General features: G+C 66.3%; 109 protein-coding genes and 2 pseudogenes (2 of these 111 cut by a window edge). 65 read left to right on the forward strand and 46 right to left on the reverse strand.

Annotated elements, in window-relative coordinates:
- The 6 genes from ABID97_RS27070 to norR form a co-directional block, all read right to left on the reverse strand.
- Positions 1–567, reverse strand: the 5' portion of a protein-coding gene (locus tag ABID97_RS27070; RefSeq protein WP_354402370.1) for a Vgb family protein. 117 nt of this gene lie to the left of the window's left edge; 567 of the gene's 684 nt are visible here — the first part of the coding sequence; its start codon is at positions 565–567; the stop codon falls past the left edge of the window.
- Between the two features lie 50 nt (positions 568–617).
- The gene (locus ABID97_RS27075; protein WP_354402372.1) at positions 618–1,838 is read right to left on the reverse strand and encodes a helix-turn-helix domain-containing protein; all 1,221 of its coding nucleotides are present in this window, start codon (positions 1,836–1,838) and stop codon (positions 618–620) included.
- 41 nt (positions 1,839–1,879) lie between these two features.
- The gene (locus ABID97_RS27080) at positions 1,880–2,215 is read right to left on the reverse strand and encodes a DUF6616 family protein (RefSeq protein WP_354402373.1); all 336 of its coding nucleotides are present in this window, start codon (positions 2,213–2,215) and stop codon (positions 1,880–1,882) included.
- Positions 2,216–2,225: 10 nt separating this feature from the next.
- The gene (locus tag ABID97_RS27085; protein WP_354402375.1) at positions 2,226–3,002 is read right to left on the reverse strand and encodes a DNA alkylation repair protein; all 777 of its coding nucleotides are present in this window, start codon (positions 3,000–3,002) and stop codon (positions 2,226–2,228) included.
- Positions 2,999–3,520 carry a MarR family winged helix-turn-helix transcriptional regulator gene (locus tag ABID97_RS27090; RefSeq protein WP_354402376.1) on the reverse strand — a complete coding sequence of 174 codons (522 nt, stop codon included), beginning with the start codon at positions 3,518–3,520 and terminating at the stop codon, positions 2,999–3,001. Before ABID97_RS27090 ends, ABID97_RS27085 begins: the two co-directional genes overlap by 4 nt.
- A gap of 120 nt (positions 3,521–3,640) precedes the next feature.
- Positions 3,641–5,227, reverse strand: a complete 1,587-nt coding sequence (gene norR, locus ABID97_RS27095; RefSeq protein WP_354402378.1) for a nitric oxide reductase transcriptional regulator NorR — start codon at positions 5,225–5,227, stop codon at positions 3,641–3,643.
- A 137-nt stretch (positions 5,228–5,364) separates the two neighbouring features.
- Between norR and hmpA the strand changes: the two genes are divergently transcribed.
- From hmpA to ABID97_RS27120, 5 genes are all read left to right on the forward strand, one after another.
- Positions 5,365–6,555: an NO-inducible flavohemoprotein gene (gene hmpA, locus ABID97_RS27100; protein ID WP_354402380.1), complete on the forward strand. Its 1,191-nt coding sequence runs from the start codon at positions 5,365–5,367 to the stop codon at positions 6,553–6,555.
- Between the two features lie 68 nt (positions 6,556–6,623).
- Positions 6,624–6,911 carry a DUF1330 domain-containing protein gene (locus ABID97_RS27105; RefSeq protein ID WP_354402381.1) on the forward strand — a complete coding sequence of 96 codons (288 nt, stop codon included), beginning with the start codon at positions 6,624–6,626 and terminating at the stop codon, positions 6,909–6,911.
- Positions 6,912–7,322: 411 nt separating this feature from the next.
- Positions 7,323–7,586, forward strand: coding sequence for a hypothetical protein (locus tag ABID97_RS27110; protein ID WP_354402383.1), 264 nt, complete (start codon positions 7,323–7,325; stop codon positions 7,584–7,586).
- Between the two features lie 164 nt (positions 7,587–7,750).
- Complete coding sequence (locus ABID97_RS27115) at positions 7,751–8,056, forward strand: YciI family protein (protein WP_354402384.1); 306 nt, start codon at positions 7,751–7,753, stop codon at positions 8,054–8,056.
- Between the two features lie 14 nt (positions 8,057–8,070).
- Positions 8,071–8,697 (forward strand): SEN1982 family lipoprotein, encoded by a 627-nt coding sequence (locus ABID97_RS27120; RefSeq protein WP_354402385.1) that lies wholly within the window; start codon positions 8,071–8,073, stop codon positions 8,695–8,697.
- A 24-nt stretch (positions 8,698–8,721) separates the two neighbouring features.
- On the opposite strand, the gene ABID97_RS27125 is transcribed toward ABID97_RS27120, so the two are convergent.
- The 3 genes from ABID97_RS27125 to ABID97_RS27135 form a co-directional block, all read right to left on the reverse strand.
- On the reverse strand, positions 8,722–9,798 hold the full coding sequence (locus ABID97_RS27125) for an AraC family transcriptional regulator (RefSeq protein ID WP_354402387.1): 1,077 nt from the start codon (positions 9,796–9,798) through the stop codon (positions 8,722–8,724).
- A 170-nt stretch (positions 9,799–9,968) separates the two neighbouring features.
- Positions 9,969–11,537 (reverse strand): sensor histidine kinase, encoded by a 1,569-nt coding sequence (locus ABID97_RS27130; RefSeq protein ID WP_354402388.1) that lies wholly within the window; start codon positions 11,535–11,537, stop codon positions 9,969–9,971.
- 119 nt (positions 11,538–11,656) lie between these two features.
- Positions 11,657–12,388 carry a response regulator transcription factor gene (locus ABID97_RS27135; protein ID WP_354402390.1) on the reverse strand — a complete coding sequence of 244 codons (732 nt, stop codon included), beginning with the start codon at positions 12,386–12,388 and terminating at the stop codon, positions 11,657–11,659.
- 277 nt (positions 12,389–12,665) lie between these two features.
- Here ABID97_RS27135 and ABID97_RS27140 point away from each other — a divergent pair, with 277 nt between their 5' ends.
- The 3 genes from ABID97_RS27140 (at position 12,666) to ABID97_RS27150 (ending at position 19,744) form a co-directional block, all read left to right on the forward strand.
- Positions 12,666–13,421, forward strand: coding sequence for a winged helix-turn-helix domain-containing protein (locus tag ABID97_RS27140; RefSeq protein WP_354402392.1), 756 nt, complete (start codon positions 12,666–12,668; stop codon positions 13,419–13,421).
- A 350-nt stretch (positions 13,422–13,771) separates the two neighbouring features.
- Positions 13,772–19,123 carry an autotransporter outer membrane beta-barrel domain-containing protein gene (locus ABID97_RS27145; protein WP_354402393.1) on the forward strand — a complete coding sequence of 1,784 codons (5,352 nt, stop codon included), beginning with the start codon at positions 13,772–13,774 and terminating at the stop codon, positions 19,121–19,123.
- Positions 19,124–19,162: 39 nt separating this feature from the next.
- Positions 19,163–19,744 carry an OmpA family protein gene (locus ABID97_RS27150; RefSeq protein ID WP_354402395.1) on the forward strand — a complete coding sequence of 194 codons (582 nt, stop codon included), beginning with the start codon at positions 19,163–19,165 and terminating at the stop codon, positions 19,742–19,744.
- Positions 19,745–19,763: 19 nt separating this feature from the next.
- Here ABID97_RS27150 and ABID97_RS27155 read toward each other — a convergent pair whose 3' ends face one another.
- Both ABID97_RS27155 and ABID97_RS27160 read right to left on the reverse strand, forming a co-directional pair.
- Positions 19,764–20,723, reverse strand: a complete 960-nt coding sequence (locus ABID97_RS27155; RefSeq protein WP_354402397.1) for a TauD/TfdA dioxygenase family protein — start codon at positions 20,721–20,723, stop codon at positions 19,764–19,766.
- Between the two features lie 153 nt (positions 20,724–20,876).
- Positions 20,877–21,611, reverse strand: coding sequence for a hypothetical protein (locus ABID97_RS27160; protein WP_354402399.1), 735 nt, complete (start codon positions 21,609–21,611; stop codon positions 20,877–20,879).
- Positions 21,612–21,826: 215 nt separating this feature from the next.
- Here ABID97_RS27160 and ABID97_RS27165 point away from each other — a divergent pair, with 215 nt between their 5' ends.
- The 3 genes from ABID97_RS27165 (at position 21,827) to ABID97_RS27175 (ending at position 23,594) form a co-directional block, all read left to right on the forward strand.
- Positions 21,827–22,435: a DUF4279 domain-containing protein gene (locus tag ABID97_RS27165; protein WP_354402400.1), complete on the forward strand. Its 609-nt coding sequence runs from the start codon at positions 21,827–21,829 to the stop codon at positions 22,433–22,435.
- Between the two features lie 17 nt (positions 22,436–22,452).
- Positions 22,453–22,887: a hypothetical protein gene (locus ABID97_RS27170; RefSeq protein ID WP_354402402.1), complete on the forward strand. Its 435-nt coding sequence runs from the start codon at positions 22,453–22,455 to the stop codon at positions 22,885–22,887.
- A 62-nt stretch (positions 22,888–22,949) separates the two neighbouring features.
- Positions 22,950–23,594 (forward strand): DUF2625 domain-containing protein, encoded by a 645-nt coding sequence (locus tag ABID97_RS27175; protein ID WP_354402404.1) that lies wholly within the window; start codon positions 22,950–22,952, stop codon positions 23,592–23,594.
- Here the strand turns inward: ABID97_RS27175 and ABID97_RS27180 are convergent.
- Positions 23,559–23,843, reverse strand: a complete 285-nt coding sequence (locus ABID97_RS27180) for a hypothetical protein (protein WP_354402405.1) — start codon at positions 23,841–23,843, stop codon at positions 23,559–23,561. The two genes, ABID97_RS27175 and ABID97_RS27180, sit on opposite strands and share 36 nt — an antisense overlap.
- Positions 23,844–23,934: 91 nt before the next feature.
- Between ABID97_RS27180 and ABID97_RS27185 the strand changes: the two genes are divergently transcribed.
- The 7 genes from ABID97_RS27185 (at position 23,935) to arr (ending at position 26,788) form a co-directional block, all read left to right on the forward strand.
- Positions 23,935–24,486 (forward strand): GNAT family N-acetyltransferase, encoded by a 552-nt coding sequence (locus ABID97_RS27185; protein WP_354402406.1) that lies wholly within the window; start codon positions 23,935–23,937, stop codon positions 24,484–24,486.
- Positions 24,487–24,506: 20 nt separating this feature from the next.
- The gene (locus ABID97_RS27190) at positions 24,507–24,938 is read left to right on the forward strand and encodes a DUF695 domain-containing protein (RefSeq protein WP_354402408.1); all 432 of its coding nucleotides are present in this window, start codon (positions 24,507–24,509) and stop codon (positions 24,936–24,938) included.
- 71 nt (positions 24,939–25,009) lie between these two features.
- On the forward strand, positions 25,010–25,237 hold the full coding sequence (locus ABID97_RS27195; protein WP_354402410.1) for a toxin-antitoxin system YwqK family antitoxin: 228 nt from the start codon (positions 25,010–25,012) through the stop codon (positions 25,235–25,237).
- 50 nt (positions 25,238–25,287) lie between these two features.
- Complete coding sequence (locus ABID97_RS27200) at positions 25,288–25,686, forward strand: DUF6896 domain-containing protein (protein WP_503012830.1); 399 nt, start codon at positions 25,288–25,290, stop codon at positions 25,684–25,686.
- A 104-nt stretch (positions 25,687–25,790) separates the two neighbouring features.
- Positions 25,791–26,015, forward strand: coding sequence for a hypothetical protein (locus ABID97_RS27205; protein ID WP_354402414.1), 225 nt, complete (start codon positions 25,791–25,793; stop codon positions 26,013–26,015).
- 16 nt (positions 26,016–26,031) lie between these two features.
- Positions 26,032–26,301 carry a hypothetical protein gene (locus ABID97_RS27210; protein ID WP_354402416.1) on the forward strand — a complete coding sequence of 90 codons (270 nt, stop codon included), beginning with the start codon at positions 26,032–26,034 and terminating at the stop codon, positions 26,299–26,301.
- Positions 26,302–26,392: 91 nt separating this feature from the next.
- Positions 26,393–26,788 carry an NAD(+)--rifampin ADP-ribosyltransferase gene (gene arr, locus ABID97_RS27215; protein WP_354402418.1) on the forward strand — a complete coding sequence of 132 codons (396 nt, stop codon included), beginning with the start codon at positions 26,393–26,395 and terminating at the stop codon, positions 26,786–26,788.
- A gap of 63 nt (positions 26,789–26,851) precedes the next feature.
- Here the strand turns inward: arr and ABID97_RS27220 are convergent, their stop codons facing one another.
- Complete coding sequence (locus tag ABID97_RS27220) at positions 26,852–28,741, reverse strand: serine hydrolase domain-containing protein (RefSeq protein WP_354402420.1); 1,890 nt, start codon at positions 28,739–28,741, stop codon at positions 26,852–26,854.
- 240 nt (positions 28,742–28,981) lie between these two features.
- Here ABID97_RS27220 and ABID97_RS27225 point away from each other — a divergent pair, with 240 nt between their 5' ends.
- The 5 genes from ABID97_RS27225 to ABID97_RS27245 all read left to right on the forward strand — a co-directional run bounded on the left by ABID97_RS27225 (position 28,982) and on the right by ABID97_RS27245 (position 31,412).
- A complete protein-coding gene (locus ABID97_RS27225) occupies positions 28,982–29,401 on the forward strand; it encodes an ester cyclase (RefSeq protein ID WP_354402422.1) in 420 nt (139 codons plus the stop codon).
- A 50-nt stretch (positions 29,402–29,451) separates the two neighbouring features.
- On the forward strand, positions 29,452–30,030 hold the full coding sequence (locus tag ABID97_RS27230) for a dihydrofolate reductase family protein (RefSeq protein ID WP_354402424.1): 579 nt from the start codon (positions 29,452–29,454) through the stop codon (positions 30,028–30,030).
- Positions 30,031–30,117: 87 nt separating this feature from the next.
- Positions 30,118–30,360 (forward strand): hypothetical protein, encoded by a 243-nt coding sequence (locus tag ABID97_RS27235; protein WP_354402426.1) that lies wholly within the window; start codon positions 30,118–30,120, stop codon positions 30,358–30,360.
- A 142-nt stretch (positions 30,361–30,502) separates the two neighbouring features.
- On the forward strand, positions 30,503–30,856 hold the full coding sequence (locus ABID97_RS27240) for a hypothetical protein (protein WP_354402427.1): 354 nt from the start codon (positions 30,503–30,505) through the stop codon (positions 30,854–30,856).
- A gap of 136 nt (positions 30,857–30,992) precedes the next feature.
- Positions 30,993–31,412: a DUF6228 family protein gene (locus ABID97_RS27245; protein ID WP_354402429.1), complete on the forward strand. Its 420-nt coding sequence runs from the start codon at positions 30,993–30,995 to the stop codon at positions 31,410–31,412.
- Between the two features lie 264 nt (positions 31,413–31,676).
- Here the strand turns inward: ABID97_RS27245 and ABID97_RS27250 are convergent, their stop codons facing one another.
- Positions 31,677–32,000, reverse strand: coding sequence for an antibiotic biosynthesis monooxygenase family protein (locus tag ABID97_RS27250; protein ID WP_354402431.1), 324 nt, complete (start codon positions 31,998–32,000; stop codon positions 31,677–31,679).
- A gap of 115 nt (positions 32,001–32,115) precedes the next feature.
- Between ABID97_RS27250 and ABID97_RS27255 the strand changes: the two genes are divergently transcribed.
- Positions 32,116–33,009 (forward strand): LysR family transcriptional regulator, encoded by an 894-nt coding sequence (locus ABID97_RS27255; RefSeq protein ID WP_354402433.1) that lies wholly within the window; start codon positions 32,116–32,118, stop codon positions 33,007–33,009.
- A 109-nt stretch (positions 33,010–33,118) separates the two neighbouring features.
- On the opposite strand, the gene ABID97_RS27260 is transcribed toward ABID97_RS27255, so the two are convergent.
- Positions 33,119–33,988, reverse strand: coding sequence for a helix-turn-helix domain-containing protein (locus ABID97_RS27260; protein ID WP_354402435.1), 870 nt, complete (start codon positions 33,986–33,988; stop codon positions 33,119–33,121).
- A 185-nt stretch (positions 33,989–34,173) separates the two neighbouring features.
- Here ABID97_RS27260 and ABID97_RS27265 point away from each other — a divergent pair, with 185 nt between their 5' ends.
- The 3 genes from ABID97_RS27265 to ABID97_RS27275 are packed head-to-tail and all read left to right on the forward strand — an operon-like array spanning position 34,174 to position 37,242.
- A complete protein-coding gene (locus tag ABID97_RS27265) occupies positions 34,174–35,043 on the forward strand; it encodes a fumarylacetoacetate hydrolase family protein (protein ID WP_354402437.1) in 870 nt (289 codons plus the stop codon).
- 10 nt (positions 35,044–35,053) lie between these two features.
- Positions 35,054–35,842 carry an alpha/beta fold hydrolase gene (locus ABID97_RS27270; protein WP_354402439.1) on the forward strand — a complete coding sequence of 263 codons (789 nt, stop codon included), beginning with the start codon at positions 35,054–35,056 and terminating at the stop codon, positions 35,840–35,842.
- A 59-nt stretch (positions 35,843–35,901) separates the two neighbouring features.
- Entirely contained in the window at positions 35,902–37,242 is a 1,341-nt protein-coding gene (locus ABID97_RS27275; RefSeq protein WP_354402441.1) for a metal-dependent hydrolase family protein, read from the forward strand.
- Positions 37,243–37,292: 50 nt separating this feature from the next.
- On the opposite strand, the pseudogene ABID97_RS27280 reads toward ABID97_RS27275, so the two are convergent.
- A pseudogene (locus tag ABID97_RS27280) lies at positions 37,293–37,658 on the reverse strand (nuclear transport factor 2 family protein); the annotation flags it as partial.
- A 21-nt stretch (positions 37,659–37,679) separates the two neighbouring features.
- Positions 37,680–38,573 carry a LysR family transcriptional regulator gene (locus ABID97_RS27285; protein WP_354402443.1) on the reverse strand — a complete coding sequence of 298 codons (894 nt, stop codon included), beginning with the start codon at positions 38,571–38,573 and terminating at the stop codon, positions 37,680–37,682.
- A gap of 102 nt (positions 38,574–38,675) precedes the next feature.
- On the opposite strand from ABID97_RS27285, the gene ABID97_RS27290 reads away from it, so the two are divergent.
- The gene (locus ABID97_RS27290) at positions 38,676–39,587 is read left to right on the forward strand and encodes a class I SAM-dependent methyltransferase (RefSeq protein WP_354402445.1); all 912 of its coding nucleotides are present in this window, start codon (positions 38,676–38,678) and stop codon (positions 39,585–39,587) included.
- On the opposite strand, the gene ABID97_RS27295 is transcribed toward ABID97_RS27290, so the two are convergent.
- On the reverse strand, positions 39,571–40,362 hold the full coding sequence (locus tag ABID97_RS27295) for an SDR family NAD(P)-dependent oxidoreductase (protein ID WP_354402447.1): 792 nt from the start codon (positions 40,360–40,362) through the stop codon (positions 39,571–39,573). The genes ABID97_RS27290 and ABID97_RS27295 overlap by 17 nt on opposite strands.
- Positions 40,363–40,456: 94 nt before the next feature.
- Positions 40,457–41,422: an alpha/beta fold hydrolase gene (locus ABID97_RS27300; protein ID WP_354402449.1), complete on the reverse strand. Its 966-nt coding sequence runs from the start codon at positions 41,420–41,422 to the stop codon at positions 40,457–40,459.
- Between the two features lie 120 nt (positions 41,423–41,542).
- Here ABID97_RS27300 and ABID97_RS27305 point away from each other — a divergent pair, with 120 nt between their 5' ends.
- The 3 genes from ABID97_RS27305 (at position 41,543) to ABID97_RS27315 (ending at position 44,618) form a co-directional block, all read left to right on the forward strand.
- Entirely contained in the window at positions 41,543–42,442 is a 900-nt protein-coding gene (locus tag ABID97_RS27305; RefSeq protein WP_354402451.1) for a LysR family transcriptional regulator, read from the forward strand.
- A 72-nt stretch (positions 42,443–42,514) separates the two neighbouring features.
- Entirely contained in the window at positions 42,515–42,790 is a 276-nt protein-coding gene (locus ABID97_RS27310) for a DUF4242 domain-containing protein (RefSeq protein ID WP_354402453.1), read from the forward strand.
- Positions 42,791–42,830: 40 nt separating this feature from the next.
- Positions 42,831–44,618 carry an AfsR/SARP family transcriptional regulator gene (locus tag ABID97_RS27315; RefSeq protein WP_354402455.1) on the forward strand — a complete coding sequence of 596 codons (1,788 nt, stop codon included), beginning with the start codon at positions 42,831–42,833 and terminating at the stop codon, positions 44,616–44,618.
- A 25-nt stretch (positions 44,619–44,643) separates the two neighbouring features.
- Here ABID97_RS27315 and ABID97_RS27320 read toward each other — a convergent pair whose 3' ends face one another.
- Positions 44,644–46,788 (reverse strand): glycoside hydrolase family 3 N-terminal domain-containing protein, encoded by a 2,145-nt coding sequence (locus ABID97_RS27320; RefSeq protein ID WP_354402457.1) that lies wholly within the window; start codon positions 46,786–46,788, stop codon positions 44,644–44,646.
- A 131-nt stretch (positions 46,789–46,919) separates the two neighbouring features.
- On the opposite strand from ABID97_RS27320, the gene ABID97_RS27325 reads away from it, so the two are divergent.
- The 4 genes from ABID97_RS27325 to ABID97_RS27340 are packed head-to-tail and all read left to right on the forward strand — an operon-like array spanning position 46,920 to position 53,636.
- The gene (locus ABID97_RS27325) at positions 46,920–48,215 is read left to right on the forward strand and encodes a glucoamylase family protein (RefSeq protein WP_354402459.1); all 1,296 of its coding nucleotides are present in this window, start codon (positions 46,920–46,922) and stop codon (positions 48,213–48,215) included.
- Complete coding sequence (locus tag ABID97_RS27330) at positions 48,212–49,597, forward strand: glycoside hydrolase family 15 protein (protein ID WP_354402461.1); 1,386 nt, start codon at positions 48,212–48,214, stop codon at positions 49,595–49,597. The genes ABID97_RS27325 and ABID97_RS27330 overlap by 4 nt, the downstream gene beginning before the upstream one ends.
- The gene (locus ABID97_RS27335) at positions 49,594–51,354 is read left to right on the forward strand and encodes an ABC transporter ATP-binding protein/permease (protein ID WP_354402463.1); all 1,761 of its coding nucleotides are present in this window, start codon (positions 49,594–49,596) and stop codon (positions 51,352–51,354) included. The genes ABID97_RS27330 and ABID97_RS27335 overlap by 4 nt, the downstream gene beginning before the upstream one ends.
- Positions 51,351–53,636 (forward strand): CocE/NonD family hydrolase, encoded by a 2,286-nt coding sequence (locus tag ABID97_RS27340; RefSeq protein ID WP_354402465.1) that lies wholly within the window; start codon positions 51,351–51,353, stop codon positions 53,634–53,636. Before ABID97_RS27335 ends, ABID97_RS27340 begins: the two co-directional genes overlap by 4 nt.
- A gap of 7 nt (positions 53,637–53,643) precedes the next feature.
- Here ABID97_RS27340 and ABID97_RS27345 read toward each other — a convergent pair whose 3' ends face one another.
- On the reverse strand, positions 53,644–55,266 hold the full coding sequence (locus ABID97_RS27345) for an alpha-amylase family glycosyl hydrolase (protein ID WP_354402467.1): 1,623 nt from the start codon (positions 55,264–55,266) through the stop codon (positions 53,644–53,646).
- A 206-nt stretch (positions 55,267–55,472) separates the two neighbouring features.
- Between ABID97_RS27345 and ABID97_RS27350 the strand changes: the two genes are divergently transcribed.
- Positions 55,473–56,135: a glutathione S-transferase family protein gene (locus tag ABID97_RS27350; RefSeq protein WP_354402469.1), complete on the forward strand. Its 663-nt coding sequence runs from the start codon at positions 55,473–55,475 to the stop codon at positions 56,133–56,135.
- Positions 56,136–56,144: 9 nt separating this feature from the next.
- On the opposite strand, the gene ABID97_RS27355 is transcribed toward ABID97_RS27350, so the two are convergent.
- Positions 56,145–56,816: an RraA family protein gene (locus ABID97_RS27355; RefSeq protein ID WP_354402471.1), complete on the reverse strand. Its 672-nt coding sequence runs from the start codon at positions 56,814–56,816 to the stop codon at positions 56,145–56,147.
- A 26-nt stretch (positions 56,817–56,842) separates the two neighbouring features.
- Positions 56,843–58,051 carry an aspartate transaminase gene (locus ABID97_RS27360; protein ID WP_354402473.1) on the reverse strand — a complete coding sequence of 403 codons (1,209 nt, stop codon included), beginning with the start codon at positions 58,049–58,051 and terminating at the stop codon, positions 56,843–56,845.
- Between the two features lie 162 nt (positions 58,052–58,213).
- Between ABID97_RS27360 and nac the strand changes: the two genes are divergently transcribed.
- The 12 genes from nac to ABID97_RS27420 all read left to right on the forward strand — a co-directional run bounded on the left by nac (position 58,214) and on the right by ABID97_RS27420 (position 68,071).
- Positions 58,214–59,152, forward strand: a complete 939-nt coding sequence (nac, locus tag ABID97_RS27365) for a nitrogen assimilation transcriptional regulator NAC (protein ID WP_354402475.1) — start codon at positions 58,214–58,216, stop codon at positions 59,150–59,152.
- A gap of 148 nt (positions 59,153–59,300) precedes the next feature.
- Positions 59,301–59,735 (forward strand): acetyl-CoA carboxylase biotin carboxyl carrier protein, encoded by a 435-nt coding sequence (locus tag ABID97_RS27370; RefSeq protein WP_354403069.1) that lies wholly within the window; start codon positions 59,301–59,303, stop codon positions 59,733–59,735.
- Positions 59,736–59,748: 13 nt separating this feature from the next.
- Positions 59,749–61,101: an acetyl-CoA carboxylase biotin carboxylase subunit gene (gene accC, locus ABID97_RS27375; protein WP_354402477.1), complete on the forward strand. Its 1,353-nt coding sequence runs from the start codon at positions 59,749–59,751 to the stop codon at positions 61,099–61,101.
- A complete protein-coding gene (gene pxpB / locus ABID97_RS27380; protein WP_354402478.1) occupies positions 61,098–61,769 on the forward strand; it encodes a 5-oxoprolinase subunit PxpB in 672 nt (223 codons plus the stop codon). The genes accC and pxpB overlap by 4 nt, the downstream gene beginning before the upstream one ends.
- Complete coding sequence (locus ABID97_RS27385) at positions 61,766–62,755, forward strand: 5-oxoprolinase subunit C family protein (RefSeq protein ID WP_354402479.1); 990 nt, start codon at positions 61,766–61,768, stop codon at positions 62,753–62,755. The genes pxpB and ABID97_RS27385 overlap by 4 nt, the downstream gene beginning before the upstream one ends.
- 1 nt (position 62,756) lies before the next feature.
- Positions 62,757–63,170, forward strand: a complete 414-nt coding sequence (locus ABID97_RS27390) for a biotin/lipoyl-containing protein (RefSeq protein WP_354402481.1) — start codon at positions 62,757–62,759, stop codon at positions 63,168–63,170.
- Positions 63,171–63,184: 14 nt separating this feature from the next.
- Entirely contained in the window at positions 63,185–63,949 is a 765-nt protein-coding gene (locus tag ABID97_RS27395) for a LamB/YcsF family protein (protein ID WP_354402483.1), read from the forward strand.
- 157 nt (positions 63,950–64,106) lie between these two features.
- The gene (locus ABID97_RS27400; protein WP_354402484.1) at positions 64,107–64,859 is read left to right on the forward strand and encodes an SDR family oxidoreductase; all 753 of its coding nucleotides are present in this window, start codon (positions 64,107–64,109) and stop codon (positions 64,857–64,859) included.
- A gap of 49 nt (positions 64,860–64,908) precedes the next feature.
- Positions 64,909–65,610, forward strand: a complete 702-nt coding sequence (locus tag ABID97_RS27405) for an amino acid ABC transporter permease (protein WP_354402486.1) — start codon at positions 64,909–64,911, stop codon at positions 65,608–65,610.
- Positions 65,611–65,613: 3 nt separating this feature from the next.
- Positions 65,614–66,372 carry an amino acid ABC transporter permease gene (locus ABID97_RS27410; protein WP_354402487.1) on the forward strand — a complete coding sequence of 253 codons (759 nt, stop codon included), beginning with the start codon at positions 65,614–65,616 and terminating at the stop codon, positions 66,370–66,372.
- Positions 66,373–66,452: 80 nt separating this feature from the next.
- Positions 66,453–67,187 carry an amino acid ABC transporter ATP-binding protein gene (locus ABID97_RS27415; protein WP_354403070.1) on the forward strand — a complete coding sequence of 245 codons (735 nt, stop codon included), beginning with the start codon at positions 66,453–66,455 and terminating at the stop codon, positions 67,185–67,187.
- Positions 67,188–67,231: 44 nt separating this feature from the next.
- Positions 67,232–68,071, forward strand: coding sequence for an ABC transporter substrate-binding protein (locus tag ABID97_RS27420; RefSeq protein WP_354402489.1), 840 nt, complete (start codon positions 67,232–67,234; stop codon positions 68,069–68,071).
- A gap of 14 nt (positions 68,072–68,085) precedes the next feature.
- On the opposite strand, the gene ABID97_RS27425 is transcribed toward ABID97_RS27420, so the two are convergent.
- From ABID97_RS27425 to ABID97_RS27475, 11 genes are all read right to left on the reverse strand, one after another.
- Entirely contained in the window at positions 68,086–69,795 is a 1,710-nt protein-coding gene (locus ABID97_RS27425) for a tannase/feruloyl esterase family alpha/beta hydrolase (RefSeq protein ID WP_354402490.1), read from the reverse strand.
- Between the two features lie 112 nt (positions 69,796–69,907).
- On the reverse strand, positions 69,908–71,830 hold the full coding sequence (gene acs, locus ABID97_RS27430; RefSeq protein ID WP_354403071.1) for an acetate--CoA ligase: 1,923 nt from the start codon (positions 71,828–71,830) through the stop codon (positions 69,908–69,910).
- A gap of 98 nt (positions 71,831–71,928) precedes the next feature.
- On the reverse strand, positions 71,929–72,837 hold the full coding sequence (locus ABID97_RS27435) for an acyltransferase domain-containing protein (RefSeq protein WP_354402491.1): 909 nt from the start codon (positions 72,835–72,837) through the stop codon (positions 71,929–71,931).
- On the reverse strand, positions 72,834–73,697 hold the full coding sequence (locus ABID97_RS27440) for a triphosphoribosyl-dephospho-CoA synthase (protein WP_354402493.1): 864 nt from the start codon (positions 73,695–73,697) through the stop codon (positions 72,834–72,836). The genes ABID97_RS27435 and ABID97_RS27440 overlap by 4 nt, the downstream gene beginning before the upstream one ends.
- Positions 73,694–74,374, reverse strand: coding sequence for a malonate decarboxylase holo-[acyl-carrier-protein] synthase (mdcG, locus tag ABID97_RS27445; protein ID WP_354402495.1), 681 nt, complete (start codon positions 74,372–74,374; stop codon positions 73,694–73,696). Before mdcG ends, ABID97_RS27440 begins: the two co-directional genes overlap by 4 nt.
- A 26-nt stretch (positions 74,375–74,400) precedes the next feature.
- Positions 74,401–75,102, reverse strand: coding sequence for a biotin-independent malonate decarboxylase subunit gamma (locus ABID97_RS27450; RefSeq protein ID WP_354402497.1), 702 nt, complete (start codon positions 75,100–75,102; stop codon positions 74,401–74,403).
- Positions 75,103–75,120: 18 nt separating this feature from the next.
- Entirely contained in the window at positions 75,121–76,002 is an 882-nt protein-coding gene (locus ABID97_RS27455; protein WP_354402499.1) for a biotin-independent malonate decarboxylase subunit beta, read from the reverse strand.
- Positions 75,999–76,331, reverse strand: a complete 333-nt coding sequence (gene mdcC / locus ABID97_RS27460) for a malonate decarboxylase acyl carrier protein (RefSeq protein ID WP_354402500.1) — start codon at positions 76,329–76,331, stop codon at positions 75,999–76,001. Before mdcC ends, ABID97_RS27455 begins: the two co-directional genes overlap by 4 nt.
- Positions 76,332–76,345: 14 nt before the next feature.
- Positions 76,346–78,028: a malonate decarboxylase subunit alpha gene (gene mdcA / locus ABID97_RS27465; RefSeq protein ID WP_354402501.1), complete on the reverse strand. Its 1,683-nt coding sequence runs from the start codon at positions 78,026–78,028 to the stop codon at positions 76,346–76,348.
- A gap of 43 nt (positions 78,029–78,071) precedes the next feature.
- Positions 78,072–79,445 (reverse strand): SLC13 family permease, encoded by a 1,374-nt coding sequence (locus ABID97_RS27470; RefSeq protein WP_354402502.1) that lies wholly within the window; start codon positions 79,443–79,445, stop codon positions 78,072–78,074.
- 158 nt (positions 79,446–79,603) lie between these two features.
- Entirely contained in the window at positions 79,604–80,518 is a 915-nt protein-coding gene (locus ABID97_RS27475) for a LysR family transcriptional regulator (protein WP_354402503.1), read from the reverse strand.
- Positions 80,519–80,643: 125 nt separating this feature from the next.
- On the opposite strand from ABID97_RS27475, the gene relB reads away from it, so the two are divergent.
- Positions 80,644–80,952, forward strand: a complete 309-nt coding sequence (gene relB, locus ABID97_RS27480; protein ID WP_354402504.1) for a type II toxin-antitoxin system RelB family antitoxin — start codon at positions 80,644–80,646, stop codon at positions 80,950–80,952.
- Positions 80,949–81,245 carry a type II toxin-antitoxin system RelE/ParE family toxin gene (locus tag ABID97_RS27485; protein ID WP_354402505.1) on the forward strand — a complete coding sequence of 99 codons (297 nt, stop codon included), beginning with the start codon at positions 80,949–80,951 and terminating at the stop codon, positions 81,243–81,245. Before relB ends, ABID97_RS27485 begins: the two co-directional genes overlap by 4 nt.
- Positions 81,246–81,291: 46 nt before the next feature.
- Here ABID97_RS27485 and ABID97_RS27490 read toward each other — a convergent pair whose 3' ends face one another.
- The 4 genes from ABID97_RS27490 to ABID97_RS27505 form a co-directional block, all read right to left on the reverse strand.
- Complete coding sequence (locus ABID97_RS27490) at positions 81,292–82,083, reverse strand: enoyl-CoA hydratase/isomerase family protein (RefSeq protein ID WP_354402506.1); 792 nt, start codon at positions 82,081–82,083, stop codon at positions 81,292–81,294.
- Positions 82,084–82,112: 29 nt separating this feature from the next.
- Positions 82,113–83,096 (reverse strand): Bug family tripartite tricarboxylate transporter substrate binding protein, encoded by a 984-nt coding sequence (locus tag ABID97_RS27495; RefSeq protein ID WP_354402507.1) that lies wholly within the window; start codon positions 83,094–83,096, stop codon positions 82,113–82,115.
- Positions 83,097–83,161: 65 nt separating this feature from the next.
- Complete coding sequence (locus ABID97_RS27500) at positions 83,162–84,739, reverse strand: AMP-binding protein (RefSeq protein WP_354403073.1); 1,578 nt, start codon at positions 84,737–84,739, stop codon at positions 83,162–83,164.
- Between the two features lie 202 nt (positions 84,740–84,941).
- Positions 84,942–85,766 (reverse strand): IclR family transcriptional regulator, encoded by an 825-nt coding sequence (locus ABID97_RS27505; protein WP_354402508.1) that lies wholly within the window; start codon positions 85,764–85,766, stop codon positions 84,942–84,944.
- A 134-nt stretch (positions 85,767–85,900) separates the two neighbouring features.
- Here ABID97_RS27505 and ABID97_RS27510 point away from each other — a divergent pair, with 134 nt between their 5' ends.
- The 3 genes from ABID97_RS27510 to ABID97_RS27520 all read left to right on the forward strand — a co-directional run bounded on the left by ABID97_RS27510 (position 85,901) and on the right by ABID97_RS27520 (position 89,884).
- Positions 85,901–86,797, forward strand: coding sequence for a LysR substrate-binding domain-containing protein (locus ABID97_RS27510; RefSeq protein ID WP_354402509.1), 897 nt, complete (start codon positions 85,901–85,903; stop codon positions 86,795–86,797).
- 80 nt (positions 86,798–86,877) lie between these two features.
- The gene (locus ABID97_RS27515) at positions 86,878–88,872 is read left to right on the forward strand and encodes an aconitase family protein (protein WP_354402510.1); all 1,995 of its coding nucleotides are present in this window, start codon (positions 86,878–86,880) and stop codon (positions 88,870–88,872) included.
- A gap of 28 nt (positions 88,873–88,900) precedes the next feature.
- Positions 88,901–89,884, forward strand: a complete 984-nt coding sequence (locus ABID97_RS27520; RefSeq protein WP_354402511.1) for a Bug family tripartite tricarboxylate transporter substrate binding protein — start codon at positions 88,901–88,903, stop codon at positions 89,882–89,884.
- A gap of 131 nt (positions 89,885–90,015) precedes the next feature.
- Here the strand turns inward: ABID97_RS27520 and ABID97_RS27525 are convergent, their stop codons facing one another.
- On the reverse strand, positions 90,016–90,564 hold the full coding sequence (locus tag ABID97_RS27525; protein ID WP_354402512.1) for a PadR family transcriptional regulator: 549 nt from the start codon (positions 90,562–90,564) through the stop codon (positions 90,016–90,018).
- On the opposite strand from ABID97_RS27525, the gene ABID97_RS27530 reads away from it, so the two are divergent.
- Positions 90,558–90,728, forward strand: coding sequence for a hypothetical protein (locus tag ABID97_RS27530; protein WP_354402513.1), 171 nt, complete (start codon positions 90,558–90,560; stop codon positions 90,726–90,728). The genes ABID97_RS27525 and ABID97_RS27530 overlap by 7 nt on opposite strands.
- 44 nt (positions 90,729–90,772) lie before the next feature.
- On the opposite strand, the gene ABID97_RS27535 is transcribed toward ABID97_RS27530, so the two are convergent.
- On the reverse strand, positions 90,773–91,576 hold the full coding sequence (locus tag ABID97_RS27535) for an enoyl-CoA hydratase/isomerase family protein (RefSeq protein ID WP_354402514.1): 804 nt from the start codon (positions 91,574–91,576) through the stop codon (positions 90,773–90,775).
- Between the two features lie 104 nt (positions 91,577–91,680).
- On the opposite strand from ABID97_RS27535, the gene ABID97_RS27540 reads away from it, so the two are divergent.
- The 4 genes and pseudogenes from ABID97_RS27540 (at position 91,681) to ABID97_RS27555 (ending at position 96,102) form a co-directional block, all read left to right on the forward strand.
- A complete protein-coding gene (locus ABID97_RS27540; protein WP_354402515.1) occupies positions 91,681–92,313 on the forward strand; it encodes a TetR/AcrR family transcriptional regulator in 633 nt (210 codons plus the stop codon).
- 153 nt (positions 92,314–92,466) lie between these two features.
- Positions 92,467–94,489: pseudogene (locus tag ABID97_RS27545) on the forward strand (oxidoreductase).
- Positions 94,490–94,539: 50 nt separating this feature from the next.
- Entirely contained in the window at positions 94,540–94,980 is a 441-nt protein-coding gene (locus ABID97_RS27550; protein WP_354402516.1) for a nuclear transport factor 2 family protein, read from the forward strand.
- Positions 94,981–95,277: 297 nt separating this feature from the next.
- Positions 95,278–96,102 carry an enoyl-CoA hydratase-related protein gene (locus tag ABID97_RS27555; RefSeq protein ID WP_354402517.1) on the forward strand — a complete coding sequence of 275 codons (825 nt, stop codon included), beginning with the start codon at positions 95,278–95,280 and terminating at the stop codon, positions 96,100–96,102.
- Between the two features lie 257 nt (positions 96,103–96,359).
- On the opposite strand, the gene ABID97_RS27560 is transcribed toward ABID97_RS27555, so the two are convergent.
- The 6 genes from ABID97_RS27560 to ABID97_RS27585 all read right to left on the reverse strand — a co-directional run bounded on the left by ABID97_RS27560 (position 96,360) and on the right by ABID97_RS27585 (position 102,993).
- Positions 96,360–97,748 (reverse strand): ISNCY family transposase, encoded by a 1,389-nt coding sequence (locus ABID97_RS27560; protein ID WP_503012818.1) that lies wholly within the window; start codon positions 97,746–97,748, stop codon positions 96,360–96,362.
- Between the two features lie 294 nt (positions 97,749–98,042).
- The gene (locus tag ABID97_RS27565; RefSeq protein ID WP_354403075.1) at positions 98,043–98,765 is read right to left on the reverse strand and encodes an ABC transporter ATP-binding protein; all 723 of its coding nucleotides are present in this window, start codon (positions 98,763–98,765) and stop codon (positions 98,043–98,045) included.
- Positions 98,765–99,628 carry an ABC transporter ATP-binding protein gene (locus ABID97_RS27570; protein WP_354402518.1) on the reverse strand — a complete coding sequence of 288 codons (864 nt, stop codon included), beginning with the start codon at positions 99,626–99,628 and terminating at the stop codon, positions 98,765–98,767. Before ABID97_RS27570 ends, ABID97_RS27565 begins: the two co-directional genes overlap by 1 nt.
- Entirely contained in the window at positions 99,625–100,944 is a 1,320-nt protein-coding gene (livM, locus tag ABID97_RS27575) for a high-affinity branched-chain amino acid ABC transporter permease LivM (protein ID WP_354402519.1), read from the reverse strand. The genes ABID97_RS27570 and livM overlap by 4 nt, the downstream gene beginning before the upstream one ends.
- Positions 100,944–101,858, reverse strand: a complete 915-nt coding sequence (locus ABID97_RS27580; protein WP_354402520.1) for a branched-chain amino acid ABC transporter permease — start codon at positions 101,856–101,858, stop codon at positions 100,944–100,946. The genes livM and ABID97_RS27580 overlap by 1 nt, the downstream gene beginning before the upstream one ends.
- A 31-nt stretch (positions 101,859–101,889) precedes the next feature.
- Positions 101,890–102,993: a branched-chain amino acid ABC transporter substrate-binding protein gene (locus ABID97_RS27585; RefSeq protein WP_354402521.1), complete on the reverse strand. Its 1,104-nt coding sequence runs from the start codon at positions 102,991–102,993 to the stop codon at positions 101,890–101,892.
- A gap of 449 nt (positions 102,994–103,442) precedes the next feature.
- On the opposite strand from ABID97_RS27585, the gene pruA reads away from it, so the two are divergent.
- The 7 genes in view from pruA to ABID97_RS27620 are tightly spaced (at most 36 nt apart) and all read left to right on the forward strand, a layout consistent with a single transcriptional unit that may run on beyond the window.
- Positions 103,443–104,993 carry an L-glutamate gamma-semialdehyde dehydrogenase gene (gene pruA, locus ABID97_RS27590; RefSeq protein WP_354402522.1) on the forward strand — a complete coding sequence of 517 codons (1,551 nt, stop codon included), beginning with the start codon at positions 103,443–103,445 and terminating at the stop codon, positions 104,991–104,993.
- A gap of 32 nt (positions 104,994–105,025) precedes the next feature.
- Positions 105,026–106,228: a pyridoxal phosphate-dependent aminotransferase gene (locus ABID97_RS27595; protein ID WP_354402523.1), complete on the forward strand. Its 1,203-nt coding sequence runs from the start codon at positions 105,026–105,028 to the stop codon at positions 106,226–106,228.
- A 10-nt stretch (positions 106,229–106,238) separates the two neighbouring features.
- On the forward strand, positions 106,239–107,402 hold the full coding sequence (locus ABID97_RS27600; protein ID WP_354402524.1) for an NAD(P)/FAD-dependent oxidoreductase: 1,164 nt from the start codon (positions 106,239–106,241) through the stop codon (positions 107,400–107,402).
- A 36-nt stretch (positions 107,403–107,438) separates the two neighbouring features.
- Complete coding sequence (locus ABID97_RS27605; RefSeq protein WP_354402525.1) at positions 107,439–108,335, forward strand: amidohydrolase family protein; 897 nt, start codon at positions 107,439–107,441, stop codon at positions 108,333–108,335.
- A complete protein-coding gene (locus tag ABID97_RS27610) occupies positions 108,332–109,474 on the forward strand; it encodes an acyl-CoA dehydrogenase family protein (protein ID WP_354402526.1) in 1,143 nt (380 codons plus the stop codon). The genes ABID97_RS27605 and ABID97_RS27610 overlap by 4 nt, the downstream gene beginning before the upstream one ends.
- Complete coding sequence (locus tag ABID97_RS27615; RefSeq protein WP_354402527.1) at positions 109,471–110,952, forward strand: class I adenylate-forming enzyme family protein; 1,482 nt, start codon at positions 109,471–109,473, stop codon at positions 110,950–110,952. Before ABID97_RS27610 ends, ABID97_RS27615 begins: the two co-directional genes overlap by 4 nt.
- Positions 110,953–110,962: 10 nt before the next feature.
- Positions 110,963–111,489 carry the 5' portion of a crotonase/enoyl-CoA hydratase family protein gene (locus ABID97_RS27620; RefSeq protein WP_354402528.1) on the forward strand. The gene runs 286 nt beyond the window's last position, so 527 of the gene's 813 nt are visible here — the first part of the coding sequence; its start codon is at positions 110,963–110,965; its stop codon lies beyond the right edge, outside the window.

The following is a 111,489-nucleotide window of genomic DNA, read 5'->3' on the forward strand; positions in this document are numbered from 1 at the left end:
CATCTCGAGCCGCTCCAGCACCGCGCCGTCGGCGGGGTCGATGCGGCGCAGCTCGCTTTCGTCGCCCTCCCAGGTGCCGTGCCACAGCTCGCCATCGACCCAGGTCACGCCGGTGACGAAGCGGTTGGATTCGATGGTGCGCAACACCGCGCCGCTCACTGGATCGATCTGGTGGATCTTGCGGTCGCGGTACTGGCCGAGCCACAGGCTGCCTTCGGCCCAGGTCAGTCCCGAGTCGCTGCCCTGGCCGGGCGTGGGGATCGACGCCAGCACCTTGCCGCTGGCCGGATCGATCTTGTCGATGCGCGCCTCGGCGATCTGGTAGAGGTAGGTGCCGTCGAAGGCGGTGCCCGCATCGCAGACGCAGTCCAGCGTGCGCGTGGCCTCGCCGCTGGCCGGATCGAAGCCGACCAGCTTCGCGCCCGTGGCGGCCCAGACGCGCTGGCCGTCGTGGGTCACGCCGTGCACGTTGGCGGCGCCGCCAAAGGGCCCGTACTCGCGCACGATCTCGGCCGCACGCGGCACGGCTTGCATCTTGTCTTTCTTGCGGGTTGCAGTGTTGTTCATCGCTGGCTCCTTGGGTGGCGGGCGCCGGGATCGGTGCCTTGGAGACAACTCTATTCAATCGGCAGCGCAGCGGGGAGTAACAAGATCGTCGTGAATCCCGCGAGCGGCGGTGCCAGCCAGCGCTGCGCACGCGCGCGGCCGATGGAGCGCACCCGACCCCCGGTTTCCAGGTCGGCCAGCGCGCGCTGCACCGTGCGCTGGCTCGCGCCCAGCGCCAGGGCCAGTGCCGAGGTCGACCAGGCCGCGCCATCGGAGAGCAGCGCCACCAGCGAGGCCTGTTCACCGTCAATCGGCGGTGCCAGCACCACCACGTCGCGCGCATCGCGCGGCCTGAGCGCAAAGCCGCGTGCGCTGGCCTCGATGCCGGCCTGTGCCGCGACCAGTGCGCGCAGCCGGCCGATCTCGACCCGCAGGCGCGCGCGATGCGTCTCGTCGGGCCGGCGGGTGTTGAAGGCCACCGCGATCAGCGTTTCGCGATCGACGTCGCCGGGCCATGCCTCGGCCAATGCGCGCGCCAGGGCAAAGAGCACCGGCCGGCGCGCCAGCGGCCGCCATGCCTCGCCGGTGCCCACGCCGCGCCGGCAGGCATCGATTACCAGTGCATCGGAGGCCAGCAGCGCCGCGACCTCGTCCAACCGCAACGCCTGCTCGCCGCCGGCAATGAGGCGCCTGGCGGCAGGGCGCTCGAGCGCGGCCCGCGCTTCGGCCACCTCGGCCAGCAGTGCGGGCACGCGCGCACGCGTCGCTGCCTCGTGCGCCCGGGCCAGGGCCGAGCGCGCCGGCACGATGCGCAATGAGCGCAGCGCGAGTTCTGCGGCGGTCAGTTCGGCCACGGCTGCCAGCGAAGGCGAGAGCTCGCGCGCGTCCAGCGGCGCCAGCGCGGCGGTGGCCGCTTCCAGCCGGCCGAGCAGCAGCAGCCGGCGCGCCGCAATCAGCCGCGCCTGCATCGCGTTGGCACGGTCTGCATGCGCATCGAGCGTGTCCGCCGCCGCCGCGAGCGCGCGCGGCGAAACGCCGAAGTCGCGCATCGCCATCGCCACCTCGGCCTCCGCCACCACGCAACGCGCCCGCGCCAGTTCCTCGTGCGCCCCGAAGCCGCGCGCCGCACGCCGCAGCAGTTCGCGCGCACGCGGGTGCTCGCCCAGCTGCGCCATCGCGATGCCGCGCAAGGCCAGCGCGGGCGGGTCGTCACGCAGGGCGACCCGCTTGAGGGCGCCGAGCGCGTCGCCCGCGGCGAGCGCGCGCGCAGAGGCGGCAATGAGGGAATCCATGGCGCGAGGCTACACCGACGGAAGCAAGCCTACGACGCCGGTCAAGACATCAAGTCCGTCAGATGCGGTTCCAGATTGCCACCAGAGCTCGCGGCATTGATATGGTCGAAGTAGTCGTACCAGCCGCTTGCCAGGATTCCGGCCAGAAGTGCATCGCGGGCCGCCAGATTTGGGAAGCGCCATATCCCTAGAAAGCGGTGCTTGCCAGAGTGATCAACGGTTCGGTCAATCTCACCCAACGCCAGCGCCTCGATTCCCAAGGTCGCCAGTCCGGCCATGCCGTTCTTGATGCCATCGACAAATGCTTTGCGTTGGTCTGAAGACTGTTCTGTCCAACGTGCATTGGGAGAATAGAGTTCAACGAGATACTGCGTCATGGGTTTCCTTTCAAAGCTTCAGGTTGCGCAAAGCCCGCGCACAGATACGACGCGTCGCGGGGGAGATGTGTCCGAGTTGCCACTCGCTACAAATTGATCGAACCCACTCTGGGGAGGTTTTTCCGGCATCGTTGAGCCAGTTGGCGACTGAATCCTGCACATAGGGCGAAGGGTCGGCGCGCAGCGGCTGCAACAGTGCGAGCCCCGGCGATGGGTCTTGCTTGAATGAAGGAATGTGGGAACACCACACGCCGCGCGGGCGCAGAGCCTCGGACGAAAACCGGCGCAAGCGCTCGGATGGTTCTGACGTCCATGGCAGCAGCAACGTGATGCTGCGCTTCAACTCGACTGTCAGGTGAGGGCGCAACGCCAACCATGCCCACTCGCGCACACCGAAATGAGCGTCATCCGCCAGGGAGGCGATATGCATCAGCCGTTCCGATAGCTCCAGATCTGGACTGGCACCAACGATGAAGCAACCCCATCCCCGCACAGTGTCTGAGGTATGTGACTTGCAGCGCGCTAACCCGTCTTTCAGGCCGTAGCGAGCAAGCAGCGTCGCACCCTCGACTTGCATACGGCGCAAGATGCCCAATCTTGCTGCCGCGTCAAAGGTTCGGAATACCTCCGCGCCAGCGTCAGGCAACGTAGCTCGCGCGAGTCGTGCCTGATCGACGGCGAGACATTCGGCAAGGGTACGAGTTTGCCGCGAGCCTTCACTCAAGGCATTCAATACGGAAGCCGGCTCTTCTGTTTCTCGGGATACGCTCTTATTGGCCATGCTCATTCGAGGTCTCCGTGGCCTTTCGAAGGTGCCGCTTGGCGCATCGTTCGAGCTGCCACTTTGGCCAACAGCTTCGACAGCGTTTTGCGTTCACGTTCAGAGACGTCCCCCAGCAAACTGGCAATCCATTGATTGTGTTTTGCGAAGAGCCGTTTTGTTGTTGTTTTGCCCTTCGGCGTGAGTTGGATCAGACGGCTTCGCCGGTCAGTCGGGGACGCCGTGCGTCGAGCGAAGCCGTCGCGTTCCAATCCATCGAGCAAGCCCGTTACGGTGGCACGACGCACACCAGCTTGATCGGCCAGGACATGTGGCGGGACGCCGTCTGGTGCTGCGTCCAACAGAAACAAAACAACAAAGCGCGCTTCTGACAGACCATGCGGTGCCAGTTGCGCAGCGCACTCCCGATCGATAGAAGATGCCAGAGACAAGATCTGAAAACAAAGGCGGATTCCCTCCACATCCGCAAGGTTTCGACGTTCGGCTTCCGCCAAAAGGGCAAGATACTTTTGTTCGAGTTGCATCGTGGAGGCACCATATCATGAGGCGCCTAACCAATGGATGACAGATGTACCTTCTTGTGTGATCTATTCCCGATATTCGGCTAGCGAAGTCCGGTGGCTTCAGGTGCTTGAGAGCGGGGGTCAGCCTCGGGCATTTACGGACTCTCTTGCAGCCGGCCGCAGCCCCATCTTGCGCAGCATCCGATGAAAGTTGCTGCGGTCGATACCCGCCTCCCTCGCGGCATTGGCGATGTGCCCGTGGTGTCGCGCCAGCAAGTCCGCGAGCCATGCGCGCTGGAACGCCTCCGTGGCATCACGCAGCGTGCCGCCCGTGGCGGCAAGGCCTGATGGACTGGTGGCGGGTGTGGGCGACGTGGCAGGCAGGACCGGAGACACCGATTCGACATTGCCGACTGCCGCCCCATCGAGCGCCAGGTGATGCGGCTCGATCGCCGTCCAGCGCGCGCCGCGGCGCTGCTCGGTGAAGGCGCGCAGCGATGCGCGGCTGATCACATGTTCGAGCTCGCGCACATTGCCGGGCCATCCGTGCGCGAGCAGGGCGGCCTTCGAGGCCGGCGAGAGCCGCAGGTTGCGCGCGCCAAGGCGATGCTGGTTCTCTTCGAGAAAGCCGCCGGCCAGCGCCACCACGTCGCGGCCGCGCTCGCGCAGCGGTGGCACCACCAGCGGGTAGACCGACAGCCGGTGGTACAGGTCGGCGCGGAAGCGGCCCTGTGCAATGGCGGCGGGCAGGTCGCGGTTGGTGGCCGCGATCACGCGCACGTCGACCTTCAGCGTGCGGTCGCTGCCGGGCCGCTGCACCTCGCCGCTTTGCAGCACGCGCAGCAGCTTGGCCTGCACCGTGAGCGGCAGCTCGCCCACTTCGTCGAGAAAGAGCGTGCCGCCGTCGGCGATCTCGAACTTGCCGCTGCGGTCCTGCACGGCGCCGGTGAATGCGCCGCGCTTGTGACCGAACAGCTCGCTGTCGGCCAGCGTCTCGGGCAGGGCCGCGCAGTTCACCTGCACCAGCGGCTGGTCGCGCCGCTGCGACCGCGCATGCAGGCGCTGCGCCACCAGGTCCTTGCCCACGCCGGTCTCGCCGAGCAGCAGCACCGTGAGGTCGGACACGGCCACGGTGTCGATCTCGTTGTAGAGCTGCTTCATGGCGGCGCTGCTTCCCAGCAGCTCGCGCGTGGTGCCCCGGCCCGAGCGCAGGGCCTGGGCCACGGCATGCTCGCGCATCGCGCGCGCTTCCATCTCCTGGATCGTGTGGGCGGCTTCGATGCCGGTCTCCACCAGCGAGACCATCGCATCGAGCTGCGCCGGGGTCACGGTTTCGAAAGCGCCGGGCTCCAGCGCATCGAGCGTCAACAGGCCCCAGATGGCGCCGCGCAGGCGCAGCGGCGCGCCCATGCAGTCGTGCACCGGCAGGATGCCCGGCTGCCCCGCGACCAGGCCGTCATACGGGTCGGGCAGGCCGCAGTCGTGCGCAAAGCGCAGGCCCCGCCCGCTCTCCAGCAGGCGCGCAAAGCGCGGGTGCGCCGCCACCGGAAACTGCCGCCCGAGCGTCTCGTCGCTCAGCCCGTCCACCGCCACCGGGCGCAGCACATCGGCGTCGAGCTGCAGCAGCGCGGCGGCGTCGCACCGGACGAGCCCGCGCACCGCGGCCAGGAGCGGCCGATAGCGGCTGCCGTCGCCTTCCGTGGTCTGATTGACACTGTTTGTGGTCATTGCTACAACGCTCATTGTGTTGTGAATTTGACCACACGATAGAAAACCCCAGCATTCACGGGCACTTGGCAAGCACCGGGCGACTGGCACGGTTCGTGAGAGGAAAGAGCGTCCTCCACTTTCACCCCAGGTCCCCCATGAACCCGCAGACCATCGCCATCGTCAAAGCCACCGTGCCCGCGCTCCAGGCGCACGGCGAGGCCATCACCAGCCACTTCTACCGGATCATGTTCGAGAACCATCCGGAGGTGAAGGCGTTCTTCAACGAGGCGCACCAGGCCGCCGGCAGCCAGGCGCGCGCACTCGCGGGCGCGGTGCTGGCCTATGCGACCTACATCGACCGGCTCGAGGAAATTGCGGGCGCACTGCCGCGCATCATCCAGAAGCACGCCGCGCTCGGTGTGCAACCCGAGCACTATCCGGTGGTCGGCGCCTGCCTGCTGCGCGCCATCAAGGACGTGCTCGGCGATGCGGCCACCGACGAGATCATCGCGGCGTGGGGCGAGGCCTACCAGTCGCTCGCGGCACTGCTGATTGCGGCGGAAGAAGAGGTCTACCGCACCAACGCCGCGCAGCCGGGCGGCTGGCGCGGCGAGCGCGAGTTTCGCGTGGCGCGGCGCGAAGACGAGAGCGAAGTCATCACCTCGTTCTACCTGGAGCCGACGGACGGCGGCCCGCTGCTCGCGTTCTCGCCCGGCCAGTACCTCACGCTGGTGCTGGAGATCGACGGCGAACCGCTGCGGCGCAACTACTCGCTGTCCGACGCGCCGGGCAAGGCCTGGTACCGCATCAGCGTGAAGAAGGAAGAGGGCGGCAAGGCATCGAACTGGCTGCACCAGGCCGCAACCGTCGGCACGCTGCTGAAGGTGCAGGCGCCTTGCGGCGACTTCGTGCTGCAGCCCACCGCCACCGGCAAAAGCGCGCGTCCGCTGGTGCTGGTGACCGGCGGCGTCGGCATCACGCCGGCCATGAGCATGCTGGAGTCGGTGGCGCACACCGGCCGGCCGGTGCACTTCATCCATGCGGCGCGGCATGGCGGCGCCCACGCGTTCCGCGCGCGCGTCGATGCGTTGGCGGCCACGCATGCCAACGTGAAGCCAATCTATGTGTACGACGCGCCGCGCGATGCCGACCGCCCGCATGCCACCGGCTTTGTCACCCGCGAGCTGCTCGCGCAACAGCTGCCTGCGGACCGCGACGTCGATCTCTACTTTCTCGGCCCCAAGCCTTTCATGAAGTCCGTGTATGCCAACGGCCTGGCGCTCGGCGTGCCCAAGCAGCAGCTGCGCTACGAGTTCTTCGGCCCGCTCGAAGCGCTGGAGGCCTGATCGCATCGGCAGGGTATTGCTTCGCGTGCCGGGCATCCGCATGATGGCCGGCACACCAGGAGACCGCCATGACTGCCTACCTCATCGCGCAGACCGAGATCCACGACCACGAGACCTATGACAAGTACAAGGCGCAGGTCTTGCCCGTCATCCAGAAATTCGGCGGTCGGTTCGTGGTGCGCGGCGGCGCGCTCGAAGTGCTCGAAGGCGACTGGAAGCCCAGCCGCATGGTGCTGATCGAGTTTCCGTCGATGCAGCACATCCGCGACTGGTTCGCCTCGCCCGAGTACGCGCCGCTGCTGGCGCTGCGGCAACCCGCCGCAGTCGACTACCTGGTCGCCGTCGAAGGCTGCTGACACATCCTCCGAATGCAGCGCGATGCGACGGTGCGCGAGGCCGGATGCGCACTGCTGACGGTCGAAGTGTGGCCGTCGTTAATGATGAATTTCGAGTTGTGTTGGCATGCGCCCCATCGCTTGAAAACATTTACATCTCTCTATGCCTTAAGTTCAATTGTGGACGCCGCGCGCCGGGAGTACGCTGCCCTCCGGCTTTCGGTGAGGAGCGCCCGCACATGCGACGCTTCTCCCACGGCACGAGGCCTTCAATAAAGGTCGATCTGGATTTCTACCGCACGGTAGAAAGCGGGATGGCATGGCGGAGATCGCAGCTCCGCTTGCATGACAGGAGTCTTCGAGGCGCCGCACGCGCGCAGCCGCGGTGGTGCCGCATTCAGGTTTTTCACTGTCCAACCCCAAGGAGTCGCCATGGACTTCAACCGGACATTCCAAGCAGCAGCGCTCGCGGCACTCGGCCTTGCCGCGGTGGCCTGCCAGCAGGGACGCCAACCCCTCGAGCTTGCGCAGGCCGTGACCACCCAGATGGAAGCCGAGGCCGCCCCCGAAGACGCGCGCGCCGCGGACGCAACACCCGGCGGCATGGGGCTCCTCACCTACATCGGCGACATCTTCGCGGAACAGCAAAGGGTGCTCGCCGGCAAGCCGCCGGACGCGGTTTCGCCGAGCTTCTGAAGCAGGCCGCGCGCGCTCGCGCGCACAAGTCCGTGCTGTTCATCACGGACCTTGGAAAAAGAAAACGGCACATCGCTGCCGGCGCCGCGCCGGGCCCTAGAGTCGCGCCTGTTCGCGCCCGCTAAAAACCAGGCGGCGCGCTTGATTCCAAGGGAGACGGAAAGATGAACAGGTACCTCTACCTCTATTCGGGTGGCAACCCCGCGCAAGGCGAAGAAGCCTCGAAGGCCGTGATGGCGGCGTGGATGGCCTACTTCGGCAAGCTCGGCCACGCAATGGTCGACGGCGGCGCGCCGCTCGCGCCCGGCGCCCAGCTGCTCGGCAAAGCCGAGTCGAGCAAGGTCACCGGCTATTCGGTCGTGCAGGCCCGGAGCTTGGCCCAGGCCGTGGCATTGACCGACGGCCATCCGCACCTTGCGAACGGCGGCGGTATCGAGGTCTTCGAATTTCTCGACATGCCCCGGCCCTGACAGCAGGGGCCTTCATGAACCGATACTCAGTCGTCGCCGTCGCGGCGTTCCTGCTTGCCGGCTGCAGTGGCAGCAGGGACGCGAACAAGTCCAACTTCCAGGCCGCCATCCAGGCCTACCTCGACACCACGCCCGGCGCGTGCGTTCCGCTGCCCGACAAGGAGATGCCGTTCAAGGTCGAGCAGGCCGATGGATTCGGCAAGGACCAAAGGCTGAGGGCCGACGCGCTGGTCGAAGCCGGCCTGCTCACGCGCAAAGGTGCGGAGGTGCCGCAGTTCCCGGGATCGAACCGGCTGATCCCCGGCTTCGAATACGCGCTCACCGAGGCGGGCCGAAAACAACTCGTCAAGGGAGCGGGAGCCAATCTCGCGAACTGGGACGGTTTTTGTGCCGGCAAATACAAGGTGGTGTCCATCGCCAACTTCACCGATCCCGCCACCCTGTTCGGCACCCAGGTCTCGCAGGTGAACTACCGCTACAAGATCGACGCCCCGGCGAAGTGGGCCGCATTGCCAGCCGTCCAGGCTGTGTTCCCCAAGCTCGCGCGCGACCTGAAGGACGACGCTGCCGACAAGGCGGTGCTGGTGCTGACCAACGACGGATGGATGCACGAGCGGCTGTTCAAGGCGGCGAGCCATTGACGCTTGCCAGCGGCAAGTGGTGGCCTAGTCGCGCACCAGCCCCGTCTCGCTATAGAGCGGCGAATCCATAGGCGGCAACCCCAGCGGCGGTGTGTTGCGCCTCACACCGCCCGGGGTGAATCCGAACCAGCGCTTGAAGCTCCTGCCGAAGTTGCTCGGATTCGAGAAGCCCATCCTTGCGGCGACCGAATCGATGGAGTCGGGGGTGTTCTGCAGCAACCAGATCGACATGCTCTTGCGCGCGTCGTCGAGCAGCTCCTGGTAGGTGGTGCCCTCGCACTTGAGCTTGCGAATGAGGGTTCGCGCCGAAACCATGCGCGCTGCGGCAACTTCTTCGAGCGTGGGGTAGCGGCCCGGCCAGCTGCGCAGCATGACCTTGATTTGCCGCGTGAGCATGCCCTGGCTGCGCTGGACCATGGCCTCCTCGCAGGCGCGTTCGGCGCGCGCAAAGGCTGCTTCATTGGCCATGAGGCAAGCGGTATCGAGCAGGGGGTGGGGGATGCCGATCTGCAGCTCGCGGCTGCTGAAAAATACCTCGTCCACGCCCAGCGACCGGTAGCGGCTTTCCCACGCGGGCTTGGGAAACGGAAACGATACCCAAAGCCCGAGCAACGGCTTGAACGTCAGTTCGCGCAACAGGTTGACAAGGCTCATGGCGGCCGATTCGAAGAGGAACACCCCGGCGCTGCCAAGCGGATGAAGCTCCGAGACACTGAGCACGCCGCACGCTTCGGTGCTTTCGAAGCTGAAGTGAAAAGAGCCTGTCCTGAGCTTGCCGAAGCGATGCAGCACAAGCAGCGCGTGGCGCACGTTGCTGCTGCACATGAGGGCCTGGCCGAGCCATCCGTAGGTATTGGACGCTTCCAGCCCGCCCAGCTCCAGTCCGAGTGCCGGATTGCCGGTGAGGCGCAGCGCGCGTTCGATCAGGGTACGAATCTCGCTGTAAGACAGCAGTTCGGAGCTGCTCGACACCTTGGCGGCAAGGGCTTCCTCACCGGCGAACAGGTGCGCCGCGCGGAAGCCCTTGCTCTCCATCAACGAGATCAGGAGCCGCGCATAGGCAGGATGGGTAGAGCGCAGGCTCCACGGGGCACACGGCATGTCCTTGTCTTTCCCTTTGTGGCTTTCGTTCGCAGAACAAGCCGTTCGCAGAAGCACGAAGGGAAGGACTTTAGGAATGCCTTTGCACAACGCCTAGTCGTTTGACAATGCATGACAAATACGAAGGCAGTTGCTGACATTCGGGCATGCCTGCCGTGATAAATGCACACCTAGCAGGCAGGCAGCGTGATCGAAAAAGTGGCGCCGCCGCCTTCTGCGCTCTCCACGCACACATGCCCGCCGTGGCGCTCGGCCACCGCCGCGACAAAAGCCAGGCCCAGCCCCATGCCGTCAGCCTGGCTCGCGCCCGATTTGCCCAGCCGCTTGAACTTCTCGAAGATCAGCCCGGCCTGGCCGTCGGGGATGCCGGGGCCCTGGTCCCGCACCGATATCCGGTAGGCATCGCCCAGCGATTCGCAAGCAACGTGAATGGCCGTCTGGCGCGGACTGAACTTCACCGCGTTGTCGATGAGATTGGACACGGCGCGGATCAGCAGTGCACGGTCGATCGCAAGCACGCAGGGCTCGCGGGGCAGTTCGACATGCAGGGCCATCTGCCGGGCCTTGGCCTTGGCCCACAGTTGGTCGACGGCCTCGTCGACCACGTCCCGCAGGTCGAAAGGCTCGAGTTCGTCGCTGCGCGACTCCGCCCGGGCCATCGACAGGAAGTCTTCGGCCAGCTTGAGCGAATGTTGCGCGAGCAGCTCGATGCGCGGCAACAGCTCCGATGCCTCGGGCGCGTCTTTCACTCCGGAGCGCTGGAGCTCGATCATGGCAAGTATCGAAGACTGCGGCGCCCGGATGTCGTGCGAGATGAAGGCAAGCGCCTCCTCGCGCTTGCGTTGCACCTCGCGCACGGAACCAATGTCCACAATGGAAAAGGTCCACCCGGCAAATCCGCCGTGGGGCGCAAACCTCGGGCAGCCTTTCACGAGCAGGTCGCAGCCCGAGTCCAGCGCGGTTTCCAGCTCGAAGCGGCCGCGCTGCGCATGCTCGCCTTCCAGCGGCGGCAGGGCCAGCGTGGCGCCTCGCGCACTTAGGAACTCCCGCAGCAGCGGCTCGAAGCGGCGGCCGTTCATCTCGTCGGCATCGGCCAGGCCGAACCTGCTCGCTGCGGCGCGGTTGGCTTGCGTGACGTTGCCGCGCGCGTCGGTGACCACCACCGCGTCCGGCAGGCTCTGCAGATTCGTGTCGAGCACCTCGTACAGCGAACGCAGGTTCTCCGCGGCCATCGAGAGCGACAGCATCCGCGCATCGGCCGAATTCTCGGTGCGCCACGGTGCCAGGGCGCGTGGCAGCGCTTGCGGGTCTGCCGCCATGCGTGCGAACTCGTCGCCCAGGTGGCGCAACCGGGCTTCTTGCCGGTACAGGATCCACCAGGGGTAGCACAGCGCAAGCCCCGCCAGCGCGGCCACCGGCCCCATCCGCAAGCCGAAGCCGAGCTGGAGCGCCGCGGCGGCAGCAAGCACCAGCGCCATGGCCCCCAGCACCACCACCAGCGACCTGACGCGCCGGCCCCACAAGAGCAGCGCACAAAGGCCGGCGGCCGTGGCCAGCGCATTGAAGAAGGCGTTCTGCAGCGGCGTGGCGTTGGCCGGCGGCGCGCTGGAAGGCGCACGCACCGCCAGCAAGGCCACGCAGTCGTTGAAGAGCCCATCGAAGGCGCCGAGGCCATTCTGGTAGCCGAGCGCGCCAACCAGAATCTCCAGCAGCAGGGCGCCCGCAACGCTGGCCCGCATTGCGCGGCCCCTTGCCCCGGCCGCAAACAACGCGCGGCACTCGGCCCATGCGCGCGCAGCAAGCCTGATGGTCATTCCGATCGCCCCCGCGGTATGCGATCCCGGGCGCCAGGCGGCACTCAGGCGATCGCCGGTTCCTGGGAATGCGCTTCGGGCGGGGTGGCCCTGGTGGTCGACTCCAGCCGATAGCCCATGCTGTAGACGGACATCAGCCGGTAGCCGTTTTCCGGCCGCAGGTTGAGCTTGTTGCGCACCTGCGAGATGTGGGTGTCGAGGGTGCGAGAGTTCACCCCCGCGCCGGTGTTCCACACTAGGTCGATCATGTGCTGGCGCGAAAGCAGCCGGCCTTCGTTCGAAAGCAGCAGGTGCGCCAGATGAAACTCCTTGAGCGTCAGGTCGACCGGCCGGCCGTTCACCAGCACGCTGCGCAGGCACAGGTCGAACTCGTACGCACCGAACACTGCCTTGCCCTCCTTGCGCGCGCACGGATAGGCGCGCCGCAGCAGCGCATGGATGCGGCAGAGCATCGAGGGAATGGTGTAGGGCTTGGACATGTAGTCGTCGGCGCCGGCATCCATCACCTGGATCATGTCGCGCTCGTCGGCGCGGTTGGTCACAAAGAGCACCGGCACGCGGTTCTCCTCGTGGCTGCGAACCCAGTGGAGGACTTCGAGGCCCGACAGGTCGGGCACGCTCCAGTCGAGCACCAGCATGTCGAAGCTTTCGCGCCGCAGGATCCGCAGGAACTCGCGTCCGCTGTCGTAGGCCTGGCAGTCGTGCCCCATGGCCCTGATCACCGAGCGCATCAGGTCGGCTTGGGCGGGGTCGTCTTCGAGCAACGCAATTCTCATTTCGCCTCCTCTTTCATCGGGGTCTGCCACTTGTCTGATCAGCGGAACACAGGCCCCGTCAATGGCGGCTGTAGTCTCATTTTCTCCCCCGTCCCAGTCCAGTTCATATTATGACAATGCAGACTCAAATAGTGACAAAGTTGTGAACAAAGTCTCTGGACGGATGGAAACTAGAACCATTGTCTACGTCCGGATTGCAATACATCGTCAGATTGATGGCGACGAGAACTTTATGTTTCTAGACTGACCGCCCCTTCATTGCGCAACCCACACCCCCATGGCCGGTTCTGAACATTGCGTGGCGGTAGCGCTTCTCGACACCCGCAAGGAGCGCCGAACCGCCTTGCAAGACATGCTGGCCACGCTTGGGCACGAGGCCACGGGCTACGGCAACCCGGCCGACCTGCTGGTGGCTTTCTGCATCGGCCAGCGCTTCGACCTGCTGCTGCTCACACTGGACGACCCGGCCATGCAAGAAAGCATGGCCGAGGTCTGCAAGAAGCTTTGCATGCCGACGCTCCTGGTCGTCGACAACAACGATTGGCCGCAACTGCCGCCCCCAGGCGCTGAAGAAACACCGTGGGACGACATCATCTGCTTCGAGGCCGGGCACACGCGGGTTCATGAACTGGGCTGGCGCATCCAGGCGCTGCTGCACCGAAGAACCGTGCCTTCGCGTGCCCCGCGGCGCGCAGGTGAAACCACCTGGGGCGACTACCGCTTCATTCCCGACAGCACCACCGTGCTGCACCGGGGCCGCGAAATCCGCCTCTCGCCGCTCGAACTGGCCTTTGCACTCGAGCTGTTCCGCAACGTGGGCCGCGTGCTGAGCCGCGACTGGCTGCTCGATGCGCTGTGGCCCAACCGGCGCAGGCTGGAGAGCCAGCGCACGGTCGACGTCTGCGCCACCAAGGTGCGCAAGAAGCTGGCCCTCTCCAATGAAAACGGCTTTGTGCTGCGTGCCATCTACGGGCAGGGCTATCAGCTCGTCGCCGTGTCGATGAGCGGCGGCCCACCTCGCCAGTCTCCATAGCGCCCAGGGGACTCTCCGGCGGCCGAGCCCGCCAATTGTTAACAAATGCGTTGGCAACTGTCATGCATTGTCAAACGACTGGGTTTGGTAAAGAAGTGTTCATAAAGTTGACCGAAATGTGTCGGGAATGGGCTCCTGTTGCGCACTTTTCACTGCTTGGCCGCCGCAAAAACAACGGTGAAAAGACAGTGAACAAATGTGTGACCTAGTGCCTTTGTATTACTCGACATTGCCAATAGCCTCCGGCCCATTGCACATCCAGTGCGCCGGCCACAGCAGCGAATAGCCGAAAAGTTCTCGTCTATGCCTTGCTCCCGGGCTCCTCTTTTCTTTTCGGCAAGGTCAGACAAATGAACACCTCTTATCGCAGTGTCTACAACGAGGCACTGGGCTCATGGGTAGCGGCCAGCGAGCTTGGCTCGGTGCGCGGCAAGAAATCTTCATCGCGCATGTCACTTGCTGCGGCCCTCGTGGCCACGGCTGGACTGGGGGCGTCGCCGTTCGCCTGGGCGGCCAACGAGTGCGGGGCGGAGGCCGTGGGCGCCGACACCATCAACTGCGCTGCCGGGGCCTATCCCGCGGGCATCAGCTACGCCAACTCCGATGGCCTGACGCTGAACCTGAACAATGCGGGGATCACCGCATCGGGCTCGGGATTGGGCTCCGTCGTGCAAGTGGTGTCGTCCGCGACGAACACCAACACCGTGACCGTCAACGCCCTGAGCTTCGGCACGATCACGTTGATTGGCGGAACCTCGTTCTACTCCATCGTTGCGAACAACGCAGGCACTGCGGGCGACGCCGTTACAACGCTCGGCAGCGGCACGATCAGCAACGGCGGAGCCTTCGGCTATGGGCTGTATAGCGTTATCAGCAATGCAGCGAATACCGGCACGGCAAGCGTCTCGATGGCGGGCGGCACGATCAATACGGCTGGCAACAACGCCGCCGGGCTCAGGGCCGAAAACAACGGCCTGGGCAATGCCGAGATCCAGATGACCGGCGGCACGATCACCACGACGAAATCCGGATCGTATGGCGCGTACGCCAACGTCACGAACACGAGCAGCACAGCGGACGCCACCATCGCCATGAGCGGCGGTCAGATCACCACGACGACCCTCAACGGCTACGGCCTCTTCGCCGAAAACCTCGGCCTCGGTGACACCCAGGTCACCATGTCGGGCGGCAGCATTTCCACGGCCGGCCAAAGTGGATTCGGTATTCGCGCCTGGGGAAGAAACGCCTTGGGGACGGGGTCGGTCGGCATTGGGATGACCAATAGCACCGTGGCGACGACCGGTACTTTAGACAGCATCGGCTTGTACGTGCAGAATGACGGCCTTGGCTCTGTCGACGTCTCGGTGGGCGTAGGGAGCACCATCACGACCAAGGGCGGCAGCGCGACAGGCGTGTGGAGCATCATCGGCAACACGGCGAGCACGGCGACGGTTACCACCACCGTCTCGGACAACGCCCTGATCAGCACGGCGGGATTCGGCGCCCCGGGCGTGCTGAGTTTCAACAGAGGCCTGGGCGATGCCGTGGCCACCTCGACCGCCACCCGCGGGATCAGCACCACGGGCAGTGGCAGCAGCGGGCTCGTTGCGTGGGTTGTCAATGCCGCCAGCACCGGCACTGCGACCGCCACCAATGGCGGCGTCATCAGCACGGCGGGCCTAAACAGCTACGGCGTCCATGCCCTCAACCAGGGAATGGGCGCGGCCAATGCGAGCCTGACGGGCGGCACCGTCACCACGCTGGGCAGCAACGCCGAGGGCGTCAGGGCGGAGGTGGCCAACGTGGCCAGCCCATCGGCGGCCACGGCCCTCATGTCGGGCGGCGCCATCAGCACCGCCGGCACGTCGGCCTCAGGCATTTCAGCCGTCAACAATGGCCTGGGCAATGCAGACATCCAGATCACCGGTGGAACGATCGATACGACGGGCTTGAGCGGCTACGGCGCATTCGCCACGGTCAACAACAAGAGCAGCGCGGCGGACGCCACCCTCACGATGAGTGCCGGCCAGGTCACCACGTCGGGCACGGGCGGCGGGGGCCTTGCTGCGCAAACCTATGGCGTCGGCGATGTCCAGGTCACCGTTTCGGGCACCTCGACCGTGACCACCACCGGCGTGGGTGCCGCGGGCATCAATGCCTCGTCGCTCGTTTTTCCCGGCGCCGGAACGGGAACGGTGGACGTGGTGGTGAGCGGTGCCAGCGTGTCGACTTCTGGCAACTCCAGCTATGGCGTGGTCGGCAGCACCAACAGCCTGGGCGCCGTGAGCATCCTGAACGAGGGCGGGACCATATCCACCACGGGGCAGGACGCCACCGGTGTCTGGGCCGTGATCGGCAATGCCGCGAGCACCGCCACGGTCACCACCACCAACACCCAGGTCGGCAATGTCGGCACGATCACCACGGCCGGCGACAACGCCCTGGGCATGTACAGCCTGAACCAGGGCATGGGCGATGCGGTGGCAACTTCGAGCGGCGGCATCACCACGGCGGGCGCCTCCAGCAGCGCGCTGGTGGCGCAGGTTTCCAATGCGGCCAGCACCGCAACGGCGACGGCCACCAATGATGGCGGCGACGTCGTCACGGCCGGCGGTTCGAGCCACGGCATCTACGCCCTGAACCAGGGCCTCGGGGCAGCCAATGCGACGCTGACGGCAGGCGCCGCTACCACCACCGGCACGAGCGCCGACGCCCTCCGCGCCGAGGTTTCCAACCCCGCCAGCGTCGCCACGGCTTCGGCGCTCAACAGCGGCGGTGCGATCTCGACCGGGGGCTCTACCAGCCAGGGCATCCATGCCCTCAACCAGGGCCTGGGCGATGCGATGGCGGCGATGACCGGTGGCAGCCTCACCACGGCCGGCTTCCTCGCGAAGGGCCTCTTTGCCGAGATCACCAACCCTGCCAGCACGGCAACCGCCAGCGCCACCATGGACGATGGCACGCTCGCGACCTCGGGCCTGCGGGGCTATGGTGTCTACGCCCTCAATGCCGGGCTGGGCGCGGCCAACGCCGTGTTGAACGGCGGCGCCGTCAGCACCACCGGCGCCTTCGCCTTCGGTGTCAATGCGGAAATCAGCAACCTGGCCAGCACGGCGACCACAACCGCCGCCATGAACGGCGGCACGCTCCAGACCGCGGGCCCGGGCGGCTTCGGCCTTTTCAGCGAGAACCTGGGCCTGGGCGCTTCCAACGCCACCCTGACCGGCGGCGACATCACGACCACCGGCGACGTCGGCTATGGCATCCTGGCGCGCACGAGCAGTGGCAACAGCACCGCCGCAGCCACCGCAACAGTGAGTGGCGGCAGCGTCTCCACCTCTGGCGCCTCTGCGTCGGGTGTGGCCGCCTATGTCGGTCGCACCGGCGTGGCTTCGGTCCAGATGAGTGGCGGCAGCGTCACGGCCACGGGTACCGACTCGGACGGCCTGTGGGCCTGGAGCCCAAGCGGCACCTACCAGGTCAGCCTCACCGGCGGCTCCGTCAAGAGCGGCGCTGGCCTGGCCGCCGGCATCCACACCGCGGCCGCAGGCGGCGGCACCATCACCATCGGCGCGGGCGCCACGCTTGACGGATCGTTGTCCGGTATCGCCATCCGCGACGGCGACCCTGCCCGCACCGGCACCGACACCCTCGGCGGCAACGCCACCGTCACCACCGCCGGCACCGTCACCGGCGACGCCATCCTGGGCCTGGGCCACGACAGCTTCACCCTCACCGGCGGCAGCTACACCGGCAATATTTATGGCGACGACAAGCTCGCCAGCGCCAGCGACGGCAACGACCGCTTCACCTGGACCGGCGGCACCCTCGCGGGCGGCTTCTACGGCCAGAACGGCTCCGACACCGCCCTCGTCTCCGCCGCCGGCTACGACGCCAGCCAGATCCTGGACGGCGGCGACGACGTCTTAGCGGCCGACGGCTGGGTCGACACCCTCACCCTCAAGGGCCTCACCGTCACCGCCGGCGGCGACACCCTGCGCAACTGGGAAACCCTCGTCCTGGACGACACCCGCCTCACCCTGGCCGGCAACCCCCTCACCGTGGGCGCCGGCGTGGACGGCAGCGGCAACCCCATGGGCCTCGTGATCCAGCCCACCAGCAGCGTCTTCATGGGCCAGCCGGCCTTCACGATCAATGGCGACGTGCACAACGCCGGCCAGATCGACCTGCGCACCGCCACCCCCGGCAACGTGCTGAGCCTGTACGGCAACTACGCCGGCACCAACGGCATCGTGCGGCTGAACACCTCGCTGGGCGGCGATGCCAGCGCCACCGACAAGCTCGTGGTCAACGGCAACACCAGCGGCACCACCCGCGTGTTCGTCACCAACGTGGGCGGCGCCGGCGCGGCCACCGTCAACGGCATCCAGGTGGTGCAGGTCAGCGGCAGCTCCAGCGACGGCAACTTCACCCTGGCCGCCCCCGTGCAGGCCGGCGCCTACGAGTACGGCCTGCACCGCGGCGGGCGCACCGATGGCGACGCCAACAGCTTCTATCTGAGCAGCACCTACAACACGCCGGTGCCTGCCCCGGCACCGGCCCCGGCACCTGCACCTGCACCGGCCCCCGCGCCAGCGCCTGCACCGGCCCCCGGCGCGAGCCCGGCCCCTGCACCCGCGCCGGCCCCTGCCGCCGCCCCCGTGCCTGCGCCTGCCCCCATCCCCGTGCGCCCGCCCGAGGTGCTGCGCCCCGCGGTCGCCGGCTACGCCATGGGCCCCATGGCCAGCGCCGAACTCGGCCTGAGCCTCCTGGGCAGCCTGCACAAGCGCGTGGGCGAGCAGCAGAGCCTCAAGTGGGACCACTGCGGCTGCGGTGACGCCGCCCCCGGCGACCAGGCCTGGGGCCGCGTGCAGGCCAGCCGCCTGAACGTCGACGGGCAGAACCAGTTCGGCTTTGCGCAGAACCAGAAATTCTTCCAGGTCGGCAAGGACCTGATGGTGCGCTACAGCGGCGAGGCCGGCGACAAGTCGCGCAGCCACACCGGCCTGAGCCTGGGCTACGGCAACGCCGGCGCCGAGTTCAGCGACCGCCGCCGCGAGGCCGCCGGCATGGGCGCCTACACCGGCCGCATGAAGGCCGAGATGCTCACCCTGGGCGCCTACCACACGCGCTACGCCGACAACGGCAGCTACCTGGACCTGGTCGGCCAGCTGCACCTGGCGCGCAACCAGTACACCGACAAGTACGCCGACAAGGCCACCCAGCGCGGCGCGGGCCTGGGCCTGAGCGCGGAGGTCGGTCGGCCCTGGCAGATCGGCGACAGCCAGTGGCTCATCGAGCCGCAGGCCCAGCTGACCTACCAGGCCACGCGCTACCGCGGCTTTGCCGACCGCGTCTCGGCCGTGGACGGCTTCACCAGCCAGAGCCTGCGCGCGCGCCTCGGGGCACGCCTGGCCTGGAACGACAAGGCCGAGCGCGCCGACAAGCTCACGCGCACCAACACCTTCTACGTCACGGCCAACCTGGTCCACGAGTTCCTCGACCCCGAGACCGTGACCGTGGGCGGCACCCCCGTGCGCGAGCAGTGGGGCAAGAAGACCTGGGCCGAGCTGGGCCTGGGCGCGCAGCTGCCGCTGTCCAAGTCCACTTACCTGTACGGCGGGCTGCAGTACCAGCGCGCGCTGGGCGGCGGCGGGCGCGACGGCTTCGCGGGACAGGCCGGCGTGCGGGTGTCCTGGTAAGCGGCCGGCTGGAACAAGCGAAACCACATCGACATCACCATGAACACAGCAGCATTCAACTCCACGACAGCCACCGCGGCCACCGCCCTGGTTCTTCTTCTCCTGGCGGGCTGCTCCAGCCTGCACGACGAGCGCTACAGCTGGTGCCAGGCGCAGGACTGCCGGCCCGCGCCGGTGGTCACGCAGGCGCCCAAGCCCCTGCCGCCGCCGCCGGCCCGGCCCGCCCCCCGGCGCGTCACGCTCAGCGCCGATGCGCTGTTCGCCTTCGACCGCTCGGGCCCGGCGGACATCCTGCCCCGGGGCCGCATCGAGCTGGACCGGCTGGCGCAGCAGCTGCGCGCCGAGGGCGTCGAGGTGCAGAGCCTCGTGATCACCGGCCATGCCGACCGGCTGGGCAGCGCCGCCTACAACGAGCAGCTGGCGCTGCGCCGCGCGGCGACCGTGCGCGATTACCTGCAGGGCGCGGGCCTGGCGATGCCGATGCAGGTGCGCTCCATGGGCGAGCGCGAGCCGGTGACCACCGGCTGCAAAGGCAACGCACGATCGCCCGCGCTGGTGGCCTGCCTGCAGCCGGACCGCAGGGTGGTGGTGGATATCCTGGGGCAGGCGCAGGGGCGGTAGCAGCCCGCAGCCCGTTGCCTCAGGCGGAGGCCGCGATGACCTCGTCGATGCGTGCGTCGTTCGTGGCCTCGGGTCGGCTGCGCGTGCGGCTGCGCTGGCCATCGATGGCCACCGCGGGTTCGCCGTGCACCGTCACGCGACGCACCAGCCGCGGCTGGTTGCCGTAGTCGTTGATGGCAAAGTGCTGCGTGGCGCGGTTGTCCCAGATCGCCACGTCGTCCTGCTGCCAGCGCCAGCGCACTGTGTTCTCCAGGCGCGTCACGCGGTTCTGGAGCAACTCGAAGATGCGCGCCGACTCGCTGCTCGAAAGGCCCACGAGCTTCTTCACGAAATGCCCGAGCAGCAGCGCACGCTCGCCTGACACGGGGTGCACGTGCACGACCGGATGCTCGGCTTCGTACACCGCCGAAACAAACACCTGGCGGTGGTGGCGCAGCCGTTCTTCATCCAGCTGCACGCGGTCGGCACCGTAGTCGTAGTCGTTGCTGTGCACGGCCCAGAGCTGGTCGGCAAGCTGCTTGAGCTGGGCCGGAAGCCGCTCGTAGGCGAGGGCGGTGTTGGCCCAGACCGTGTCGCCGCCATAGGCGGGGATCTTCACGCCGCGCAGGATCGATATCTTGGGAAAGGCATCGACGAAGGTCACGTCGGTGTGCCACGAATCCGCGCGTCCGCCGCCCTTGGATGCATCGAGCTCGAACAGCTTGGTGCCCGTGGGGGAGGGCACCGTGGGGTGTGCCACCGTGCGGCCGAAGCGCGCACCGAAAGCCTGGTGCCCGGCATCGTCCAGGTGCCCCTGCCCGCGAAAGAACAGCACCTTGTATTTCACCAGCGCCGCATTGACCTGCTCGATCTCTTCCGGCGACAGGTCGGCCGAGAGCCTGAGGTCCTGCACTTCCCCGCCGATATGCCCCGCAACACGCCGGATGCGCAGATCGCCAAAGCTGGCGTCGATGGAAGAAGGGGGCGCGCTGTCGCTCATCGGGGACTCCTGTTCGGACGTGACGTGAACCGTGACCGGCAGTGCCGGGGGCCACGAATTCTCTGGCCGCGCGCCGCAAGGGCAAACGAAGGAATCGTTGTGTCGACATGCGCGAATCTTCTTTGGCGAAGATCCGGTTGCCTTGCCTGCGATTCAGGGCTGCACGTTGAACGACTCCAGCTCCGACGTGTCGCGCTGCGTGATGCCGCCACGCGGGTTGATGGTTTCGAGCACCGACTTGATCTCCCGCTTGACATTCGGCAAGTACCAGATCGACCTGTAGAACCTTCCCACCTGAGGTTCCGGCGTGGCCGGCACGCGCGTTTGAGAAGCGGTGGTGCCACCGCCGGGGCCGGCTTGCGCCACCGAACTGGCGACCGCGTTGGTGCGCTCGAATTCGTTGTACCACTCGCCATCGGCCTCGATCTTCAGCGCCTTGAAGGTGCCCGCGGGCACCGTGACGTCTTCCCAGCCGATCACCTTGTACTCCAGCTTGTTGCGAACCAACCTGACCGCGGGCGTCGGGTGCTCCTGCGTCACCGCAACCTCCCAGGTCTTGCCCACGCGCAGCGGAAAATCGAAGTACTTGTTGGTCGTCGTCATCCGGCCATTGATGCTCACCACGCGGCTCCAGTCTTTCTCGAAAGCAGTCTCGGTCGCGGGGAGGTTCGAGTCGACAGGCTTGGTCGCAAGCACCATCCCGGCAGAACCGACACGCTGGATCGTGTTTTCCCAATGGCGAGTCGACGAGCCGGCCGGCGGCTTCTCCACCTTCACGCTGTAGACCCACTTGTCCCCTTCATGCAGCGCCGGCGCAGGCGCCTCCTGCGCCCAGCCAATGCTTGAAAACGCCAGCGCGCCGGCCAACACCAATACCGATCGGGTCATGCATACCTTCTTTTGTGCAGAACGCGGTATTTCAACGTGGGGAACCCTTCGGCTGGCTGACCAAAAGAGGTTGCGAAGGGATTGGCCCGAGAGCGAACCTTCGTTGCTGCTGCAGAATTGCCGGACCGACGAATGTTTGTCATGACCAACAAGACTGAAGAAGCAACTTTCGCACGTACTACGCCAGCATCGAGCTCACCGTTCGGGGTTGGAACATGACTTCAGACATCACCGAGGAAGGTTTCTACAGGCTGGAGGCCGACTCGCTCGTTCACTTCCTGTTCGAAGAAGTGACTGAGGTCGAGTGTGTCTTCTTAGTTATCGCAGCAGGGATTGCCGGTGGCGTCGCCGCCCAATCGTCGCCAGCAGGCAACGATACTTGGCAGTCCAAGAGTTTTCATCAATGGCTCATCTTCAACGCTCCAAAGCCTCCCTCCGCCGTCTTCGGCGAGCACGTGCTTCCGGCCGAAATCAGCGAGCTCCTCGGGACATTGCCAACGGCGGCGCATGCCAAGGGCGACCTGTGGCCGTTATCAGGTCGCATGGGAATACGAACTGCCGGAATGTGGCTCCTGGAAGCTCAGGTCAGGGAGCCGGAAGACTTGGACAATCAGGTTGCGGAATTGCTTGGTCGAACCACCTCCGATTTGGGTATGTGGAAAGCGCTTTCAGCTCGTTTCCAAGTCGACCTTTTTTGTGGCTGGTTCATGGGAAGCAACAACGAGGGCGTTGCAATCTCGCCCACGACGATGGTCGCGCTTGGTTCACGAGGAATTGCTCTTTCCATCGATATCTACGGCGCCAGTTCAAAAGACGACAATTAGGCAAGTAGCTCGCCTGGGTGGCTCAAGCCCAACCCGCTGGTCGCCGCGACCATCCGATCATCGAAATGTTCATTCGTTTTGTAATCCACAGCAACGACATAGACTCTGGCCGAAGGCAGGGCCTGTTCCAGGCTCTTGGAGAGCTCGAGGCTCAAGGATTGCTCTTGGAGCACGAAGTCGAGCGCTACTGCGAACTTCGTGACTGGTTCCGCAAAAACCTTCGCAAGCCTGGGAGCTTCACCCGCTCGTCCAAACCGCATGCGAAGAAGATGGCGCTCAGTTGGTTCAAGGACACTGCAACCCAGCACATCAGCATGATGCACGGTATGGCTCGGGTGCTTGAGGCGCACGATGTGATGGTTGAAATCCTGCGCAGCGAGCGACCGGGCTATGTTGTCTACGAGGACGAGTTTCAAGTGGCGGCTGAGCCCTTCAACGAAACACGAACGTAGACCGCAGACTCTGAGCTGCGCCAGAATCCAGGCGTCCATGTCATTCAGTGGAGGAGAGGCCGATGAGAGCGTTGGAAGAGCTTTTGGATCCCCGTGAACCCGCCTTGCCGCTCCTCGAGGCGTGGGCGAGCGCTGCGGACCTTCCCATTGAACTGCTTCCTCCGTCTGCGGATCGCGCCGCAGTGCTCCATGGGCTCCAAGTCTCCACACGTTCGACACTGGGCGCCATCACTTATGAAACCGGAGGCATCTTGATCGATGGCGGCTGGCTCAGGATGCTGGGATCAGGGCATCCCAAGCTCACGCGCAGCCTGCCTGTATGGAATCAGGGTCGATCCGAAGGCTTTCTGCTTGTGGCGGATGATGCAGTCGGCGGCTTCTTTGCAATCAATGGCGGTGCACTGGGAAGCGATCCGGGGACGATCTACTATCTCGCTCCCGATACCTTGGATTGGGAGTCGCTGGAGGTCGGACACACTGCGTTCACCCAATGGGCGTTCACGGGGCGACTGCACGACTTCTACAGCGGCATGCGGTGGGATGGATGGGAATCAGACGTAGCAGGATTGCACGGAGACAGGTGCTTCAATTTCTATCCCTTTCTCTTTACGAAGGAAGGTTCCACCCGAACGAGTTCGCGCAAGGCGGTACCCGTCGCGGAACAATATGCCTCAACCGTCTCCGCTGTCGGGAGGTCCGATTCGTGAGGCATTCGCGATAGCGGCTTCAAGGCTTGCAAGCAATGCCTTCGCCTGCTCGACGCTCAACTCGATCTCTGTGTTCGCGACTACACATTCGTCTGTAATTGCTGCGTCGTCGAACTGCTTTTCGGAGATGTCGAGATCAGGATGAATCTGCCAGGTCTCGATGTTGATGTGACCAGGGTGAATGTTCGCGACCTCCAAGAATCCCTGTCGATAGCGAATGCCGTTGAAGCGAATTTTGCTCCTAGCCATGTCGAGCTCCTTGGTTGGAGCCAGAGGATAGCGCTCCGAACCACCGTCCGGCTAAAGTCGTCCAGAACTGGACACTCCGATACGATCTCTCATGGACCAAGACGCCCGAGCATTTCCAGATTTCATCGAGACACCACGCCTTAGGCTACGTTGCCCCAGGCTCTCGGACGCCGAGGAAATGTTCGCCTCGTACACCCAGGATGCGGAAGTTGCCCGGTACATGGTTTGGCAACCGCATGACTCTGTGGAGGCCACGCGCGATTTCATCGCAGGCTGCGTCGCTCAGTGGAACGCCGGATCGGCGCTCCCGTGCATCCTCAACCTGAAAGCGACCGGCCAACTCATCGGCATGCTCGAAGCGCGTCCTCGCGGCCACGTCGTGAACATTGGCTATGTGCTCGCGCGCAACCAATGGGGGCAAGGTCTGATGGTCGAAGCGATCCAGGCGTTCACAGCGATCGCGCTCGATCTGCCGGGGATCTTTCGCGTTGAAGCCACCTGCGATGTCGACAATCGCCTCTCCGCCCTCGCGTTGGAAAAAAGCGGCTTCCTTCTCGAAGGTCGGCTTGCGCGCCACACCGTGCACCCGAACATTTCAGCGGAGCCTCGCGACTGCTTCATCTACGCTGCGTGCCGAAAGTAGCGAGGGACGAGCCAACCGCAATGACCAAGTCATCTTCCTCCGGAGTCATAGTCGAAACCAAGAAGGATGGGTTCCGAATTCTTTGGACATTCGTTCCAGAAATGCCATCGGAAGAGGAGAGACTCCATTCACCCGTGCTTGCGGTTCTTAGCTGGCGGTACGATCGGTTTGCGAATGGCGGGATGCCAGAGACGGCCCTCAATGAAGAGATGCTGATGCTCGAGGACGTGCTCGGCGAGATTGAAAGCCCGGGCTTTTGTTTCGAGGCCTATCGCCGCATCGGTGACGGGCTGAGAGAGTTTGTTCTCTACATATCCGATCAAGCTGAATTCATGGCTGAGTTGAACGAACGGCTTAGAGAACACTCACGCTATCCAATTGAGATATCGTTCTATAGAGATGAGACTTGGTCCGACCTCCAGCGCCTTATCGACGACCTCGGTCCGGCCTAGGGTGCTCCCGACCAGAGCGTTCTTGGCTGCAAGCGCAAGGCCAGCGGCCGCTATCGTACAAAGGAGGCCAGATGACAGCACCGGAAGAGCGGATCGAATACTTCAAGGACGGTACGGTCCGCGCTCGTGGCCAGATGCGTGACGGCTTGCTGACCGGCTACTGGGAATGGTTTCGCAAAGATGGCGTTCGCATGCGTTCGGGCTACTTCGAGCTTGGAGTGCAAGTCGGAACGTGGACAACGTATGACAAGCAAGGGGCTGTGTACAAAGTCACAACGATGAAGCCCAAGGACAAGTGACGGCCAAGAGCGGGCTCTGACTACCCTATTACTTCCTGTATATGCACCCTATGGATACACGGCTCCATAAGCTCATCGTTGAGTACTTGGTTGCGGTCGCCAGAGCGGTAGATCTGCTGAAAGAGGGAGGCATTGCGATGCCCGAAACCAACCTTGCGTGGGCTTGCAATGCTATTCCACACAAAGGTATCCTTCCAGGTGGGGTGCCGTATTTCAAGCATGGATATGGCTGTGGGGTGGAATTTGAGACGGGGTTGGTGGATTTCGATTTCGGCCAGAATGGTGAGATAGATGGCTTCGATTTTTGGCGGCTTGCTTGCTTCGCGGGTGACCGGCTGAATCAATACGCCTTCACGTCGAAGGAGGACTTTCGCACCTGCTTTGAATCCGCGGTGGACAGCGGTGCTTTCGTGTCGTCGAACTACCTGCTTCACTACCTGCGAGAGTAGCGAAGGCCCGCGCAATAGCTGACTGGAGCACTCGCTGGGCGCCTCGCGCACTATCTGAACCGAGGACCAGACATTCGAGCTTCAATGTGGAGGGTTTTTCCAGTATGGAGTTGACGGGCAAGAGCATCATCCAAGGCTTCTTCTTTCTCGCCTGCGCGATACTGCTCGCGCTGTTTTTCTTGGGCGCTTGGGTGATGAAGAAGGTATTGCCTCAGGAGCATCCGATGCGAAGCAGGCTGTCGCCTGAAAGGCTTGTGAATCTCGCAAAAATTCTTTCAGCGGCGTTGATCGCTGCGTACTTCGTGGGTGCAGTAATCTTGTATGGCTGAACGGCTTTAACCAACAATGGACCACCTGCTCGGCGCCTTCTTCGAAGTTGTTTTCGGAACCATCTTTGTCGCGACCGGCCGCGTCATCGTTGCTGTGTTCAGCCTGGGCAGATGGCGCGGCGCATCGCCGTTCGACAACGAGGAGAAGATCTACGGCCGCGCAGGCGCGCTCTCCTTCGTTCGCGATGGTCGGCGCGTAGTCACGACAAACGGCACCTGCCTGTTGGGCTTCCTGTTCTACTTTCTGGTGGTTGTGCTGCTCATCGCGAGTGCATCTCGACCCTGAATGCAGAGGCAGGTCGCGGCCATCGCCTTCTGACCAGCCTTGGTCCGAGTAAACTCCGCGGCTTTTCGTTTCTGTAGAGGAGCGACCGGCGATGGCTGTCTGGGACACCGGCCCTTATTTCCACGGCACGCGGGCGGACCTCCAGGTGGGCGACCTGCTCACCGCAGGCTTCCGTTCGAACTACGACGGCGACGTCGTGATGAACCACATCTACTTCACGGCCTGGCCAAAGGGCGCAGGGCTGGCCGCCGAAATTGCAAAGGGCGCCGGCCGTTGCCGTGTGTATATCGTCGAACCCACAGGCCCCTTCGAGGACGACCCCAACGTCACCGACAAGAAGTTTCCTGGCAACCCCACACGCTCGTACCGCAGCCGGGAGCCGCTGCGTATCGTCGGAGAACTCGAGACGTGGGAACTCTTCGATGCGGAGTACATCGAGCAGCTCAGGGAGCGCGTACGCAAAGGCATGGGAGAAATCATCAACTGAATCCCGCCTTCGGAGCGCAATCTGCGAAGGGCATGGTTGAGTCCCCTTGCGGCGACACGACCGTTATGACGTGAGGTGTTTCTTGAACACCTGCGTTCCTATGTGGATTTCTTCCTGCCCGTCCACCACCACCACGCGCAACTCCAACAGGTCGCGGCCGTCGTTGCCAGGGAGCTTGACGATCATGCCGGTGGTCGTGTCGTTCACGACGCGCATCAACTGGGCGTTGTTGTAAAAGACATAGCCGGGCAGTTCTGCCAGTTCATCGACGCGCGCAAACCTGGGCGGGTCCAGGCGGCTGAAAACCGCATCTGGCGAGTCGCTGACGTAGAGCCACTGCATGCCCAGTCGCGCCTGCCATGCGGCGGGCAGCGGCGTCTCCAGCGGCGGCAACCACTCTCCCACAGGGAGTTCGCCCCAGTACAGCAAGCCGGGGGCGAGCTGGCGCCTGATCAGGTATCGGTGGTTGCCCACTGTTTGGAAGCGATAGCACATGGTGCTTTGCCCGTCGGCCCACCAGTTGCCATCGCTGCGCGCCCGCAACCGCGTCGCGCTTTCCCACTGACGCGCGGTTTCGCTCCAGTGGCGCAATGCCAATGAACCGTCATCCATGCTGAAAACCTGCACTGGCGGAAGCTCGCTCGCGTAGACGCCGACGAGGGCGGTGCGGTCCGGAACCGGCGATGCCAATGGAGGGGTCGTCGAAACGATGGGCGTCGGCAGCGCAGGGATCAGCCCGCGTTCAGCGGCCACGCGCAGCAGCAGGCCTTCGGCCAGGTTCAAGGAATCGTAGTCGTACCCGCAACCGCTGATGAACATGGCGAGGCGGGCTTCGGGCAGCACGATGAATTCCGACAGGAAGAAATAGGTGCCACCGTTCTTGCCCCACGCTCGCAGGCCGGCCGAGTCCAGGCCTTTCTGTCGCACCGTGTCCCAACCAAGACCCCAGCGCCACGACGGCCGAGACGGATTGATGAGCGTACGACCGCTCTGCTCGAGACCCATTTCCTGCACCGATGCGGCCGAGACGATGCGGCGGCCTTCGTGCACGCCTTCGTTCATCAGCAGGCGTGCAAACTTCAGCATGTCGGTCGGCGTGCTGAGGATGCCGCCGGTGGCGAGCGTGGTTGCCATCTCTTGCGGCAGGCTGTGCCCCTCGTAATACGGATGCACGAAGGTGCCCTCGGCGGCAAACTTCAGCGGATAGGCGGACAGGCTCATGCCGAGAGGATCGAAGATCTCGCGTTGAACGAACTCGGCGAAGGGCAGGCCAGTTAGGGCCTTCACGAGCGGCTCGACCATCGTGAAGCCATCGTTGCAATAAACGGCAAGTTCACCAGGTTCGTGCTTCAGATGCGACTGGGCCAGCGACGCCATGGTGTCCTCGGCGTAGTCCAGGTACGGAACGAAGCTCCAGTTGTTGCGCTTGTTGAAGCCCGGAAAACCTGACGAATGAGAGATCATCTGGCGCACCGTGACCTGGGCAAAGGCCGGCGAGAGCATGCTGAACGCCGGCAACAACTCAACCAGCGGCTGATCCAGCGTCAGTTGCCCCCGGTCGCGCAGGATCATCACGGCCAGGGCTGTGACGACCTTGGCGACCGACCCGATGTTGAAGCGGACGTCGGGCGTGGCCAGGACACCCTTCTCGCGATCGGAATAGCCAAAGGCTTCGCGCCAGACGACGCTGTCGTCGGCCATGAGCGCCACGGATACTGCGGAGGTCGCGGTGCCGCTTTTGGCGAGCTTCGCAAGGATGGCGTTCCGGCACCACGCCACCGATTCAGGCAATGACGAAGCGACGATCGGGGCTGCACTGGAACTCGAGCTACCGCCGCAGGCTTGTAGCAGCGGTGTGGCCAAGCCGGCTGCTGCCCAGCGGAGGCTTTGACGCCGCGACAAAGACCCAGGGGAGCGGAAGCGGGTGTCTGGGGCGGCGTTCGGATCGGACATGTCAGTTCCTCTGTGGGGCCGATACGCGCCTGGATCGTTCATGGCCTCGTATGCGTGATCAGCAGAGTCTATGCAGGGCGAAGCCCATTGGTACTGTCGTGTTACAGACGCAATATTGCGCGATGGCCACGGGCCCCGACATTTCCAGATTGCATAGGGGACATCGAGAAAATCCGTTGGACCGGCCAAGGCAAGGTGCCGATCATCGGAAGCGTCGCCAACCTTGAAAGGAACATGAAGATGAACCCGGACGCCCTCAAACGATCGATGCAAAGATTCACCGAGTTCATCAACACCGCGGATGAGCAGCTTGCGAGGGAACTCGTCGCCGAGGATGCGGTTTTTCATGTGCCGACGCAGGCCGAGCCAGTGCAGGGCCCTGCGGGGTACCTGTTGATCATCGCGATGATGCGCGGAGGTTTCCCGGACATCCAGTGGACCCTCGAAGAGATGATCGCGGAGGGCGACAAGGTTGCTGCGCGTTTCACCATGCGCGGCACGCATCGGGGCACCTTCCTGGGAATTGCACCGACACAGAAGCGGATCGAAGTGCAAGCGATGAACTTCTATCGGTGGTCCGATGGGAAAATCGTCGGGGAACGTGGCCAGCCCGACATGCTGGGGCTTTTGCAGCAGATTGGTGCAGTGCCTGCACCCTAGTGATGAACAACCGGCAGTCTGGTGGACTGCCCGACTCCGAGGAGACGCGCATGGGACTTCTGACATTCAGCCTCAACCTCACCCTGGACGGCTGCGTGGACCACCAGGAGGGAATTGCCGACGACGAGACGCACGCCTTCTTCACCCGCCTCATGGAGGAGGGCGGGGCGATGCTCTGGGGCCGCGTCACCTACGAAATGATGGAGAGCTACTGGCCGGCGGTCGCCCGCGGCGATGTGGAGGCGCCGCAGGCGGTGCGCGACTGGGCGGTCAAGCTGGAGACCAAGCCGAAGTACGTCGTGTCGTCGACGCGAACGGACTTCCCGTGGACCCACAGCCACCACATTGCCGGCGACTTGCGCTCGGGCGTGCAAAACCTCAAGGACGCGACCCCGGCCGGCATGCTCCTCGGTAGCGGCCAACTCGCGACCGAGCTGGACCGGCTGGACCTGATCGACGAGTACAAGTTTCTCGTTCACCCCAGGATCGCCGGCCACGGCCCGACCCTGTACCAGGGCGGGCTGCCCAATACCCGACGGCTCGAGCTGGTTTCGGCGAAGCCGCTCGGCAACGGCGCGGTGGCAATGCATTACCGGCGCGAGCGCCGTTCAGGACAATCACCTGGCTAGTATTCACAGCGATTCTTCTGCAAGCCTGGTCGCGGCCCCCGGCGATCATCGACCAACGAGCTTCACGTCCAGCGTTGCGCAAGCATCATGAACCTCATGCTTTGGCTCCTCCTGTACGTCTTCAACACGGCCTTCGTCTGGTGGGTGGTCTGGGGCGGAGGAGCATCGTGGTTCGAAGGCTTGCGCTCGCTGTTGATCATTGACTGGCTGTGGTCTTACAGTTGGACCTCAGAGCAGATCGCGCTGTACATTCTGGTTTGCTGGGTTGGCCATACCGTGTGGTTCGTAGTTGGTCTTTTCGTCACGGAAGCACGTGGCTTCTTCTGGTAGTGGAGCTGGCAGCGATGTTTGATTCAACCAACTCTGGGCGTTCTTCTTCGCGGTTTGGGCCCAGCGGCCGATGGTGAAAATGCGGGAGCGAACCGCAACTTTCTCGTAGAACTTCGGCTTGCGGCCACAACCAGACTTCGACATGAGCAGGCAACGCGTTACCGTTTCGCGATTTGAGGGCACCCTGATGGGCATGGCGGGCAACGTGTCGCTGTACCGAAAGGGCATCAACGAGTTCTTCCTCTCCCATGGGCTACCGAGGGCGCATGAGGAGTTGGAGGCTGTGCGCAGCCAACTGGAGAAGATTCAGATGTACGAAGTCTGCCGTGCGGCACTCATCGAAGCCGAAGCTCTTGTACGGCGAGGGCCTGAACACGACGAACAGGCAGTTGAACTTCTGCTGCAAGCCGGAGGAGAACTGGCGCACGCGTCTGGCAGTTTTGACAGATTGCAGCGACGTTTTAGAGCGGCGAACGACGCGAACAAGACCGACTGAACTGTCCGCTTTCGAGCAGTCCCAACTTCTGCTGTGGGCCCGAAGCTCCAAGCCGCGACCGGCTACAGTCGGCCAGAACCAGACCTTCGCGACGCAGGCAGAATTCGCCCCTAAGCTGACGTTCACGAAGGAAAGCATGGGCGAATTTGTAGTGACCTCGGAGCGCGAGGCGAAGCTTCGGTTCCACTCTCGTCGGTATCAACGACAAGGAAGCCTCGTTAGCTACGATGTGACCCTTGAGGGTCATCGATTCAGTGCGACTGCGCGAGTTGGCAACTCGGAGCTCGGAACGTCACCCGTGGTGCTGTTCAATGAGATGGTCGCCGAACCGTCTGGCTGGGAGGGTGAGAAATCTTGGGCTGCCCTGGACGGGGAGATGAGCATGGCGGCAACTACCGATTCGCTTGGACACGTGAATCTTGAAGTCAATCTGGACCCGAGAGACGGACCTCCCGAGTGGTACGTTCGTCTAACGATGGTCCTTGAGGTGGGAAGCCTGGCGCAACTCGCCGCGGAAGCAGGAGCATTCTTCGGCCAACAAGAAGTCCGGCCATAGGGCCGCACCCGGCCAGAAGCGGTCGTCTAGCGCAGCCTTGGAAAGCGGTGACCGGATTTCGTGATAGTGGAGATGTGCTGCCATGCCGCAGGGATTCAGTACGGCGGAACGACCCTGTCACTGCGCTGAGCCCGTGCGCATTCGGTCCTCCAAAAAAGCTGGAGCAACCGCACGACTGCGCTGAGCAGAGGAAGTTGACGTGGCTTGTCGCTGGATCGCTCGGCGCAGCTAACGCTCACATCCGCAGCGACATCCTTTTCCCATTCAAGCATTGACACGGGGCGTGGCGGGCTTTCTATTGGCGGTGTCCCGAACGACGTTGCAAACCTGCACGCGGTACTCCGAGAAGAACACCTGCCGCCCCGTCTTCTTGGCCTCCATGTGTTCGGGATGGGTCGCCCAAGCCCGCAGGCCTTCCTCGGAATCAAACTCGACGATCGTCACACGTTCGCCATCTGCGGCGGTGAAGCCTTTGTGCGAGATGTAGCCGGCAATGCCTTTGGCAAGTTCGCTCATCCGAGCTGCAGTTTGTTGGTATTCGTCTTGGGATTCGGCGTTCAGTCTGGATCTGAAAACGGTCACGATCATGGGGTGCCTTGCAAGGAGAGGTGGGTCTTCGACAAATGAAGTGGCCGTAGTTTATGAATCGGATTCCGTCTCGTAAAATGAATAGTTCGAACGAAATTATTCTCCGATTGAGAACATGGACCTCTCCGATTTGCGCGTCTTCCAAGCCGTTGTTACGGCCGGCGGCATTACGCGGGCGGCCGCTCTGCTGCATCGCGTTCCCTCCAACGTCACGACGCGCATCAAGAATCTTGAGGACGACCTCGGCGTCGCGCTCTTCAGTCGGGAGGGGCGGCGTCTCCAGCTGTCACCGCAGGGGAAGGTGCTGCTCGAGTTCGCAAACCGTCTGCTGTCGTTGGCCGAGCAAGCGCGTAATGCCATGCACGAACAGGTGCCGCGCGGTGTCCTTCATCTGGGCGCCATGGAAAGCACAGCGGCCATCCGTCTACCGTCGCTTCTTGGGCAAATCCACAAGCGTTACCCGGAGTTGTCGATAGAGCTTCGCACGGGCGCCCCGCGTCCGCTAACAATCCGCGTCTTGTCAGGGGAACTCGACGCAGCCCTGGTCGCTGAACCGATTTCCGATCCGCAGTTGGAAAGCCTCGTCCTGTGTACGGAACAACTCGTGATCATTGGTCCTGTTGGTCACCCGCCCATTCGCTCTGCCCACGACATCCGCAAAGGCACGCTTCTAGTTTTCGAGCCTGACTGTCCCCATCGTCAACGATTGGAAGCCTGGTGCGCTCGAGACAACATGGCGCCGCGACGAATCATCGAGGTCGGCTCCTACCACGCCATCCTCGGGTGTTGCGTGGCAGGCATGGGCGTCGCACTAATTCCGGCGGCCGTGTTGGACACCTACACCGAACGCGCGCGGCTTTCGGAGCACAAGCTCAAGGGCGATTTCCGGACGGTGAGGACGATGCTCATTTGGCGCAAAGACTCGCCGCAGCCAAAAGTAAAGCTATTGGCGGACTTGATCCGGGAGAAGCAGCCAAAACGGCCAAGGTCATCGGCGCAGATCGTATAACGCAAGGCAGCTTGAGGGCTCAAGCGCGCGCCTGTTTTCTTTGATCGAACGACTGCTTTGGCGTGCGGCGAAGGTCGGAAATGGGCCCGAAGCAGCCTTCCACCGCACCCTACAGCCCCTGTCCTTCCCGCGGTATTCCCGTGACAGTGACAGGCGAGGGTGCACGCGTGGCGCGCTTGAATATCGACGGCGAGATCCCGGTGTGCTCCTTGAAGAAGCGCGAGAAGTTGCCGGGCGCTGAAAATCCCAGGTCGAGCGCAACGTCCGTGAGTTCGCCGCCTTCACTGACGCGCCGCATCGCTTCCTCGACTCTCACGCCGCTCCAGAACACCTGCGGCGTCGTGTGCAGCTGGTCGCGGAACAGGGCGAAAAAATGCGCACGCGAGAGGCCGACCTTGGCCGCGATCTCGTCGATGGTCGTTTTCTCGGACACATGGGCACGCATGTGGGCGATGGCAGCGCGCAGGCGGTGGTCCAGCGTCACGCCGATACCGCCCGCAACAGCGGTGGCATCGCCGCCCGTCGTCGAGGCAGCGATGGCCGCCTCCAGCAAGCGCTCCACCTCCTGGTCGATCTGCTCGCGCCCGCTGCCGGCGGAAATCATCAGGTCGAGCACGCGCCAGCATGAGCGCCGCAATGCGTCACCGATCGGCACGCGCGGCGAGGGAAACCGGAAGCTGCGTTCCTTGGCGTGGCTGAGCTCGTCGAGCCAGTCTTTCTTGATCATGAAGACGATGAACAGGCTCGATCCGCTGTCGTCCAGGCGCACCATGTCGTGCGCCTCGAACGCGTTCACCCCCAGCGCCACGCTCTCGCTGTAGTCGACGGTTTCGGTGCCGACGTGCGCGCAGGCGCGCGCTCCGCCCAGCCAGAGGGCGAGCTGGGTTTCAGAGTGCGCGTGCGACACCAGGTTGGCGCTCGCCTCCAGGACGATGGCCGTGCCGAACGCGCCTTCGTGGAGTGCATAGGCTTCCTGCATCTGCGTACTTCATCGAGGTCGTTTGCGGCAATTGTTCCTCTCCGCGCCCCCGGCCGGCATAGCGCCCCGGGTAAATCCTTAGGAGCACACCAGACGATCCGATACGCCGGCGGACCGGCCGATAAGCGCGCCAGGCCCGCAATTCCTAAAGTTGGCACATCGCTAGAACACAGGAGCAAACCTTCATGCGAATTGCCACTTTCACGAGCGAAGGCCACCGCAAGGTCGGCCTCGTGTCCGCCGACGGGAAGACCGTCTCCCCCCTCGAGCTCACGCAGGCCCAGGCCGACAGCGGCGTGCTGACGCTGATCGAAACCCTGGCCGAAGGCGGCGCGCTGCCGGAGCCTGCCGGTCCCCCGGTCGCGCTGTCCGAGGTGGTGCTCGATGCGCCGTTGCCCAAGCCGCGCCGCAATCTATGGTGCGTCGGGCGCAACTACCATGCGCACGCCAAGGAACTGTCGGCCTCGGTGTTCAAGGACAACGCGGCCAGGACCGACGAGTGGCCCATCGTCTTCACCAAGGTGCCCGAGTGCGTCGTGGGCCCGCATGACGACGTGCTCGTGCCTGCCGAGGTGTCCACGCAGATCGACTACGAGGCCGAACTGGCCGTGGTGATCGGCAAGGGCGGCAAGAACATCACGCGCACTGCTGCGATGTCGCATGTGTTCGGCTACACGGTGGTCAACGACGTGACCGCGCGAGACGTCCAGATGCGCCATGGGCAATGGGACCTGGGGAAATCCTTCGACACCTTCTGCCCCATGGGCCCGTGGATCGTCACGGCCGACGAGTTCGACGGCACAAGGACGCGCGTGCGCTGCTGGGTCAACGGCGAGCTGCGCCAGGACGGCCCGACCGAGAACATGATCTTCGACATTCCCACGCTGATCGAGACCATCTCGCGCGGCATCACGCTCTACCCCGGCGATGTGATCGCCACGGGCACGCCGGCCGGCGTCGGCATGGGCATGAGCCCGCCGCGCTACCTGCGCGCCGGCGACGTAGTGCGCGTGGAGATCGACGGGCTGGGCGCCATCGAGAACAAGTTCGTCTGAAAGGCTGCGCATGACGACTCAAGTTCTGAATGGCCTGGCTGTCGAGGTTGACGGCCAAGGCGCTGCATTGCTGTGCATCCACGGGCTGGGCGGCTCTTCGAACAACTGGACACCCGTGCTGCCGGCGCTCGGCAGTTTCCGGCGCATCAGACCCGACCTGCCGGGCAGCGCAAGGTCACCGCTGCCAGCGGACGGCAAGGCCTTGTCGATCGCCCGCTACGTGGACGCAATGCTGCGGCTGCTCGCGGCGCTCGACGTCGGCGCGGTGCATGTGATGGCGCACTCGATGGGCACGATCGTCGCCCAGCACCTGGCGGTGCGCAGCCCCGGCCTTGTCAAATCGCTGGCGCTCTTCGGACCGCTGGCGGCGCCACCCGATGCGACCCGCCCCAACATCGCGGCCCGTGCCCAGGCCGCGCGCGGCGGTGCGGCGGCCATGCAGGAGATCGCCGATGCCATCGTCAAGGCTGCGACAAGCACGCACACCAAGGAACAGCAGCCGGCAGTGCTCGCACTGGTGCGCGAGAGCGTCATGCGCCAGTCGCCCGAGGGCTACGCGCAAAGCTGTGCGGCGCTCGCCGATGCAGAGGCGGCCGCGCTCGAACGCATCGGCGTGCCGACGCTGCTGGTGACCGGCGACCAGGACGGTGTCGCACCGGCGGCGAACGTCCGTGCCATGCAGGAACGCATCGCGGGCAGCCGCCTCGTCGTGCTCGACGGATGCGGCCACTGGACGACCTTCGAGCAGCCGCAACGCTGCGCACAGGAACTCGACGCCTTCTACGCCGAAATGCGCTGAAGCGGCACCAAGCCCCCATTTCGACAACCCATCGCCGGCACGCGCCGGAGGAGACAACGATGACCCGTATTGCATTCACCAACGTCCGCATCTTCGACGGCTCGGGCGAGGAGCCCTACGCCGGTGACCTTCTCGTCGAGGGCAAGCGCATCGTCGAGGTGGCGCGCTTCCCCAGTTGCGTGAGCACCGACGATGCGCGCGTGATCGACGGCAAGGGCCGCTTTCTGATGCCGGGCATGACCGAGGCCCACACGCATTTCTCCTGGAACGACCAGCCCTCGCTCGCAGCCATCCAGTTCATGCCGCCCGAAGAGCACATGCTCTGGTGCGTGCGCGTGGCCAAGCGCTACCTCGACATGGGGTGGACCTCGGCGATCGGCGCCGCAGCGGCCAAGCCGCGGCTGGACGTGGTCTTGCGAAATGCCATCGACGCGGGTGAGTTTCCCGGGCCGCGCTACCTGGCCGGCAGCCAGGAGATCACCACCATCGGCGCGCTGGGCGACAACACGCTGCCGCACATGAAGTTCGAGGAACTGAGCTTCGGCAGCGTGTGCAGCGGACCCGAAGAGATCCGCCGGTCGGCCCGCACCTTCATCAAGTACGGGGTCGACCACCTGAAGATCAATCTGTCGGGCGAGTACATCGCCGGCCTGCCGGCCGAGATGTCGCCGTTTGCGGAAGACGAAGTCGCCATGCTGGCGCAGGAAGCCAAGCGCTACGGCAAACGCATGGCCGCGCATGCGCGCTCGAGCGAGTCGGTCAAGCAGTGCGTGCGCCATGGCATCGAGATGGTCTACCACGCGAGCTTTGCCGATGCGGAGGCGCTGGACATGCTGGAGGCGGCCAAGGACAAGCACTTTGTTGCGCCCGGCATCGGCTGGCTGATCCGCACGACCTACAACGCGGCCGACTACGGCATCACCGAGGCCGTGGCGACGCAGATGGGCTACAAGCGCGAGCTGGAGATCGCGTCGGCTTCATTGCGCGAGATGCACAAGCGCGGCATTCGCATCCTGCCCGGTGGCGACTACGGCTTTGCGTGGATGCCGCACGGCACCAATGCCAACGACCTGCAGTACTTTGTCGACTACATCGGCATGACGCCCAAGGAGGCACTGATGGCGGCAACGCGCCTGGGCGGGCAGATCATGCTGCGGCCCGACGAGCTGGGTCAGTTGAAGGCGGGCTTTCTCGCCGACATCGTCCTCGTCGACGGTGATCCGCTGCAAGACCTGTCGCTGCTGACGGACCCGGCCAAGGTTCAACTGGTGATGAAAGATGGCGTGATCCACAAGGACTGCGCAACGCCCGTTCCATCACACGCGGCACTGCACCTGGCAGGCGCCGACACGCCGCTGCAGGAGCAGGGCGTCAAGGAAGCGCTGGCAGAGATGGACTGACCGAGGTCCGTCCGGGGATGGCTCCTGCGGATGGCTATCGCGCCGGGCGCTGGGCGATTCTTGCGGTACGAGTTCTTGAGCGCGATCTTTCCGTCCCGGAAGGTGAACACGTCGCAGCCATTGACCTCGACACGGGAGCCGTCCGCGCGCGTTCCGGTGAAGGTCCATTCGGACACCCCGCGGTCGCCCCGAACGAAGTGGCGCGGGTGAAGCCATTGCGCGTCGGGAAAGGTCTTCCAGGTGTCGGAGAAGCCGGCACGGACGGCCTCCCTGCCGATGTACGAGGTTCCGCAAACCTCAGGGCCGGCGGACGCTTCGAACACGCAGTCGTCCGTCATGAAGCCCATGAGCAATTCGACATCGTGGTTGTTCCAGGCGTCGGCGAAGGCCTGCAGGGTTGCAACAGTGACGTTCATGATTCACCTCCATGGTGTTCGCTACCCAGTAATGATCGGTTTGAGCGCGTCGATCTCCGTGGCAATGAAGTCGAAGAACGCGCTGACGCGGGCCGTCTTTCGAATCTCGGGCATCGCGAGGAGCCGCCAGTCCCGCGACAGCGCCGGGATCGGACCGAGCACCCGGACAAGCTCGGTCTCGGAATCCCCGAGCGCGGTCGGCAGCGGCGCAATGCCGACACCGGCCTTCACCGACAGCAGGAGACCGAGCACACTGCCGCTGCGGGCCACGATGCTCGCGTCCGGTGCAACCTGGCGCAGCCACTGGCTCGCGCGGTGGCCCGCCATGCTCTCTTCGAACCCCGCCAGAGGATGTGCCTGGATTTCCTCGATGGACGAAGGCTTGCCATGGCGCGCCACGTAGTCGCGGCTCGCATAGACGGCCCACAATGAGTCGCCGACCTTGCGGCCGACCAGCACGGCATCGTCGGTGTCGCCTGAGCGCAGTGCGACGTCGGCTTCGCCGGTGCGCAGGTCGACGTATTTGTCGCTCATCACGAATTCCACGTGCAGCGTCGGATGCAGCGCATGGAAGCGATCCAGCAGGCCGGATTGCATCAACCGGTTCACGAGCGGTTCCGGGCAGGTGAGCCGGATCACCCCCGCCGCATTGCGCTTCGAATCGGCCAGCACCTGTTCGAACCTGCCGACGGCCTGCCCGACCTCACGCGCGGCTTCCAGCACCTCGGCGCCGAAGTCGGTGAGCCTGTAGCCGGTGGTATGGCGCTGGACCAGCGCACGGCCGATGTGCCGCTCCAGCGCGGTCAGCCGCCGCTGCACCGTCGACTGATCGACCCCCAGGGCCCGGCCCGCGGCCAGGGTGCTGCCGTGCTGTGCCACGGCGACAAAGTATTTCAGGTCGTTCCAGTCGAGCATCGCTCGTTATGCACTATTGCGGCCCCGTTCTGCAAGTCCGCGCCTTGTGGTCCATGGAGCGCTGGCCTACGCTGGCGTTGCCACATCACTTCGGGGCCGCACATGACGACAAGCACAATCACGAATGGCTGCAGCGTGACGGATCCCGTTGCGAAGGCCTGGGACCGGGCTGCCGAGGGCTGGTCCCAAAGTACGCCGATCATTCATGCCTGGTTGCACCGGGCGACCGCGGCGATGGTGTCCGAGGCTCGGCTGCGGCGGGGTGCACGCGTACTCGAACTGGCCGCGGGCGCGGGCGACCAGACGAAGGACATCGCACTTGCCGTCGGGCCGGCGGGCCACGTGCTGGCGACCGACATTTCACCGAAGATCCTGGACTTTGCGCGCGAGCGCATCGAAGCGGCTGGCTTGGCCAACGTCCGCTTTGACGTCGCAGACGCGGAGCAGCCGGTTCATGCCGAGGCGCCTTTCGACGCGGTGATGTGCAGGCTCGGGCTCATGTTCTGCATGAACCCGGCCGCTGCGCTGGCCGCGGCATTCAGCGTGCTGCGGCCGGGCGGCCGCTTCGTTGCACTGGTGTTCGGCGACCCCGCAGACAACCCTTGCATCACGACCATGATGAGGGTGGCCCGCAAGCACCGGGGGTTGACCGGTAGCGTGTCACCGTATGCCGATGGTGGCCTGTTCAGCCTTGCGGCACCGGGCAGGCTCGCAAGTCTTTTGGCGGCGGCCGGGTTCGCCGAGATCGCGACGCAATCGGTTGCAGCGCCATTCGAATGTCCCGATGCCGCTGCCTACGTCGCCTTCGTCCGAAGTTCGGGTTCACCGATCATGGAAGTGCTCGCGCCGCTGGATGCGAAAGCCAGGGAACTGGCTTGGCAAGAAATGGTGGAGGCGCTCGAGCAATTCCAGTGCGATGGAGGCTGGCGCGGGCCCAACGCGCTGTTGCTCGGCTCGGCAACGCGAGCGGCGAGTGTGACGATCGATCGCGCGCTCGTCAGAAGGCGCTCTTGACGATGCCGCCATCGACGCGAAGGGCCGCGCCCGTGGTCGCCGACGCGAGCGGACTCGCCACGTAGGCCACGAGCGAGGCCACCTCCTGCGGCGAAGCGAAGCGCTTGATCAGCGAGGTCGGGCGAACGTCGTCGAAGAACTCCGCCTCGACCTGCTCGAAGCTCTTGTTGGTCGAGCGGGCCATGCCTTCCACGAACTCACCGACGCCGCGCGATTTCGTGGGGCCGGGAAGGACGCTGTTGACCGTGATGCCGGTGCCGGCGACCGATTCCGCCAGCCCGCGTGACACCGCGAGTTGCGCGGTCTTTGTCATGCCGTAATGGATCATCTCGGCCGGGATCTGCACTGCGCTTTCACTGGAGATGAAGACGATCCGGCCCCAGTTCGTGCGCCTCATCTCCGGCAGCACCAGGCGTGCAAGGCGAACCCCGCTCAGCACGTTGACGTCGAAGAAGCGCTGCCAGTCTTCATCGGGAATATCTTCGAAAGCCTTGGCCTCGAAGATGCCCAGGTTGTTCACCAGGATGCCGATGCCGGGGTGGCGGCGCACGGCTTCCTCGGCGGCGTCGGCCCGGCTGAGGTCTCCTGCATGGCCGAGCACCGTGCCTTGCGTTTCGGAGCGGATGCGGTCCACCGCCTCGTCGACCGCCGCCTGCGACCTGCCGTTCACGATCACGCTCGCGCCCTCCTGGGCCAGCGTGTGCGCAATTGCAAAGCCGATGCCGGCGGTGCTTCCGCTCACCAGGGCGAGCTTTCCTTTGAGTTGCAGGTCCATCAGGGTTCTCCGGGGTTGGATTCGGCGTTCATGTTCGTCGAGTTCTGCAGTTCGCGCCACCCGCGCGGTGCACGCGTCGCGTCGGCTTTTTCTGCTAGCCCAGGAAGTTGACCAATGCCGGAATGACCTGCTCCGGCGCCTCTTCCATCAACCAGTGCCCGGAGCCTTTGACGATGATGCCCTGCACGTTGGTCGCAACCATCTTTCCTTGCTCGATCAGGAAGGCCCCGCCGGCCTTTTCACCGGAGAGCACCAGCATCGGCATGGGCAGCGGCGTCTTGCCCAGTTCGGCGAACTCGGCCGCATCCTTCTCGAAAGCCTTGAAGTATTCAAACCCTGCACGCATGCCGCCGGGTTGCGCATAGGCCCTGGCGTAGAACTGGCGGTCGGCTTCGGGCACCGAGTGCCTGGGGTCGGCCGCAAAGTCGTTCCAGAAATGCTCGAAATAGGTGCGCTCGCGTCCTTTCACGAGCGCCAGCGGTGTCGCGCCGTGGAAATGGAAATGCCACAGGTCGCGCAGGAGCCAGACGTTCTGCCATTCGCCGATGCCGGGCAGGAAGGCGTCCATGAGCACCACCTTGTCCGTCTCCGAAGGAAACTGCGCGGCATAGGCGTAGGCCACCATCAGGCCGATGTCGTGTCCGACGATGCTCGCGCTGCGAATGCCGAGCGAGCGCACGAGCTCGTGAATGTCGATCGCCATGTTCTTCTTGCCATAACCCGTCTCGGGCTTGGAGGAATTGCCGGCTCCCCGAAGATCGGGCACGACCACGGTGTGCGTCCTGGCCAGGAGCGGCATCAGCGGGTTCCACATGTGCCCGGTCTCCGCGTAGCCGTGCAGCAGCACGACAGCAGGCCCGCTGCCGCCGATGCGGTAGTGGATGCGGGTGCCGTTCACCTCCGCGCTGCCCGCGCGGAATCCCGGCACCGCGTCGGCGGCGGGTGCCGCGTGTGCGGCGCGGCCCATGGTCAGCGCGGCGCCGACGGCGACTGCGCCGCCAAGGAGCGCACGGCGCGTGGGAGCGGACGGGGCGGCGGGGGTGAAGTCGATCTCGGTCATGTTGAACTTCCTTCTGTCGGTTGATAGGGTGAAGCGAATTTATGGTTCAGCTTCACTTCCAGAAAGAGCCCAAAAGTGGTTTACTCATTCAGCTTTTATGAATGATTGGAAGAGGCTCCCATGGACCGATTGCGTGCGTACGAGGTGTTCGTCACCGTGGTGGCGCGGGGCAGTTTCACCAAGGCGGCCGACGCGCTGGACACCTCGCCGGCCAACGTCACGCGCTACGTCAACGAGCTGGAAGCCCACCTGCGCACGCGGCTCATCAACCGCACGTCGCGCCGACTGTCGCTCACCGAAGGCGGCGAAGCGCTCTTCGACCGTGCGAAATCGATCCTCGAGGAAGTGGCGGAGACAGAGGCCCTCGCGACCACCGCGTCATTGCAGCCGCGGGGGCGCCTGCGCATCAACGCGCCGCTGAGCTTCGGCAGCCTCGTGCTGGCGCCGTTGTGGCCCAGGTTCATGGCGAAGTACCCGGACGTCGAGCTCGACATCGCGCTCATCGACCGCGTGGTCGACATCGTCGAAGAGGGCTACGACCTTGCCATCCGCATCTCGCGGACCACGTCGGGCAACCATATCGCGCGCCTCCTGGGCCGCTCGCACAACCTGGTCTGTGCCTCGCCCGGCTACCTTGCATCGCATGGCATGCCCGAGAGGCCGGCGGACCTTTCGCGGCATCCGTGCCTGGGCTACACGTACGGTGCGACCTCCGACGAGTGGCAGTTTGCCGGCCCCGGCGGAACACTGGAATCCGTGCGCGTGCGCTGGGCCCTGCGCGCCAACAATGGCGAAACCGCCCGCGCCGCGGCGCTCGCCGGTGCCGGCGTCATCTGGCAGCCGAGCTTCGTGATCGGCGGGGATGTGAAGGCCGGACGGTTGGTCGAGGTCATGCCCGGCTATCACATGCCGCCCGTCGACGTGCTGGCGATCTACGCAAGCCGCCGGCATCTCAGCGCGAAGGTGCGCGTGATGGTCGACTTTCTGGTCGATGCGTTTCGAGACTCGCCACTGGTGTAAGACATCAAACGCTCGCTCAAACGGCAAGCCGGCATGCTGAAGCCTTCTTCAACTTTTCAGCAGGTCAGCACCATGCCCAAATTCGTGATTGAACGCGCCATCCCCGACATCGGTGCCACAAGCGCCGCAGACTTGCAGGCGATCTCGCAGAAGTCCTGCAGTGTGCTCAACGAACTGGGCCCCGAGGTCCAGTGGGTGCACAGCTACGTCACCGGCGACAAGATCTACTGCGTCTACAACGCGGCCAGCGAAGAGCTGGTTCGCGAGCACGCGCGCCGAGGCGGCTTTCCGGCCGACAGCGTCGCCCGCGTCATGGCCACGATCGATCCCACGACGGCCGAGGCCTGAGGGCGGCGACAAGGGGGACAGATGCTGCGACACTGGCCGCATGGCTGCCTCCATCCAACTGCTCGGCGTGCCGCAGGTCGTCCTGCAGGACGGCACGGTGGTGGTGCTACGGGGCCACAAGGCCTGGGGCCTGCTGGCTTACCTGGTGGCCCAGCAGGGCGCTGTGAGTCGGCAGCACCTCGGCCGCCTGCTGTTCGAGGACGCGGAAGACCCGCTTGCAGCGCTGCGCTGGAATCTCACCGAGCTTCGGCGGGCACTGGGTCCCGCCAGCCTGAGGGGCGAAGCGATCGCTCTGGATCGCAGCTCGGTGGCCTCCATCGACGTGGATGTGCTTCGGCGCGGCGGATCGTCCGAAGGCGTGCGACTGCCTGGCATCGGCCGGGAATTGCTCGAGGGGATGAACTTCTCCGGCAGCCCTTCTTTCGATGGGTGGCTTCAAGCCGAACGCCGCCGCATGCATGCCACCTCGCAGGCCGTGCTGCACGAGGCCGCACTGGCCCGGTTGGCGGCCGGCGCAGGTGACGAAGCCGTCGACCTGGCTGGCCGTTTGTTGGTACTCGACCCGCTGGATGAAAACTCCCAGGTCCTTCTGGTCCGCTGCCTGGCGAATGCCGGCGATGGCGTAGGCGCAGCCCGGCAAGCCGCTGCATGCAGAGAACTCTTCCAGCGTGAACTGGGTGTGCTGCCAGGCACCGCGTTGGGCGATGCGCTGCGAACCTCCACGTCGACGGCCGTGTCGCGCCCGGCGACCGGGCGAGCGGGCGCACTCGCGCAGATCGAGGCTGGCGAAGCTGCGATCGGCGCCGGTGTGCTGGAGGCCGGCCTGCAGTGTCTGCGCAGGGCCATCGTCGATGCCGATGCCACCGGCGATCCGGCGCTGCGCTCGCGTGCGCGCATCGCGCTGGGAGGGGCGCTGGTCCATGCGGCGCGCGGCCGCGACGCCGAAGGGGCTGCGGCGCTGCACCAGGCACTCGCGATCGGACGCGAGGCAGCACCACAACACGTGGCGGCGGCGTGCCGGGAGCTGGGCTACGTCGAGTTTTTGCTGGGTCGCTATGAACGCGCCCTGACCTGGGTGGAACGGGCCGAACCCTTGGCCCAGGACGTAGCCGAGCGGGCACGGGTGGCGACGCTGCACGGTTCCATCTTGAGCGACATGGCGGACTACGAGGCCGCACAGGTGCAACTGCGGCAGGCGCAGGCCTGGGCCGAGGAAGCCTCCGACACCAGGCAAGGCATCTACGCCGCGTCCATGGCGGGCCGGGTGCTGGTCCTGACGAGACACCTGGATGAAGCCACCTTGCTGCTGGATCGCTGTATCGGTGAGGCACGGCGCATGTGGACCGCGTTTCTGCCGTGGCCGCAGTCTTTCCGTGCCGAAGTGGAGCTGCTGCGCGGGCACATCGACGAAGCGGCCGATCGTTTCGAACACGCGTTTGCGCTGGGTTGCCAACTGGCCGACCCCTGCTGGGAAGGCATCGCCGGCCGCGGGCTCGGCCTGGTGGCTGCTGCGCGCGGCGATGCCGACGGGGCAATGGCGATCCTGCTGGACACACTTCAGCGCTGTGGCCGGCTGCCCGATGCCTATGTCTGGGGCGGCGCCTATGCGCTGGATGCTGCGTGCACGGTGGCCATCGAGCGGGGCGATGACCGGGCAGCTGCGTGGGCCGATCGGTTGCTGGCGATTTCCGCCGGCGCGGGAATGCGTGAGCTGGTCGTTCGCGCCCATGGGCACCGGGCGCGACTGGGGGAGGCAGGTGCGGCCGAGGCCTCGAGACTTCTTGCCGACGGGATCTGCAACCCGGCGCTGGATGTGCTGCTCGCGTGATGAGCCAGTCGCTGACGTCGGGGCCTCAGCCCAACACGATGGTCTGCCGCAGCAACCCAGATTGCTCCGCACTCGGCCCCACGAGGATCTCGACTTCGCCCGCCTCGAACAGGGGCTGCAGGTCCGGCCCGAGATAGCGCAGCTCGGCCGCGGGCAGCGCCAGGTTCACCGAGCCGGCTTCGCCAGGCCTCAATCGCAGCTTCGCGTAGCCCTTGAGTTCGAGCAGCGGCCGGGTGACGCGGCTCACCTTGCCGCGAATGAACAGGAAGACGGTTTCCTCGGCCTCGCGCGCGCCGTCGTTGCGCAGCCTCACGCTGATCTTCAGGGTCTCCTGCTCGCTCACGCGCCGCGGCTCGACATGAAGCTCGTCGTAGTTGAACCGGCCGTAGGTCAGGCCGTGGCCGAAGGCATAGAGCGGCGTGTTCTCGACGTCCTGGTATTTGCTCGTGAAGTAATCGGCCGGGTTGATCGGCCGGCCTGTGGGGCGCTGGCCGAAGTAGATGGGCACCTGTCCGACGACGCGCGGCCAGCTCATCGGCGTGCGGCCGGTGGGAGATGCCTGGCCGGTGACCACGTCGGCAATCGCATGGCCGGCTTCGGCGCCGAGGAACCACGCGGCCAGCAGCGCGTCGGCATGTTCGGCCAGCCAGGGAACGACGAGCGGGCGGCCCGAGAACAGGATGGCGACAACGGGGATGCCGAGCGCGTGTGCGCGCGCGATCACTGCTTCGGCCAGCGCCTGTTGCCGGCCCGGGAGGGCGGGCGTGGCGCGGCTCGCCGCCTCGCCACTCATCCTGGCACTTTCGCCCAGGCACAGCAGCACGGCCTCGGCACCCTCGCACATCGCTATGGCGGCTTCGATGCCGCTGTCGTCGCCGCCTTCGATGGCGACCCCGGGCGCATGGCGGATGTCCGCCTGCGGCAGCGCGGCGCGCAAGCCGGCAAGCACGCTGACGGCGGGCTCGTGTTCGCCGGCACCCCACCACGGGCCTTTCATCTCGGTGCTTGCGTCGGCCAGCGGCCCGATGACGCACAGTGCCTTCGGCGCCGCAGGCAAGGGGAGGGTGTCACGCTCGTTCTTCAGCAAGACGATGGCCTTGCGCGCGGCCTCGCGCGACAGCGCGTGCCGCTCGGCGACGAGCGCCGCCGGCTCCGGTGTCGCGCCGCGGCGGTAGGGGTCGTCGAACAGGCCGAGCTGCTCCTTCAGCCGCAGCACGCGGCGCACGCTGGCATCGATCTCCTCGATCGTCACCCGTCCCTGCTCGAGCGCGACCGGCAGGCCCTTGCGGTACGCGTCGGCCATCATGTCGATGTCGACACCGGCCTTCAAGGCCAGTACCGCGGCATCGGCGAGATCGGCCGCGACGCCATGCTTGATCAGTTCCGCGATTGCGTTGTAGTCGCTCACGATGACACCGTCCCAGCCCATCTCGCCGCGCAGCCAGTCGCGCAGCAAGGGGATGTGCGCCGTCATCGGCACGCCGTTCAGGTCGGTGAAGGCGGGCATCAGCGTCGCGACGCCGGCGCGGACCGCGGCTTCGAAGCCCGGCAGGTGCACCTCGCGCAAGGTGCGCTCGGAGATGTCCACCGCGGCGTACTCCCGCCCCGCATTGACCGCGCCGTACGCGACGAAATGCTTCGCACAGGCGGCCAGCGCGTCGGCCGACGACAGGTCGGCCCCCTGGAATCCGCGCACCTTGGCCTCCGCGATGCGTGCGTTGAGCCAGGGGTCTTCGCCGGGCCCTTCGGCGGTGCGCCCCCAGCGGGGATCGCGCGACACATCGAGCATCGGCGCAAAGGTCATCGCCAGGCCCTCGGCGGCGCCTTCGCGCGCGGCCTCCCGTGCCGTGCGCTCCCACACGTCCGGGTCGAAGGTGCCGGCCTCCGCGAGCGGAATCGGAAAGAGCGTGCGATGGCCATGGATGATGTCCAGGCCGATCAGGAGCGGAATGCCCAGCCTCGACTTCTCGACGGCCAGCCGCTGCATCTCGTGCGTGGGGCCGGCGCCCACCATGTTCAGCAGGTTGCCGACGGTGCCGTCGATGATCGACTGCGTGGAGTCTCCCGCGAGCACCGGTCCGGTGACCGTGTAGCTGGAGGCAGTCATCGTGAGTTGACCCAGCTTTTCAGCCAGCGTCATCCGGGCCATGAGTGTGTCGATACGGCTCATCAGGGATTTCGAATAGAACCCAAGGGCCTCAATGATGGCATGCTGCGGGCACAGAGCCTCGGCCGCGTTGTGCGGCCGACAAATCGGTGAAACCAAAGGTGTTACCGAGACGACAACGAAAGGAACCGTTCGTGTTGAAGGATGACAGGAACCCCAAGGCACTGGCAGCCCTGCCCGATGAAGCCTTGATCGACGCCGTGCAGCGGCAGACCTTCCGCTATTTCTGGGACGGTGCCGATGCCGCCAGCGGCCTGGCGCTCGACCGCCGCACGCTCGTCGGCGCCACGGGCGAAGACCTGGCCGACGAGAGGGTGGCCATCGGCGGCACGGGCTTCGGGATCATGGCGTTGATCGTCGCGGTGGAGCGCGGCTGGGTCACGCGGGACGCGGCGCTGGAGCGCCTGGGGCGCATGCGGGACGCTCTCATGCGCGCCAAGCGGTACCACGGCGCCTTTCCGCACTTCATGGACGGGGCGAGCGGCGCAACGATCCCGATGAGCCCCAAGGACGACGCGGGCGATCTGGTCGAGACCTCGTTCCTGTGCATGGGCCTGCTGTGTGCGCGCCAGTATTTCAGCGAGGACACGGCCATGGCGCGCCAGCTGCGCGCCGACTTCGACACGCTGTGGCAAGAGGTCGAATGGAACTGGTTCACGCAGGGCGGGCAGGACGTGCTGTACTGGCACTGGAGCCCGACGCACGGCTGGGCCATGAACCACCAGGTGCACGGCTGGAACGAGTGCCTCATCACCTACTTTCTGGCGGCAGCCGCGCCGCGCCATGCGATCGATCCGAAGGTCTACCACCACGGCTACGCCTCCGGCCCCGACTTTCTCAATGGCGGCTCCTACCAGGGCATCGAACTGCCGCTGGGCCCGCCGAACGCCGGCCCGCTGTTCTTTGCGCACTACTCGTTCTGCGGCCTGGATCCGCGCGGCCTGAAGGACCGCTACGCCGACTACTGGGACCTGAACAGCCGCCATGTGCGGATCAACCGCGCCTACTGCATCGCCAATCCACGCGGCCATGCGGGCTATGGCGCATCGTGCTGGGGCCTCACGGCCAGCGACGACCCCGACGGCTACCTTGCGCACGATCCGAACAACGACAACGGCACCATCTCGCCGACGGCCGCACTGGCCAGCCTGCCGTATGCGCCGGCCGAGGTGATGCAGGTGGTGCGGCATTTCCTCACCGCGCATGGCGAGCGGCTGTGGAGGGACTACGGCTTCGTCGATGCGTTCTGCGCGCAGCGGGACTGGTTCGCGGACACCTACCTTGCCATCGACCAGGGCCCGATCGTCGTGATGATGGAGAACCATCGTACGGGCCTCCTGTGGAAGCTGTTCATGAGCGTGCCTGAAGTGCAGGCCGGGCTGCGGCGTCTCGACTTCAGCAGCCCGCATCTCGTGCCAGCGGAAGCATGATTTCCGGCGTGGCGAGCGCGCAAGACCCGGGCTTCGAGGCCTGGCTCGAGACACAGCTGCGCCATTCGGCCGCGGCAATGCTGACCAGCATCTCGCCCGTGTCGATCGTCAAGCACCGGCCGGGCTTCGGCCAGACCGTGCGGCCGCTGCCCGGGGCCATCGTCGCCTCGCCCGTGCTTGCCGACTACAACCCGGACCCGGACTACTTCTTTCACTGGTTCCGCGATTCCGCCGTCGTCATCGATGCGCTGCGCCTGCTCCACGCCGAAGGGCGCGTCGGCGATGAAGCCCTGCAGCACCTGCGCGACTTCATCCGCTTCAGCCTGGACCTGAACCGCCTCGACGGCCGCGCGGCGGCCGCGGTGGAAGACCGCCGCGCGTGCGTGGCCCCCGAGCTCCTGCAGTACCTGCGCGAAGACCAGGACCTGGCCAAAGCCTTCGGCGACCTGGTGGCCGCCGAGACACGGGTGAACCCCGACGGCACGCTCGATGCCTGCCGATGGAATCGCCCCCAGCACGACGGCGCGCCGCTGCGCGCGCTGGCGCTCTTGCGCTGGGTGGCCGGCGGGCACCTCGACGCGCCGCTGCAGGCACAGGCGTCCAAGCTGATCCGCTTCGATCTCGGCTTCACGCTGCGCTACTGGCGCGAGCCGTCCTACGACATCTGGGAGGAGGAGCTCGGCCACCACTACTACACGCTGCGTGTTTCAGGGGCCGCGCTCGCCGAAGGCGCGGCATGGCTCGAAGGCGTGGGCGACACGGCGCTGGCGCAGCGCTGCCGGGACGAGTCGCTGGCCGTGCTGCGCCTGCTCGACGGCTACTGGGTGGATGAAGGAGACGGCGCGGCGCGCGGCTATTACCGTTCCCGCGCGCTCGCGGACGGCCGGCCCGGCCCCAAGGCGCTGGACATCGCGGTGATCCTGTCGGCGATCCACAGCCTTGGCGCCGGGGACGCGCACGGACCGGCCGACCCGCGCATGCAGGACACGCTCGCGCGGCTCGACGCGCTGTTCGATGCGGCCTATCCGATCAACCATGGCCGCAGCGCAGGGCGTGGCGCGGCAATGGGCCGGTACGACGGCGACGTGTACTGCTCGGGCGGCGCGTACTACTTCTCGACGCTCGGTGCCGCCGAGTTCTGTTTCCGCGCCGCAGCGGCGGTAGGCGGTGACGCACGCCAATGGTTCGAACGCGGCGACGCCTACCTCGCCACCGTGCGCGCGTACACGCCGGCCGGCGGCGAGCTGTCGGAGCAGTTCGACCAGCGCAGCGGCGCGCAGACCTCGGCGAAGCAACTGGCCTGGAGCCACGCCGCGTTCATTTCATGTGTCTCGGCGCGCCGCCTCGCGGCCGCCGCTTGCCAGGCGCCGCAGCGTCGATGAGCGCGAGGCCGGAGCACCGCGTCGAGCCGGCGGCCAGGACCGGTTTCTTCCGCCAGGTCAGCGAGCTGCTCGGCGCCTTGCGCGTGTCCCCGGTGGCAAGGACGCTCGTCATGCTGATGGGCGCGATCGTCGTCGTCGTCGCGCTCACGGCCTATGGGCAGATCGAGCTCAACAGCTGGAACAAGCCGTTCTACGACGCGATCTCGCGGCGCGACCTGGGTGAATTCGTCGTACAGGTCGGCGTGTTCGCGATCATTGCGGGCGTGCTGCTGGTCCTGAACGTCGCGCAACGGTGGCTGGGCGAAACCTTGCAGCTGAAGCTGCGCCAGGCCGTGGTCAACGACCTCGTCGGGCTGTGGCTGCAGCCGCGACGGGCGTTCTGGCTCCAGGCCAGCGGCCCGATGGGGGCCCATCCGGACCAGCGCATGCACGATGACGCGCTGAAGCTGTGCGACCTGTCGGTCGCGCTCGGCGTGGGCCTGTTGCAGGCGGCAATGCTGTTCGGCAGCTTCGCGAGCGTGCTGTGGGTCCTCTCCAAGGACTTCAGTCTCTTCTTCGACGGCAAGGACCACGTGCTGCCGGGCTTCATGCTGTGGGCCGCCATTGCCTATGCCATTGCCGGCTCGCTGGTCACCTACTGGGTCGGGAGCGGGCTGATCTCGCGCAACGCCGAACGCTACGCGCGCGAGGGCGAATTGCGCTTTTCGCTGACGCGCATCAACGAGCATCTCGACGGCATCTCCCTGGCGGGGGGCGAGGCCGACGAGAAGCGCCGTGTCGCCATGCACCTGGGCGACGTCTTGCGCGCCACTTCGCGCGTCGTGCTCGGGCTGACCAACCTGACCTGGGTCACGGCGGGCTTCGGCTGGGTCACCATCATCGCGCCCACGCTGGTGGCTGCACCCCTGTACTTCTCGGGCAAGGTGTCGTTCGGCGGCTTGATGATGGCGGCCGCGGCCTTCACGCAGGCGCAGTCGTCGCTGCGCTGGTTCGTGGACAACTTCAGCATCATTGCCGACTGGCGCGCCACGCTGCTGCGCGTGGCCGACCTGCGCCGGATGCTGGCGTCCGACCTGGAGGCACAGGCAGGCGGCAGCCGCATCGCCTACGAGGAGAGCGAAGCCGGTGCGCTCGCGATCGAGGCGCTCGAGGTTCGCTCCTGGACGGGCCACGATCGGCTGGACGCGCCGAGCCTGGTCGTGCACCGTGGCCAGCGCGTGCTGATCCTCGGCACACCGGGCACCGAGAAGACCTTGCTGTTCCGGGCGCTTGCGGGCCTCTGGCCCTGGGGCTCCGGCACCGTGCGCCGGCCCGCCGGCGAGACGATCCACTACATGCCGCGCGGCACGCCCTACATTCCCCGCGGCACGCTGGCCGAAGTGCTGTCGTACGCCATGGAACCGTCGAGCTACCCGCGGGAAGCCATGGTGGCCGCGCTGGCGAGCGTGGGCCTCCAGCGCCTGGAACCATGGCTCGACAAGACGGCCCGCTGGGAGCGCGAGCTCAGCATGGACGAGCAGTTGCGCCTGGGCTTCGCCCGCGTGGTGCTGCAGTCGCCGCCCTGGCTGGTGATGGACGAAGCCTTCGGCGCGTTCGAGGACGACACGCTCGAACTCATCATCGACCTGTTGGGCAAGCTCACGCAAACGGGCATAGTCCACATAGGCTCGGCCGGAGAAGCGCACGACCGGCTGTTCACGCAGGTGGTGCACCTGGTCAAAGCGCCGAACGACGTGCCCGAGGAGCCGCGACCATGAGACGCCCCGAGTCGACCGTCAGCCGTGCGCGCCGCGCCGTCACGCGGCTGATTCTTGCGTTGCCCGCGTGGGCCTCGGCGGCGGATTTCGGCTTCCGGCCCCCGCCCGATCCCGACGATGCCGCCGCGGCCTACCTGATGCGGGACCTGGCCGAGCGCATCCTGCCGGTGTACCAGGAGGCCGACACCGATGTCTTCCTGGCCAACCTCACCGCCCTGCAGATCGTCAGCGGCGCCTACCGCGCAGCCTCCGACAGCAGCGGGTCCCTGCGCAGCCGCCGCCAGGGCAAGCCGTTCGACATCCTGGTCGAGCGTGCGATCCTCGACGGCATCTATGCCCGCGCGCGCACGGTCGAAGCGGAAGGGCGCCTGGGCTTCGCCGAAGCCTACGCGCGCTCTTTCCGGGAGCTGGTGTCGCCGCTGGACAACGCGCAGGCCGAAGCCATCATGGCGCGGCTCGCCATTCCGCCGGACGCTTTCAGGGAGCCGCTGCGCCAGGCTTTCGACCTGTGGCGCGCGAAGGGCAGCCTGCCGGAGGCCGATGCGCTGGCGCTGGTGCGAACCTGGCATTCGTACCAGTCGCGCCGCGCCTTCGGTGCGCTGCTGCCTGGACTGTTCGCGGCGGAAAACCGCGCCCGCTATGTGGCACAGGCCGAGGTCACGATTCCCGTGCGCGGGGGTGTCATCTACGCGAACGTGGTTCGGCCGGGCCGCGTGGACGACGCGCTGGGCGCACTGCCGGCGCTGCTGCGCTTCACGCTCGATCCGGCCGAGGACGACGCCCGGCAGAGCGCCGTCAAGGGCTTTGTCGGCGTTACCGCGTACGTGCGCGGACGCACGCCCGACGGCAAGGGCGCGGTGTGGCCGTTCGTCCGCGACGGCGAAGACGCCGCCGCGGTCATCGACTGGATCGCCCAGCAGGCATGGAGCGATGGCCGCGTCTGCATGATCGGCGACGGCTACTCGGGCTACACCGCCTGGGCCGCCGCGCGATTGCGGCCGGCCGCCCTCAAGGCCATTGCCACCATTGCGCCGATGGCGCCGGGCATCGACTTCCCGATGGCCGGACAGATCTTCCGCAACGCCATGGTGCGCTGGGCCCACGAGCACACGAGCGACGAGCTGCCGCGCACCGGCACCGACGCCAACCCGGACGCGGCATGGCAGGCACTCGACGCGCGCTGGTACCGGGGCAATCGCCCGTACTGGGACATCGACCGCGTGCTGATCGGCAAGCGCAGCAAGCTGATCCGCACCTGGCTGACGCACCCGAGCCACGATCGCTACTGGCAGAAGTTCCTGCCGTCGGCGCAGCAGTTTGCGCGCATCGACATTCCGGTGCTCAGCGTTGCCGGCTACTACGGCGCCGACGCCGGCGCGCTCTATTTCCACGACGAGCATCGCCGCAACCGGCCGCAGGCCGACACGACGCTGCTGCTCGGCCCCTACGACGCGGCCTCGATCCGGCTCGGCACGGCACCGGCGCTGCGCGGCTACACGCTGGACCCGGTCGCACGCGTGGACCTTCCCGAGCTGCGCTACCAGTGGCTCCACCACATCCTGAACGGCGCGGAAAAGCCTTCGCTGTTGATCGACCGCATCAACTACCAGGTCATGGGCGCGGACCAGTGGCGCCATGAGCCGACGCTGGAGGTGCCGGAGCGCACCCGGCTGCGCCTGTATCTGGGCACCGGCGAGCGCGACGAGCCACACCGCCTGTTGCCGTCGCCTTCCGAAGGCGGTGGCAGCGCACGGCTTTCGGTCGATCTCGCCGACCGGCGCGACGTGGGCATTCCGTGGCCCGACGCGCTGCGCGTGAAGCAACTGCCGACGCGCAACAGCCTGAGCTTTGTCGGCGATCCACTCCCCGAGGACACCGAGATCTTCGGCAGCCTGCGCGGCGTGTTCGACATCACGCCGTCGCGGCAGGACTTGGACTTCAACATCTCGCTCTACGAACTGACGCAAAGCGGCGAGTACCAGCTGCTGTTCGAACCCTACGACTTCCGCGCCAGCTATGCAGGCCATCGCGTGCGCCGCCGGCTGCTTCGGGCCGGCGTGCGCCAGCTGCTTTCGTTCACCACCGAACGCGTGACGGCGCGCAGGCTTGCGGCGGGCAGCCGCATCGTGCTGCTGGTCGGCCTCGACAAGCGGCCCGACCGGCAGATCAACTACGGCAGCGGCAAGGACGTGAACTCCGAAACCATCGCCGACGCGAAGTGGCCCGTGCGGGTGCGCTGGCACGCGCGCAGCCACGTCGAGATCCAGGCCGGCAAGCCTTGAGGACCCGTCACGGCTTCTCCTCGTTGCCGAGGACGACGCCTTCGTGCGGCGCCAGCACCAGGGGCCCGTCGATGCGCTCGGCGCGCGCAGGATCGGTCGATGCCAGCACGATGGGCTCGCTCGGCATCGACGCCGGCGAAATCGGCGCCGGCGTGGTGCCGAAGTTGAGGAGCACCACCAGCCGCCGGCCCTCGCAATTGCGCGCATAGGCGAGCACCTCGCCCTCGGTTCCAAGCGCTTCATGGGTGCCCCGGTGCAGCGCGGGCTGCGCGCGGCGCAAGGCGATGAGGCGCCGGTACAGCGCGAGCATCGACCCGGCGTCGCGCGACTGCGATTCCACATTGTTCGTGGGCCAGTCGGGGGCCAGGCGCAGCCACGGCGCGGCGCTCGTGAAGCCCGCGTGCTCTCTGGCACTCCACTGCATGGGTGTGCGTTCCGGGTCGCGGCCCAGGCCCATGCCAGGCTTGTTCTTCTCGAACGGATCCTGCACTTCATCGGCGGGAATGGGCACGTCCGTCATGCCGATCTCGTCGCCGTAGTAGAGCGTCGGCGTGCCGCGCAGCGTGAGCAGCAGCATGGCCGCGAGCCGCGCCATCCGGGGCCCGACGCGGCTCGCGATGCGGGACTTGTCGTGGTTGCCCAGCACCCAGTTGGGCTGGGCGCCGGCGGGCAGGGCCGCTTCGTAGTCGCGCACGAAGCGGTCGATTTGCGCCGCCTGCCACTCGGTCGCGATCAACTGGAAGTTGAAGGGCAGCTGCACCCCTTCGAGCACGCCTTCGGCGTTGAGGCCGTAGTAGGCGACCAACCGAGGCAGCGGCAGGTAGAGCTCGCCGATCAGCACGCGCGACGAGCGCGCGTCGCTGAACGCGTCGACCACGCGGCGCATCTCGGCCACGATCGGCTGCAGCTCGGGCAGGTCGGTGTTGTAGAGCATCGACCAGCGAAAGAACGGGTCCTGCCCCTCGGCGAAGTCCGGATTCGGCGGGTTGTCGCGAAACTCCGCGTCCTTGATGATCTGGGAGAGCACGTCGACGCGGAAGCCGTCGACGCCGCGTCGCAGCCAGAAGCGCAGCACCTCGTACATCGCGGCCCGCACGTCGGGGTTGCGCCAGTTGAGGTCGGGCTGCTCCTTCAGGAACGAATGGCCATAGTACTGGCCGGTGGCCGGATCGAAGGTCCAGGCCGGGCCGCCAAAATTGCTGAGCCAGTTGTTCGGCGGCCCGCCGCCGGGCGCCGGGTCGCGCCAGATGTACCAGTCGCGCCGCGGATCGCTGCGTGCGCTGCGGCTTTGCACGAACCATGGATGACGGTCCGAGGTGTGGTTGGGCACGAAGTCCAGGATGAGCTTGAGCCCTTTCGCATGGGCATCCCGCACCAGCGCATCGAAGCTCTCCAGCGTGCCGAATTGCGGATCGATGCCGCAGAAGTCGGAGATGTCGTAGCCGAAATCGGCCATCGGCGAGGGATAGACCGGCGAGATCCACACGGCATCGACACCGAGCGAGACCAGGTGATCCAGCCGGGCGCGGATGCCATCGAGGTCCCCGATGCCATCGCCATTGCTGTCCTGGAACGAACGCGGGTAGACCTGATAGACGATGCCGTATTTCCACCAGTCGTCGGCTGCCATCGGGATCCCTTCATGTTCGGTTGCGGGCGCTTCCATTGTCTCCAGAAAGTGAAGGGCATACCCACGCCGAGTTGCGCAACACCGGCGCGCACCCGGTCGGGCGGCCGATCCGTGCGACCGCGTGCCGCTTCGAAAAAGTTGCGAGGAGCGGCGGCTCATCAGGGAGGCTACAGTTTTGACTTTCTGCCTGCGAAAGGACACCCGCGATGACCATCACCATCACCGCCTTCGAACGATCGCCGGACGGCGGCAAGGGCCTGGCGCGCGACACGCGCGTGCGCTGGGCGCTGGAGGAGGCCGGCCTGCCTTACGGTGTGCGGCTGGTGTCCTTCAAGGCAATGAAGGAACCCGCGCACCTGGCGCTGAATCCCTTCGGCCAGATTCCCACCTACGAGGAGGGCGAGCTGGCGCTGTTCGAGACCGGCGCGATCGTGCTGCACATCGCCGAGCACCATCCGGGGCTGTTGCCCGCCGATGCCAACGCAAGGGCGCGGGCCATCACGTGGATGTTCGCGGCGCTCAACACGGTCGAGCTGCCCATCCTCGAACTCGTCACCGTCAAGCTGGTGGAGGGCAACATGCCCTGGAAGGCCGAGCGCCTGCCCCTCGTGCAGGACCGGGTGCGCGCCCGCCTGAACCAACTGGCCGCAAGCTTGGGCGACAAAGACTGGCTGGACGGCGGCTTCAGCGCCGGCGACCTGCTGATGGTGTCGGTGCTGCTGAGGCTGCGGCCGTCCGGCCTGCTGAGCGAATTTCCCACGCTGGCCGCCTATGTCGCGCGCGGCGAAGCGCGGCCTGCGTACCAGCGGGCGTTTGCAGCGCAATGGGCGGTCAACGCTGCGCCATCGGCGGCGGGAACGTCGACCTGATCGACCCTTTCAGTTGGCGCAGCGCGCCTCGAGCGCGTCGATGAACGCGCGGTCCCAGCGGCCTTCCTTCATGGCGCGGATGGTTTCCGCTTCCGTCGCGAGGTGCGCGCGCGCCTTCTCGATCAGCAGCCCGGCTTCTTCCGGCGCAAAAGCCATGAGCCCGTCCTGGTCGCCGACCACGATGTCGCCGGGGTTGACGACCATCCCGCCCACGGACACCGGCACGTTGATCTCGCCGGGCCCGTCCTTGTAGGGGCCGCGATGGGTCACGCCGCGCGCATAGACCGGAAACTCGCGCGCCCGGACCTCGGCCACGTCGCGGATCGCGCCGTCGATCACCACGCCCAGCACGCCGATGTGCGCGGCGTAGAACGAGAGGATGCCGCCGACCACCGCGTTGTTGAGGTCGCCGCCGGCATCGATCACCAGCACGTCGCCGGGACGGCAGAACTCGAGCGCGCGCAGGTACGTGAGGTTGTCGCCGCCGCGCGAGCGCGCCGTCACGGCCGTGCCGGCCATCGTCCTCGCCACCGGACGGTGGTAGGGATGCAGGCCGGTGCTGCCGATGTTGCGGTGCATGTTGTCGCTCAGCGCGGCGACAGGCATCTCGCGCAGTGCGGCAAGGATTTCGGGGGCCACCGGAGCGGCGGAGGCGTTCTTGCGGATGGCTTTGTAGGGCATGTCTTTCCTCGGTGACGGGGGGCGTCTCAGCGCAGGGCGGCCACTGCTTGCGCGATGCGTGCGCAGCCTTCCTCGAGCGTCTCGATGGCGGTGGCGATGGAAAGGCGGAAGTAGGGCGACAGGCCATAGGCGGTGCCCGCGACCACGGCCACGCCCTTGCTCTCGAGCAGGTACATCACCACGTCGCCGTCTTCTTCCAGCCGCTTGCCTTGCGGCGTGGTCTTGCCGACCAGGCCGCCGCAATGGATGTAGAGGTAGAAGGCGCCGGGCGGCGGGGTGCAGCGCAGGCCGGGGATCTCGTTGACGAGCGCCAGGGTGCGGTCGCGCCGCTTCCTGTACACCGCCACGCTCTCCGCCACGAAGCCCTGGTCGCCGTTCAAGGCGGCGGCCGCGGCCGCCTGGCTCACCGAGCAGCAGTTGCCGGTGGACTGCGACAGCAGCGTGTCCATTGCCTTGACCAGGTCGGCCGGACCGGCCGCATAGCCGATGCGCCAGCCCGTCATCGCGTAGGTTTTCGAGACGCCGTTGACCACCAGCGTGCGCTCGCGCAGCGCGGGCGCTACCGCGAGCAGGTGCGGCGTCGCCCCGCCGTCGAAGCGGATGTGTTCGTAGATGTCGTCGGTCATCACCATGACGTGCGGATGCCGCTGCAGCACCTCGGCCAGCGCACGGTATTCATCGGCGGTGTAGCTGGCGCCGGTCGGATTGCTGGGCGAGTTGATCAGCAGCCAGCGCGTGCGCGGCGTGATCGCGGCCTCCAGCTGCGCGGGCGCCAGCTTGAAGCCGTTGGTTTCGGGGCAGGCGACGGTGACCGGCGTGCCTTCGCAGGCCAGCACCATGTCGGGGTACGACACCCAGTAGGGCGCGGGAATGATCACCTCGTCGCCCGGCTCCAGCGTGACCGCAAAGGCGTTGTAGATCGCGCTCTTGGCGCCGCTCGTGGCGATGATTTCGTTCAATGCATAGCGCAGGCCGTTTTCGCGCTCCAGCTTGGCGACGATGGCCTGCCGCAGCTCCACCGTGCCGGCCATCAGCGTGTAGCGGGTCGCGCCTTGCTCGATGGCGGCAGCGGCGGCCTGGCGGATGTGGGGCGGGGTGTCGAAGTCGGGCTCGCCCACCACCAGGTTCACGATCGACTTGCCCTGGCGCCGCAGCTCGTTGGCGCGGTCGGCGGCCGATGTGCTGGGCGAGGGCTTGATGCGCCGCACGCGGGCGGCAATGCGGGAGGGCGTCACTTGTCTTCCTGGGTTGGCAATGGCATGGACCGAACGGTACGCACATCGATCGCGCGAGGCCAAGACGAGATTGCACTGGTTCTATAGGCGCAGCTTATGGTGAGCCCGGATGGCCGCTGCGCGGGGGCGGTGCTAGGCTCGGGTTTTGCTTGGGGACAAGGCGTGAACCTGCGACGCCTCAAATATTTCGTGAAGATCGTGGACATCGGCAGCCTGACGCAGGCGGCCGAGGTTCTTTTCATCGCCCAGCCCGCGCTGAGCCAGCAGCTGGCCACGCTCGAAGGCGAGGTGCGCCAGCAGCTGCTCGTGCGCACCAAGCGCGGGGTCACGCCCACGGAGGCCGGCAAGGTGCTGTACCGGCATGCGCAGATCATCCTGCGCCAGTGCGAGCAGGCGCGCGTGGACATGGAAGCGGCCGGCGAGGGACTCTCGGGCCAGGTGTCGGTGGGTCTTGCGCCCGGCACGGCGGCCTCCGCGCTTTCATTGCCGCTCTTGCGCACCGTGCGCGCACGCCACCCCGGCATCCTGCTCTACCTGAACGAGAACTACGGCACCACGCTGAGCGAGCTCATCATGAACGGCCGCATGGACCTGGCCGTGCTCTATGGGGACAAGGCGATCCATGGCTTGAGCTTTCAGCCGCTGCTCAAGGAGCCGCTGTTCCTGGTCGGGCCGGCCGCGATGCCGGCGCCGGCGCAGCCGGTGAAGCTGGTCGATCTGCGCGACATCGAACTCTTCCTGCCGCGCCCCTACAACGTGGTGCGCAAGCTGGTCGACGCGGCTTTCGTGCGTGCGGGCATGGTGCCGCGCGTGGTGGCCGAGATCGAATCCGCCTTCACGCTCACGGCGGCCATTGCCGACGGGCTGGGCGCGACCATCCTGCCGGCCTCGATGGCGCGCGAGGTGGTGGCTTCTTGCGGCGCCTGGCAGTTCCAGATCGTCGAGCCGGTCATCGAGGCGCCGCTGGCGCTGTGCCAGTCGGACCACCTGCCGCTTCCCGAACCGGCGCAGGCGGTGAAGAGCATCCTGCTCGAGCTGGTGGTCGACCTCGCGGGCAACTTCGCGGCCACGCCCGAACCCGGGCTGGCCGCGCTGGCCTGACGTGCCGTCATAAGCCGCCCTTATCGCGGCACAGCCAATCCGTCTTGGGCTTTGTGCCCGCGGCCCGTTACCTTTCATGCCTGCCGTCACGCGTTCGCTGGATGCGTCGGCCACCAAGGATGTCCTGTCGCCAGAGGCAGGCCCCGACATGAAGCAGGAACAGATCAAGACGCTCATCGATGCACTCGCCGCTTCGGACCTGGCGGAGCTGGAGTACACGGAAGACGGCAGCACGCTCAGGCTGGTGAAGCAGTCGGCGCTGAAGGCCGTGCCCATGGCACGGCCCCCCGCCGGCGCACGCCATGCAACCGGCGCGGCTTCCGCGGAAACGGCACTGCCGGAGGCCGCCGCGGACGAATGCCGCGCACCGCTCCATGGCGTGGTGCACCTGCAGCCCGCGCCCGGCGAGCCGCCCTTCGTGCACCCGGGACAGGCCGTCGAGGCCGGCCAGATGCTCTGCGTGATCGAGGCCATGAAGATGTTCAACGAAGTCCGCGCCGAGGTCGCCGCCACCGTGCAGTCCGTGCTCGTGAGCTCGGGCCAGGAAGTGGAAGCAGGCGAGCCCCTGTTCCGTTTCGGTTGAGGAAGACCACGCCGTGTTCGACACCGTCCTCATTGCGAACCGCGGCGAGATCGCCTTGCGCATCCTGCGCGCGTGCCGCGGCCTGGGCCTTCGGACCGTGGTCGCGCACTCGGAGGCCGACAGCGAAGCCGGCTACGTCGCGCAGGCGGACCAGGCGCTGTGCATCGGTCCGTCCGCGCCGGGGCAGAGCTACCTGAACCAGTCCGCCATCCTGTTCGCCGCCGAAGTCAGCGGGGCCCAGGCCGTCCACCCGGGCTACGGTTTCCTGTCGGAGAACGCGGGATTCGCGGCGCGCGTGGCGCAGGCCGGCCTGGTCTTCATCGGCCCGAGCGCCGCCTGCATCCGCACCATGGGCGACAAGGTCTCGGCCAAGCGCGCGATGCGCAAGGCCGGCGTGCCCTGCGTGCCGGGGCCCGACGAAGGGCTGCCCGGGGACCCGGCCGCCGTGCAGGCCATCGCGCGCGAGATCGGCTACCCCGTGATCGTCAAGGCGGCCGGCGGCGGCGGTGGGCGCGGCATGCGCGTGGTGCACGACGAAGCGGCATTGTTGGATGCGATGGCGCTCACGCGCGAGGAAGCGCGCCAGGCCTTCGGCAACCCCGAGGTCTACATCGAGAAGTTCCTGCTGCACCCGCGGCACATCGAGATCCAGGTGCTGGCCGACAGCCATGGCAACGCCGTGTGGCTTGGCAGCCGCGACTGCTCGCTGCAGCGCCGCCACCAGAAGGTGATCGAGGAAGCACCGGCGCCCGGCATCGACGACGCGCTGATGGCCGAGGTGGGCGAGCGCTGCGCGGCCGCCTGCCGCCAGATCGGCTACTGCGGCGTGGGCACCTTCGAGTTCCTCTATGAGAAGGGCGCGTTTTATTTCATCGAGATGAACACCCGCCTGCAGGTCGAACACCCGGTGACCGAAATGACGGCCGGCATCGACATCGTGCAGCAGCAGCTGCGCATGGCGCGCGGCGAGCGCCTTTCGCTTTCGCAGGCCGATGTGCGCTGCCAGGGCCACGCCATCGAGTGCCGCATCAACGCCGAGAACCCCGTTACCTTCGCGCCATCGCCCGGGCGCATCACTGGCTGGCAGGTGCCCGGCGGCTTCGGCGTGCGCGTCGATTCGCATGCCAACGCCGGCTACCGCGTGCCGCCTCACTACGACTCGATGATCGCCAAGCTGATCGTGCACGGCAGCACGCGCACCGATGCGCTCGGCCGCATGCGCCTCGCGCTCGCGGAGATGCGCATCGACGGCATCGCGACCAACGTGCCGCTGCACCGCGAACTGCTGTGCGACCAGGGCTTTGACGCCGGCGGCGTGGACATCCACCATCTCGAGCGCTGGCTCAAGCAACGGAGCGTGGGATGACGACCCGGCAACGACCTTCGACCAGCCTGCTGGGCACCACCGCGCTGCTGTTCGAGCCCCCCGGCGAGATGAACCTCGGCACGCAGCAGCGCATCTGGGCGCTGGCGCACGAAGCAGGGGCCTGGCCGGAAATCCGCGAAGCCGTGCCGGGCATGAACAACCTGATGCTGACCTTTCTTCGCCCGCCGCGCGGCCTCGAAGCGCTCGAAGCCCTCGAGGCTCGCCTGGCCGATGCGTGGGATGCGGCGGTCGCCCGGCCGCGCGAAGGCCGCGTGGTCGAGCTGCCTGTGGTCTACGGCGGCGCCGGCGGCCCGCACCTGTCCGACGTGATGGCGCACACCGGCCTCAGCATCGAGCGCATCGTCGAGCTGCACAGCGCGCCGCTCTACCCGGTGTACGCGCTCGGCAGCCATCCGGGCTACTGCTACCTGGGCGGCATGGACGCGCGCATCGCGACACCGCGCCGCAAGGTGCCGGTGTTGAGCATTCCGGGCGGCGCGGTCTCGATCGGCGGCGCGCAGACCGGCGTGTCGGCGTCGCCGGGGCCGAGCGGCTGGAACACCATCGGCAGCACCTCGATGTGCTTCTTCGATCCCGCGCAGGACCCGCCGGCGGCGCTGCAGCCGGGCGACATGATCCGTTTCCGCGTGGAGGGCATCGTCCGATGATCGAAGTGCTTTCATCGGCCGCGCTCGCCACCGTGCAGGACCTGGGGCGCACCGGCAGCCTGCGCTGGGGCGTCGGCACCTCGGGCGCCATGGACAACCTGGCGCTCGCGGCCGGCAACCTGCTGCTGGGCAATGCGCTCGGCGCTGCCGCCATCGAGATCCCGGTGTTCCCGTTCAAGGTGCGCTTTGGCGAGGACTGCGCATTTGCGCTGACCGGTGCCGACTGCGCGGCCCGGCTCGACGGCCAGCCCCTGCTGCCGTGGTGGGTGCACCAGGCGCGCGCCGGGCAGGTGCTGGCGTTGGGCCTGCCGCAAGGCGGCGCGCAGCGCGGCACCCGCGCCATGCTGTGCGTGGCCGGCGGGGTCGACGTGCCCGAAGTGCTGGGCTCGCGCAGCACGCAGCTGCGCGGTGCCTTCGGCGGCCACGAAGGGCGTTCGCTGCGGCGAGGCGACATGCTGCGCGCGGCCGGTGCGGGCGCGGCATGCAAGACCGGCTTCGGACTGGTGCCGCCCGCGCTCGCAATGCCGCTCGAACGCGACGGCCTGCCGGCCGTGCGCGTCTTGCCCGCGGCCGAATACGCGGGCTTCGATCCCGCGTCGCGTAGCGCCTTCTGGGCCGGCGAATGGAAGATCACTTCGCAGAGCGACCGCTACGGCTACCGCCTCGAAGGCGAGGCGCTGCGCCCCATCGCGCCGATGGAGTTGCGTTCGCACGGCATCGTGCCCGGTGTGATCCAGGTGCCGCACAGCGGGCAGCCGATCATCCAGATGCGGGACGCCCAGCCCTCCGGCGGCTACCCCAAGTTCGGCACGGTGATCGAGGCCGACATGTGGCGCCTCGGGCAGGCGCCGATCGGCAGCCGCGTGCGCTTCATCGAAGCCGATTGGGACGAGGCGGTGGCTGCCCTCGACGAAGTGCGCGCCTGGCTCGACAAGGTGGCGCGCATGGTCGAACTGCACCGCGCTGCGCCCGGGGCAAGGCGCTGACATGCGGGACGTCGCGCTGCACGCCAGCCTGTTCGCCGCGTGGCTGGCCGACACGGACATCGGCCTGTTCGAACTGCGCACGCCCAACGGCACGCTGCGCCTGGGACGGCAGGGCGACGACATCGTCGAACTGCCCGTCGAACCGTCCGACGCGCAGGGCGCGGCCGGGGCGGCGCTTGTCACGGTCAAGGCCCCCACGGTCGGCGTTTTCCTGCACGGCCATCCGCTCGGCAACGCACCGTTGGTCCGCATCGGCGAACGCGTGACGGCCGGCCAGACCGTCGGCCTGATGCAGATCGGGCCGCTGCTTCTGCCCGTCGCTGCGGCCGAGGCGGGCAAGATTGCCGCCGTGTGCGTCGGCCATGGCCTTTCTGCCGGCTACGGCACGCCGCTGGTCGAACTGCAACCCCTCTGACGCGCAAGGACCCCATGGACATCGACCTGAACGCAGACCTCGGCGAAGGCTTCGGCCCCTGGCGCATGGGCGAGGACGAGGCGCTGCTGGACATCGTCTCTTCCGCCAACGTGGCCTGCGGCTTCCATGCGGGCGACCCCGTCATCATGGACCGCACCGTGCGCATGGCGCTTGCCCGGGGCGTCGACGTGGGGGCGCACGTGGGCTTTCCCGACTTGCTCGGGTTCGGCCGCCGGCCGATGCAGATCGAGCCCGAGGAACTCGTGGCCTGCGTGCTCTACCAACTGAGCGCGCTGGACGGCATGGCGCGCACGGCCGGCCACCGCATGACGCACATGAGCTTTCACGGCGCGCTCGGCAACATGGCCGCGGCCGATGCCGCGCTTGCCGAGCCGCTGGTGCGCGCAGTGGCGGATTTCAATCCGGCGCTCATCATCAGCTCTTCCGCCAGCCGTGCCATCGAGGATGCAGCCGCGCGCTCGGGCCTGCGCGTGCGCACCACCTTCCTGGCCGACCGCGCCTGCGGCGACGACGGCCTGCTGGTGCCGCGCAAGCTGCCCGACGCGGTGATCCACGACCGGGGCGCGGTGCTGGCGCGCGTGCGCCAGCTGCTGGAGCAGGGCACCGTCACCAGCTACAGCGGCCGGGAGATCCCGATGCGCGCCCATTCCATCCTGCTGCACGGCGACACGCCCGGCGCGGTGGAACTGGCCCGCGCGGTGCGGGAGGTGGTCGAGCAGGCGGGGCGCGTCGTGCCAATCTCCAGGCAGCGGGACTAGCCCGGACATGGTGCTTACCCTAGGTCGCACGCACGAACACGGGGCAACATAAGGGCGGCTTATCGCTCCACAGCCAATCCGTCTTGGCGCTGCGAAGAAGCGCTGGATACAGTGAATTCAAGGCAGTGATCTGCCGTTCCGAATGAAAGAAGCAAAGATGCCGTTTTCCGACTACAAGACCGCGCTGGTGACGGGAGCCTCCTCGGGCATCGGCGCCGCCGTCGTCGAGCGCCTCTGCAAGGAAGGTCTCCAGGTCCATGCGCTGGCGCGCAGCGCCGACAAGCTGGCCGAGCTGGCCGCGCGCACCGGCTGCATTCCGCACGCCATCGACGTGAGCGACCTCGCAGGCATCACCCGTATCACGCAGGAGGTGGCGTTCGACGTGCTGGTCAACAATGCCGGGGTCGACCGCCCGGGTTCGATTCTGAAGGCCGACGCCGAGGGCATCGACCTGCTGGTCGACGTGAACCTGCGCGCCGTGCTGCACCTGTGCCGCCTCGTGGTGCCCGGCATGGCCACGCGCGACCGGGGCCACGTGGTCAACATCAGTTCCATTGCCGCGGCCTACAACTTCGGCGGCAACAGCACCTACCACGCAACCAAGGCGGCCGTGAGCATGCTGTCGCGCCAGCTGCGCATCGACGTCTTCGGAAGGCGCGTGCGGGTGACCGAGATCTGCCCCGGCCGCGTGGCCACGGACATTTTTGCGCACGTGCACGGCGATTCCGAGGAAACCTACAAGCGCTTCGTCGAAGGCTACGAGCTGCCGCAGGCGGAGGACATCGCCAACGCCATTGCCTTTGCGATTGCGGCGCCCATCGCCGTCAACGTGGGCCACATGGAGATCACGCCCACGCTGCAGGTGCCGGGCGGACTCTCGACCGCGCGGCCGGAAGCGCCGCAGGCCTGAGCTGCGCCACGCCCCACACGCCACGCCAAGCCAAGCCAAGGAACCGCGCATGAAGGACTTCGACCTGCTGGCGATCCTGCTCAAGCCCGAATTCAGCGCGATGCTCTGGCACGGGCTGCAGGAGACGCTGAAGATCGCGGCCGGCTCCTGGCTGCTGGCCATGGCCATGGCGGTCGTGCTGCTGGTCGTGCGCCTCACGCCGAGCCGGCTGGCCGAACGCCTGGTGGCCGGCTATGTTTCCTATCACCGCAACGTGCCGACGCTGGTGCAGCTCATGCTCTGGTATTTCGGCATCTTCAGCCTGCTGCCCGATGCGCTGCAGGGCTGGCTCTCGGCGCACAACGCGGAGACGATTCTCTCGATCGTCGCGCTCGGCCTGTGCCAGGCAGCGTATTTCAGCGAGGACATGCGTTCGGGCCTGCGCTCCATTCCGGCCGGGCAGGCCGAGGCCGCGCGTGCGCTCGGCCATGGCTACATCGGTTCGATGCGCCACGTGATGCTGCCGCAGGCCATCCGCAACGCGGTGCCGGCGTTGGTGAACCACAGCGTGTCGCTGTTCAAGAACAGCAGCCTGGCCATGGCGATCGGCGTGGCCGAGCTGACCCATGCGGTGAAGGAAATCGAGAGCCAGAGCTTTCGCACCTTCGAGGCCTACAGCATGGCGACGGTGCTGTACCTGGTGTGCTCGCTGCTGATCATGGCGGTGGGCGGCTGGCTGTCGCGTCGCTACCGCGTCGCCGGAGCAAGGTAGGCCATGTTCAGCGTCTACGAGATCCTTCGCGACAACTGGCTGCTGCTGCTGGTCGGCCAGTATCCCAGCGGCCCGCTCGGCGGCATCGTCGCCACCTTGATCCTCTCGGTGCTGGGCATCGTGCTGGCGTTTCCGCTCTCGGTGCTGCTCGCGCTTGCGCGGCTCTCGCCCTGGCGCGTCCTGCGCTGGCCGGCCACGGTGCTGGTCTACGTGGTGCGCGGCGTGCCGCTCCTGATGGTGATCCTGTGGGTCTATTTCCTGGTGCCCATCCTGATCGGGCGCGAGGTGTCGGGCTTCACCACCATGCTGTGCACGCTGGTGATCTACGAGGGCGCCTACCTGTCGGAGGTGGTGCGCGCCGGTATCCAGGCCTTGCCCAAGGGCCAGACCGAAGCGGCGCGTGCGCTCGGCCACGGCCACCTGGGCACCATGTGGTTCGTGATCCTGCCGCAGGCGCTCTACAACATGCTGCCGAGCATGCTGAGCCAGTTCATCTCCACCATCAAGGAGACCACGCTGGGCTATGTCATCAACGTGCAGGAGCTGACCTTTGCGGCCAACCAGATCAACAACCAGTTGCTGACCAAGCCGTTCCAGGTGTTCTTCATCCTGGCGATGACGTACTACGTCGTCTGCTTCAGCCTGACCCAGCTCACGCAATGGCTGGAGCGGCGCATCGCCCACAAGCGGCTCGGCGCCGCGTCCGTGAAGGCATCGCAAGACGGTGTCTCGCTGCCGCCTCCGGTGGCGGCGAACCCGTGAGGCCGCGTCGACGGCCATCGACAGGAAAACAAGGAGACAGATCCATGAACCCCGTTCCACATTCCGCAGGGGATGACACCATGATCCTGTTCTCCAACATCAACAAGTGGTACGGCGACTACCAGGCGCTGGCAGACGTCAATGCCGAGGTCAAGAAGGGCGAAGTGGTGGTGGTCTGCGGGCCTTCGGGCTCCGGCAAGTCCACTTTGATCCGCACCGTGAACCGGCTGGAGGAGGTGAAGTCGGGGCAGCTTCTTTTCGACGGCCACGACATCCACGCGCCGATGAGCAGCGCGGCGCTCAACAAGCTGCGCAGCCGCATCGGCTTCGTGTTCCAGAGCTTCAACCTGTTTCCGCACCTGTCGGTGGTGGAGAACATCATGCTGTCGCCCATGCGTGTCCTGGGCGTGAAGCGGGCCGAGGCGAAGGAGCGCGCGGCGCAACTGCTGGAGCGCGTCGGCCTGTCGAACAAGGCCGGGGCGTATCCTGCCCAGCTTTCGGGTGGGCAGCAGCAGCGCGTGGCCATTGCCCGGGCGCTGGCCATGGAGCCGCCCGCGATGCTGTTCGACGAGCCCACCAGCGCGCTCGATCCCGAGATGGTGGGCGAGGTGCTGTCGGTGATGCGCAGCCTTGCCAACGACGGCATGACCATGATGTGCGTCACGCACGAGATGAACTTCGCCCGCGACGTGGCCGACCGGGTCTGGTTCATGGACGCGGGCCGCATTCTCGAGAAGGCCGACCCCGAAGCCTTCTTCGGCAGCCCGCAGCATCCGCGTGCGCAGCGCTTCCTGTCGGATCTGCGCGCGCATTGACCGCCTCGTTTTTCTTCTACCCCGTCTCTCCCCAGGAGCTCACCATGACCAGAACCGTCTTTCGCCTCAGCCTCATCGGAACCTGTCTTTGCGCCGCGTCCTTCCTGTCGCATGCGGATCAATGGAGCGACATCAGCCAGCGCAAGGAACTGCGCTGCGGCACATTCGCCGATGTGCCGCCCTTCGCGGCCCCCGATCCCAAGACGCGCGAGATGGTGGGCCACGACGTCGACCTGTGCCAGGCGCTCGCCAAGGAATTGGGGCTCGCGGCCAAGGTCACGCCGCTGTCGGTGGAGGCGCGGGTGCCCGAGGTGAAGCTCGGCCGCGTCGACGTGACCATCGCGAACCTGGCCTACACCAAGAGCCGCGGCGACCAGATCCAGTTCAGCGACCCGTACTACGTGGCCAAGGAAATGCTCGCGGTGAAGGCCTCCGACCCGGGCACCAGCAAGGCCGACTTCAAGGGCAAGCGCCTGAGCTCGACCAAGGGCTCGACCTCCGAGCTGTCGATCAAGATGAACGGCTCGGAGCCCGTGACCTTCCAGGACACCGGATCGGCGTTCATGGCGGTGCAGCAGAACAAGTCGGTCGGCATGGTGGCGAACACGATGACCATCACCAAGCTGGTCAACCAGTCGAAGGCCGAAGGCGTGGCGCTGAAGATGATCACGGAACCGATGGTGCTCCAGCCCATTGGCGTGGGCATGAAGAAGGACGAGCCGGTGCTGCTGTCGAAGGTCAATGCCGCGCTCTACGCGCTGGAGAAGTCGGGCGAGCTCGACAGGATCTGGGCCAAGTGGCTCGGGCCCAATACCGAATACAAGATGGCGCGCCAGGAAAAGGTCACGCCGCTGGCCGACCTGAAGTTCGAGCTTCTACCCTGACCGGCATTGCCGGCTCAGGAAGCCCGGCACGCATAGCTCGATGCCTGCGCCGGGTCGCCGCCGGTGTAGTGCGGGTAGCCCGGATAGCGGCACATCGGGCGCGAGGCCTGCATGGCGAACGGCGGCAGCGGCGCCTTGACGACCTGCACCAGCGCGTTCGCAGGCGCACTGCCTGCGCTCACCCACCGGTCCAGGGGGTCGAGCAGGTCCACCATCGTCGGCACGACGGGGCCGCCCGCCACGGCGCGCGCGTTGCCGGTATGGGTCGAGCCCGGTGAGACGTAGAGCCGCACCGAGCCTTCGGCCGCCCCCGCACCCAGTCGCGCCACGAGCGCATCGTGGTACTGGATGCCCATGAGCGCGCTCTGTGCGCGGTCGCCGGCGTTCTCGCGCAGGATCAGCTTGCCGCCACGCGCGAAGAAGGCCGACAGGTCCGGGTTGGTAGCGTCCATCAGCGCCGAGGTTTTCTGCACACGGTCGCGAAAGTCTTCGGGCCGATAGCCGCGCACGTCGTAGCCCTTGTCGCGCACGATCGCGTGGCGGACCCAGTTGCTTCCATAGATCCATTGCGTCGAATTGCGCGCCGCGTCCGGCGGCGAGGCGGGTGCGGCGGTACCGGAAACCCAGCGCACCATGCTGACCGCGGAAGGCCCGTCGAGGCTGTCTTCGTGCCCGTAGAGCCAGGGCGGATACGCCGTGAGGCCGTTGGCAAGGGGAAACGGAAACACATAGGGGGAGTGGATGTCGCGCACCAGGCGCAGCTCGGCATCCGACAGGCAATGCACGCCGGCATCGCTGCCACCGGGGCAGCGCAGGGGCTGCAGGTCCACGCGCGCCTGGCACCCCATGTAGTTGTTCACCACGCCGTCAGCCAGCCCGTCGAGCGCATCGCACGCGTTCGATGTGGCCCTGGCGATGAGCGCCGTCTTCTCGGGCTGCAGCCAGTCCGCATGCTGCGGCACCTGGTTGCGCACGAAGGCATGGAACAGGCCGGTCCAGTTGATCACGGGAACGACACTGACGATGCCGTCGTAGTCCGCCGGAAAGCGCTGCGCCATGGCCAGGCCTTCGCGGCCCCCTTCGGAGCCGCCGAAGTAATACATGCGCTGCGGCGGGCGTGCGTAGTAGGCGCGCATGATGTCCACGGCCGCGTCCTTCACCTTCTTGTAGGAGGCGAAGGCGAAGTTCTCGAGCATCTCGTCGTTCGACGCAAAGGCGCCGGGCTCGCCGGGCGCGAACGCGGAGGCCTGGTGGCCGGAGTCCTGGCCGAAGGTCGCATAGCCCCGTGCGATGGGGAGCAGGTCGTCCGGCGCCGCGTCGCGCAGGGGAGCCAAGCCGGTGATCAGCACCCCGTTGAAGCCACCTCCGCCGTACTGCAGGGCCTTGCCGTTCCAGGTGGTCGGCAGGTTGAGCTGGAAGTTGATGGCCTGGGCCGCCGGGTCGCGCGACGCGATGGTGCCGCTGACCTTGCAGAACTGCGGCAGCGCCGGCACGAAGGCCCCGGCGTTCACCGTGGCAGGAGAGGCCGGCGCGAGAACGGCCGAAGCGATCGAGGCCCTGCCGCTCGGCAATCCGATTGCGCCTGGTGCGATGGCATGGCCCGCGAGGCTGGCGCAAGAGGCCGCGAGCTGGCCCGCGTCCGGGACGGTGCCGCATGCCGACAAGGCCAGGGCAAGCAGCGCGAGGGCGGTACGGACGAAGGGGCGCAAGGCGGAATGGTTCATGGGGTCTCCGGATTCTTTTTTTCGATTGTCTCGGCCCGCTGTCACGGCCGGCTACGCCGATTGTCCACGGACGCTGACCCAATCCACCGCACAGCTGCGCGCTCGGTCCGGTTCAGTTCCGTTCTGACAGCTGCGCCAGGATGGCCGGGTTCTCGAGCGTCGAAGTGTCCTGCGTGATGGCCTCGCCCCTGGCCACGGAGCGCAGCAGCCGGCGCATGATCTTGCCGCTGCGCGTCTTGGGCAGGTTGTCGCCGAAGCGGATGTCCTTGGGCTTGGCGATGGGACCGATCTCCTTGGCCACCCAGTCGCGCAGCTCGGTGGCGATCTTCTTCGCTTCATCGCCCGTGGGACGAGCGCGCTTCAGCACGACGAAGGCGCAGATCGCCTCGCCGGTGGTGTCGTCCGGTCGGCCGACCACCGCGGCTTCCGCTACGAGTGCGGTGCACGACACCAGCGCCGACTCGATCTCCATCGTGCCCATGCGGTGGCCCGAGACATTGAGCACGTCGTCGATGCGCCCTGTGATCGTGAAATACCCGGTCTTCGCATCGCGGATCGCACCGTCGCCCGCCAGGTAGTAGCCCTTGAGTTCCGGCGGAAAGTAGCTCGCCTTGAAACGCTCCGGGTCGCCCCAGATGGTGCGGATCATGCTCGGCCACGGCTTCTTCACGACGAGGATGCCGCCCTGGCCGTTGGGCACGTCGGTGCCGGTCTCGTCGACGATGGCGGCCGCGATGCCCGGAAAGGGCAGGGTGCAGGAGCCCGGCACCAGCGGCGTGGCGCCCGGCAGCGGCGTGATCATGTGGCCACCCGTTTCAGTCTGCCAAAAAGTATCGACGATCGGACAACGGCCGCCGCCCACGTGTTGATGGAACCACTCCCAGGCCGCAGGGTTGATCGGTTCGCCCACCGAACCCAGGATGCGCAGGCTCGACAGGTCGTAGCGCCTGGGGTGCACCGCTTCGTTGCCTTCGGCCGCCTTGATGAGCGAGCGGATGGCCGTGGGCGCGGTGTAGAACACGCTCACCCGGTGGTCCTGGATCATCTGCCAGAAGCGGCCCGCGTCGGGGTAGGTGGGCACGCCCTCGAACACCACCTCGGTCGCGCCCAGCGCCAGCGGGCCATAGGCAATGTAGGTGTGGCCCGTGACCCAGCCGATGTCGGCGGTGCACCAGAACACGTCGTCCGGCTTCAGGTCGAAGGTCCACTTGGTGGTCAGCGCCGCATGCAGCAGGTAGCCGCCGCTGGAATGCTGCACGCCCTTGGGCTTGCCGGTGGAGCCGGAGGTGTAGAGCACGAAGAGCGGATGCTCGGCGCCCACCCATTCGGGCTCGCAGGCCTCCGGCTGGGCTTGCGTCTCTTCGTGCAGCCAGCGGTCGCGCGACGGTTCCCAGGCGATGGCGCCGCCGGTGCGGCGATAGACGACGACGTTCTTCACGCTCTCGCAGCCGCCCAGTGCGATGGCATCGTCGACGATGGCCTTTAGCGGCAGCCGCTTGCCGCCGCGCACCTGCTCGTCGGCGGTGATCACCATGACGGCGCCGGCGTCCTGGATGCGGTCGCGCAGGCTCTGCGCCGAGAAGCCGCCGAACACCACCGAATGCGTGGCGCCGATGCGCGCACAGGCCTGCATAGCGGCCACGCCCTCGATGCTCATCGACATGTAGATGACGACGCGGTCGCCCTTCTTCACCCCGCGCGCCTTGAGTGCATTGGCCAGGCGGCAGGTGCGCGCGAGCAGCTCGCGGTAGCTGATCCGCGTCACCTGCCCGTCGTCGGCTTCGAAGACGATCGCGGTCTTGTCGCCGAGCCCGCGCTCGACCTGGCGGTCCAGGCAGTTCCAGGACACGTTCAGCGTGCCGTCCTCGAACCATTTGAAGAAGGGTGCCTGGCTGTCGTCGAGGCCCTTGGTGAACGGCGTCTTCCAGCTCAGGAACTCGCGCGCGAGGCGCGACCAGTAGCCGCTGTGGTCGGCCTCCGCTTCGGCCACCAGTTTTTCATACGCGGCCATGCCGGACACATGGGCGTCCTTCATGTCCGGGGCTGGATGGAGAGGAGGGGTCGTCGGTTCGTTGCTGTTCACGATGGGATCTCCGGTGGTTCGATTCAAGACATCAGGCGCGCGGCCTGGATTCATTGCTCCGCATGGCTGTTCAGCCACGCGGCAACCGCCGCGGCGCTGCGGAAGTCGTCGCAGGCGCGTGCCGGCACAGTGGGATAGCGCTGGTTCCACATGCGCGCGAGCGCCTGGCCCGGGCCGATTTCGAGCACGCAGCGCACCTGCCGGGCCGAGATGTTTTCCATGCATTCGTCCCAGCGGACCGTCTGCGCGATCTGGGCGGCCAGCGCCGCGCGGGCGGCGCTGGCATCGCGGACGCGATCGCCCGTGTTGCTGAACAGCAGGGCGCGGGGCGCAAGAAAAGGTACGTCGGCCAGTGTTTGCGAGAAGCTTTCCGCCGCCTCGCGCATCCAGCGCGTGTGCGAGGCGACGTTGACCCGGAGGCGCGTGCATTGCGCACCGGCCGCCACGGCCATGCGCTCGGCGCTGTCCAGTGCGTCGACCGGTCCGCCGAGCACCACGCTGGCGTCGCCATTGCGGATGGCGAGTTCGAGTCCCGCATCGCTGCGCAGCTGTTCGAGCGCCTGCCCGGCAAGGCCGGTGACGGCCACCAGGCCGCCGGGGGATTCGGCGGCGCAGCGGTCCATCGCCTCGGCCCGCCGCGGTGCCAATGCCGCCGCCGCGGCGGGATCGATCACGCCGGCCGCGCTGAAGGCCGCCAGTTCGCCGACGCTGTAGCCGGCGACCGCGGCGGGCGGAGGAACCTTGGGCGCCAGCTGCCCCCAAGCCGCCAGCGCGAGGCTCGTCAGCAGCGTCTGCGCGTTGTCGTTGCGTTCGGCCCAGCCTGCATCGGCGAGCGCTTGGCGCCAGTCGCCGACCCCAAGCCGGGCGCACATGCCGCGCACGGTCGCGTCGTCCGCCAGCCACGGCAGCATGGCGGGATGCTGGTTGCCCTGGCCCGAAAAAAGAAGTGCGAAGCTCATGGTGCAGCACACACGCGCTGGATCCAGCAGGCCGCGGCGAGCGTGTCGGCCGCGCCCCCGGGCGAGAGACGCTGCCGCACGAAATCGTCTGTGATCGCTTGCGCATGCGAAAGGCCACCGGCCCGCGCAATGCCGCCGCGATCGAGAAAGCCCTGCGCGGCGCGCTGTGCAGCACGCAGGCCGGCAAGACCGCCGCGGTGCGCGAGGTTGCTGTCGTCGAGCACCGCGATGATGCGGAACAGGGTCTCGAGCCGGGCTTGGCGGGGCGTAAGTCCCCGGGCCAGCGCATCGCCCAATGCGGGCAGCGCGGTCTCGAACAGCACCGGAAATGCCAGGGCCGCCTCCTGGGATGCGCTGCGCAGGCCGAGGCGCCGCGCCGCGATGCCGCCGGGGAGGACGGATGGGCGCTGGCTGCGCCTGGCCAGTGCATCGCCCCAGTGGCGGCGCAGCGCATCGCGCAGCGCGGCCGGGTGCAAGGGGCCGTGTTGTTCACGCAGCGCCGCGCCCGCCGAGGCGCACAACAGGCCCAGCATGAAGATCGCGCCGCGGTGGGTGTTGATGCCGCGGGTCGCGGCCAGCATGCGTGCCTCGGCCGCGATGCCGTGCCGCTCGAGCACGGCGAAATCCGCGCCGTCCGCGCCCGCCTCGGCGATCTGCACGAAGTAGCGGCGCAGCGAGAACAGGCTGCGCATGAAGGTGTGCGCGTCCATGTCGTCGTGGCTGCCGCAGTCGATCAACGTGACCAGGCCGGGCTTGGGCGACAGCGACAGCTCGTCGTACAGCGCAAGCGTGGCGGCGTGCCCGATTGCCGACGGCGTGAGCCGCGCATCGGGTTGCAGCGGGAGCGCAGCGGTCCTCATGCGGCGAGCTCCTTCGTTCCTGCCGATTCGCACCAGGCGCCATCGTGCTGCAGCGCGACGCCATCGAGCCGCTTGACCATCACGGCCCGCGCGCGGCCGGCGCGCCATTCGTTCCATTCGCGCCAGGCCACCGCCGCGCCGTCCGCGAACATGACCTCGCCATCCAGCCTGGGCTGTTCCGCCTCGAATGCGCAGAGTGCGCGAACCACGTCGTCGGCATGCGCCGCCCCATCGACGGCGATGGACAGGTCGAGGTCGGACCCGGTCCGTACATGATCCAGGCCGCTGATCGCCTGCCAGCCGTAGCTGCCGAACGCGCGTGCCGCCGCATGGCATTCGCCGAGCCGGCCGAGCAGTGTGCGCGCCGCGTCCCGCGCTGCCCGAGGCAGCAAGTCCTGCATGTCGGCAAGCAGCGGAAACTCGCCGTAGCCATGCACATCGGCGAGCGGCACTTGCAGGGCAAGCCGGCGCCTGTTCCAGCGCGCAGGCGCGGGCAAGCCCAGCGCAATGCATCCAGCGGCGGCGCCTGCCGGCTGGCGCGTCACGACCAGAGGCAGCCCATTCGAGTCCCAATGCGCGAGGCAGTCGCTCGCCTGCACATCCCACGGCCGCGCCCGCACGGCGCTCCACCCGCTGCGGGAGAGCCAGGCAAGCTGGTGGCGGTGCAGTGCGTGCATGGCGGCCATTTCCACGCAGCCCGCCTTCAGGCGGCGTCCAGCACGCGCTGCACGACCGAGGCGGCGAGCCGGCGTCCACCCCGTTCGGCGCCGTCGAAGGCGCGTCGGTCTTCGGTCGGTGTGTGGGCCAGCGCGTCGCGAAGGCAAACCTGCAGGTCGCCCTGCCAGAGTGCACGCACGCCGCCCATCGCCACGTAGTTCTGCACGCCGGGTGCGAACACGGGGTTGGATTGCGACAGGGCCGTGAGCTTCTCCTCCGGCAGCTTGGTCACGCGCGCCATGGCCGGGATGCGCATCACGCGGATCTCGGCGTCGGGCAGTGCGTAGCAGGCGTCGGCTATCAGGCCCGAGGTGATGAAGCCGCCCGACAGCGCCTGGTCGTACACCAGGCCGATCACGCGGTGGCCGCGCCGCCGCGCCAGGTCGATGCTCGCGCCGAGGTGCGCCATGGCGCGGTTGATGCCGAGCAGCTCGTCGCGCCGCCGCAGTTGCTGGCCCTGGGTGTCGATCAGGAGCAGGATCGGCCGGCCCGGATGTTGCGCGACCGTGTCCAGCACCACGCGGGCCTGCACCAGCGCGAGCCGCACGCCGATCGGCGCGTGGTGGGTGGTGCCGATCACGGCGATGGGTTCGCCATCGAAGATGACTTCGCCCTGCAGAAAATCGCCGTCTTCGCGCATCCCGTGGTAGGGGCCGAAGAGCTGGGTGACAAGTGAATTCCACTGCATGGAGTGCCCCGCTTTGTTTCAGATGGTGCGCAACGCGCGGACCGCTTCGACCGAAAGCTCGGAGACCTGCTGCGCGTCGGCGATGCCCAGCGCGCTCCAGAGCAGCACGGCCTCGTCGAGGTCCGTGGTGTCGGTGGCGTCCAGGGCGTGCAGGCGTCGTGTGAGCAGTGCGTGCTCCTGCTCCAGCGCCGCCAGCGTGAACGGCTTCGATTCGCCGATCGCTGCGATGGCCGCCGCGCGAAAGGCGGCCACATCGTCTTCGACGAGCGCATCGCAGTCGCCGATGAGCCAGCGGTGCTTGCCGCCGGTCGTGCGCCAGACCAGCGCCCGGTCGCGCGAGTCGAATTCGTCCACGCCGTGAGAAGCCTCGATCACCTCGGGGCCCGACATGGCCAGCCGGCCGACATCGCTCATCACGACGTGGTCGGCACAGCGCGCCACGATGCCCATGCCGCCGAAGCAGCCGTTGGCGCCGCCGATCAGCACCACGACCGGGATGCCGGCGGCGCGCACGTCGAGCAGGGCGCGCATCACTTCCGACACCGCGATGAGTCCGGCATTGGCCTCGTGCAGCCGCACGCCGCCCGATTCGGCCAGCAGCAGCACGGCCGCCGGCCGGTCGCGCAGTGCGCGCTGCATCAGGCCGACCAGCTTGGCGCCGTGGACCTCGCCGACGCCGCCGCCCATGAACGCGCCTTCCTGCGCGGCCACGAAGACGCTGTGGCCATCGAGCGTCGCGCGGCCGACCGCCACGCCGTCGTCGAAGGCGGACGGCACGCCCAGCTGCGCGAGGTGCGGGCTCATGACCCGCTCGCTCGGGGGCAGCCATTCATGAAAACTGCCGGGATCGAGCAGCAGCGCGAGACGCTCGCGCGCCGAGCATTCGGCATAGCTGATCATGGCCGGCCTCCCGCGATCTCGGCCACGGCCTGGTCGAGCCGCAGGCTCACCACCGCGGGCGTGGCGCCCATGTCGTTGATCGAGACGCGCACGCCGGCCAGCGGATGGCGCGCATGGAAGTCGTCCATCACGGCCTGCCAGATGGGGCCGAAGCCGCGCGCCGAAGTCTCCACGCGCACCGCGCAAGCCGTGCCTGCGGCCGGCTCGAGCATGACCTCGAGGTTGCCGGAACCGACCACGCCGACCAGCACCGGCGCAAAGGCACCGGCCGGCCGGCCGCCGGAGAAAGAAAAGTCCAGGGTCTCGAGCCCTGCGGGAACGTCGCTCATCGTGGGATCTCCTGCTACCAGTTTCTGAAGCGCCTGGGCGGCTGGTACAAGCCGCCGGAAGCGCGCACCAGGTCGCGCATGCTGCGTGCCGCCAGCAGGTTGCGCGTGGCCTGGCGGGGGTCGATGCCCAGGTCCTGCGGCCGGCGGATCACGCCGCGGTCGCGCAGGTTCTCGACCGCGCGCCTGTCGCGCGCGAGGCCCACGGCGGTGTAGCCCGCCACGCCGCGAATCGCCTGTTCGCGTTCCGCGTCGCTGCGGCACATCAGCAGGTTGGCAATGCCTTCCTCGGTGAGGATGTGCGAGACGTCGTCGCCGTAGATCATGATCGGCGGCAGGTCCATGCCGGCCTGCTCCTGCAGCGTCCAGGCATCGAGCCGGTCGACGAAGGCCGGCTGCATGTGCTCGCGGAAGGTCTCGACCATCTGCACCACCAGCTTCTGCCCGCGCGGCGTGCCGGCCGCCCCGGTGCGCCCGGCCCGCGCCTCGCGCCCGGCCTTGAGCCAGGCCGGGCTCGCATGCCGCCGGCCGCGCGCGTCGGCGCCCATGTTGGGCGCGCCGCCGAAACCGGCAATGCGGCCCAGCGTGGCGGTCGAGCTGTTGCCGTCGAGGTCGATCTGCAAGGTCGAACCGATGAACATGTCGCAGGCGTAGTGGCCCGCCGCCTGGCAGAACGCGCGGTTGCTGCGCAGGCTGCCGTCGGGGCCGGTGAAGAACACGTCGGAGCGCGCGCGGATGTAGTCCTCCATGCCCAGCTCGGAGCCGAAGGAGTGGATGGATTCCACCCAGCCCGCCTCGATGGCCGGAATCAGCGCCGGGTGCGGGTTGAGCGCCCAGTGCTTGCCGATCTTGCCCTTGAGCCCGAGCGACTCCGCATAGGTCGGCAGCAGCAGCTCGATGGCCGCGGTGTCGAAGCCGATGCCGTGGTTCAGGCGCTGCACGCCGTACTCGGCATAGATGCCCTTGATGGCCATCATGGCCATCAGGATCTGGACCTCGCTGATCTGCGCCGGGTCGCGCGTGAACAGCGGCTCGATGAAGTTGGGGCGCGGCGCCTTGACCACGAAGCTCACCCAGTCGGCCGGAATGTCGATGCGCGGCAGCGTGGTGGTCTTGCCGTCGACCATTTCGTTGACCTGCGCAATCACGATGCCGCCCGAGAACGCGGTGGCTTCGACGATGGCCGGCGTGTCTTCGGTGTTGGGGCCGGTGTAGAGGTTGCCTTCGGCATCGGCGGCCTGAGCGGCGACCAGCGCGACCTTGGGCGTGAGGTCGACGAAGTAGCGCGCGAACAGCTCGAGGTAGGTGTGGATGGCGCCGATCTCGATGCGCCCCGCCGACACCAGCTTGGCCAGCCGTGCGCCCTGCGGCCCCGAGAAGCTGAAGTCCAGCCGCGCGGCCACGCCGTTCTCGAACACGTCCAGGTGCTCCGGCAGCGCCAGCACCGACTGCACCATGTGCAGGCCGTGCACCTTGGCCGGATCCACCTGCACCAGCGCCTGCGCGAGGAAGTCGGCCTGCTTCTGGTTGTTGCCTTCGAGGCAGACCCGGTCGCCGGGCGCGAGCACCGCTTCGAGCAGGGTGGCGATGGCGTCGGTCTCGACGCGCTTGCCGGCGAGCCGCTTGCCGAGGGCTTCGGCCGCGCGCGCCAGCCGCGCGGCGCGGTCGTCGGCCTTGGAGGTCCAGGTGGTGGAGATCATGGGAAGAGGGATTGGATTGCGGTCGAAAACGGAAAGCTGCGCTTCACAGGACCACGAAGAGCAGCCACACCACCACGGGCGCCACCAGCGTCACGATGGCGCCGTACACCATCAGCTGCCGGAAGAACACGTCGCGGTCCACGCCCTTGGCATTGGCGAGCACCAATGCGCCGTTGGTGGAGAACGGGCTGACATCGACGATGGTCGATGACACGGCCATGGCTGCGATGAAGCCGATCGCGCTGACGCCGGCATCGCCCTGCAGGAACGGCACCGCCAGCGGGATCAGCGAACCGAGCACCGCGGTCGACGAGGCGAAGGCCGAGACCACGGCGCCGACGAAGCACAGCAGCAGCGCGGCGACCATGGGCGAGGTGAGCCCGGCCACGCTGTGGCCGACGAAATCGATGGTGCCCATCTTTTCCATCACGCCCACATAGGTGCTGACACCCACGATCAGCATGATCTCCGGCCACGAGACCTGGCCCAGTGCGCGCTTTTGCAGGTTGGGCGCCATCAGCGTGAGCACCAGGCCGATGGTGATGGAGACGAAGCCGATGTCCTGCTTGAAGAACAGCGTCAGCACGGCCAGCGCCAGCAGGCCGAGGACGGTGGCGACCTGGTAGCCGCGCGAGCCTGCGTTCGCGGCTTCGGCCGGCGCAGATTCCATCAGCGAGTTACGTGCGCCGTCCGCGGTGCGCCGCTCTTCGGAGAACGACTCGCCTTCGGCGTCGCCATACACCTGGGCCCCGCCTTGCCCATGCGACACGCGCTGCACCACCGGCGCACTGCCGTCGAGGTTCGCGCGCTGGCGCAGCAGCTTCATGCCGCCCATGAGGAAGAACAGCAGCAGCGACACCGCCAGGTTGACGCCCAGGCTTGCGAGCATGGTGGCGATCTCGTTCAGCGGCAGGCCGGCCTTGGCGACAATCTTGTTGGTGATGCCGCCGTAGATGCTGATCGGCGAGAAGCCGCCACCCTGCGCGCCGTGCACGACCATCAGTCCCATGAGCAGCGGATTGATGCCGTACTTGGCCGCAAAGCCGAGCGCAATGGGCGCGATGATCGCCACCGCCGCCGGGCTCACGGCACCTACCGCCGTGAGCAGCGCGGCGATGAAGAACATGATCCACGGAATGGCTGCGATGCGCCCGCGCACGGCGCGCACCGCCAGCCTCACGAGCCAGTCGATGGTGCCGTTGTTCTGCGCCAGCGCAAACAGGTAGGTGATGCCCACCAGCGTGAGGAACAGGTCGGCCGGAAAGCCGCCCATGATCGCCTTGGCGTTCATGCCGGCCACCAGCGTGCCGACCAGGAACGCACCGACGAAGGCGATAACGCCCATGTTGATGGGCAGCACCGTGGCCAGCACGAACATGCCGACCAGTGCGTAGATCGAAATCCAATGTGAACTCATCGAGGCGTCTCCGGTGTTTTAGGTACGGCGCACATGCCTGTGCGCCTGGGTACGTACGGTACGCACCCCCTCCGGGACGATCAATGAAGCGGCGTCGTCGACCTTTACGCTGGGTGAAACGATCGAGGGTTAACCCTCAACGATTCGTGGCGGCGCACTCAGGCGAGGTCGGCCCTCGCCAGCCGGCACACCGACAGCAGCGCGAGCAGGTTGGGATCGCGCTCGCGCGTGCGCAAAAAATTGAGCGCGATGGTCTGGCGCATCAGGTACCGCGGCTGCAGCGGGATCAGCTGCACCTTCTGCGGCATGACCCCGCGCACCCGCCCCGGCAGCAGCGTGTAGCCGACGCCGCCGCTCACGAGGTTCATCAGCGAGAAGATGTCGTCGGTCTTCATCACCACGTTGGGCGTGAAGCCGGCGATGCGGAAGGTCTCGACGAAGCCCCGGTAGGTCACGAAGCCTTCGCTCAGGCTCACGAAGCGTTCGCCCGCGCAGCTGCCCAGGTCGATTTCCTTCAGCGCGGCGTAGGGGGAGCCTACGGGCGCGGCAAACTGGATGTCGTCTTCGAACAGCGGCTCCGATTCCACGTCGGCAACGTCCTCCGGAATTGCCATCAGCGCGGCATCGATCGCGCCGTCCCGCAGCTTCTGCAGCAGGTGCGCGTTGGAGCCGAGCACGAGCTCCGTGTGCAGCTCGGGCTTGCGCAGCTTCATTCCCATGATCAGCTGCGGCACCGTGCGGCTGGTGAGCGAATACAGCGAGCCGATGCGGATCCGGTCGGCCGAGTAGCCGGCCACTTCCCGCGTGGCGCGTATGCCCTGTGCCATGGTGCGAAGCACATCGCGCGCCACTTCCGCCAGCGCATGGGCCGCCTCGGTGGGGTGCAGGTTGCGGCCTTCATGCCGGAACAGCGCGCAGCGCAGCCCGGTCTCCAGCGAATGCAGCGCGCGATGCACGCTCACCGCGCTGATCTCGAGCTTTTCCGCCGCGCGCGCCAGGTTGCCGGTCTCCATGAAGGCCAGCAGGATCTCGAGCTTCCGGAAGGTGATTTCTTCGTCGACGTGGAGGAGCATGGAGGGCCTGTGTGTGAATGCGGATCGTAAGCCTTGCCGGCTTGGTGGCGGCGTGTTGATGTCATGTGTCGTCATGCAATTGAATTACAATCCAGAGGCTGTTTTTCAAACTGGAGGCTTCTGCCATGGCCGCTAACGCATTGGTACAGACCCGCATCGACGCCGAAGTGAAAGAGCGCGCGACCGCAGTGCTCGACAACATCGGGCTCACCGTCTCCGACGTGATGAGAATTGTCCTGACTCGGGTGGCCAAGGAGGGCGCATTGCCCGCAGGCCTGATCGTGGATGCCGCGGCCCACGATGCGTGGTTCCGAGCCAAGGTGCAGGAGGCCCTGGATGATCCGCGCCCCGCCATCCCGCACGAGAAAGTTGAAGCGCATTTCTCCAGGCGCCGAGCTGCTGCACGGCGAAAAGCGGGTGAAGGGTCTGCGTGAGGCTGGAGTGGTCGCCTCTGGCGATGGATGACCGGGAGCGGATTTTCGACTTCATCGAGCAGGACGACCCGCGCGCGGCGATCGCAGTGGACGAGCGCATTGCGATGCAGGTGCTCGTGCTGTTGCAATACCCGGAGGGTGGGCGTCCAGGGCGAATCGAAGGCACGCGCGAGCTGATCGTTCGCCGAACGCCGTACGTCGTTGCCTACCGCGCCGGCAAGGACTGCGTGATCATCCTGCGAATTCTTCACAGCGCGCAGCGCTGGCCTGGAGAGTTCGCAGAACTGCCGTGAAGACCGGAAATGTTCATTGCACTCCGGCTTGCGTCGGGATCGCGCTCTACATTGCGCCGGCGTTCCCCTGCTTGCGCTCGGTGAATTTTCTCGCGCCGAGCGAGTAGGCGCCCGACGCGAAATTGATGGCGTGGCCGCGCCGGGCTGCGGCCGCAGCCTTGGCGAACATCTCGTCGCCCATCTCCTTCCACCACGATTTGGTGATGGCCACGGAGGTGGGGGACCACTGGGACATCTGCGCGCAGATCTCGGCGACGCGCGCATCGAGGCGAGCGTCGTCCACGACTTCATGGACCATGCCGAGTGCCAGGGACTCCGCGGCCGGCACGATCTCGGCCAGCAGCACGAGCCGCTTCATCGCGGCCTCGCCGATGATCGAATGCAGCAGGGCACTGCCGAAGATGGCCGCGGAGCCCACCTTGAACTCCGTCATGCCGAAGCGGGCCTGGGTGGAAGCGATGCGGAGGTCCGACATGAGCGCGATCTGCAGTCCTGCGCCGGCCGCGACGCCGTTGATGCGGGCAACGACCGGCTTCGCGAGCGCGCGGAACACCTCGTAGAGCGCCATGTAGCTGTCGATGCGCGCGGCGGAGCCTGCGGCGTCCATGGCGGCGCTCTCGTGCTGGTCCTGGCCTGCGCAGAAGGCCTTGCCGGCGCCGGTGATCACGATCGCGCGCACGTCGGCATCGGCGTCGGCCGACAGCAGGGCGGACTGGAAGCGCTCGCGCTGGGTCCGGTCGAACGCGTTCATGGCCTTCGGGCGGTCCATCGTGATCAGGGCCACGCCCTTGTCGACGGCAAGCGTGACGCAGGGCCGGGTGGAAAGGGTGTCGCTCATGGGTCTGTCTCCAGGATGTGGGTGGGGTTCTAGCGCGCAACCTTGATCCGCTGCACGACCTGCTCCCATTTGCCTGCTTCGTTCAGCAGCCGCTCCCGCGACTGCGCGGGCGTGCTGCGGACAGGCTCGATCCCGAGCTGCGCGAAGCGGCGCTTGACGGCTTCGTCGTCCAGGGTCTCGTTGAGTGCGGCATTCAGCGTGGCGATCACGTCGTCCGGCGTCCCCTTGGGCGCCAGCACTGCATACACCGATGCGGCGACGAACTGCGGAAGGCCCTGCTCCGCAAAGGTGGCCAGGCCCGGGAAGATGTCCAGCCGCTGGGGGCTCGCCACGCCGACGGCCACCACCTTGCCCGATGCCAGGTTGGTGAGCGCGGTGGGCGAGGTGGTCACCATGAACTGGATCTCGCCCGCGAACAGGTCGGCCATGGCGGGTGCGGAACCGCGGTAGGGCACGTGCAGCAATTCGACCGATGCCTGTTGCCGGAACCACTCGGTGACGATGTGCTCGGTCGAGCCGTTGCCCGACGAACCGTAGGCCAGCTTGCCCGGCTGCTGCCGGGCCTTGGCGGCCAGCTCCGCGTACGTGGTGATCCCGCTCGCCTTCGATGCGAGCATGACCAGCGGCAGCTCGCCGACAGTGGCCACGGGCCTGAAATCCTTGGCGATCTCATAACCCACGGCCTCGGCGCCGGACATCTTTTCCGACATGACGTAGGAGGTGGTCGGGGCCATGAGGAGCGTGTGGCCGTCCGGCGCCGCACGCTTGACGAACTGCGCCCCGATGGCGCCTGAAGCGCCGGCCTTGTTGTCCACCACCACCGACAGCTTGAGCTTCTGCGACATGCCCTGCGCGAGGATGCGGCCGACCACGTCGACCCCGCCTCCGGCCGGAAAAGCCACGACCAGGGTGATGGGCTTGTCCGCGAGCGCGGCCTGGGCCCAGGCGCAGAACACGAGGCTGGAAACCATCACCATCGCCTGCCGCCAGCGATTCAGGGGAGTTCGGATCATGATTTTTCCTTTCAGTTGAGCATGGGCAATCGGGAAATCGATGGAGAGCTTGACTCGGCCGGGCCTCAGTGCCTTGCCGCGCGAAAGCCCGCGGCTTCGGCGTCCCAGATGCCGGCGACGCTGCGGGACAGCTCCTTCTTCTGGATCCGCTGCGTCGGTGTCTTGGGGAAGGCGTCGATGAACTCGACGTAGCGCGGGACCTGGAAGTACGCCAGCTTGCCGCTGCACCATCCGATGAGGTCGGCCGGCGTGAGACTTGCACCTTCGCGCACGCGCACGAACAGCTTGAGTTCGTCCTCGCCGAGTTCGCTGGGGACGCCGACCAGCGCGACCTCGGCCACCGCATCGTGCTGCGCGATGACGCTCTCCACGTCCCAGGCCGCAATGTTGATGCCGCGGCGCCGCAGCATGTCCTTCTTGCGTCCCGCGTAGAAGAGGTTGCCGTCCGCATCGCGGTGCGCGAGATCGCCGCTCAGGAACAGCTCGCCGCGGCGCGCCGCGGCGTCGGCCTGCGGGTTCCTGAAGTAGCCGAGAAAGCCGAGGCCCGGTTCGAGCGCACGGATCGCGATCTCGCCCTTGTCGCCGGGCTCGACCGGCGAGCCGTCGTCCGCGAGCAGCGAGATCTCGTAGTACGACAGCGGCTTGCCGATGGAGCCCGCCGGGCCGTCGATGTTCGCCGTCACGAAGGTGATCAGCTCGGACAGGCCGTAGCCCTCCCGCATCGACACGCCGAAGCGCTCGGCGAAGGCATGCCAGACGTCGGCGCTGCAGCCGCCGCCCCACGCGATCCGCACGCCGTGCGCGCGGTCGTCGGGGCGCTGCGGTTGCTTCAGCAGCATCGGCAGCACGCTGCCGAGATAGTGGATGTGCGTGGCGCCGTGGCGGCGGACATCGTCCCAGAACCCCGAGGCGCTGAAGCGTTCCAGCATTGCCAGCTGGAAGCCTCCCATCAGCGCGGCAATCGCGACGGCCACGCCGGAGCCGTGGTGCAGCGCCTCCCAGAACAGGAAGGTGTCACCCGGCCCGGCCTCCGTCAGGCGAAGGATGGCCATCGGTCCGGCGCGCAGCTGGCGGTCGGACTTCAGCACGCCCTTGGGGGCGCCGGTGGTGCCGGAGCTCGGGCTGAGCGCGATGATCTCGTCGGTATTCACGCGCGGCGGCGCGTCGTCTTCCTCGCAGGTGGCGAAGCGGTCGAACGCTGCGTCGGTGCCGTTGCGCCAGAGGATCCGGGGCAGCGTGCCCGAGAGTTCCTCGAGGTTGGCGCGGAACGCAATGTCGGCCACGATGGCTTGCGGCGCGAGCTCGTCCAGCAGGTGGGCCAGCGGTGCGCCCACCAGGTGCACGTTGATGGGCACGCGAACCATGCCCAGGCGCGCCAGCGCAAAGAGCAGGTAGAGGTGGTCCGGGTGGCTGGGCAGCATGACCGCGACGCGGTCGCCCTTTTGCAGGCCCTCCGACTTCAACAGGGCCGCGACCTGGTTCACGCGCCGGTCCAGCATCCCCACGCTGATGCGCTCGCCCTGGAACGTGCAGTAGATGGGGTCGGGGCTGGTGCGCGCGCGGCGGGCGAGCAACTCTGCAATGGTTTCGTCGCCGAGCGGGGCCATGGCAACGGAATCGGTCGATGGGGTTTCCTGCTGCATCTTGTTCACTTGGAGCCGTCTCGAATGAGCGTACACATAAATTGAATAGCAATTTCAATGCTTGTATTTCAATTAATCTTCCGCGCATTGGCCCCTCGCGTCAAGTGCGGGCGTGTGTCCGTCTGAAAGCCGCGCGGCCGTGTCGCCGGGGATTTCGGCGACCGGAGGGAGAACGTGAAACGCGGCCCGCAAGCCGCAGCGCTCAGGCGGAGGCTTCGCGCGCCGCCAGTTCGAGGCGGGGAAGAATCAGCTCGCGCACCTGCGCGATGTCGTAGCGCGACCGGACGGTCGACACGTTGAGGGCGGCAATGGGCCGCCCCGAAAGATCCGTCACGGGCACCGACACCGAGACGCCGTCATCGCCAAAATTCTTCTCGGTGAACGAGTGGCCGTCCTGCGCTGCCTTGCGAAAGATCGAGAGCACCTCCGAGCGGCTGCGGGTGCCGAAGCGGGCCCGCACCTCGGGGGACAGCGCATCGAGCATCTTGGCCAACTGCGCCTGCGGGGCTTGCGAGAGCAGCACCTGGCCGGACGAAGAAGTGAGCGCCGGAAACCGGCTCCCCACCGGAAGGTTGATGGCCGTGACGTGCGCCCCGGGAATGTTCAGCAGCACGACCACCTCGTTCCCATCCAGCTCGACCCACGACACCGTTTCGCGCGTCTCCCTGGCAAGCTTCTCCAGCAGCGGAACCGCGAGCTCTCGCTGCGGATGGTGGCGATGGATGCCGCGCACCAGCCCCAGCAGCTTCAGCGAAGGGAGGTACTTCTTCGACGCGCCATCCTTGCCGAGGTAGCCGAGCCGGTGAAGCGTGTAGACGAAGCGCTGCGCGGCGCTACGGCCCATGCCCGTGTGCTGCGCGATGTCGCCGATCGAAAGGGCCGACGGATGTTCATTGAACAGTTCCAGCACGCGCATGCCCTTTTCGACCGAACCCACGAACAGCCGTTCGTCGACCTCGCCCGGGCGCTCGTGCGAGTCGGCCTGCGCGGCGGGGCGGTGTCTGGAGAGTTTTGGAGACGTGTCCACGAGGAGCGCAGATGTGGAAGAAAGGGTATGCGTTCGAAGCGGCGCTCACAGGGGCAGGGCGGATGCTTCGGGGCAAAAAATAGTGTAGCGCACCCGCCGCGGCGGCTATGCCACACTTGCCGATCCACCCACCGATGAAGTCCGTGAACCGCCGAATCGACTCCTACAGCATCAGGTTGTTCGTGGCGGCGGCTCGCGCCGGCTCCATCGTGCGCGCGGCGGCCGCGGAGAACATCGCGCCTTCGGCGTTGAGCCGCAGGATCGCGGATCTGGAACACGCATTCGGCACGCCGCTGCTCGTGCGCTCGCCGCGTGGGATTGCGCTGACCGAGGCGGGCAGGCTGGTGCTGGCCCGGGGCGAACGTGTGGACGACGAGCTGCAAGCCTTGCTGCGCGAGGTACAGAGCGAAGGCGGCGAAGTGCGGGGCACCGTGCGCCTTCATGCCAACATGTCCTCCGTGATCGGCTTCCTGCCCGAGCGCCTGCACCGTTTCATGGAGACATACCCCGGCGTGGAGGTCGCCCTGCGCGAGGAAGACACGCGCGACGTGCTGCGCGCCTGCCTGGACGATCGCGCCGACGTCGGCGTGGGCGCCGATGTTGCGGTACCGGCGGGCATGGATTCATGGCACTTTGCCTCCGACCCGTTGCTCGTGGTGCTACCCGCGGGGCATGAACTGTCGGACCTGCAGGCCATCACATTCGCGCGTGCGCTCGAATATCCCTTGGTCGGCGTGCATCAGGGCGGCGCGATGGACCGCTCGCTGGGCGAGCGCGCCACGGCATTGGGCAGGCGTTTCAACCCGAAGGTGACGGTCAGCAGCTTCGACGCCGCCTGCCGCATGGTGGAGGCCGGCCTCGGCATCGCCGTGGTGCCCCGGAGTGCCGTCACGGCGTATGCGGGGACCGAACGCTTCGCCAGGCGTCCGCTGGCGGAAGAATGGGCCGACCGCGTGCTGAACATCTACGCCCTGCGCAAGACGCCGCAGCCGCGCGCAGTGGCGGCGCTGATCGAGAGTCTCCGCGGGTAATCACCGATCTCGCGCCCGGCGAGAGCCCCTGTGCCGTACCAGCGCTTTATGGCGCTGCCACGGCCCGCGAACATCGGGGCATGCCAGCCTCCACGCCAGCCGCCCCAAGCGCCGAAAGCATCCGGTTCGACCCGCGCATCCTCTTCCTGAGCTGTTCCGCACGCATCGTCGAACGAGGCCTGGAAGGAGAACCGCTCGATCTCGCCGATGCGTTGCCGTTGCGTGACGATGTGTCGACCGACGAGATCACGCCGCTTCCGATCCTCACGCACTACGACGACAAGCTGGGCCGCTACCCCTACACCGGCTTCAAGGCAGGCGAGGCAACTCCGATCGGCACCGATGCCGTCCGCGCCTCGGGCATCGAGGTCGTCGTCGCGGGCAGGCGCTATGGCAAGGGCTCGTCGCGCGAGCACAGCCCGACCGCCGAGAAGGCGGCCGGCGTGCGGCTGGTCATCGCCGAAAGCTTCGAGCGCCTGTACCGCCAGAACGCCGACAACATCGGATTGTTCACCTCGACCGACTTCGGCCTGGTCGCGCGCATCCGCGGCGGCGAGGCGATCCCGGTCGATGACCTGGTGGCCGGGCGCGACGCGCTGGCTGCGGCGATCCTCCGAAGCGGCGGGTTGCTGCGCTTCGGCCAGAGATTCATGCGCGACATCACGGTCCCGCCCGAGGCTCGAGACGCGGGTCCGCGCACGCTGTTCGAGAAGATCGTGTCGCGCCACGCGCTCGCCACCGAGCTGACGCAGGCGCATCCCGCGCCGGGCGACGGTGCCTTCGTGCGCGCCGACCTTCGCTTCATCCACGAGTACTACACCGGCATGGCCGCCCACATGCTGCACGCCACCTTCGGCCGTCCGCTGGCGCTGCACGACGCCGGTTCCATCGTGGTCTTCGAAGACCACACCTCCTATGTCGCGGAGAGCCCCGCGCACGTGCGCGGCGGCCTGGTGCCGAACGTGCATCGCATGGTCGAGGCGCAGCGCGAATTTGCCGCCGCCCACGGCTTGCGCTCGCACCGCACCCTGACCGAAGAAGAGGCCGCCATGGACGACGGCACCAATGTGGCGGGCATCTCGCACGCCATGGTGGCGGAACACTATGCGCTGCCGGGCCAGCTGGTGGTGGGCACGGATTCACACACGCCGCACAGCGGCGCGCTGGGTTGCGTGGCCTTCGGCGTCGGCACCACGGACATGGCGAACGCCTTCGTGACGGGTGCGGTGCGGCTGACGGTGCCGCAGTCCCTGAAGATCGTGCTCGACGGCGCGCTTGCCGTTGGCGTGACCGCGAAAGACGTCGTGCTGCATCTGCTCGCGCTGCCGTTCGTGCGCGACGGCGGCGGCGTCGGCAAGGTGTTCGAGTTCACGGGCGACGTGGTACGGCGCATGACCATCGATGAGCGCGCCACGCTCACCAACATGACGGCCGAACTCGGGGGCTTCACCGGCCTGGTCGCGCCCGATGCCGAGACCGTGCGCTTCCTGCGCGAGCGCCGCGGCATCGATTTCGAACTCGAGCCCTGGATGCGCAGCGACGATGGCGCGGTCTATGCGAGAACGCTCCATGTCGACGGCACGCGGATTCCTCCCATGGTCGCGGCACCGGGCGATCCGGGCAATGGCCTGCCGCTTGCGGCAGTCGCCCAGCGGGTGCGCATCGACATCGCCTACGGCGGCTCGTGCACGGCCGGCAAGCGCGAAGATTTCGACCACTACCACGCGGTGCTTCGGTGGGCGGCGGACCGCGGGCTCCAGGTCGCGCCCGGGGTGGAGCTGTTTCTCCAGTTCGGAACGACCGCGGTGCGCGACCACTGCGTCGCAGCGGGGTACATGAATGCGTTCGAACGCGTGGGCGCACGCATGCTCCAGCCTTCCTGCGGTGCCTGCGGCAATTGCGGGCCGGGCGGTTCGGTGCGCGCCGACCAGGTCACCGTGAGCGCCATCAACCGCAACTTCCCCGGCCGGGGCGGCCCGGGACAAGTCTGGCTCGCGAGCCCACCGACCGTGGCGGCCAGCGCGATCGCGGGCGAATTGATTTCTTTCGCCGCCCTGCAGGCGCGCCACCCTTGAGCTTGAACAAATAGAGAGAGACAACCCCATGCGTCCACATTCCTTCCGAAAAGCGATTTCTGTTTCGTTTGCGACGGCGTTGCTGGCCACGTCCTGGCTTGCCGCGGCGCAACCTTCCAATGCCGATCGGCCGATACGGGTCGTCGTTCCACTGGCCGCCGGCTCGACGGTCGATGCGGTCGCCCGCGCGGTCGCGCCGGCCTTCGGTCGCGCGACCGGCCACCCGGTCGTGGTGGAGAACGTTGTCGGCGCCGGTGGGATTCCGGGTACCGCCCAGATCGTGAAGGCGCCCAAGGATGGGCTCACGCTCGGCATGGTGTCGTCCAACCATGTCATCAATCCAGGCATCTACAAGACGATCCCGTACGACAGCATGAAGGACATCACACCCATCGCGGTACTGGCCACCGTGCCCGTCGTGCTGGTGGTGAACAACGCGCTTCCGGTGAAGAGCGTGAAGGACCTGCTGGCCTATGCAAAGGACCATCCCGGCAAGCTCAACTACGGATCCGCCGGGAATGGGAGCGTGCTCCACCTGGCAGGGGAACTGATGGTGAGCGAGACCGGCATCGACATGAAGCACGTACCCTATCGCGGCACCGGGCCGCTCGTCACCGACCTGATCGGCGGGCAGGTGCAACTCGCGTTCGTCTCGATCTCGCAGGTGGCCCCGCAGATCAAGGCCGGGGCGCTGCGCGCATTGGCGGTGTCGACGCCGGCGCGCTCCGCGGCCCTGCCCGAGGTGCCGACGATGATGGAGTCGGGCGTGCCCAAATACAGCTTCGATGCGTGGATCGCGCTGATCGGCCCCGCGGGCCTGCCCAAGCCTGTGGTCGACAGCTATGCCGCCGCGGTGCAAGAGGCCCTGGTGTCGCCGGAAGCACGAAACGTCATCGCCGGCCAAGGCCTCACGGTGCTCAACACAGGACCCGGACTGGCGCCGGCCTTCTTCGAGTCCGAACTGGTGAAGCACCAGAAGCTGGTGAAGCAGTCCGGTGCCACCCTGGATTGAGTCGAATGTGTGAGGGGGCGGTTGCCCGGAACCGTTAGACCAGGAACCCACGGTGAAAGACCGGCGCTGCCGTGACGGGCTAGATTGCGCACTTCATGGTCGTGGCGCCGGGCGGTGGGCCGGATGTTTGGTCAGTCGTCCCCACCCGAAGCTGGTAGCGCCAGAATTTCCAAGGCTTCGCGCGTGAAATCGAGCCACAGCTCTTCGTACCCCATCCCTGCCTTGAGAACGAGATGCTGCAGGCGGCGTGCTCGGCTGGCGGGCTTGCCGTGAAAGTCGCGTTGTTCCAATCGCCGGTAGAGGTCGAGTTTTTCCTGGTGCATCGCCTGGCGGCGTGCAATCTCCTTCTGCAACCCGGTAGGCCCAATCACCGCCTCAGCGCGAAGGCGAACCATCAACTCTTCGCGCAACCACGTGGGATCCTTGCGTTCGGCCACCCACCGCCGCAGCTCCTTGCGCCCCGCAGCCCGTATCCGGTACTGGCGCTTGCGCCCCCTTCCGGATTCGGCGGGGAGGGCCTCGATCCATCCTGCTTCCTCGAGCCGTGCGAGTTCGCGATAAATCTGCTGGTGCGTAGCATGCCAGAAGTACCCGATGGACTTGTCGAATCGCTCGGCAAGTTCGGAGCCCGAGCACGGGTGCTCGATCAATGCGGTGAGAAGGGCGTGAGGTAATGACATCGGGACAGGAGCCTTGGCGGCCGAGCATTTTGCCCGAACTGCATGGCGCCTTCACGCATCGCGGCCCGTTCGCCATTGCTGCAACGGCCTTCGTCGGGCCGGACGGCAAGCTGTATGCGCATGGCACTACCACCTGCCTGGTGTTCGAGCTGAAGCCGCGTTGATGGTCCTGTGACGATGCGGGCGCTTCAAGCGCTTGCGCGGCTCTCTAGATGTCCGCGATGTTCTTTCCGAGGTTCGACTCGAACTCGCCTGGCTTGCCGATGCCGCGCTTCGTCAGTTTCGGAATTCGTTCCTGGAATCCCTCCCAAGCGAACGTCTTGAAGAAGGTGTCTTGCGTATCCTGAAGATCCGCACGGCTGGGCAAGCCAATCCGGTTGATGGTCGACTTCGATACAGCCAGCACGCGTTTGTCGAACGACAGCACGCGTGCCACGAACTTGGCGACATGCGCGTCCAGTTCGTCTTCAGGAATGGCACGATTGATCCAGCCGTAGCGTTCCGCGGTGTCCGCACTGTGGTCGTCTGCGCCGAGCACGATCTCCAGGGCGCGCGCGCGGCCGACGAGCAGGGGCAGGCGCTCCAAGGCACCCCCACCCGGAATCAGCCCGATGCCGACTTCCGGCTGTCCGAAGATGGCTTTCTCTCGGCTCGCGAAACGGATGTCGCACGCCAACGCGAATTCGCTGCCCCCACCACGTACGCGCCCGCGGATGACCGCGACGCTCAGCACGCTGCTGGCGGCAAGGCGCTGCGCCGCCTCGATCCAGGGGGGGAGGCCGAAGCGACTGCGCGGCTCCGCCGGGCTGTAGTGTGCGATGAAGAAGTCGGGGTTGGCGCTTTCGAAAGTCACTATCTTCAGCGCCTCGTCGGTCTCCATCTCGGTCACGAGGTCGTAGAACTCGTCGTACATGCTGTCGTCGATCAGGTTGATCGGCGGGTTGTCCAGGATCACTTTCCAGTGACCTTCGACCGTCTTGTCGACAAGCAGCTTTTTCTTTCTCTCAGTCATCTCTTCTCCAGGTAAGTTTTCAGGACTCGCGTTGAACTCATCGGTCGTCGACTGGGTGTACCGAGCGGTACAGAAAAGTATATACCAATCGGTACAATGCGCAAATGGCAAGAAAATTGATTCGAGAGGAAGGGTTGGAGCGGGCCTTGCGCCTTTTCTGGCGCAACGGCTACAACGGGACGTCGATGGAGATGTTGACGAAGGAACTCGGCGTCGAAAAGCCCAGCATCTACGCGACATTCGGCAGCAAGCGAAGCCTCTATCTGGAGGCATTGCTTCACTACCGGACCAGCATGGTCAGGCGGGTTGCGGAATTCCTCGACTCCGCGGCCACCCCGCGTGCAGGCATCGACCGTGTAGTCCGTTTCATGATGACGTCGCTGTACGAACCAGGCGTGCAGGAGGGCTGCATGGTGACCAATGCCGCACTGGAGCTGGCCGACCAGGACCGGGAAGTCGCTGCCCACGTGAGTACCATGCTCGGCGAGATCGGCAGTTTGTTCGAGAAGTCGTTGCTGGCGGGACAGAAGTCGGGCGAGGTGACGACCCGTGTCTCCGCCGACCTGCTGGCCGCTTACCTCGTCAACATGATCGAAGGGACGCGGATCACGGAGAAGACTCGCCCAAGCAAGGAGAAGCTACGGGCACTCGCGCAGTTTTCCTTGAGCGCCTTGGACCCTGCGTTCGATGCGCCGCACGCTCACAGAGCTTTGAACTCCGGGGCTGTGACAACGTAGGACGGCGGTTCCGAGGTGCTGTGAACAGTCACCTGGACCAGGCGGTTCGACGGTCAGTGCGCCCCGACGGGGAACCTCATTTATGCAACCAGTTGCATTGTCGCTCCGACGCGGCTACATTAATGCAATCAGTTGCATGAAAGAGGTATGAACGTGTCGCACTATCCCCACCTGAACGCCCCGCTGGATCTGGGCTTCACCAGCCTCAGGAACCGCGTGCTGATGGGTTCCATGCACGTTGGCTTGGAGGAGGTGCCGCATGGCTTTGAGCGCATGGCAGCCTTCTACGCAGAGCGGGCACGCGGCGAGGTGGGCTTGATCGTCACAGGCGGCATTGCCCCCAACGCACGCGCGCGACCGATGCAGGGCGGCGCCATGCTCGTGAACGAAGTCGAGGCCGAACACCACCGCGTCGTGACGCGGGCGGTCCACGCCGAAGGCGGCAAGATCGCCATGCAAATCCTCCATTTCGGGCGCTACGCCTACCAACCGGACCTGGTGGCACCCAGCGCCTTGCGGGCGCCCATCAATCCGTTCGTGCCGCACGCGCTCACGGGGGATGAAGTCGAGCAGACGATCGATGACTTCGCGCGTTGCGCGGCGCTTGCCCAGTTCGCCGGCTACGACGGTGTCGAGATCATGGGCTCGGAGGGTTACCTGATCAACGAGTTCATCGCCGCGCGCACCAACCACCGCGACGATGAATGGGGCGGCAGCTATGCCAACCGCATGCGCCTTTCCGACGGAGATCGTGCGTCGCACCCGCGAACGCGTGGGCCGCAATTTCATCATCATCTATCGCCTCTCCATGCTCGACCTGGTCGAAGGCGGCTCCAACCTGGAAGAGGTGATCCAGTTGGCGCAGGAGATCGAGGCGGCAGGCGCCACGATCCTCAACACCGGCATCGGCTGGCACGAGGCGCGCGTCCCGACCATCGCCACCAAGGTACCGCGAGCCGCCTACGCCTGGGTAACGAAACGACTCATGGGGAAGGTCGGCATTCCGCTCATCACCTCCAACCGCATCAACACGCCAGAGGTGGCCGAACGGCTGCTGGCGGAGGGCTATGGCGACATGGTGTCCATGGCGCGCCCGCTGTTGGCTGATGGCGATTTCGTGCGCAAGGCGCGCCAGGGCCGTGCCGACGAAATCAACACCTGCATTGGCTGCAACCAGGCCTGCCTGGATCACACCTTCGCCGGAAAGATCACCTCCTGCCTGGTCAATCCGCGTGCCTGTCACGAGACCGAATTGGTCATCGAGCCAGCGCAAACGCCGAAACGCATCGCCGTGGTCGGCGCCGGGCCCGCAGGCCTGAGCTTCTCTGTCACGGCGGCGCAGCGTGGCCACCAAGTCACGCTGTTCGATTCGGCCAGCGAGATCGGGGGGCAGCTGAACATTGCCAAGAAAGTGCCGGGCAAAGAGGAGTTCTACGAGACCTTGCGTTACTTCCAGCGTCAACTCGAGCTGCAGAACGTGACTTTGCGTCTCGATACGCGGGTTAGCGCCGGCGAACTCATGGGCGCCGGCTTCGACGAGGTGGTGCTCGCAACGGGGATTCAGCCGCGCATTCCCGAGATCGAGGGCATAGCCCATCCCAAAGTCTTGAACTACCTGGATGTGTTGCGCGACGACAAGCCGGTCGGCCACCGCGTTGCGGTGCTGGGTGCAGGCGGGATCGGCTTCGACGTGGGCGAATACCTGACGCATGCCGGGGACAGCGCGGCCGTGGTGCCGGCCAAGTTCTACGAAGAATGGGGCATCGACACCGACTACATGCAGGCAGGCGGCCTGCGCCGACCGCAAGCTGAGTCGCCAGCGCGCCGCGTGCACCTGCTGCAGCGCAAATCCACCAAGGTGGGCGACCAGCTGGGCAAGACAACGGGTTGGATTCACCGCACCTCACTGAAGGCTCGGGGAGTTTCGATGACTTCGGGTGTGTCCTATGAGCGCATCGACGACGCGGGCCTGCATCTGACCGTGGACGGTGAGCCTCAGGTGCTCGATGTGGACCACGTGGTGGTCTGTGCCGGCCAGGAGCCGCTGCGGGAACTCCACGATGCATTGCGCTTGGCGGGTCGCTCCGCGCACCTCATCGGCGGCGCGGATCTGGCCGCTGAACTGGACGCAAAGCGCGCCATCCATCAAGGCACCAGCCTGGCCGCGCGCATCTGACGCGCAGCGACCGTCTCACTTTCTTTTCACCACCAGCAAGGAGTCGACAAATGTCGCAGCCCCCGAAAAACACCCAACCCGCCGTCGCCCGGTCTCTCGATCTTTGGCACCGAATGATCGCAACATCCGACCTCGGCGAATTGCACACCATCGTCCACCCGGATGCCCTCTTTCGCTCGCCCATGTCGGCCTCGGCCTATGCCTCGGCGCCAGCGCTCACCCTTGCGCTGTCCACAGTCATCAAGGTCTTCGAGAACTTCGCCTATCACCGCCAACTGGTCAGCGACGATGGCCTGAACGTGGTGCTGGAGTTCAGCGCAAACATTGGCGACAAGAAGCTCAAGGGCATCGACCTCATCCGGTTCAACGAGAGCGGTCAGATCGAGGAGTTCGAAGTGATGGTTCGCCCGATGAGCGGTCTGCAGGCGCTCGGCGTGGAAATGGGCAAGCGCGTGGCCGACCAGTTGCCCGCCTTCAAGGTCAAGGCCTGAGGGCTGAGGCAGGCACGCCACTCCAGCGGCAAAAGTGTCGGACAAAGCTGCTTGCGATGCTGGCTCCGGCTGGATGCACGAATCCGAATGCCGCGGGCGACCGATACACGGTGCACGAGCATAAAGCGACGCGCGACCAGTTCATCGCCGTCCGGTAGGCCCCCTCGGGGCGAGGTGAGTCTCTCTGCCGTGCGATTTGATGTTAAACGTCAGTTCAGTAAACGAGTTATAAACCACGTTCTTTGAACGCCCTTTTACATGAAGAGGCGCGGCCCTGAAACGCTTTGGGAAAGCCTTGTGCACCACGACGAATCTGTTGTTGCCATTGAAACCGGCACGCCGCAACTGCTTTTACGCCGCGAAGGACGCGTGGCTGTGATGACGCTCAACCGGCCAGCGTCGATGAATGCGCTTTCCGGCGAGCTGACGCCGGCGATCCGGCGAAGTATCCAGCGCTGTGCCGACGATCCCGACATCGGTGCGCTATTGATCACTGGCGCCGGCAAGGCCTTCTGCGCGGGCGGCGACGTCAAGGGCATGGGCGATCGCTTTGAAGGCGCGCAACAAAGCGAGGCCGAGCGCATCGCCGACCTGCAGCGCAAACAGCGCACGTTGACCGGCGCGTTGTTTCGGCTGAACAAGCCCACTGTCGCGGCATTGCCTGGTGCGGCTGTGGGCGCGGGGCTGGCGTTGGCCCTCGCATGCGACATACGGATTCTCGCCGCGTCGGCCTTCATGGCCACGGGCTACGCGCGTCTCGCGATGAGCGGTGACTACGGCGTGAACTGGTTCCTTACGCGACTCGCAGGCCCTGGTGCGGCACGCGACATGATGCTCACGGCCCGGCGCATCGAGGCCGTGGAATGCAAGGCCTTTGGGTTGGCCAGCCAGATCGTCCCCGATGGCGAACTGCAGGCCACGTCATTGCGGACCGCCGATACGCTCGCATCGGTCTCAGGAGCGGCCGTGCGCAGCATCAAGCAGAACCTGAACGATGCATTGCACTTGGACCTGGAATCCATGATGGACAAAGAGGCCGACCGCCTGATCCGGCTGCTGCACAGCGATGAGCATCGACAGGCTGCGGAAGCTTTCAGGAACAAGTCGAAGGATCGCAGTTGAGGGCGGTGGGCATAGGCACGTGTGATAGTTGCCAATGGTGTTGCCATCGCTGTGCCTTGGATCCAGGAACTGGACCGGAGCAGCAATGCAACATTTCCTATTCGGGCCAAAGGCGACATACAATCAGCCGCTACACACCATGTCAAGGCCAAGTTCAGATGTCGCACTGCCAGCCAAATAGAAATGTCGCATTTCTGCTTTTTGGATGGACCCGGTGAACGCCGTGACTGCCTTGCCTTTGAGCCTGCGCAGGCCTTTCAGCCGGAGGCCAACACGGTTGTTTTCTTGGGTGCCCGGCAGACCGCTCTGACCGCTTCGTCGAGGTCCTGTGACGTGAACTGCCTGGACCGTTTGGTCCCTGGCAAAGCCTTGGTGGAGTAGGGCGCCTGCCCCTGATTCGTGCGCGAGGGCGTACTGGATTTTCTTCTGTCGTCACGCTGCGCCTGGATCACCAGCGCAGCCTGCAGTGCGTGGCTCAGGCGCTTGTTCTCGACGATGGCGGCGGTGTCGACCTGTGGCAATCGGTCATAGCGCTCGTAGACCAGGTTTGCACCGTCGGCTCGCAGCTCAATCCGGCCATCCGGGTACTCGAAGACATCGATGTAGCGATGGATCAGCTTGCGGTTGGCTGGCGTGTCCTTGAGCAGGTAGATCACCCGGTCGTGCTGCAGCGTGAGCGACAGCGACACCTTGCGCTGCAGCCGCCAAGTGAACAGCAGATCCAGATCTTCATCATCGCGCACAGGACGGTGGGCATCGAACTCGCGCAGCGGCGCCTTGGCGAAACGCGCGTTGAAGTCGGCAATGAAGTGCGGTGCGAACGCATTGGCCGCTTCGCGCGTGTTGATCCCACGCAGGCGCAGTTCCTTCACCAGGCGGTCCTGCAATGTGAGGTTGGCACGCTCTACACGGCCCTTGGCCTGGCTCGTGTTGGCACACATGATGTCGATGTTCAGCTCGAAGAGAACGCGTCCGAACTGCGTCGTGCCGCGGCCGAAATCGGTCGAGTCGCGCACTGAGCGGAAGATGCTCGCCTTGTCGCTGTAGAACGCTACGGGCTTGCCATGCTGCTCGATATAGCCTCGCGTGGCTTCGAAGTACGCGAAGGCCGACTCGGTCGGCACGAAGTGCAGCTGCATCAGCTGGCTGGTGGCGTCGTCGATGAACACCAGCAGTGTGCACGCCGGCGCACGATCCTCGAACCAGGCATGGTCGCTGCCGTCGATCTGGATCAGTTCGCCTCGGCAGGATCGACGGTTGCGCGGCTGGTGGATCTTGGGGGCGCGCTGCCTGCGCGGCGTCCACAAGCCTGTAGCGACCATCAGCGCCCGAACCGTTTCCTTGCTGAGCGCAATCCCGTGGCATTCCTGCAGCTTCTCGGTGGCCAGCGTCGGGCCGAAGTCGGCATAGCGCTCGCGGATGAGCATGATGGCACGCTCGGCAATGCCAGGAGCCAGCTGGTTGTTGCTGGGTCGCCCGCGCTTGCGTGAGACCAGACCGGAGGGCCCGTCGTCCAGATATCGACCCACCAGCCGCTCGACCTGCCTTCGGCTCATGCCGAGGCGCTGCGCGGCCTGGCCGACCCGCAGCATCCGGTCGACCACCGCCTGAATCGTCTTGAGCCGATCGGCTTCGCGCATCGTCATCGTGATCGTCGCTGCAGATGTCGCCATGGCCATGCCTTCGAGCTCGGGGCGGCCAACTTTGCGACATTTGAACTTTGCTGGAATGCGACATTACAACTTTGCTCCCACACACCAAAGGAATACAATGTATCTTATGTTAAATAAGATGTGAGATCCGGAACCCGCCGCGGAGACGCTCGCGGCGGCGGCGTATCCAATGTGGCCGCACACGCTTGCATGGCACGGCACGGAACACCACACGCAGCGAGGCATGAACCGCCGACCGCGGAACCCCTTTTGTACGGCCGGCCCGGATCACACGGACTCGGCATGGGTCCCCGCCAGGTAAGCCGCCTTGACCTCCGGACTCTTGAGCAGTTCGGCTCCCGTGCCAGACAGCGCGATTTCTCCATGCTGAAGAACGTAGGCATGGTCTGCAAGCCGCAGCGCATGGTGTGCGTTCTGCTCGACCAGCAGAACAGTCATACCGTCGGTGCGGTTCACTTCACGAATGATCTGGAAAATCTTCCGGATATAGATCGGTGCCAGCCCCAGTGAAGGCTCGTCAAGCATCAGCAGCCGCGGCCGGCTCACAAGCGCCCTGCCAATCGCCAGCATCTGCTGCTCGCCTCCCGACAAGGTGCCGGCGCGCTGCTGGTGACGCTCACCCAGGACGGGAAACAGCGCGAAGATCCGTTCGAGGTCCGAGCCAAAGTGCGCCGGATCGACAAAGGTGGCGCCAAGCCGGAGGTTCTCCATCACCGTCATCCGCGGAAAGATCCTGCGGCCCTCGGGCGACAGGGCGATTCCCAGCTGAGACACCTTGTGCGACGGGACGCGGCTGATGTCCTGCCCGCGAAACAGGATTTGCCCCGACGAAATACGGGGCGCCCCGAAGATGCCGGTCATCAGCGTCGATTTGCCGGCACCGTTGGCCCCGATGAGCGTGACGATCTCGCCTTCGCGAACCCGCAGGTCAACACCACGCAACGCCTGAACCGGGCCGTAGTGTGCATCCACGTTCTTGAGTTCCAGCATCATGCCGCCGCCTCCTCGGAAACGCCTGTACTCTCTTCGTGGTCCGCCTCATCAGGCTCATCCGGCGCACCCAAATAGGCCGCAATGACGTGGGGATCGTTTTGAACCTCAAGGGGCGTCCCCTCGGCGATCTTGCGACCGTAGTTCAATACGACGACCCGCTGGGAAACTCTCATCACGACAGCCATGTCATGCTCAACCAGCAGTACGGCAACGCCCTCCTCCGAGATCAAGCTCAGCAGAAGGTCATTCAACGCTGCGGATTCGCTGGGGTTGAGGCCGGCGGCCGGCTCATCGAGACAGAGGATGCGTGGCCGTGCGGCCATGGCGCGCGCGATCTCCACGCGGCGCTGCACCCCATAGGGCAGCCCCCCTGCAGGCGAGTCCGCCTGGGCCAGGAGACCAAACCGCCGCAGCAGCGCCAAGGCGGTCTGCACGGCGCCTTCCTCTGCGTTCCGATAGCGCGCCAAGCCCAGCAGCCCGGCGAGCGAAAACATGCTCGCGTGCTGCAGCGCGTTGTGTTGCGCCACGATCAGGTTTTCCAGCACCGTCATCTTCGGGAACAGGCGGATGTTCTGGAACGTGCGCAGAATCTGCGCCTCGCGTGCCAGTTCATGGCTGGGCAGGCATTCGAGCCGCAGGGCCCCGTGTTGCGGGTGCTGCATCGTGACCGTGCCCGATGTGGGTCGATAGAACCCGGTCAGGCAATTGAACAACGTTGTCTTTCCAGCACCGTTCGGGCCGATGATCGAGGTGATCTCGCGGGCTTGGACAGACATCGAAAGGTCGTCGATCGCGGTCACGCCGCCGAAGCGCATCGTCAGGTGGCTGACCTCGAGGAGCGCGGGTGTCGAGGGATTCATGAAGGCACCCCCACTTCGCGAAGTGCCGCGGCCCTCTCCTCGCGCGCGGAGTTCACGGTCGCTCTCCGCATGGAAAGCAGGCCGCCAGGACGCCAAACCATGATCGCCACCATGGCGGCACCGAAGAGAAGCATCCGGTACTCGCTGAAGTTGCGGCCGAGTTCGGGCAGCAGTACCAGAACGCATGCGGCCAGCACCACGCCGAACTGGCTGCCGGATCCACCCAGAACGACGATTGCGAGGATGATGGCGCTCTCGGTGAACGTGAAGCTCTCCGGCGAAATGAAGCCCTGCCGCGCGGCGAAGAAGACTCCGGCGACGCCACCGAGCGCGGCGCCCAGGGCAAACGCCGAAAGCTTGACGTTGGTCACGTTGATGCCCAAGGCCCTGCACGCGATCTCGTCTTCGCGCATGGCCTCCCAGGCCCGGCCGATCGGCAGGCGGCGCAAGCGCAGCACAAGCAGGTTGGTGAGAAGCGCCAGGCCCAGGATCACGAGATAGAGAAAGACCATGCGGTGCCACGGCGCGAACTCGATGCCGAGCGTTCCCGCCACCGTTGCCGCATTCCCCGGCGGCGCGAACGACAGCCCGAACAGCGTGGGACGCGGAATCGACGCGATGCCATCCGGTCCATGGGTCAGATCGGTCCAGTTCAGCAACACCAGCCGGATGATTTCGCCGAATCCGAGCGTCACGATGGCAAGGTAGTCGCCGCGCAATCGAAGCGTCGGATAGCCGAGCAGGACCCCGAAGGCCGCCGCGAAAAGACCGGCGATCGGCAGGCACCACCAGAACGAAAGGCCGAACTGGGTGGCCAGCAGCGCATAGGTGTAGGCGCCGACGGCATAGAAGGCAACGTAGCCCAGGTCCAGCAGCCCGGCCAGTCCCACCACCACGTTGAGCCCCCAACCGAGCATGACGTAGATCAGGACCGTGGTGGCCGTGTCGACGACGTATCGGTTGTCGTGGAAGGCGAACGGAAGCACCACCGCCACGCCGATCGCGAAGGCGCCAGCCAACTTCGAGCCATTGGCCCTCCCCAAGCGATGCATGGCGCTCGGGCGGTTGCTTCGGCCGCGCGCCACCTGTTGGCGCTCGAACAGCCAACGTACCGCCAGCCGTCCGAGGAAGACCAGCCCCGCAGTGGCAAGAAGCCAACTCCATCGTGTCTGCACCGCAAGCCGCCCGCCCACATCGACCGTCGTCAGACCGATGAACGGGATGCCGAGCAGAAACGCGACCAGCGCGGCCAGCGCCGCGTCCGCCAGCCAGCGCAGCGGATGGCGCCCCTTGTCTTGTGCCATTGGATCGGCCATCACACCTTCTCCACTTCGGGACGGCCCAGCAGGCCGGAGGGTCGGAAAACCAGCACGAGGATGAGGATGCCGAACACGGCCACATCCTTGTACTCGGCGGAGAAGTAGCCCGCATAGAACGCTTCGATCAGCCCGATCAGCAGGCCGCCGAGCATCGCGCCAGGCAGCGACCCGATGCCTCCGAGCACTGCGGCGGTGAATGCCTTCACCCCCGCGAGAAAGCCGATGTAGAAGTCGATCACACCGTAGTACAGCGTCACCATCATCCCCGCGACGCCCGCCAGCGCCGCGCCGATCATGAAGGTCATCGAGATCGTTCGGTCGACGTTGATGCCAAGCATTCGCGTCATGCCCTGGTCCTGTTCGCAGGCCCGCTGCCGGCGGCCGAAGGAGGTTCGCGTGATCATCCAGGTGAATGCCAGCATGAGCACGGCGGTGACGACGATGATCAGCAGCTGCACGTGGGACAGGCGCACGGAATCGGCGCCCGTTCCGAAGAACTCGAAACCGCCTTCCAGCAGTGGCTGTATCTGCTTGATCCGCGCGCCCTGGAGCAATTGAACGCCGTTCTGCAGGAAGATCGACGCTCCGATTGCCGAGATCAGCGGCGCGAGCTTGGTCGAGCCGCGCAAAGGCCGATAGGCCATGCGTTCGACCGCCCAACCGTAGCCGGCGGTGAACAACACAGCCACCAGCAACACGACGAGCAGCGCCAACGGCAGTGAAGTCATGCCCGCGGCCGCGAGCACCGTGAAGGCCGTGAGCGAGATGAACGCGCCGAGCATGTAGATCTCTCCATGCGCGAAGTTGATCATCCCGAGGATGCCGTACACCATCGTGTAGCCGATGGCGATGAGGCCGTACAGCGATCCGAGCGTCAGCCCGTTGATCGCCTGCTGTAGGAACTGCGACATGGTGGATCCGTACGCGAAAGGTGAATTTGCGTCAGTGCGCCAGGTCGTACTGGTTGCCCTTCCATTGGTACACGACGAAGCCGGGATCCTTCGGGTCCCCCTTCGCATCGAACGCCACCTTTCCAAGCACCGTGTCGAAGCTGCCGCCGGCCAGCGCCTTTTGCACGTCGGCGTACCTCAGGCTGCCCGCCTTCTGCAGCGCCTGGGCGTAGACCTGGACGGCCGCGTAGCAGAAGAGCACGTACCCATCGGGCTCGATCTTGTTGTCACGGAAGCGTTTGACGATCTCCGCCGAGGCCGGGTACTTGCGCGGATCCGGATAGAAGGTGAACAGCAAGCCATCGATGGCCGAACCGGCCGCCGTGGCCAACTCGGCACTGGTCGAGGTGTTGCCACTCATCACCGCAAGCTTCAGGCCGCCCTGCGACGACTGGCGAAGGATCAAGCCGAGTTCGGTGTAGTAGCCGCCGTAGAACATCGCGTCGACGCCGCCCGCCTTCAGCTTGCTGACCAGCGCGGTGTAGTCCTTCTCGCCGGCGGTGATCGACTCCCGCAGCACCGGGGCGTTCTTGTGGTCGGCCAGGTACTTGGCGACGATGTCGGCCTGGCCCTTGCCGAAGGCGCTCTTGTCGTCGATGACGGCGATCTTCTTGCCAGCGAACTTCCTGACGATGTAGTCGGCCGCCACCACGCCTTCCTGATCATCGCGGCCGGTGATGCGGAACACGTTCTTCAGTCCGCGATCGGTCACCTTCCCGTTGGTCGAGATGGTGATCATCGGCACCTGCGCTTCGCTGTAGACCTCGGAGGCCGGAATGCTCGAGCTCGAGCAGTAGTGGCCCACGATGGCGGAGACCTTCTTGTTCACCATCGCGTTCGCAACGGCCACGGCCTGCTTGGGATCGCAGACGTCGTCGCCGACCTCGACCTTCAGCTTCTGGCCGAGCACCCCACCGGCAGCGTTGATGGCAGCGACTGCCGCCTCGACACCATTGCGCATCTGCTCTCCGCCCGATGCGTACTGACCTGACATGGGACCCGCTACGCCGACGAGGATGTCGGCACTGGCAACCGCCGGCGCGAACAAGGCGGCCAAGGCGAGAAGAGGGGCGGCTATGCGCTGAGAAGGGTGCATGGAATTTCTCCGGTGGTGAATACCGTGGCGACGGCGGGGATCGGATCGGTGATGAGGCCTCGGACCTGTGATTCCGGGGCCTCATCACTAGGCGAAATTCTGGATTTCATTCCTCCGCACGTCTGGCGGATTTACAGCCCGAGTCATGCGGGAATTCGCACATTCGCATTGGGGTTTTCCCGCGCGCACCAGTTCGATATTGGGTGCACTTACCAATGAACGATCACCAGGCGGAGAACTGAAAAAGGCTCGCGACGCATGTCTTCCGCCTGCCAGGGATGCGGACTGGTGCACATAGCCGGCATAGCTCGGACTGTGCAAAAAACCGCATGTTTTCGCCTTCAAAGATGCGAGACGCGAGAGCACGGGATGACGACACTTTTGTCATCGCGGATGGCACCAGGAACGGGCATCCGACGTCCTCAAACCCTCTCGTCACGGAGCCACCGATGCACCTGCTGCCTTACGCCAACGAACCCTACGACACCTACACCACCCCCGCGTCCCTGGAGGCGATGGCCACGGCTTTGCGCAGCGTGCGCGCCCAGTTCGGGCAGACCTATCCGATGGTGATCGGCGGAAAGAAAGTGATGAGCGAAGCACTGCTGGTCTCCACGAATCCTTCTGCGCCAAGCGAGGTGGTCGGCAAATCCGCCCGGGCCACGCGCGAGCATGCGGAGGCAGCTTTGGATGCTGCCTGGACCGCATTCGAATCGTGGAAGCGGTGGAAACAGGAAGACCGCTCGCGCGTCATGCTGAAGGCCGCCGCCATCATGCGGCGGCGCAAACAGGAACTCGAAGCCTGGCTGGTCTATGAGATCGGCAAGAACTACGTCGAGGCGAGCGCGGAAGTCGCCGAGATGATCGACTTCATCGAGTACTACGCGCGCCAGGCCATGCGCCACGTAGGCGGCCTCGGCCATCTGAACGCCTATGCCGGCGAAGAGAACGAGAGCTTCTACATCCCTCTCGGCGCCGGCCTCACGATCTCGCCCTGGAATTTCCCGATGGCGCTGATGACGGGGATGACGGTCGGCGCCATCGTCGTCGGCAACACCGTGGTCTGCAAACCGGCGGAGGACACTGTCGTGTCGCTCGCCAAAGTCTTCGACATCTTCGAGGAAGCGGGCCTCCCTCCCGGCGTGGTGAACTACCTGCCCGGCGTCGGCGCCGAAGTCGGCTCCTATCTGGTCGAACATCCGCGCACCCGTTTCATCAACTTCACCGGCAGCTTGGCGACCGGCAAACGCATCAATGAGGCCGCCGCCAAGGTGGTCGACGGTCAGCGCTGGTTCAAGCGCGTGTTCCTCGAACTGGGCGGCAAGGACGCCATCCTCGTGGATGAAACCGCCGACCTGGACGCTGCCGCGCTGGGCGTCATCCAGGGGGCCTATGGCTATCAGGGCCAGAAGTGCTCTGCCTGCTCGCGGTTGATCGTCGTCGATAGCGTGTACGACGCGCTGCTCGAGCGTGTCGTGGAGCGCACGAAGAAGCTCAGCCTCGCGCCAGCCGACCAGAACCCCGATCTCGGGCCGGTCTGCAATGCCGCGCAGGACGCCAAGGTGCGCGAGTACCTGGAGATTGGCCACAGCGAAGGCAAGCTGCTGGTCGGCGGCCAGCGGCTCGACGGCGAGGGCTTCTTCATCCAGCCCACGGTCTTCGGCGACGTGGCGCCCGGCGCACGCCTGGCGCAGGAAGAGGTGTTCGGTCCGGTGGTGGCAGCCATCCGTGTCAAGAACTTCACCGAGGGTATGGCGGTCGTCAACAACACCGTGTATGGACTGACCGGTGCGCTGTTCTCGCGCGACCGCAGCCGCATCGAGATCGCGCGCCGCGACTTCCATGTCGGCAACCTGTACTTCAACCGCAAGTGCACAGGCGCGCTGGCCGGCGTGCAGCCTTTCGGCGGCTTCAACCTGACCGGAACCGACACCAAGACGGGCGGCCCGGACTACCTGCTGCAGTTCATGCAGATGAAGTCGGTCGCAGAGCGCCTCTGACGTCAACACCTGGACAACAAGGAACACGCAGCATGAGTTTCATTGCCGGCCGGCTCAGCGCCATTGCTCCCGCCGAGACCATGGAGATGGCGGCCAAAGCTGCCGTCCTCCGCCGCCAGGGGCTGGACGTGATCTCTCTGTCTCAGGGCGAACCGGACTTCGATACGCCCGAGCACATCCAGCAGGCGGCACTGCGCGCCATGCGCGATGGCAAGACCCGCTACACGGAGGCCGCCGGCGTGCTGCCGCTGCGCGAGGCCGTCGCCGCCAAGATGCAGGCCGATCACGGCCTGGCCTATGGGCCCGACGACATCAGCGTCACGGCGGGCGCGAAGCAGGCGATCTTCAATGCCTTCCTCGCGACGCTGAATCCGGGCGACGAAGTGGTCGTTCCGGCGCCGTGCTGGGTGTCCTACCCCGAGATCGTCAAGCTCACCGGCGGTACGCCCATCGTCGTCGAGTGCCCGCGCGAGGCGGGCTTCAAGCTCACGCCGGCACAGTTGGAAGCCAGCATCACGCCGCGCACCAAGTGGCTCATGTTGAACTCGCCGTCCAACCCGACGGGCGCCGTCTACTCGCGGGCTGAACTTGGCGCGCTGGGCGACGTGCTGCGGCGCCACCCGCAAGTCTGGGTACTGACGGACGACATCTACGGGAAGCTGGTCTACGGCAGCGAGCCCTTCGCCAATATCCTGCAGGTGCTGGCAGAGCTGCAGCCACGCACACTGGTGGTCAACGGGGTGTCCAAGGTCTACTGCATGACCGGATGGCGTATCGGCTACGCGGCCGGGCCACGTGAACTGATCAAGGCGATGAACCTGGTGCAGGGCCAGAGCACCAACAACGCCAACGCGATCGCCCAGTTCGCCGCGGTGGAAGCACTGACTGGCGACCAATCCTGCATCGACACTTTCCGCTTCGCCTTCCGCGAACGCCGCGATTTCATCGTCGATGCGCTGCGGAAAGTGCCGGGACTGGAAGTCGATCTGCCGGACGGCGCCTTCTACGCCTACGTATCCTGTCGCGCGCTGATGGGACGACAAACGCCTTCGGGCCAGACGCTCTCGAGCGACCGGGAATTCGTTCCCTACCTGCTCGATGAAGCGCAGGTGGGCGTGGTGTCCGGGACCGGGTTCCTTCATTCCCCGTATTTCCGCGTGTCGTACGCGGCAGGTATCGCGCAGCTTGGCGAGGCGGCCAGGCGCATCGCCCGCGCCGTCGAAGCCCTGCGCTGATTCAAGCACCATGAGCCAACACACCATCATCATCGGCGGCGGCGGCATCGGGTCGGCCATCGCCTGCTTCCTCTCGGCGGCAAGCGCTCCCGGCGATCGCGTCACGGTCGTCGAACGCGACCCGACCTATCAGATGGCCTCCTCCAGCCTGTCGGCCAGTTCGATCCGCCAACAGTTCTCCACGCCGCTGAACGTGCAGCTGTCGCAGTTCGGCTGGGAGTTCATGCGTTCCTGCACCGACGAGGCCGGCGTGGCCGGCGGCGCGGTGGGATTGAATGAACGCGGCTACCTGTTCCTGGGCCGCGAAGACCAAACCGAATCACTGCGCCAACGCGCCGAGGGGAACCGCGCACTCGGCGTCTCGATCCACGAGTTCACGCCCGAGGAGCTGGGGGCGAGGTTTCCCTGGATGCGCTGCGACGATCTCGCCTACGGCGCCGTGGGTGCGGCCGGCGAAGGCTGGTTCGACGGCTACATGCTGCAGCAGCTCTATCGCAGCCGGGCGCGTGCGCGAAATGCCCAGTACATGCGCGGCGAGGTCGTGCAACTCGAAACCCGCGGCCCGAGGATCGTGGCCGCCATCCTGGCCGATGGCAGCCGGATCGAGGGCGACCGGTTCGTCAACGCGGGCGGGCCCTGGTCCGCGAACGTCGCGCGCACGGTGGGCGTGGAGATCCCGGTGCGTGCGCGCCGTCGAACCATCTTCGTCGTCTCGTGTCCGACCCCGCTCGCCGACTTTCCCATCCTGATCGACAGTTCGGGCATCTTCGTACGGCCCGAGCAGCACCACTTCCTGTGCGCGGTGGTTCCCGACGAGAAGAGCGACCACGACGACCTGCCGCTGGACCCCGATTTCACCCTCTTCGAGGATGCGATCTGGCCCACTCTGGCCGAACGCATACCGGCGTTCGAGGCACTGCGGGTCGAACGCGCCTGGGCTGGCTACTACGAGTTCAACACGGTCGACCACAACGGGCTGGTCGGGCAGATCGGCCCCGACAACTTCTTCGTCGCCGCGGGCTTCAGCGGGCACGGACTGATGCACAGCGCCGGCATCGGACGCGGCGTGGCCGAGCTGCTGACCCTCGGCAACTACCAGAGCCTGGACCTGTCGCCGCTGTCGCCGCGCCGGCTCGAAACAGGTCAGCTGATCGTCGAAGACGCGGTGTATTGATCCGCGCCACCAACTCCGCAGACCAAGGACACACCCATGCTCGATGCAGCACAGAGCCTTTCGCCCCCCAAGGCCTACCAAGCGCCGCGCTTCGCGGTGCCGCGCGGCGCGTGCGACGCACACACCCACATCATTCCCGAGAGCGGCTGGAAGCTGGTCCCCGGCGCCAACTACATCCCGGCGCCGGCGCCATCCGTCAGGCACCTGGCCATGCTCGACGCGCTGGGCCTGGAACGCGGCGTGGTCGTGCAGCCCAGCATCTTCGGCACGGACAACACGGCGGTCGTGGACGCCATCGCGCTTGCGCCGCAGCGGCTGCGCGGCGTCGCCGTGGTCGATCCATCGATTTCCGATGCAGCGCTGCAGACGCTGCACGACCAAGGCATTCGCGGCGTTCGCTTCAACGTCATGCTGGGCGGCGGCGGCGGCCTCAAGGCGATGACCGAGCTGGCGTCCCGTCTCGACACCCTGGGCTGGCATGCCGAGATCCTGCTCGATGGCCATCTGCTGCCCGAACTGCTGCCCGCGCTGAAGGCATTGCCCTGCAGGCTCGTCATCGACCACATGGCCAGCCTGCGTGCCGATGTCGGGCTCGACGCCGCACCGGTGCGAGCGCTGCGCGCCCTGATCGCCGGGCACGACACCTGGGTCAAGCTCTCCGGCACCTATCGCCTGGCCGACCAGGCCGCCAATGAGCGGCTGGCCGAGCGCGGTCGCATGCTGGCGCAGGAGGCGCCCGACCGCATTGTCTGGGGCAGCGACTGGCCGCACGTGGCGTGCTCGTTCATGCCCGATGCGGGAGAGCTGCTGAACGTGCTGGCCGGCTGGTTCGACGCGGACCCGGCCCCGCTGCAGCAAATTCTGGTGGACAACCCGGCCCGGTTGTTCGACTTCCCTGCCATCTCGCAAGACGCATCGAGGAGACCTTCATGAACATCCTTCTTCAACTCAAGGATCCCGCGTGGGCCGACCAGGCCATTGCCTCTGTGAAGGAACTGGTCGCCGAGTGCCGCGAGGAGCTCGGCGAGTGCGAGCGCATCGGCCGCTTCCCGGCCGAGACTTACCGCCGCATGGGTGCGCTCGGCCTGCTGGGCGTGATCACCCCCACCGAGTGGGGCGGCCTGGGCGGCGATGCCCCCGAATACTGCTTCACCACGGAGGCGATGTGCCGCTACGGCCTGGTGTCCAGCCAGGTGCAGATCCAGGGCATGCGGTGGATGAACGATTGGGGCACGCCGGAGCAGAAGCAGAAATACCTGCCCGGCATGGTGGCCGGCACGCTGGTGTTCTCGGAATCGATCTCCGAGCCCGGCGCGGGCTCGTCGCTGAAAAAGCTCAAGACCACCGCCGTGCGCAAAGGCGGCGACTGGGTGATCAACGGCAAGAAGATTCACATCAACCTGGGCGCCGAAAGCCACGTCACGCTGGTCTACGCAATGACCGACGAGGGCCTGACCTCCTTCCTCGTCGACACGGATCTTGCCGGCCTCACCCGGCGCCACACCGATCCGCTGGGCTACCGCTTCCTGCCCACGGCCGACATGGTCTTCGAGAACGTTCGGGTACCCGATGCGGCACTGCTGGGCGCGCCTGGCGAGGGCATGAAGACCTTCCTGTCGACCTTCAACGTCAGCCGCCTGGGCAACGCCTCCGAACTGATCGGCTTCGCAACGCGCGCACTGGCCGAAGCCACCGACTACGCCAGGCAACGCGACGTCGGCCCCAACAAGGTCACCGACTTCCAGGGCATCCAGTGGACCCTGGCCGACTGCTACAGCGCGCTCTACGGCGCGTCGCTCGCCCGGGACCACGCGGCCAATCTCGTCAGGCAGGGGCAGGAGTTCTCCATGGCCACCAGCCTGGCGAAGAAGCTGGCCGTCGAGGCGGCCGAGAAGACCACCAACGACTGCTTCGCACTCACGGGCGGCCACGGCCTGTACCGCGACAAGCCCTGGGGCCAGTTGCTCTACGAGGTGAAGACGCTGCGCATCGCCGGCGGCTCGATCGAGATCCTGCGCAACTACATCGCGCACCAGATCCTCAAGGATGAAAAACTCAAAGGATTGAAGTGAACAACGTCGCTCGACTCATCGTCTCGGCTGCCGCCGCCGCTCCGCACACCGCGTTCGGCACCTTCCGCCAGCAGGACCGCCTGGAGCGCGTCGTCGAGCGCTCCCGCGCCGTTGCAGAACGCCTGGCCGAGGCCGGCCTCGTGCGTGGCGACGTCGTTGCCGTCATCGGCCACAACAGCGGCGCCTATCTGGTCACGTGGATGGCGACCCAGTTTGCCGGCCTGCAGGCGGCGCTGATCAACCCCGCCTACCCCGATGAACTGCTCGGGGCCATGCTCGACGACCTCGCGCCCCGCGGGCTCCTGTGGGTCGGCCGCGATCCTGGCTCGCTTTCGGAGCGCGACGAAACCCAGGTGGACATGCAGTCCGCGTGGGACGGCACCATCCAGGTCCTGCGCACCGATGGCCGGCAAGGGGCCGCGTCCGGGTCGGGGCTGGATTGCGATGCCGACGAGATCTCGGCCTACATCCACACGTCGGGCACCACGGGCCGCCCGAAGTTCTGCGCACTGAGCCACGGCTATTTCCTGCGGCTGGGCCGGTTCTTTGCCGACACCTTTGCGCTGTCGCCACAGGACACCGTTTGCGCCCCACTGCCCCTGTTCCACATCAACCCCATGGGGTACGGTGTCCTGGGTGCCCTCACGGCGCATTCCGCACTGCTCTCGACAGAGAAGTTCTCGGCGGCGGATTTCTGGCGAGATGTCAAGGCCCATGGCGTGACCGCGCTCGTGCTCCACGCGCCGCCAGCCAACCTGCTCAAGGCCAAGACCACCACCGAGGAAGCAGAGGGCCATCGGGTGCGCATCGGCTTCCTGTGCGACCAGGCCTTCCTGCGCCAGTTCAAGGTGCCGATCGGCGTGGGTGCCTACGGCTCCACCGAGGCCGGTGGCCTGTGCCACACCTGGCTCCTGCGCCCCGACGATGACGACATGCCTGTCGAAGGCGCCTCCCATCTCGCTGGCCGTGCGCGCCATGACTTCGAGCACAGGATCGCGGAAGACGGCGAGATCTGGGTGCGCGGCAAGCACCCGCTCTCACTGTTCTCCGGGTACGCGAAGGGTGGCCGCATCGAACCCCAGGCCGATGCCGATGGCTGGTTCCACACGGGCGACCGCGGCCGCCTCGACGAGTACGGCCGGCTGGTCTTCGTGGACCGCATCAGCGAGTCGATCCGCATCAACGGTGAATATGTGCCGATCGACTTCGTCGAAAGCCGCCTCAAGCTGGCGAAGTCGCTGGGCGAGTTCGCGCTGTGGCGAGTCGACTCGCCCGCCAAGGGGCACGATGTCGTGCTCTATACCACCGCCGTCGATGTGAGCCATGCCGAGGTGCGGTCGGCACTGGCCGACCTGCCCAAGTACATGCATCCTGGCCAGTTGATCCGCATCGCACAGTTGCCGCGCGACCCTGGGATCGGAAAGATCCAACGGCGCCTGCTGAACGAGCAGCCGCGCCTCGAAGTTGCCAAGCTGTAAGGAAGCCGCGATGTCTTTCCTGACCATCGAACGCGCCGGCGGCATCGTCACCTTGACGATGTCGGAGCCGGCCACCCGCAACGCCATCACCGACAACAGCGCCGTCGATGAATTTGCCGCCGCCTGCGCCGAGATCAATGCCAACCCTGCCGACAAGGTGGTGATCATCACCGGCGCGGGACCGGCCTTCTCGTCCGGCGGGAACATCAGCACGATGCACCGCTGCATGGACCCCGCCATGCCTTGCGAGGCGATCATCGCCGACTACGCCGGAGGCATTCAGCGCCTGCCGCCAATCATCATCGGACTGGAAGTGCCGACGATCGCCGCGGTCAACGGCCCCGCGCTCGGTGCCGGCTGCGACCTGGCCTGCATGTGCGACATCCGCATCGCCGCAGACGCAGCGACATTCGCCGAAAGCTTCATCCATTTCGGCATTGTCCCGGGCGATGGCGGCGCGTGGCTGCTGCCGCGCATCGTCGGTGCTTCCAAGGCGGCCGAGATGAGCTTCACGGGGGACGCGCTGACGGCCCAACA

The sequence above is a fragment of the Variovorax sp. OAS795 genome (assembly GCF_040546685.1).
Classification (GTDB): Bacteria; Pseudomonadota; Gammaproteobacteria; order Burkholderiales; family Burkholderiaceae_C; genus Variovorax.

Excerpts from the sequence above, each read along its gene's own strand:
- ABID97_RS27565 (WP_354403075.1), bottom strand. The coding sequence starts at position 98,765 with ATGCTGGAACTCAAGAACGTGGATGCACACTACGGCCCGGTTCAGGCG.
- ABID97_RS27300 (WP_354402449.1), bottom strand. The coding sequence starts at position 41,422 with ATGACCGAGATCGACTTCACCCCCGCCGCCCCGTCCGCTCCCACGCGC.
- ABID97_RS27080 (WP_354402373.1), bottom strand. The coding sequence starts at position 2,215 with ATGACGCAGTATCTCGTTGAACTCTATTCTCCCAATGCACGTTGGACA.
- ABID97_RS27595 (WP_354402523.1), top strand. The coding sequence starts at position 105,026 with ATGAGTTTCATTGCCGGCCGGCTCAGCGCCATTGCTCCCGCCGAGACC.
- ABID97_RS27540 (WP_354402515.1), top strand. The coding sequence starts at position 91,681 with ATGGCAAGAAAATTGATTCGAGAGGAAGGGTTGGAGCGGGCCTTGCGC.
- ABID97_RS27355 (WP_354402471.1), bottom strand. The coding sequence starts at position 56,816 with ATGCCCTACAAAGCCATCCGCAAGAACGCCTCCGCCGCTCCGGTGGCC.
- ABID97_RS27115 (WP_354402384.1), top strand. The coding sequence starts at position 7,751 with ATGAACAGGTACCTCTACCTCTATTCGGGTGGCAACCCCGCGCAAGGC.
- pruA (WP_354402522.1), top strand. The coding sequence starts at position 103,443 with ATGCACCTGCTGCCTTACGCCAACGAACCCTACGACACCTACACCACC.
- ABID97_RS27335 (WP_354402463.1), top strand. The coding sequence starts at position 49,594 with ATGAGCGCGAGGCCGGAGCACCGCGTCGAGCCGGCGGCCAGGACCGGT.
- ABID97_RS27180 (WP_354402405.1), bottom strand. The coding sequence starts at position 23,843 with ATGGCTAGGAGCAAAATTCGCTTCAACGGCATTCGCTATCGACAGGGA.
- ABID97_RS27585 (WP_354402521.1), bottom strand. The coding sequence starts at position 102,993 with ATGCACCCTTCTCAGCGCATAGCCGCCCCTCTTCTCGCCTTGGCCGCC.
- ABID97_RS27175 (WP_354402404.1), top strand. The coding sequence starts at position 22,950 with ATGAGAGCGTTGGAAGAGCTTTTGGATCCCCGTGAACCCGCCTTGCCG.
- ABID97_RS27530 (WP_354402513.1), top strand. The coding sequence starts at position 90,558 with ATGACATCGGGACAGGAGCCTTGGCGGCCGAGCATTTTGCCCGAACTG.
- ABID97_RS27495 (WP_354402507.1), bottom strand. The coding sequence starts at position 83,096 with ATGATCCGAACTCCCCTGAATCGCTGGCGGCAGGCGATGGTGATGGTT.
- ABID97_RS27265 (WP_354402437.1), top strand. The coding sequence starts at position 34,174 with ATGCGAATTGCCACTTTCACGAGCGAAGGCCACCGCAAGGTCGGCCTC.
- acs (WP_354403071.1), bottom strand. The coding sequence starts at position 71,830 with ATGAAGGACGCCCATGTGTCCGGCATGGCCGCGTATGAAAAACTGGTG.
- hmpA (WP_354402380.1), top strand. The coding sequence starts at position 5,365 with ATGAACCCGCAGACCATCGCCATCGTCAAAGCCACCGTGCCCGCGCTC.
- ABID97_RS27285 (WP_354402443.1), bottom strand. The coding sequence starts at position 38,573 with ATGCTCGACTGGAACGACCTGAAATACTTTGTCGCCGTGGCACAGCAC.
- ABID97_RS27235 (WP_354402426.1), top strand. The coding sequence starts at position 30,118 with ATGAACCTCATGCTTTGGCTCCTCCTGTACGTCTTCAACACGGCCTTC.
- ABID97_RS27250 (WP_354402431.1), bottom strand. The coding sequence starts at position 32,000 with ATGATCGTGACCGTTTTCAGATCCAGACTGAACGCCGAATCCCAAGAC.
- ABID97_RS27230 (WP_354402424.1), top strand. The coding sequence starts at position 29,452 with ATGGGACTTCTGACATTCAGCCTCAACCTCACCCTGGACGGCTGCGTG.
- ABID97_RS27450 (WP_354402497.1), bottom strand. The coding sequence starts at position 75,102 with ATGCAGTGGAATTCACTTGTCACCCAGCTCTTCGGCCCCTACCACGGG.
- ABID97_RS27400 (WP_354402484.1), top strand. The coding sequence starts at position 64,107 with ATGCCGTTTTCCGACTACAAGACCGCGCTGGTGACGGGAGCCTCCTCG.
- ABID97_RS27410 (WP_354402487.1), top strand. The coding sequence starts at position 65,614 with ATGTTCAGCGTCTACGAGATCCTTCGCGACAACTGGCTGCTGCTGCTG.
- ABID97_RS27320 (WP_354402457.1), bottom strand. The coding sequence starts at position 46,788 with ATGAGCCGTATCGACACACTCATGGCCCGGATGACGCTGGCTGAAAAG.
- ABID97_RS27455 (WP_354402499.1), bottom strand. The coding sequence starts at position 76,002 with ATGATCAGCTATGCCGAATGCTCGGCGCGCGAGCGTCTCGCGCTGCTG.
- ABID97_RS27125 (WP_354402387.1), bottom strand. The coding sequence starts at position 9,798 with ATGCCGTGTGCCCCGTGGAGCCTGCGCTCTACCCATCCTGCCTATGCG.
- ABID97_RS27245 (WP_354402429.1), top strand. The coding sequence starts at position 30,993 with ATGGGCGAATTTGTAGTGACCTCGGAGCGCGAGGCGAAGCTTCGGTTC.
- ABID97_RS27510 (WP_354402509.1), top strand. The coding sequence starts at position 85,901 with ATGAAGTCCGTGAACCGCCGAATCGACTCCTACAGCATCAGGTTGTTC.
- ABID97_RS27600 (WP_354402524.1), top strand. The coding sequence starts at position 106,239 with ATGAGCCAACACACCATCATCATCGGCGGCGGCGGCATCGGGTCGGCC.
- ABID97_RS27195 (WP_354402410.1), top strand. The coding sequence starts at position 25,010 with ATGACAGCACCGGAAGAGCGGATCGAATACTTCAAGGACGGTACGGTC.
- ABID97_RS27570 (WP_354402518.1), bottom strand. The coding sequence starts at position 99,628 with ATGAATCCCTCGACACCCGCGCTCCTCGAGGTCAGCCACCTGACGATG.
- ABID97_RS27120 (WP_354402385.1), top strand. The coding sequence starts at position 8,071 with ATGAACCGATACTCAGTCGTCGCCGTCGCGGCGTTCCTGCTTGCCGGC.
- ABID97_RS27155 (WP_354402397.1), bottom strand. The coding sequence starts at position 20,723 with ATGAGCGACAGCGCGCCCCCTTCTTCCATCGACGCCAGCTTTGGCGAT.
- ABID97_RS27240 (WP_354402427.1), top strand. The coding sequence starts at position 30,503 with ATGAGCAGGCAACGCGTTACCGTTTCGCGATTTGAGGGCACCCTGATG.
- relB (WP_354402504.1), top strand. The coding sequence starts at position 80,644 with ATGGCCGCTAACGCATTGGTACAGACCCGCATCGACGCCGAAGTGAAA.
- ABID97_RS27435 (WP_354402491.1), bottom strand. The coding sequence starts at position 72,837 with ATGAGCTTCGCACTTCTTTTTTCGGGCCAGGGCAACCAGCATCCCGCC.
- ABID97_RS27310 (WP_354402453.1), top strand. The coding sequence starts at position 42,515 with ATGCCCAAATTCGTGATTGAACGCGCCATCCCCGACATCGGTGCCACA.
- ABID97_RS27515 (WP_354402510.1), top strand. The coding sequence starts at position 86,878 with ATGCCAGCCTCCACGCCAGCCGCCCCAAGCGCCGAAAGCATCCGGTTC.
- ABID97_RS27160 (WP_354402399.1), bottom strand. The coding sequence starts at position 21,611 with ATGACCCGATCGGTATTGGTGTTGGCCGGCGCGCTGGCGTTTTCAAGC.
- ABID97_RS27395 (WP_354402483.1), top strand. The coding sequence starts at position 63,185 with ATGGACATCGACCTGAACGCAGACCTCGGCGAAGGCTTCGGCCCCTGG.
- ABID97_RS27385 (WP_354402479.1), top strand. The coding sequence starts at position 61,766 with ATGATCGAAGTGCTTTCATCGGCCGCGCTCGCCACCGTGCAGGACCTG.
- ABID97_RS27185 (WP_354402406.1), top strand. The coding sequence starts at position 23,935 with ATGGACCAAGACGCCCGAGCATTTCCAGATTTCATCGAGACACCACGC.
- ABID97_RS27610 (WP_354402526.1), top strand. The coding sequence starts at position 108,332 with ATGAACATCCTTCTTCAACTCAAGGATCCCGCGTGGGCCGACCAGGCC.
- ABID97_RS27075 (WP_354402372.1), bottom strand. The coding sequence starts at position 1,838 with ATGGATTCCCTCATTGCCGCCTCTGCGCGCGCGCTCGCCGCGGGCGAC.
- ABID97_RS27500 (WP_354403073.1), bottom strand. The coding sequence starts at position 84,739 with ATGCAGCAGGAAACCCCATCGACCGATTCCGTTGCCATGGCCCCGCTC.
- ABID97_RS27085 (WP_354402375.1), bottom strand. The coding sequence starts at position 3,002 with ATGAGCATGGCCAATAAGAGCGTATCCCGAGAAACAGAAGAGCCGGCT.
- ABID97_RS27105 (WP_354402381.1), top strand. The coding sequence starts at position 6,624 with ATGACTGCCTACCTCATCGCGCAGACCGAGATCCACGACCACGAGACC.
- ABID97_RS27145 (WP_354402393.1), top strand. The coding sequence starts at position 13,772 with ATGAACACCTCTTATCGCAGTGTCTACAACGAGGCACTGGGCTCATGG.
- ABID97_RS27255 (WP_354402433.1), top strand. The coding sequence starts at position 32,116 with ATGGACCTCTCCGATTTGCGCGTCTTCCAAGCCGTTGTTACGGCCGGC.
- ABID97_RS27345 (WP_354402467.1), bottom strand. The coding sequence starts at position 55,266 with ATGGCAGCCGACGACTGGTGGAAATACGGCATCGTCTATCAGGTCTAC.
- ABID97_RS27305 (WP_354402451.1), top strand. The coding sequence starts at position 41,543 with ATGGACCGATTGCGTGCGTACGAGGTGTTCGTCACCGTGGTGGCGCGG.
- ABID97_RS27535 (WP_354402514.1), bottom strand. The coding sequence starts at position 91,576 with ATGACTGAGAGAAAGAAAAAGCTGCTTGTCGACAAGACGGTCGAAGGT.
- ABID97_RS27420 (WP_354402489.1), top strand. The coding sequence starts at position 67,232 with ATGACCAGAACCGTCTTTCGCCTCAGCCTCATCGGAACCTGTCTTTGC.
- mdcA (WP_354402501.1), bottom strand. The coding sequence starts at position 78,028 with ATGATCTCCACCACCTGGACCTCCAAGGCCGACGACCGCGCCGCGCGG.
- ABID97_RS27315 (WP_354402455.1), top strand. The coding sequence starts at position 42,831 with ATGGCTGCCTCCATCCAACTGCTCGGCGTGCCGCAGGTCGTCCTGCAG.
- norR (WP_354402378.1), bottom strand. The coding sequence starts at position 5,227 with ATGACCACAAACAGTGTCAATCAGACCACGGAAGGCGACGGCAGCCGC.
- ABID97_RS27475 (WP_354402503.1), bottom strand. The coding sequence starts at position 80,518 with ATGCTCCTCCACGTCGACGAAGAAATCACCTTCCGGAAGCTCGAGATC.
- ABID97_RS27225 (WP_354402422.1), top strand. The coding sequence starts at position 28,982 with ATGAACCCGGACGCCCTCAAACGATCGATGCAAAGATTCACCGAGTTC.
- ABID97_RS27210 (WP_354402416.1), top strand. The coding sequence starts at position 26,032 with ATGGACCACCTGCTCGGCGCCTTCTTCGAAGTTGTTTTCGGAACCATC.
- livM (WP_354402519.1), bottom strand. The coding sequence starts at position 100,944 with ATGGCCGATCCAATGGCACAAGACAAGGGGCGCCATCCGCTGCGCTGG.
- ABID97_RS27260 (WP_354402435.1), bottom strand. The coding sequence starts at position 33,988 with ATGCAGGAAGCCTATGCACTCCACGAAGGCGCGTTCGGCACGGCCATC.
- ABID97_RS27090 (WP_354402376.1), bottom strand. The coding sequence starts at position 3,520 with ATGCAACTCGAACAAAAGTATCTTGCCCTTTTGGCGGAAGCCGAACGT.
- ABID97_RS27330 (WP_354402461.1), top strand. The coding sequence starts at position 48,212 with ATGATTTCCGGCGTGGCGAGCGCGCAAGACCCGGGCTTCGAGGCCTGG.
- ABID97_RS27140 (WP_354402392.1), top strand. The coding sequence starts at position 12,666 with ATGGCCGGTTCTGAACATTGCGTGGCGGTAGCGCTTCTCGACACCCGC.
- ABID97_RS27350 (WP_354402469.1), top strand. The coding sequence starts at position 55,473 with ATGACCATCACCATCACCGCCTTCGAACGATCGCCGGACGGCGGCAAG.
- mdcG (WP_354402495.1), bottom strand. The coding sequence starts at position 74,374 with ATGCACGCACTGCACCGCCACCAGCTTGCCTGGCTCTCCCGCAGCGGG.
- ABID97_RS27340 (WP_354402465.1), top strand. The coding sequence starts at position 51,351 with ATGAGACGCCCCGAGTCGACCGTCAGCCGTGCGCGCCGCGCCGTCACG.
- ABID97_RS27405 (WP_354402486.1), top strand. The coding sequence starts at position 64,909 with ATGAAGGACTTCGACCTGCTGGCGATCCTGCTCAAGCCCGAATTCAGC.
- ABID97_RS27205 (WP_354402414.1), top strand. The coding sequence starts at position 25,791 with ATGGAGTTGACGGGCAAGAGCATCATCCAAGGCTTCTTCTTTCTCGCC.
- ABID97_RS27165 (WP_354402400.1), top strand. The coding sequence starts at position 21,827 with ATGACTTCAGACATCACCGAGGAAGGTTTCTACAGGCTGGAGGCCGAC.
- ABID97_RS27390 (WP_354402481.1), top strand. The coding sequence starts at position 62,757 with ATGCGGGACGTCGCGCTGCACGCCAGCCTGTTCGCCGCGTGGCTGGCC.
- ABID97_RS27130 (WP_354402388.1), bottom strand. The coding sequence starts at position 11,537 with ATGCGGGCCAGCGTTGCGGGCGCCCTGCTGCTGGAGATTCTGGTTGGC.
- ABID97_RS27135 (WP_354402390.1), bottom strand. The coding sequence starts at position 12,388 with ATGAGAATTGCGTTGCTCGAAGACGACCCCGCCCAAGCCGACCTGATG.
- ABID97_RS27425 (WP_354402490.1), bottom strand. The coding sequence starts at position 69,795 with ATGAACCATTCCGCCTTGCGCCCCTTCGTCCGTACCGCCCTCGCGCTG.
- ABID97_RS27220 (WP_354402420.1), bottom strand. The coding sequence starts at position 28,741 with ATGTCCGATCCGAACGCCGCCCCAGACACCCGCTTCCGCTCCCCTGGG.
- ABID97_RS27605 (WP_354402525.1), top strand. The coding sequence starts at position 107,439 with ATGCTCGATGCAGCACAGAGCCTTTCGCCCCCCAAGGCCTACCAAGCG.
- mdcC (WP_354402500.1), bottom strand. The coding sequence starts at position 76,331 with ATGAGCGACGTTCCCGCAGGGCTCGAGACCCTGGACTTTTCTTTCTCC.
- ABID97_RS27525 (WP_354402512.1), bottom strand. The coding sequence starts at position 90,564 with ATGTCATTACCTCACGCCCTTCTCACCGCATTGATCGAGCACCCGTGC.
- ABID97_RS27560 (WP_503012818.1), bottom strand. The coding sequence starts at position 97,748 with ATGACGATGCGCGAAGCCGATCGGCTCAAGACGATTCAGGCGGTGGTC.
- ABID97_RS27440 (WP_354402493.1), bottom strand. The coding sequence starts at position 73,697 with ATGAGGACCGCTGCGCTCCCGCTGCAACCCGATGCGCGGCTCACGCCG.
- ABID97_RS27490 (WP_354402506.1), bottom strand. The coding sequence starts at position 82,083 with ATGAGCGACACCCTTTCCACCCGGCCCTGCGTCACGCTTGCCGTCGAC.
- ABID97_RS27270 (WP_354402439.1), top strand. The coding sequence starts at position 35,054 with ATGACGACTCAAGTTCTGAATGGCCTGGCTGTCGAGGTTGACGGCCAA.
- ABID97_RS27470 (WP_354402502.1), bottom strand. The coding sequence starts at position 79,445 with ATGAGTTCACATTGGATTTCGATCTACGCACTGGTCGGCATGTTCGTG.
- ABID97_RS27150 (WP_354402395.1), top strand. The coding sequence starts at position 19,163 with ATGAACACAGCAGCATTCAACTCCACGACAGCCACCGCGGCCACCGCC.
- pxpB (WP_354402478.1), top strand. The coding sequence starts at position 61,098 with ATGACGACCCGGCAACGACCTTCGACCAGCCTGCTGGGCACCACCGCG.
- ABID97_RS27520 (WP_354402511.1), top strand. The coding sequence starts at position 88,901 with ATGCGTCCACATTCCTTCCGAAAAGCGATTTCTGTTTCGTTTGCGACG.
- ABID97_RS27190 (WP_354402408.1), top strand. The coding sequence starts at position 24,507 with ATGACCAAGTCATCTTCCTCCGGAGTCATAGTCGAAACCAAGAAGGAT.
- ABID97_RS27275 (WP_354402441.1), top strand. The coding sequence starts at position 35,902 with ATGACCCGTATTGCATTCACCAACGTCCGCATCTTCGACGGCTCGGGC.
- ABID97_RS27290 (WP_354402445.1), top strand. The coding sequence starts at position 38,676 with ATGACGACAAGCACAATCACGAATGGCTGCAGCGTGACGGATCCCGTT.
- ABID97_RS27295 (WP_354402447.1), bottom strand. The coding sequence starts at position 40,362 with ATGGACCTGCAACTCAAAGGAAAGCTCGCCCTGGTGAGCGGAAGCACC.
- arr (WP_354402418.1), top strand. The coding sequence starts at position 26,393 with ATGGCTGTCTGGGACACCGGCCCTTATTTCCACGGCACGCGGGCGGAC.
- ABID97_RS27200 (WP_503012830.1), top strand. The coding sequence starts at position 25,288 with ATGGATACACGGCTCCATAAGCTCATCGTTGAGTACTTGGTTGCGGTC.
- ABID97_RS27580 (WP_354402520.1), bottom strand. The coding sequence starts at position 101,858 with ATGTCGCAGTTCCTACAGCAGGCGATCAACGGGCTGACGCTCGGATCG.
- ABID97_RS27370 (WP_354403069.1), top strand. The coding sequence starts at position 59,301 with ATGAAGCAGGAACAGATCAAGACGCTCATCGATGCACTCGCCGCTTCG.
- ABID97_RS27415 (WP_354403070.1), top strand. The coding sequence starts at position 66,453 with ATGATCCTGTTCTCCAACATCAACAAGTGGTACGGCGACTACCAGGCG.
- ABID97_RS27110 (WP_354402383.1), top strand. The coding sequence starts at position 7,323 with ATGGACTTCAACCGGACATTCCAAGCAGCAGCGCTCGCGGCACTCGGC.
- ABID97_RS27550 (WP_354402516.1), top strand. The coding sequence starts at position 94,540 with ATGTCGCAGCCCCCGAAAAACACCCAACCCGCCGTCGCCCGGTCTCTC.